99 protein-coding genes and 2 pseudogenes (2 of these 101 only partly in view) are annotated in these 113,711 nt (G+C 69.6%); 52 read left to right on the plus strand and 49 right to left on the minus strand.

Translation table 11 applies throughout. The features are described 5' to 3' along the window. From QTI20_RS03865 to QTI20_RS03890, 6 genes and pseudogenes are all read left to right on the plus strand, one after another. A protein-coding gene (locus QTI20_RS03865; protein WP_286550086.1) for an acyl-CoA dehydrogenase family protein crosses the window boundary here: on the plus strand, positions 1 to 1,073 show its 3' portion. The gene continues 13 nt to the left of window position 1, outside the view; only the last 1,073 of its 1,086 coding nucleotides appear in the window; its start codon lies off the left edge, out of view; its stop codon occupies positions 1,071 to 1,073. Beyond that, positions 1,070 to 1,873, plus strand: a complete 804-nt coding sequence (locus QTI20_RS03870) for an ABC transporter ATP-binding protein (RefSeq protein WP_286550084.1) — start codon at positions 1,070 to 1,072, stop codon at positions 1,871 to 1,873. Before QTI20_RS03865 ends, QTI20_RS03870 begins: the two co-directional genes overlap by 4 nt. Before the next feature lie 52 nt (positions 1,874 to 1,925). Then, the gene (locus QTI20_RS03875; protein WP_286550083.1) at positions 1,926 to 3,176 is read left to right on the plus strand and encodes an ABC transporter substrate-binding protein; all 1,251 of its coding nucleotides are present in this window, start codon (positions 1,926 to 1,928) and stop codon (positions 3,174 to 3,176) included. A 2-nt stretch (positions 3,177 to 3,178) separates the two neighbouring features. Then, a complete protein-coding gene (locus QTI20_RS03880; protein ID WP_286550081.1) occupies positions 3,179 to 3,925 on the plus strand; it encodes an ABC transporter permease in 747 nt (248 codons plus the stop codon). Between the two features lie 93 nt (positions 3,926 to 4,018). Further along, positions 4,019 to 4,321, plus strand: a pseudogene (locus QTI20_RS03885) (CbiX/SirB N-terminal domain-containing protein); the annotation flags it as partial. A 319-nt stretch (positions 4,322 to 4,640) separates the two neighbouring features. Continuing rightward, positions 4,641 to 5,192, plus strand: coding sequence for a GNAT family N-acetyltransferase (locus QTI20_RS03890; RefSeq protein ID WP_286550078.1), 552 nt, complete (start codon positions 4,641 to 4,643; stop codon positions 5,190 to 5,192). A gap of 57 nt (positions 5,193 to 5,249) precedes the next feature. Here QTI20_RS03890 and QTI20_RS03895 read toward each other — a convergent pair whose 3' ends face one another. Beyond that, complete coding sequence (locus QTI20_RS03895; protein WP_286550076.1) at positions 5,250 to 6,194, minus strand: LysR family transcriptional regulator; 945 nt, start codon at positions 6,192 to 6,194, stop codon at positions 5,250 to 5,252. A 102-nt stretch (positions 6,195 to 6,296) separates the two neighbouring features. Between QTI20_RS03895 and uraD the strand changes: the two genes are divergently transcribed. From uraD to QTI20_RS03910, 3 genes are all read left to right on the plus strand, one after another. Next, complete coding sequence (uraD, locus tag QTI20_RS03900) at positions 6,297 to 6,854, plus strand: 2-oxo-4-hydroxy-4-carboxy-5-ureidoimidazoline decarboxylase (RefSeq protein ID WP_286550073.1); 558 nt, start codon at positions 6,297 to 6,299, stop codon at positions 6,852 to 6,854. Between the two features lie 20 nt (positions 6,855 to 6,874). Further along, on the plus strand, positions 6,875 to 7,855 hold the full coding sequence (locus QTI20_RS03905; RefSeq protein WP_286550070.1) for a Bug family tripartite tricarboxylate transporter substrate binding protein: 981 nt from the start codon (positions 6,875 to 6,877) through the stop codon (positions 7,853 to 7,855). A 151-nt stretch (positions 7,856 to 8,006) separates the two neighbouring features. After that, positions 8,007 to 8,921, plus strand: coding sequence for an alpha/beta hydrolase (locus tag QTI20_RS03910; protein WP_286550068.1), 915 nt, complete (start codon positions 8,007 to 8,009; stop codon positions 8,919 to 8,921). Here QTI20_RS03910 and QTI20_RS30690 read toward each other — a convergent pair. Then, positions 8,827 to 9,189 carry a hypothetical protein gene (locus tag QTI20_RS30690; protein WP_353507267.1) on the minus strand — a complete coding sequence of 121 codons (363 nt, stop codon included), beginning with the start codon at positions 9,187 to 9,189 and terminating at the stop codon, positions 8,827 to 8,829. The two genes, QTI20_RS03910 and QTI20_RS30690, sit on opposite strands and share 95 nt — an antisense overlap. 6 nt (positions 9,190 to 9,195) lie before the next feature. Beyond that, on the minus strand, positions 9,196 to 10,011 hold the full coding sequence (locus tag QTI20_RS03915) for a MetQ/NlpA family ABC transporter substrate-binding protein (RefSeq protein WP_286550065.1): 816 nt from the start codon (positions 10,009 to 10,011) through the stop codon (positions 9,196 to 9,198). A gap of 271 nt (positions 10,012 to 10,282) precedes the next feature. Here QTI20_RS03915 and QTI20_RS03920 point away from each other — a divergent pair, with 271 nt between their 5' ends. The 8 genes from QTI20_RS03920 to QTI20_RS03955 all read left to right on the plus strand — a co-directional run bounded on the left by QTI20_RS03920 (position 10,283) and on the right by QTI20_RS03955 (position 19,847). Continuing rightward, complete coding sequence (locus QTI20_RS03920; protein ID WP_286550062.1) at positions 10,283 to 11,902, plus strand: ABC transporter substrate-binding protein; 1,620 nt, start codon at positions 10,283 to 10,285, stop codon at positions 11,900 to 11,902. A gap of 29 nt (positions 11,903 to 11,931) precedes the next feature. Next, positions 11,932 to 13,575 carry an ABC transporter substrate-binding protein gene (locus QTI20_RS03925; protein WP_286550059.1) on the plus strand — a complete coding sequence of 548 codons (1,644 nt, stop codon included), beginning with the start codon at positions 11,932 to 11,934 and terminating at the stop codon, positions 13,573 to 13,575. Further along, positions 13,572 to 14,582, plus strand: a complete 1,011-nt coding sequence (locus QTI20_RS03930; protein ID WP_286550056.1) for an ABC transporter permease — start codon at positions 13,572 to 13,574, stop codon at positions 14,580 to 14,582. Before QTI20_RS03925 ends, QTI20_RS03930 begins: the two co-directional genes overlap by 4 nt. Beyond that, entirely contained in the window at positions 14,579 to 15,481 is a 903-nt protein-coding gene (locus tag QTI20_RS03935; RefSeq protein ID WP_286550053.1) for an ABC transporter permease, read from the plus strand. Before QTI20_RS03930 ends, QTI20_RS03935 begins: the two co-directional genes overlap by 4 nt. Before the next feature lie 4 nt (positions 15,482 to 15,485). After that, complete coding sequence (locus QTI20_RS03940) at positions 15,486 to 16,499, plus strand: ABC transporter ATP-binding protein (RefSeq protein WP_286550050.1); 1,014 nt, start codon at positions 15,486 to 15,488, stop codon at positions 16,497 to 16,499. Next, positions 16,496 to 17,440: an ABC transporter ATP-binding protein gene (locus tag QTI20_RS03945; protein WP_286550047.1), complete on the plus strand. Its 945-nt coding sequence runs from the start codon at positions 16,496 to 16,498 to the stop codon at positions 17,438 to 17,440. The genes QTI20_RS03940 and QTI20_RS03945 overlap by 4 nt, the downstream gene beginning before the upstream one ends. A 22-nt stretch (positions 17,441 to 17,462) precedes the next feature. Continuing rightward, on the plus strand, positions 17,463 to 18,503 hold the full coding sequence (gene mgrA / locus QTI20_RS03950; protein WP_286550045.1) for an L-glyceraldehyde 3-phosphate reductase: 1,041 nt from the start codon (positions 17,463 to 17,465) through the stop codon (positions 18,501 to 18,503). A 252-nt stretch (positions 18,504 to 18,755) separates the two neighbouring features. Beyond that, a complete protein-coding gene (locus tag QTI20_RS03955; RefSeq protein ID WP_286550043.1) occupies positions 18,756 to 19,847 on the plus strand; it encodes an LLM class flavin-dependent oxidoreductase in 1,092 nt (363 codons plus the stop codon). On the opposite strand, the gene QTI20_RS03960 is transcribed toward QTI20_RS03955, so the two are convergent. The 4 genes from QTI20_RS03960 to QTI20_RS03975 all read right to left on the minus strand — a co-directional run bounded on the left by QTI20_RS03960 (position 19,795) and on the right by QTI20_RS03975 (position 23,824). Beyond that, positions 19,795 to 20,850, minus strand: coding sequence for an alpha/beta hydrolase (locus tag QTI20_RS03960; RefSeq protein ID WP_286550040.1), 1,056 nt, complete (start codon positions 20,848 to 20,850; stop codon positions 19,795 to 19,797). The two genes, QTI20_RS03955 and QTI20_RS03960, sit on opposite strands and share 53 nt — an antisense overlap. Continuing rightward, positions 20,847 to 21,449: a TetR/AcrR family transcriptional regulator gene (locus QTI20_RS03965; RefSeq protein ID WP_286550037.1), complete on the minus strand. Its 603-nt coding sequence runs from the start codon at positions 21,447 to 21,449 to the stop codon at positions 20,847 to 20,849. Before QTI20_RS03965 ends, QTI20_RS03960 begins: the two co-directional genes overlap by 4 nt. A 69-nt stretch (positions 21,450 to 21,518) precedes the next feature. Beyond that, positions 21,519 to 23,174 carry a SulP family inorganic anion transporter gene (locus QTI20_RS03970; RefSeq protein WP_286550034.1) on the minus strand — a complete coding sequence of 552 codons (1,656 nt, stop codon included), beginning with the start codon at positions 23,172 to 23,174 and terminating at the stop codon, positions 21,519 to 21,521. Then, entirely contained in the window at positions 23,171 to 23,824 is a 654-nt protein-coding gene (locus tag QTI20_RS03975; RefSeq protein WP_286550031.1) for a ParB-like protein, read from the minus strand. Before QTI20_RS03975 ends, QTI20_RS03970 begins: the two co-directional genes overlap by 4 nt. Positions 23,825 to 24,340: 516 nt before the next feature. On the opposite strand from QTI20_RS03975, the gene QTI20_RS03980 reads away from it, so the two are divergent. Next, a complete protein-coding gene (locus QTI20_RS03980; protein WP_286550029.1) occupies positions 24,341 to 25,447 on the plus strand; it encodes a YncE family protein in 1,107 nt (368 codons plus the stop codon). A gap of 249 nt (positions 25,448 to 25,696) precedes the next feature. Here QTI20_RS03980 and QTI20_RS03985 read toward each other — a convergent pair whose 3' ends face one another. The 9 genes from QTI20_RS03985 to QTI20_RS04025 all read right to left on the minus strand — a co-directional run bounded on the left by QTI20_RS03985 (position 25,697) and on the right by QTI20_RS04025 (position 39,573). Further along, entirely contained in the window at positions 25,697 to 26,443 is a 747-nt protein-coding gene (locus QTI20_RS03985; RefSeq protein ID WP_286550028.1) for an HAD family hydrolase, read from the minus strand. Continuing rightward, positions 26,440 to 28,242, minus strand: a complete 1,803-nt coding sequence (locus QTI20_RS03990) for an ABC transporter ATP-binding protein (RefSeq protein WP_286550026.1) — start codon at positions 28,240 to 28,242, stop codon at positions 26,440 to 26,442. The genes QTI20_RS03985 and QTI20_RS03990 overlap by 4 nt, the downstream gene beginning before the upstream one ends. Next, entirely contained in the window at positions 28,239 to 30,167 is a 1,929-nt protein-coding gene (locus QTI20_RS03995; RefSeq protein ID WP_286550025.1) for an ABC transporter ATP-binding protein, read from the minus strand. Before QTI20_RS03995 ends, QTI20_RS03990 begins: the two co-directional genes overlap by 4 nt. Positions 30,168 to 30,346: 179 nt before the next feature. Next, positions 30,347 to 31,426, minus strand: a complete 1,080-nt coding sequence (locus tag QTI20_RS04000; protein WP_286550023.1) for a sigma-54 interaction domain-containing protein — start codon at positions 31,424 to 31,426, stop codon at positions 30,347 to 30,349. Between the two features lie 250 nt (positions 31,427 to 31,676). After that, a complete protein-coding gene (locus tag QTI20_RS04005; protein ID WP_286550021.1) occupies positions 31,677 to 32,972 on the minus strand; it encodes a sigma-54 interaction domain-containing protein in 1,296 nt (431 codons plus the stop codon). 192 nt (positions 32,973 to 33,164) lie between these two features. Beyond that, positions 33,165 to 34,277 (minus strand): LLM class flavin-dependent oxidoreductase, encoded by a 1,113-nt coding sequence (locus QTI20_RS04010; protein WP_286550020.1) that lies wholly within the window; start codon positions 34,275 to 34,277, stop codon positions 33,165 to 33,167. After that, complete coding sequence (locus QTI20_RS04015; protein ID WP_286550019.1) at positions 34,274 to 35,359, minus strand: LLM class flavin-dependent oxidoreductase; 1,086 nt, start codon at positions 35,357 to 35,359, stop codon at positions 34,274 to 34,276. The genes QTI20_RS04010 and QTI20_RS04015 overlap by 4 nt, the downstream gene beginning before the upstream one ends. A gap of 4 nt (positions 35,360 to 35,363) precedes the next feature. Then, entirely contained in the window at positions 35,364 to 36,716 is a 1,353-nt protein-coding gene (locus tag QTI20_RS04020) for an LLM class flavin-dependent oxidoreductase (RefSeq protein WP_286550017.1), read from the minus strand. 13 nt (positions 36,717 to 36,729) lie between these two features. Beyond that, positions 36,730 to 39,573 carry a TonB-dependent receptor gene (locus tag QTI20_RS04025; RefSeq protein ID WP_286550016.1) on the minus strand — a complete coding sequence of 948 codons (2,844 nt, stop codon included), beginning with the start codon at positions 39,571 to 39,573 and terminating at the stop codon, positions 36,730 to 36,732. Positions 39,574 to 39,926: 353 nt separating this feature from the next. On the opposite strand from QTI20_RS04025, the gene QTI20_RS04030 reads away from it, so the two are divergent. Continuing rightward, a complete protein-coding gene (locus tag QTI20_RS04030) occupies positions 39,927 to 40,313 on the plus strand; it encodes a DoxX family protein (protein WP_183027903.1) in 387 nt (128 codons plus the stop codon). A gap of 9 nt (positions 40,314 to 40,322) precedes the next feature. Here QTI20_RS04030 and QTI20_RS04035 read toward each other — a convergent pair whose 3' ends face one another. From QTI20_RS04035 to QTI20_RS04055, 5 genes are all read right to left on the minus strand, one after another. Continuing rightward, positions 40,323 to 41,018 carry a uracil-DNA glycosylase family protein gene (locus QTI20_RS04035; RefSeq protein ID WP_286550013.1) on the minus strand — a complete coding sequence of 232 codons (696 nt, stop codon included), beginning with the start codon at positions 41,016 to 41,018 and terminating at the stop codon, positions 40,323 to 40,325. Positions 41,019 to 41,022: 4 nt separating this feature from the next. Then, on the minus strand, positions 41,023 to 41,931 hold the full coding sequence (locus QTI20_RS04040; protein WP_286550010.1) for a M23 family metallopeptidase: 909 nt from the start codon (positions 41,929 to 41,931) through the stop codon (positions 41,023 to 41,025). 44 nt (positions 41,932 to 41,975) lie between these two features. Next, complete coding sequence (locus tag QTI20_RS04045; protein WP_286550008.1) at positions 41,976 to 42,524, minus strand: pseudouridine synthase; 549 nt, start codon at positions 42,522 to 42,524, stop codon at positions 41,976 to 41,978. Between the two features lie 34 nt (positions 42,525 to 42,558). Next, entirely contained in the window at positions 42,559 to 43,038 is a 480-nt protein-coding gene (locus tag QTI20_RS04050) for a Rid family hydrolase (RefSeq protein WP_286550005.1), read from the minus strand. 219 nt (positions 43,039 to 43,257) lie between these two features. Further along, entirely contained in the window at positions 43,258 to 45,126 is a 1,869-nt protein-coding gene (locus QTI20_RS04055) for an ATP-binding response regulator (protein WP_286574150.1), read from the minus strand. Positions 45,127 to 45,339: 213 nt separating this feature from the next. Between QTI20_RS04055 and phnD the strand changes: the two genes are divergently transcribed. The 9 genes from phnD (at position 45,340) to QTI20_RS04100 (ending at position 64,035) form a co-directional block, all read left to right on the plus strand. Then, on the plus strand, positions 45,340 to 46,398 hold the full coding sequence (phnD, locus tag QTI20_RS04060; protein WP_286550000.1) for a phosphate/phosphite/phosphonate ABC transporter substrate-binding protein: 1,059 nt from the start codon (positions 45,340 to 45,342) through the stop codon (positions 46,396 to 46,398). Positions 46,399 to 46,699: 301 nt separating this feature from the next. Next, positions 46,700 to 48,376 carry a ShlB/FhaC/HecB family hemolysin secretion/activation protein gene (locus tag QTI20_RS04065; protein ID WP_286550997.1) on the plus strand — a complete coding sequence of 559 codons (1,677 nt, stop codon included), beginning with the start codon at positions 46,700 to 46,702 and terminating at the stop codon, positions 48,374 to 48,376. 108 nt (positions 48,377 to 48,484) lie between these two features. Next, positions 48,485 to 49,312 carry a hypothetical protein gene (locus QTI20_RS04070; protein ID WP_286549997.1) on the plus strand — a complete coding sequence of 276 codons (828 nt, stop codon included), beginning with the start codon at positions 48,485 to 48,487 and terminating at the stop codon, positions 49,310 to 49,312. A 131-nt stretch (positions 49,313 to 49,443) separates the two neighbouring features. Next, positions 49,444 to 50,553, plus strand: coding sequence for a hypothetical protein (locus tag QTI20_RS04075; protein ID WP_286549994.1), 1,110 nt, complete (start codon positions 49,444 to 49,446; stop codon positions 50,551 to 50,553). 78 nt (positions 50,554 to 50,631) lie between these two features. Next, positions 50,632 to 60,474, plus strand: a complete 9,843-nt coding sequence (locus QTI20_RS04080) for a hemagglutinin repeat-containing protein (protein WP_286549991.1) — start codon at positions 50,632 to 50,634, stop codon at positions 60,472 to 60,474. A 486-nt stretch (positions 60,475 to 60,960) separates the two neighbouring features. Then, on the plus strand, positions 60,961 to 61,488 hold the full coding sequence (locus QTI20_RS04085) for a hypothetical protein (RefSeq protein WP_286549985.1): 528 nt from the start codon (positions 60,961 to 60,963) through the stop codon (positions 61,486 to 61,488). 53 nt (positions 61,489 to 61,541) lie between these two features. Continuing rightward, complete coding sequence (locus QTI20_RS04090) at positions 61,542 to 61,910, plus strand: hypothetical protein (protein ID WP_286549983.1); 369 nt, start codon at positions 61,542 to 61,544, stop codon at positions 61,908 to 61,910. A gap of 279 nt (positions 61,911 to 62,189) precedes the next feature. Next, complete coding sequence (locus QTI20_RS04095) at positions 62,190 to 63,539, plus strand: IS5 family transposase (RefSeq protein ID WP_286549980.1); 1,350 nt, start codon at positions 62,190 to 62,192, stop codon at positions 63,537 to 63,539. A gap of 169 nt (positions 63,540 to 63,708) precedes the next feature. Then, the gene (locus tag QTI20_RS04100) at positions 63,709 to 64,035 is read left to right on the plus strand and encodes a hypothetical protein (RefSeq protein WP_286549977.1); all 327 of its coding nucleotides are present in this window, start codon (positions 63,709 to 63,711) and stop codon (positions 64,033 to 64,035) included. Positions 64,036 to 64,233: 198 nt separating this feature from the next. Here the strand turns inward: QTI20_RS04100 and QTI20_RS04105 are convergent, their stop codons facing one another. Then, on the minus strand, positions 64,234 to 64,572 hold the full coding sequence (locus tag QTI20_RS04105) for a hypothetical protein (RefSeq protein ID WP_286549975.1): 339 nt from the start codon (positions 64,570 to 64,572) through the stop codon (positions 64,234 to 64,236). Here QTI20_RS04105 and QTI20_RS04110 point away from each other — a divergent pair. Both QTI20_RS04110 and QTI20_RS04115 read left to right on the plus strand, forming a co-directional pair. Further along, entirely contained in the window at positions 64,559 to 64,831 is a 273-nt protein-coding gene (locus QTI20_RS04110) for a hypothetical protein (RefSeq protein ID WP_286549974.1), read from the plus strand. The two genes, QTI20_RS04105 and QTI20_RS04110, sit on opposite strands and share 14 nt — an antisense overlap. Continuing rightward, positions 64,800 to 65,234 (plus strand): hypothetical protein, encoded by a 435-nt coding sequence (locus QTI20_RS04115; protein WP_286549971.1) that lies wholly within the window; start codon positions 64,800 to 64,802, stop codon positions 65,232 to 65,234. Before QTI20_RS04110 ends, QTI20_RS04115 begins: the two co-directional genes overlap by 32 nt. Positions 65,235 to 65,569: 335 nt before the next feature. Here the strand turns inward: QTI20_RS04115 and QTI20_RS04120 are convergent, their stop codons facing one another. The 11 genes from QTI20_RS04120 to QTI20_RS04170 all read right to left on the minus strand — a co-directional run bounded on the left by QTI20_RS04120 (position 65,570) and on the right by QTI20_RS04170 (position 76,010). Next, positions 65,570 to 66,589 (minus strand): Gfo/Idh/MocA family protein, encoded by a 1,020-nt coding sequence (locus tag QTI20_RS04120; RefSeq protein WP_286549968.1) that lies wholly within the window; start codon positions 66,587 to 66,589, stop codon positions 65,570 to 65,572. Between the two features lie 57 nt (positions 66,590 to 66,646). Continuing rightward, positions 66,647 to 67,735, minus strand: a complete 1,089-nt coding sequence (locus QTI20_RS04125) for a maleylacetate reductase (protein ID WP_286549966.1) — start codon at positions 67,733 to 67,735, stop codon at positions 66,647 to 66,649. A 78-nt stretch (positions 67,736 to 67,813) separates the two neighbouring features. Continuing rightward, entirely contained in the window at positions 67,814 to 68,380 is a 567-nt protein-coding gene (locus QTI20_RS04130) for an NADPH-dependent FMN reductase (RefSeq protein ID WP_286549963.1), read from the minus strand. Positions 68,381 to 68,455: 75 nt separating this feature from the next. Then, the gene (locus QTI20_RS04135; RefSeq protein ID WP_183027889.1) at positions 68,456 to 68,761 is read right to left on the minus strand and encodes a Dabb family protein; all 306 of its coding nucleotides are present in this window, start codon (positions 68,759 to 68,761) and stop codon (positions 68,456 to 68,458) included. 9 nt (positions 68,762 to 68,770) lie between these two features. Beyond that, entirely contained in the window at positions 68,771 to 69,076 is a 306-nt protein-coding gene (locus tag QTI20_RS04140) for a YciI family protein (RefSeq protein WP_286549959.1), read from the minus strand. Positions 69,077 to 69,149: 73 nt separating this feature from the next. Beyond that, the gene (locus QTI20_RS04145) at positions 69,150 to 70,121 is read right to left on the minus strand and encodes a sugar ABC transporter substrate-binding protein (RefSeq protein ID WP_286549956.1); all 972 of its coding nucleotides are present in this window, start codon (positions 70,119 to 70,121) and stop codon (positions 69,150 to 69,152) included. Continuing rightward, positions 70,118 to 71,134: an ABC transporter permease gene (locus tag QTI20_RS04150; protein ID WP_286549955.1), complete on the minus strand. Its 1,017-nt coding sequence runs from the start codon at positions 71,132 to 71,134 to the stop codon at positions 70,118 to 70,120. The genes QTI20_RS04145 and QTI20_RS04150 overlap by 4 nt, the downstream gene beginning before the upstream one ends. An 8-nt stretch (positions 71,135 to 71,142) precedes the next feature. Next, entirely contained in the window at positions 71,143 to 72,120 is a 978-nt protein-coding gene (locus tag QTI20_RS04155) for an ABC transporter permease (RefSeq protein WP_286549952.1), read from the minus strand. A 1-nt stretch (position 72,121) separates the two neighbouring features. Beyond that, positions 72,122 to 73,651 (minus strand): sugar ABC transporter ATP-binding protein, encoded by a 1,530-nt coding sequence (locus QTI20_RS04160; protein WP_286549950.1) that lies wholly within the window; start codon positions 73,649 to 73,651, stop codon positions 72,122 to 72,124. Then, positions 73,648 to 75,090: an amidohydrolase family protein gene (locus QTI20_RS04165; RefSeq protein ID WP_286549948.1), complete on the minus strand. Its 1,443-nt coding sequence runs from the start codon at positions 75,088 to 75,090 to the stop codon at positions 73,648 to 73,650. The genes QTI20_RS04160 and QTI20_RS04165 overlap by 4 nt, the downstream gene beginning before the upstream one ends. Next, positions 75,090 to 76,010, minus strand: coding sequence for an intradiol ring-cleavage dioxygenase (locus QTI20_RS04170; RefSeq protein ID WP_286549947.1), 921 nt, complete (start codon positions 76,008 to 76,010; stop codon positions 75,090 to 75,092). The genes QTI20_RS04165 and QTI20_RS04170 overlap by 1 nt, the downstream gene beginning before the upstream one ends. 313 nt (positions 76,011 to 76,323) lie before the next feature. Between QTI20_RS04170 and QTI20_RS04175 the strand changes: the two genes are divergently transcribed. Continuing rightward, positions 76,324 to 77,280, plus strand: coding sequence for a LysR family transcriptional regulator (locus QTI20_RS04175; protein WP_286549946.1), 957 nt, complete (start codon positions 76,324 to 76,326; stop codon positions 77,278 to 77,280). Here QTI20_RS04175 and QTI20_RS30695 read toward each other — a convergent pair. Beyond that, entirely contained in the window at positions 77,270 to 78,142 is an 873-nt protein-coding gene (locus tag QTI20_RS30695) for an NAD(P)-dependent oxidoreductase (protein WP_353507266.1), read from the minus strand. The genes QTI20_RS04175 and QTI20_RS30695 overlap by 11 nt on opposite strands. A 155-nt stretch (positions 78,143 to 78,297) precedes the next feature. After that, positions 78,298 to 79,650 carry an amidohydrolase gene (locus QTI20_RS04190; protein ID WP_286549944.1) on the minus strand — a complete coding sequence of 451 codons (1,353 nt, stop codon included), beginning with the start codon at positions 79,648 to 79,650 and terminating at the stop codon, positions 78,298 to 78,300. A gap of 110 nt (positions 79,651 to 79,760) precedes the next feature. Between QTI20_RS04190 and QTI20_RS04195 the strand changes: the two genes are divergently transcribed. Next, entirely contained in the window at positions 79,761 to 80,705 is a 945-nt protein-coding gene (locus tag QTI20_RS04195; protein ID WP_286549942.1) for a LysR family transcriptional regulator, read from the plus strand. A 65-nt stretch (positions 80,706 to 80,770) separates the two neighbouring features. Here the strand turns inward: QTI20_RS04195 and QTI20_RS04200 are convergent, their stop codons facing one another. Together QTI20_RS04200 and QTI20_RS04205 are read right to left on the minus strand one after the other, a co-directional pair. Next, positions 80,771 to 81,919, minus strand: a complete 1,149-nt coding sequence (locus QTI20_RS04200; protein ID WP_286549941.1) for an alkene reductase — start codon at positions 81,917 to 81,919, stop codon at positions 80,771 to 80,773. Positions 81,920 to 81,922: 3 nt separating this feature from the next. After that, a complete protein-coding gene (locus QTI20_RS04205; protein WP_286549939.1) occupies positions 81,923 to 83,209 on the minus strand; it encodes an SGNH/GDSL hydrolase family protein in 1,287 nt (428 codons plus the stop codon). A 110-nt stretch (positions 83,210 to 83,319) separates the two neighbouring features. Here QTI20_RS04205 and QTI20_RS04210 point away from each other — a divergent pair, with 110 nt between their 5' ends. Continuing rightward, complete coding sequence (locus QTI20_RS04210) at positions 83,320 to 84,231, plus strand: LysR family transcriptional regulator (protein ID WP_286549938.1); 912 nt, start codon at positions 83,320 to 83,322, stop codon at positions 84,229 to 84,231. Between the two features lie 19 nt (positions 84,232 to 84,250). On the opposite strand, the gene QTI20_RS04215 is transcribed toward QTI20_RS04210, so the two are convergent. The 6 genes from QTI20_RS04215 to QTI20_RS04240 form a co-directional block, all read right to left on the minus strand. Further along, complete coding sequence (locus QTI20_RS04215) at positions 84,251 to 85,306, minus strand: spore germination YkwD domain-containing protein (RefSeq protein WP_286549937.1); 1,056 nt, start codon at positions 85,304 to 85,306, stop codon at positions 84,251 to 84,253. A 296-nt stretch (positions 85,307 to 85,602) separates the two neighbouring features. Beyond that, positions 85,603 to 87,243, minus strand: coding sequence for a bifunctional aspartate transaminase/aspartate 4-decarboxylase (locus QTI20_RS04220; RefSeq protein WP_286549935.1), 1,641 nt, complete (start codon positions 87,241 to 87,243; stop codon positions 85,603 to 85,605). Positions 87,244 to 87,289: 46 nt separating this feature from the next. After that, complete coding sequence (gene aspT / locus QTI20_RS04225; RefSeq protein ID WP_286549934.1) at positions 87,290 to 88,978, minus strand: aspartate-alanine antiporter; 1,689 nt, start codon at positions 88,976 to 88,978, stop codon at positions 87,290 to 87,292. Positions 88,979 to 89,009: 31 nt separating this feature from the next. Continuing rightward, on the minus strand, positions 89,010 to 90,716 hold the full coding sequence (gene aspT / locus QTI20_RS04230; RefSeq protein ID WP_286549932.1) for an aspartate-alanine antiporter: 1,707 nt from the start codon (positions 90,714 to 90,716) through the stop codon (positions 89,010 to 89,012). A 147-nt stretch (positions 90,717 to 90,863) separates the two neighbouring features. Beyond that, on the minus strand, positions 90,864 to 91,388 hold the full coding sequence (locus tag QTI20_RS04235; protein WP_286549931.1) for a phospholipase D family nuclease: 525 nt from the start codon (positions 91,386 to 91,388) through the stop codon (positions 90,864 to 90,866). A 151-nt stretch (positions 91,389 to 91,539) separates the two neighbouring features. Continuing rightward, entirely contained in the window at positions 91,540 to 92,601 is a 1,062-nt protein-coding gene (locus QTI20_RS04240) for an NAD(P)H-dependent flavin oxidoreductase (protein WP_286549929.1), read from the minus strand. An 87-nt stretch (positions 92,602 to 92,688) separates the two neighbouring features. On the opposite strand from QTI20_RS04240, the gene QTI20_RS04245 reads away from it, so the two are divergent. The 6 genes from QTI20_RS04245 to QTI20_RS04270 all read left to right on the plus strand — a co-directional run bounded on the left by QTI20_RS04245 (position 92,689) and on the right by QTI20_RS04270 (position 97,878). Beyond that, entirely contained in the window at positions 92,689 to 93,573 is an 885-nt protein-coding gene (locus QTI20_RS04245; protein ID WP_286549928.1) for a LysR family transcriptional regulator, read from the plus strand. A gap of 10 nt (positions 93,574 to 93,583) precedes the next feature. Further along, on the plus strand, positions 93,584 to 94,747 hold the full coding sequence (locus QTI20_RS04250; RefSeq protein WP_286549925.1) for a YbfB/YjiJ family MFS transporter: 1,164 nt from the start codon (positions 93,584 to 93,586) through the stop codon (positions 94,745 to 94,747). Between the two features lie 63 nt (positions 94,748 to 94,810). After that, positions 94,811 to 95,824 carry a D-cysteine desulfhydrase family protein gene (locus tag QTI20_RS04255; protein WP_286549922.1) on the plus strand — a complete coding sequence of 338 codons (1,014 nt, stop codon included), beginning with the start codon at positions 94,811 to 94,813 and terminating at the stop codon, positions 95,822 to 95,824. 22 nt (positions 95,825 to 95,846) lie between these two features. Further along, entirely contained in the window at positions 95,847 to 96,782 is a 936-nt protein-coding gene (locus QTI20_RS04260; protein WP_286549920.1) for a LysR family transcriptional regulator, read from the plus strand. Positions 96,783 to 96,921: 139 nt separating this feature from the next. Continuing rightward, entirely contained in the window at positions 96,922 to 97,632 is a 711-nt protein-coding gene (locus QTI20_RS04265) for an SDR family NAD(P)-dependent oxidoreductase (protein WP_286549918.1), read from the plus strand. Positions 97,633 to 97,641: 9 nt separating this feature from the next. Next, complete coding sequence (locus tag QTI20_RS04270) at positions 97,642 to 97,878, plus strand: tautomerase family protein (RefSeq protein ID WP_286549917.1); 237 nt, start codon at positions 97,642 to 97,644, stop codon at positions 97,876 to 97,878. Between the two features lie 3 nt (positions 97,879 to 97,881). Here QTI20_RS04270 and QTI20_RS04275 read toward each other — a convergent pair whose 3' ends face one another. Continuing rightward, positions 97,882 to 98,778 (minus strand): LysR family transcriptional regulator, encoded by an 897-nt coding sequence (locus tag QTI20_RS04275; RefSeq protein ID WP_286549916.1) that lies wholly within the window; start codon positions 98,776 to 98,778, stop codon positions 97,882 to 97,884. 192 nt (positions 98,779 to 98,970) lie between these two features. Between QTI20_RS04275 and QTI20_RS04280 the strand changes: the two genes are divergently transcribed. After that, a complete protein-coding gene (locus tag QTI20_RS04280) occupies positions 98,971 to 100,005 on the plus strand; it encodes a YeiH family protein (protein ID WP_286550993.1) in 1,035 nt (344 codons plus the stop codon). 14 nt (positions 100,006 to 100,019) lie between these two features. Here QTI20_RS04280 and QTI20_RS04285 read toward each other — a convergent pair whose 3' ends face one another. Next, complete coding sequence (locus QTI20_RS04285) at positions 100,020 to 100,934, minus strand: LysR family transcriptional regulator (RefSeq protein ID WP_286549914.1); 915 nt, start codon at positions 100,932 to 100,934, stop codon at positions 100,020 to 100,022. 294 nt (positions 100,935 to 101,228) lie between these two features. Between QTI20_RS04285 and QTI20_RS04290 the strand changes: the two genes are divergently transcribed. Both QTI20_RS04290 and QTI20_RS04295 read left to right on the plus strand, forming a co-directional pair. After that, on the plus strand, positions 101,229 to 101,633 hold the full coding sequence (locus QTI20_RS04290) for a DoxX family membrane protein (RefSeq protein ID WP_286549913.1): 405 nt from the start codon (positions 101,229 to 101,231) through the stop codon (positions 101,631 to 101,633). 7 nt (positions 101,634 to 101,640) lie between these two features. Beyond that, a complete protein-coding gene (locus tag QTI20_RS04295; protein ID WP_286549911.1) occupies positions 101,641 to 102,702 on the plus strand; it encodes an Atu2307/SP_0267 family LLM class monooxygenase in 1,062 nt (353 codons plus the stop codon). Here QTI20_RS04295 and QTI20_RS04300 read toward each other — a convergent pair. Beyond that, complete coding sequence (locus QTI20_RS04300; RefSeq protein WP_286549910.1) at positions 102,694 to 103,494, minus strand: nucleotidyltransferase domain-containing protein; 801 nt, start codon at positions 103,492 to 103,494, stop codon at positions 102,694 to 102,696. The genes QTI20_RS04295 and QTI20_RS04300 overlap by 9 nt on opposite strands. A gap of 91 nt (positions 103,495 to 103,585) precedes the next feature. Here QTI20_RS04300 and QTI20_RS04305 point away from each other — a divergent pair, with 91 nt between their 5' ends. The 5 genes and pseudogenes from QTI20_RS04305 (at position 103,586) to QTI20_RS04325 (ending at position 106,639) form a co-directional block, all read left to right on the plus strand. Beyond that, a complete protein-coding gene (locus QTI20_RS04305; RefSeq protein WP_183027846.1) occupies positions 103,586 to 104,047 on the plus strand; it encodes an Rrf2 family transcriptional regulator in 462 nt (153 codons plus the stop codon). Then, positions 104,037 to 104,942, plus strand: a pseudogene (locus QTI20_RS04310) (NAD(P)/FAD-dependent oxidoreductase). Before QTI20_RS04305 ends, QTI20_RS04310 begins: the two are co-directional and overlap by 11 nt. A 96-nt stretch (positions 104,943 to 105,038) precedes the next feature. After that, positions 105,039 to 105,494: a DUF4174 domain-containing protein gene (locus tag QTI20_RS04315; protein WP_286549907.1), complete on the plus strand. Its 456-nt coding sequence runs from the start codon at positions 105,039 to 105,041 to the stop codon at positions 105,492 to 105,494. A 79-nt stretch (positions 105,495 to 105,573) separates the two neighbouring features. Next, complete coding sequence (locus QTI20_RS04320) at positions 105,574 to 106,179, plus strand: hypothetical protein (RefSeq protein WP_286549905.1); 606 nt, start codon at positions 105,574 to 105,576, stop codon at positions 106,177 to 106,179. Between the two features lie 4 nt (positions 106,180 to 106,183). Further along, entirely contained in the window at positions 106,184 to 106,639 is a 456-nt protein-coding gene (locus QTI20_RS04325) for a hypothetical protein (RefSeq protein WP_286549903.1), read from the plus strand. A gap of 3 nt (positions 106,640 to 106,642) precedes the next feature. Here the strand turns inward: QTI20_RS04325 and QTI20_RS04330 are convergent, their stop codons facing one another. From QTI20_RS04330 to QTI20_RS04340, 3 genes are all read right to left on the minus strand, one after another. Next, positions 106,643 to 107,983, minus strand: coding sequence for a type II toxin-antitoxin system HipA family toxin (locus QTI20_RS04330; RefSeq protein WP_286549902.1), 1,341 nt, complete (start codon positions 107,981 to 107,983; stop codon positions 106,643 to 106,645). 2 nt (positions 107,984 to 107,985) lie between these two features. Beyond that, positions 107,986 to 108,264, minus strand: coding sequence for a helix-turn-helix domain-containing protein (locus tag QTI20_RS04335; protein ID WP_286549900.1), 279 nt, complete (start codon positions 108,262 to 108,264; stop codon positions 107,986 to 107,988). Between the two features lie 89 nt (positions 108,265 to 108,353). After that, entirely contained in the window at positions 108,354 to 109,235 is an 882-nt protein-coding gene (locus QTI20_RS04340) for an ABC transporter substrate-binding protein (protein WP_286549899.1), read from the minus strand. Between the two features lie 75 nt (positions 109,236 to 109,310). On the opposite strand from QTI20_RS04340, the gene QTI20_RS04345 reads away from it, so the two are divergent. From QTI20_RS04345 to QTI20_RS04365, 5 genes are all read left to right on the plus strand, one after another. Continuing rightward, a complete protein-coding gene (locus QTI20_RS04345) occupies positions 109,311 to 110,138 on the plus strand; it encodes an NAD-dependent protein deacetylase (RefSeq protein WP_286549898.1) in 828 nt (275 codons plus the stop codon). After that, a complete protein-coding gene (locus tag QTI20_RS04350) occupies positions 110,135 to 110,407 on the plus strand; it encodes a hypothetical protein (RefSeq protein ID WP_286549896.1) in 273 nt (90 codons plus the stop codon). Before QTI20_RS04345 ends, QTI20_RS04350 begins: the two co-directional genes overlap by 4 nt. Positions 110,408 to 110,631: 224 nt before the next feature. Next, complete coding sequence (locus QTI20_RS04355) at positions 110,632 to 113,202, plus strand: PAS domain-containing hybrid sensor histidine kinase/response regulator (RefSeq protein WP_286549894.1); 2,571 nt, start codon at positions 110,632 to 110,634, stop codon at positions 113,200 to 113,202. After that, the gene (locus QTI20_RS04360; RefSeq protein ID WP_286549893.1) at positions 113,187 to 113,567 is read left to right on the plus strand and encodes a response regulator; all 381 of its coding nucleotides are present in this window, start codon (positions 113,187 to 113,189) and stop codon (positions 113,565 to 113,567) included. The genes QTI20_RS04355 and QTI20_RS04360 overlap by 16 nt, the downstream gene beginning before the upstream one ends. Beyond that, a protein-coding gene (locus QTI20_RS04365; protein WP_286549891.1) for an EAL domain-containing response regulator crosses the window boundary here: on the plus strand, positions 113,567 to 113,711 show its 5' portion. The gene runs 1,985 nt beyond the window's last position; only the first 145 of its 2,130 coding nucleotides appear in the window; it begins with the start codon at positions 113,567 to 113,569; its stop codon lies beyond the right edge, outside the window. Before QTI20_RS04360 ends, QTI20_RS04365 begins: the two co-directional genes overlap by 1 nt.

A 113,711-nucleotide genomic window follows, 5' to 3' on the forward strand; every position in this document is an offset into this window, starting at 1 on the left:
CCGTGCGCGACTGGCTGGCCGCGCATGCGGAATCGCTCGATGCCGACGGCACGCAGGCCGCGCAGGTGATACCGCGGCTCGCGGCCGCGGGCCTGTTCCGGCTCGGTGTGCCGCGGGAGTTCGGCGGCGAGGGCGACATCGGCGATGCGGTCGAGGCGATCGCCGGCGTGGCCCAGCAGTCGCTGGCCGCGGCCTTCAGCTTCTGGGGCCAGCGTGCCTTCATCGCGTACCTGCTGCAGTCGCCCAATGCGGCACTGCGCGAGCGTTGGCTGCCCTCGTTGCTCGACGGCACGCAGGCCGGCGCGACCGGCCTGTCGAACGCGATGAAGTTCCTCGGCGGCATCGAGGCCCTGGCCATCCGCGCCAGGGCGTGCACCGATGGCGCGGGCTGGGTGCTCGAGGGCAGCGTGCCCTGGTGCACCAACCTGCGCCCGGACCAGTTCGTGACCGCGGTGGCCGTGGCACGCGAGGACGGCGGCGCGCCGCTGATCGTGGCGCTGCCGTCGGACCGCGCGGGCCTTTCGCGCAGCCCCGACCTCGACCTGATCGCACTGCGCGGCAGCAACACCGCGTCGCTGCGCATCGAGGGCCTGACGATCGATGAAAGCGACCTGCTGCACATCGACGGCAAGCAGTTCCTGCCGCAGGCGCGGCCGGCCTTCCTGGGCCTGCAGTGCGGCATGTCGATCGGCCTGGCGCGGGCCGCGCTCGAGGCCGCGACGCAGCGCAGCGGGGCAGGGCGCGAGGTGCTCGACGCACCCATCGAAGCGCAACGCCAGGCCCTGCGTGAGGTGACCGCGGCCTTGCATGCCGGCCTGCTGAGCCTGCGCTTCCTCACGCAACCGGTCGAGCTGTTCAGGCTGCGGCTCGCGCTGTCGGAGATCGTGCAGCAGGCGGTGCAGCTCGAGCTGCAGGCCAGCGGCGGGCGGGCCTACCACCGTGACCAGGTCTCCAGCTTCGCGCGCCACTGGCGCGAGGCGGCCTTCGTCCCGATCGTGACGCCCAGCGTGACGCAGCTGCGGGGCGAATTGCTCAAGCACGACGCCAGGCTCCGGGCCGCCGCGGCCGCATGAGCGGGGCGCCGACAGCCTCCGAGGCCGGCGCCGGCGGCCCCGTGCTCGAGGCGCGCGACCTGCGCTTCGGCTACGGCGATGCGCCACCGGTGTTCGACGGCATCTCGCTGCAGGTCGCGCCGCGCGAGATCGTCTGCCTGCTGGGTGGCAGCGGCTGCGGCAAGTCGACCTTGCTGCGCGTGCTGGCGCGGCTCGAGACCGGCCATGGGACGCACACGCGCGGCGAGGTGCACTTCCTCGGCGCGCCGCTGAGCGCGCCGCACCCGCGCGCGGCGCTGGTGTTCCAGCAGCCCAGCCTGCTGCCCTGGCTCGATGCCGCGCGCAACGTGGGCTTCGGCCTGGACTTCGCGCGCCAGCCCGCGCAGTCGAAGGCCGCGCTGGCGCAGCGCGTGGCCGAGGCGCTCGAGGCCGTGGGCCTGGCGGGCCAGGAGCGCCGCTATCTCGCGCAGCTCTCGGGCGGCATGGCGCAGCGCGTAGCGCTGGCGCGGGCGCTGGCCCGCGAGCCGCAGCTGCTGCTGGCCGACGAACCTTTTTCCGCCCTCGACGCCTTCACCCGCGCGGGCATGCAGGACCTGCTGGTCACGCTGGTGCACCGCTGGCACACGGCCGCGCTGCTGGTGACGCACGACATCGACGAGGCCCTGCGCGTGGGCGACCGCATCCTGCTGATGGGCGGCAGGCCCGGCCGCATCGTGCGCGAATGGCGCGTCGACCGCGGCGCGGCCGATCCCGCGGCCGTGCTGGCCCTGCGCCTCGAAATCCTGGGCGCGCTGCACGAAGCCGGCGGCGCCCCCGCATGACGCTGCGTCTCCTGTTCCTCTCCGATCCTCTTTCTCCAGAAAGCTTCACCGCATGAACGATCGCTCCTCCTCCCGCATCGAAAGCCCGTTGCACGTCTGCGCCTCGTCGGCGTGCGACTGCGGCCTCACGCGGCGCGACATGCTGCGCCTCTCGGCGCTGACCGGGGCCGCGGTGGCGGCGCCCTTCCTGAGCGCGGGCGATGCGCGCGCGCAGGCCTTCAAGGGCGACGACCAGCCGGTGAAGATCGGCTACCTGCCGATCACCGACGCCACGCCGCTGCTGGTGGCGCACGGCCGCGGCCTGTTCGAGAAGGAAGGGCTCAAGGCCGAGGCGCCGCGCCTGTTCCGCTCCTGGGCCCAGATCGTCGAGGCCTTCGTCGCGGGCCAGGTCAACGTGGTGCACCTGCTCACGCCGGCCACGCTGTGGGTGCGCTACGGCGCGAAGTTCCCGGCCAAGATCGTGGCCTGGAACCACATCAACGGCTCGGCGCTCACGGTGCTGCCCGAGATCGGCAAGGTGGCCGACCTGGGCGGGCGCACCGTGGCGATCCCGTTCTGGTATTCGATCCACAACATCCTGCTGCAGGACGTGCTGCGCAAGGAAGGCCTGAGCGCGGTCACGCGCGCCCGCGGCGCGGCCGTCGGGCCCAAGGAAGTCAACCTGGTGGTGCTGGCACCGGCCGAGATGGTGTCGGCGCTGGCCGGCAAGTCGATCGCCGGCTTCATCGTGGCCGAGCCCTTCAACGCCGCGGCCGAGATCGCCGGCGTGGGCAAGGTGCTGCGCTTCTCGGGCGACGTGTGGCGCGACCACGCCTGCTGCGTGACCTTCCTGGCCGAGCGCGACGTCGCCGAGAAGCCCGAGTGGGCGCAGCGCGTGACCAGCGCGCTGGTCAAGGCGCAGCTCTGGACCCGCGACAACCGTCTCGAGACCGCGCAGCTGCTGTCGAACGCGGGCGAGCGCCGCTACACGCCGCATCCGCCGCAGACGCTGGCCAAGGTGCTGGCCGCCACCGACTACGTCGACTACGAGAAGAGCGGCGTGGTGCAGCACAAGGGCTGGGCGCAGCGGCGCATCGACTTCCAGCCCTATCCCTATGCCTCGTACACCGAGCAGCTGGTGCGCGCGATCAAGGCCACCAAGGTCGAGGGCGAGACCGCCTTCCTCGATGCGCTCGACCCGAAGTTCGTCGCCAGCGACCTGGTCGACACGCGTTTCGTGCGCAAGGCCATCGACAGCGTCGGCGGTCCGCAGGTGTTCGGCGTGCCGGCCGACTATGCGCGCCGCGAGACCGTCGCCGCCTGACCGTGCTGCGCCGCATCCTGCTGCCGCTCACCGGCATCGTGCTGGCCCTGGCCCTGTGGTGGCTGGGCAGCCAGCTGCTGACCGCGCGCACGCCGGTGGCCGCGGCCTTCGCGCCCTGGCCCTCGCTCCAGGCGCTGGCCCATCTGCTGGTGGGCGCCGACATCTGGCACCACACGCTGCTGAGCCTGCAGCGCGTGGGCGTCGGGCTGCTGCTGGCCTTCGTGCTGGGTGTGCCGCTGGGCGTGCTGACCGGCCTGTTGCGCGGCTTCGCGCAGGCCAGCACGCCGGCGTTCCAGTTCCTGCGCATGATCTCGCCGCTGTCGTGGATGCCGATCGCGGTGATGGTGCTGGGCGTGGGCGATGCGCCGGTGTATTTCCTGCTCGCCTTCGCCGCGGTCTGGCCGATCCTGCTGAGCACCGCGGCCGGCGTGGCACAGCTCGACGCCAACTGGCTGCTGCTCGCGCGCAGCCTCTCGGCCACGCGGCGCGAGACCGTGCTGCACGTGATCCTGCCCGGCATCACGGCGCAGATCCTGACCGGTGTGCGCCTGTCCATCGGCATCATCTGGATCGTGCTGGTGCCCGCCGAGATGCTGGGCGTGTCGGCCGGCCTGGGCTACTTCATCCTCGACACGCGCGACCGGCTGGCGTATTCGGAACTCATGGCCGCGATCCTGCTGATCGGCGCGCTGGGCTACCTGCTCGACCACCTGGCGCGCTGGCTGCATGCGCGGTGGCTGCACGCGTAGCGAGGGCCTTTGCCGGCGGCGGTGCAGCGATGGCTGCATAGATAGAATCCGCCCGTCGGTGCTCGCGATGCCGGGCCGCTCGTGAGAACTTCCATGCCGCTTCCCGAACCTTCGAACCATGCATCGCGCCGCGCCACCGTGCTGCTGGCCAAGTCGTCCATCACCGGCGCGGCCACGCGCGAGATGGAAGACCTCGCCGGCCGGCTGCAGGCGATGGCGGGCGTCGGCCATGTCGGCTTCGCCTTCAGCGAACAGGGCACGCCTTCGCTGCGCGAGACCCTGACGGCGCTGGCCGATGCGGCCTTCGACGAGGTCCTGATCCTGCCGCTGCTGCTGCCGATGGAACCGGGCTTCAGGGTCTGGATCGATCGCGCGGTGCTTCGCTGGCAGGCCGAGCACCCGCAGCGCCGCTGGCCGCGCGTGCAGGTCGGCGAGCCGCCCGCCGCGCTGGCCGGCATGGACGCGCTGCTGCGCGACATGGCGGCGTCCATGCCCAGCGCTGGCCTATGCGCCGCTGCCGGTGAAGCAGCCGCTGCGGGCGCCGACGGAAGCGTCCTGAGCGCTGCCGTGCATCCGCAGGACGAGCCCTCGCCGCGTCCGCGAACGCAGGCGTCACAACCGTTGCCGCATTGGCAATCCGTGGCGGGCGAAGAAGCCGGCAAGCACCCCCGTGGGCACAATCGGTCATCGCCAATCGTTCCGATCACACCCGCCGATGCACCAGCCCTCGCCGACATTCCCCCGCACCCTCGAGACCGCACGCCTCAGGCTGCGCGCTCCGCAAAGCTCGGACGCCGAAGCCCTGTTCGCCGCGTACACCCAGGACCCGGAGGTGGCCCGCTACATGGTCTGGCAACCGCATGCATCGCTGGAGAGCACGCGCGCGTTCGTCCGAGGCTGCGAAGCCGCGTGGCACGCGGGCTCGGCGCTGCCGTACATCGTCACCCTGGCCGCGAGCGGTGAGCTCATCGGCATGCTCGAGGCGCGTCCCGGCGGCCACGTCGTGAACATTGGCTACGTGCTCGCACGCAGCCATTGGGGCCAAGGCTTGATGGTCGAAGCCATCCAGGCGTTCACGGCCATCGCCCTGGATCTGCCAGGCATCTACCGGGTCGAGGCGACCTGCGACGTGGACAACCGGCCCTCCGCCCGGGCGCTGGAGAAAAGCGGCTTCGTGAGGGAAGGGCGGCTGGCCCGCCACACCGTGCATCCGAACCTCTCCGCGGAGCCCCGGGACTGCTTCATCTACGCGGCCTGCCGGCCTTGACGGCAGGCCGGCCGCAGCGATCCGGTCCTCGTCCGATGGCACGCCCCCGGCGCATCGTCATCGGCGTTCGCGCGCGCCTTGTCCACGTGCCGCCGCAAGGGCCTCCTGCAGCGCGGCGATGAGCCGCTCGGCCACCAGTTTCACGATCGGCCCGACCGGCTTGGTGGCGTCCACGGCCACCGTGATCTCCTGCGGTTCGGCGCCGCGGTCGCGCACCGGGATGAAGAGCAGCTGGCCCGAGGCCAGTTCGGGCGCCACGTCCAGTTCGGAGGTGAACACCACATGCTGGCCGCCGAGCGCCAGCTGCTTGACCAGCTGCAGCGAGTTGGTTTCGGTGAAGCGGCGCGGTTCCTTGAACAGCCAGTCGTACTGCGCCTCCAGATAGCGCCGGATCGTCAGCGCCTTGCTCTGCAGAGCGACCGGGTGGGCCATGGCCTCCTGGAAGCTCACCGTCTCGCGCTGCGCCAGCGGGTGCCCGGGTGCCACCACGCAACCCAGCGGCAGGGCGCTCTTCCAGAGCACCAGCAACTCGCGTCGCGGCTTCAGGTTGAAGATGGCGGCCAGGTCGGCCTGGCCGGTCAGCAGCGCGGCCTCCGCATCGTCGGGCGTGGCCAGTTCGATGGACAGGCTGACCAGCGGGTGCTGCGCACCCACCTCCCGCACCAGGGCCGGCATCACGCTGGTCGCGTGGCTGTCCATGGCCACCAGCGACACATGGCCCTGGTGGACGCCCTGGATGCGCCGGATCTCGGCGATCACGCCGCGCTCGTCCTGCCGCCAATGGCGCGCCAGCGTGATCAGCGCATCGCCCGAGGGCGTCAGCCGCATGCCACGCGGCAGCCGCTCGAACAGGGGGACGCCGAGCGCTTCCTCCAGCTGCAGGATCTGCCGGTTGATGGCCGAGGCCGCCACGTGCAGTTCGCGCGCGGCCTTCTGGATGGAGCCCGAGCGCGCGACCTGGTCGGCGTAGCGCAGTCCGGCGGGAACGAGCGAATGGCGCATGAGGGGCGTCGGGATGCGTGGATCGTGCGTACTGATTTTACGTATGCAGCATTGCAAAAATGGTGATAGCCGGCAATGAATTGCATGCCTACGATGCCTGCCATGAGCACACCCTCCCGCCTCGAACGCCTCAACACCTGCGCGCCCGAGGCCTTTTGTGCCGAACTGGCCGACATCTGGGAGCACGCGCCCTGGGTGACCCGCGGCGTCGTCGGCCAGCGCCCCTTTGCGGGCATCGACGCCCTGCACGCTGCGATGGTGGGCGTGGTGGCCGCCCTGGACGAGCCCGGGCGCGTCGCCTTCTACGCGGGACACCCGGATCTGGCCGGCGAGGACGCCCGCCGGGGCACGATGACCGATGCGTCCATTGCGGAGCAGGGCACGCTGGCGCTGGCGCGGCTGGAGGCCCACGAGGCCGAGCGCTGGCGCGCGCTCAACCAGGCCTACCGCGCACGCTTCGGCTTCCCGTTCATCCTGTGCATCCGTCGCCACACGCGGGACTCGGCCCTGCGGGCCTTCGAGCAGCGCCTGCGCAATGAGCGCGCCACCGAACTGGCCACCGCGCTCGACGAGATTGCCGCCATCACCCGCTTGCGGCTCGACCGCCGCATGAGCGATGTGTCCCCCGTGGCCAGCCAGGGCGCGCCCATTCCTTCCTGACCCACCCACCGGAGCGACCCATGAACACTCGACGCAGAATCTCCCTCCTGGCATGCGCGCTGGGCCTGCTGGCCACGGGGATGTCCGCCGGCGCCCAAGGCCGCTATCCCGACCGTCCGGTTAAACTCATCGTGGCGCTTCCTGCCGGCGGCGGGGTGGACATCATTGCGCGCCTGGTCGGCCAGAAGCTGGCCGGCGTCACCGGCCAGCCTTTCGTGGTCGACAACCGGGCCGGCGCTTCCGGCCGCATCGGCCTGCCGGTGGTGGCCAAGGCCGCGCCGGACGGCTACACGCTGATGGCCTCGCCGGCCTCCTTCCTGACCACCAACAAGAGCATCTTCAAGGAGTTGCCCTACGACCCGCAGGCCGACTTCGCCCCCATCACCAAGCTGGCCAATCAGTCCATGGTGCTGGTGGTCAAGGACAAGCAGAAGTTCTCCAGCGCGGGTGCCCTTCTGGCCGCGGCCAAGGCCGGGCCCGGCAGCCTGAACTACGCCAGCTCCGGCGACGGCAGCCCGCAGCACCTGGCCGCCCTGATGTTCGAGACGCGGGCCCAGGTGCGGATGACCCATGTGCCCTACAAGGGTGGTGCGCTGGCCATCACCGACCTGATGGGCGGCAACGTCGACCTGCTGTTCGCGCCGCTGCCCGAGGCGCTGCCCTACCTCAAGTCCGGCAAGCTGAGCGCGCTGGCGCTGATGAGCGAACAGCGATCGGCGCTGATCGCCGACGTGCCGACGATGCGTGAAGCGGGCATCCCCCACATGGTCATGCAGACCTGGATCGGCCTGCTGGCGCCGGCCGCCACGCCGCGCCCCCTGGTGGACCAGCTGAACCGCCAGGTGCACGCCATCCTGCAGAGCGAGGACGTGAAGAAGCAACTGCAGGAGATCGGCATGGACGTGGCGCCCACCACCCCCGAGCAGTTCCAGCAGACCATCGCGCAGGAGATCGTGCTGCATGCGGAATTGGTGAAGGCTGCGGGCCTGGTGCCGCAATAGGGGCAGTGGCCACAGCGGGCCTCCGGCGCGGAAGCCGAAGACGCCACGGGCCATGGCCGGTGCGGTGCGGGCGTTCAGAGGCAGTGGAGAATTCCTGCGTCCGCTGCCACTTTCTCCGGCGCGATACGCGGCCCTCACCAGACTCTTCTTCATGCATCCATTCATCGGCGCCGCGTGCGTCGCCACCGCCCTCCTTGCCACGGCACTTCCGGCCCTGGCCGCCGCCCCGGCCGATGCACCCTCGGCTGCCGCCCATGTCGCCGACAGGATCTCGGTGCAGACCGAAGGGAAGGGGCCCGACCTCATCCTGATTCCCGGGCTCGCATCCGCCACCGATGTCTGGGCCGACGCGTCGGCGAGCTTGCGGCAGACCCATCGGCTGCATCGGGTGCAGGTCGCGGGCTTCGCCGGCACGGCCGCCGGCGCCAACGCCGCGGGAGAGGTCGCGGCGCTCGTGGCCGAGGCCATCGCGCAGTACATCGCGCAGCAGCAACTGAAGGCGCCGGTCGTCGTGGGCCATTCGCTGGGTGGGGAGGTCGCGCTGATGCTCGCGGCGCGCCATCCCGAGGCCGTCGGCGGGCTGGTGGTGGTCGATGCCTTGCCCTTCTTCAGCCTGCTGTTCGACCCGGCCGCCACCGTGGCGACGTCGACGCCCGGCGCGGCCGTGTTCAGGGACAACCTGCTGTCGGCGCCCAAGGCGCAGGCCGACGCGCTGCAGGCCGCGTCGGTGGCGCGCCTGGTCAAGACGCCGTCCGAGCGCGCGGCGGTCGTGGAAGCGGCCCTGCGCTCGGACCGCACGACGGTGGCCAACGCGAGCTACGAGCTCATGACCACCGACCTGCGGCCCGAGCTGGCGCGCATCCGCGTGCCGGTGCAGGTGATCTATGCCTGGGACCCGCTCTACGGCGTGCCCGCGGCGGATGTCGACGCACGCTTTCGCGGCGCCTATGCAGGGCTGGCGAAGGCCCGCTTCACGCGCATCGACGACAGCTTCCATTTCGTGATGCTCGACCAGCCGCAGCGCTTCGTCGAAGCGCTGCGGACCTCGCTCGTGCCCGATCACTGAAAGGTGCCGGGCGCCGGCGGCCGGCCGGAGACGAACCGGCGCCCCATGTTGCGCGTCTTGTACTCGGCCGGTTGTGCAGCGTGTGGATGCGCGCGTTGCGCCAGAAGCGGTCGAGGCCCGGGGACCGGGTCGAGGCGTCAGCACCCAGCACTTCGAAGATCTCGCTCGTCACTTCGAGCGCGACCTCGCCGGCCTTGTCGCGCGCGATGGCATCCGCATGCAGGGCCGCGCGCAGCGGGTCGGAGCGATCGGGATCGAAGTGGCCCATGGCGCGTCACTTGCCGAAGTAGTCGGGCAGCCGGTAGCCGGCCCAGACCGGGTTGGCCTGGAAGACCTTCTGGAACTCGGCCGACTGGTAGGCGCGCACGATGTCCTTGGCGTAGGCGCTGTTCTCGTTGCCGCGCTTGACCGCCACCACGTTGACGTAGGGCAGCGTCATGTCTTCCAGCTTGAGGGCCTCGGTGAGCCGGAGGCCGTTGGCGACCGCGAAGTTGCCCTGGATGGCCGCCAGGTCGGTGTCGGCCAGCGCGCGCGGCGCCTGGGCCGCATCCAGCGGCACCAGGCGCAGGCGCTTGGGGTTGGCCGCGATGTCGCGCTCGGACACGTTCAACGGGCTCACGCCGGGCTTGAGCTGCACCCAGCCCAGGCCCGCGAGGATGTTCAGCGCGCGCGCCGCGTTCACCGGGTCGGCCGGCAGCGTGACGGTGGCGCCGTCGGGCACCGCGGCCAGTGTCTTGTAGCGCTGCGAGTAGAGGCCCATCGGCGGCGTGGGCACATGGACGATGGGCACCAGGTTGAAGCCCTGCTGCTGGTTGGTTGCGTTCAGGTAGAGCGTGTGCTGGAAGATGTTGGCGTCGATCTGGCCGCGCTCGACCGCGTCGTTGGGCTGCACGCCCTGGCTGAACTCCACGTACTTGACGCTGTAGCCCTGCTGCTGGAGCAGCGGCTCGATGCCCTTGGCGAAGGCATCGCGGTAGGGACCGGGCATGAAGCCGATGCGCAGGTCCGCGGCCTGGGCGGTGCCGGCGAGCAAGAGGTAGAGCAGGGCGAAGCCGAGGCGGGCGCGACCGCGTGAGGGGAGGGAAGGCATGGGAACTCCGGCGGGGCAGGGCGACTGAAGCGCGTGAAACAGAGAGGTAAAGGCCGGCATGTGAGCGGGCGCCGAGGCACTCTAAGAGCGCGGTCCCTGCGCGGCGAAGGAAGATTTCCACGCTTGCATATGCAGGGCGACGCGCATATCGATCCTCGTTTTTCTCGCTTGGGCGCGACGCGCGCGGCCCCTAACCTCCCGTGCTTTCCTCGTTCGCTGTTCCCGTGGGCTTCGCACCCGGCACTCAGTCCTTCCCCGGAGATTTCGACCCATGGTTTCCTCATTGAGCCGGCGCCTGCTGTTGCAGGGCAGCGTGGCCGCGGCCACCTTGCCCTGGCTGGGCGCGAGCGATGCGCAACAGCCGGCCGCCGACGCCGCGCAGCGCGGCGGCACGCTGGTGATCTCGCTGGCCCCCGAGCCCTCGATCCTCTCGGCCGCCTTCCTCACGACCATGCAGGTCACGATGATCGCCGGCAAGATCAGCGAAGGCCTGGTCTGGTTCGACGACAAGCTGCAGCCGCAGCCCGAGCTGGCCGAGTCGTGGGCCTTCGCGCCCGACGGCCTGTCGCTCACGCTGCGCCTGCGCCGCGGCGTGAAATGGCACGACGGCCACGACTTCACTTCGTCCGACGTGGCCTTCTCGCTGCTCAACATCTGGCAGAAGATCCATCCGGGCGGCCGGCTGGCCTATGCCTCGGTGCAGGCCGTGGACACGCCCGACGCGCACACCGCGATCCTGCGGCTGTCGCGGCCCACGCCCTACCTGCTGAGCTTCCTCAACGCCTACGGCGCGCAGGTGGTGCCCAAGCACTTGTACGAAGGCACGGACCTGCTCAAGAACCCGGCCAACGTGGCGCCGATCGGCACCGGTCCCTTCCGCTTCAAGGAATGGGTGCGCGGCAGCCACATCACGCTGGAGCGCAACCCCGACTACTGGCGCGCGGGCCTGCCCTACCTCGACGGGGTGGTGTTCAAGTTCATCCCCGACGCCGCGGCGCGTTCGGTCGCGCTGGCCTCGGGCGAGGTGCATGTGGCGCTGGCGTCGAACATCCCGGTGTCCAACCTCAACCAGTTCGCCGATAAAAAGAAGTACCGCATCAACACCACCGACGGCGCCTACCTCGCGTCGATCCAGCTGGCCGCGGTCAACGTGCGCAAGCCCGCGCTGGCCGACAAGCGCGTGCGCCAGGCGCTGATGTATGCGCTCGACCGCGAGGCGCTGCTGCGCGTGGTGTACCGGGGCTACGGCAAGGTCGCGACCAGCGCGATTCCCTCGACGGTGCCGGCCTTCCACAGCGCCAAGGGGCGCCAGTACCCGCACGACCCGAAGCAGGCCGAAGCGCTGCTCGATGCCGCCGGGCTGACGCGCAAGGCCGACGGCAAACGCCTCAAGCTCACGCTCGACTACGGCAGCGGCTCGCTCGAAGCCACGCGCACCGGCGAGTTCATGAAGCAGGCCTACGGCCGCGTGGGCATCGACCTGGAACTGCGGTCGTCCGACGCGGGTGTGTACCTGCGGCGCGTGTTCACCGACGGCGACTACGACCTGTTCCTCACCAGCCTGCACAACCTGCCGGACCCGAGCCTGGGCGTGCAGCGCTGGTACTGGAGCAAGAACATCGCCAAGGGCGTGCCGTGGAGCAACGGCTCCGGCTACGCCAACCCCGAGCTCGACCGCGTGATGGAGGCGGCCGCGGTCGAGCTCGACCCGGCCAAACGCCGCGCGCTGATCGAGCAGTGGCAGGCCATCGTGCAGGAAGAGGTGCCGATCCTCGACCTGATCGAGCTCGACTGGACCACCGTCTCGAGCACCCGCTACCGCAAGCTGCGCTCGCAGGGCGACGGCCTCTACGCCTCGCTGGCCGACGCGTACCTGGCTTCGGCCGACTGATCTTTTCTCTTTCTTCCTCGATCGATCCCATGCATTCCAACCGACGCCACTTCATCCACACCGGCACCGCGCTGGGCGCGCTCCTCGTGGCCGGCGGCCTGGCCGTGCCTTCGGCCTTCGCGCAGACGGTCGGCACGAAGCCGGTGCGCGGCGGCATCCTCAACGTGGCGGTGTCGCCCGAGCCCACCTTGCTGACGTCGGCTTTCATCACCACCATGAACATCGGCCAGGTGTCGAGCAAGGTGCTCGAGGGCCTGGTCAGCTACGACCTCAAGCTGCAGCCGGTGCCCGAGCTGGCCACCTCGTGGGAGGTCGCGCCCGACGGCCTGACCGTGACCTTCCACCTGCGCAAGGGCGTGAAGTGGCACGACGGCAAGGACTTCTCCGCGGCCGACGTGAAGTACACGCTGCTGGAAGTCTGGAAGCCGCTGCATCCCTTCGGCCGCGCGGCCTTCGCCAACGTGACGGCGGTGGACACGCCCGACCCGCACACCGTGATCGTGCGCCTGTCCTCGCCCGCGCCCTACCTGCTCAACTACATCAACACCTACGGTGCGCAGGTGTTGCCCAAGCACCTCTACGAAGGCACCGACGTGCTCAAGAACCCGGCGAACAACGCGCCGGTGGGCACGGGACCCTTCGTGTTCAAGGAATGGGTCAAGGGCAGCCATGTGCGGCTGGAGCGCAACCCGAACTACTGGGGGCGCGGTGCGGGCGGCGAGCCGCAGCCCTACCTCGACGGCGTGGTGTTCAAGTTCATCCCGGATGCCGCGGCGCGCACCGTGGCGCTGGAAGCCGGCGAGCTCGACGTCGCGCTGGGTTCGAGCATCCCGCTGTCGAACCTCAACAAGTTCAGCGACAAGAGCAAGTACACGATCAACCTCGACGACGGCCGGTATCTCGCGACCATCTTCCTCACGCAGTTCAACGTGCGCCGGCCGGCGCTGTCGGACAAGCGCGTGCGCCAGGCCTTCGCGCATGCGATCGACCGCAACGCGCTGCTCAAGGTGGTGTTCCTGGGCTACGGCAAGCCGGCCACCGGGCCCGTGCCCTCGTCGGTCGTCAACTACTACGCACCGGAAACCCGCCAGTACCCCTTCGACCTCAAGAAGGCCGCCGCGCTGCTGGACGAGGCCGGCCTGAAGCCGGGCAAGGACGGCAAGCGCCTGAAGATCACGCTGGACTTCGATGCCGGCGGCGGCGTGACGGCCTCGCGCCCGGCCGAGTTCATCAAGCAGTCGCTGGCGCGCGTGGGCGTCGACGTGGAACTGCGCGCGGGCGACACCGCCACCTACCTGCGCCGCATCTTCAACGACCAGGACTACGACCTGATGATCTCCAGCCTGCACCGGCTGCCCGACCCGACGCTGGGCGTGCAGCGCCTGTTCTGGACCAAGAACATCGTCAAGGGTTCGCCCTGGACCAACGGTTCGGGCTACTCCAACCCCGAACTCGACCGCATCATGGAAGCCGCGGGCGGCGAGGCCGACGTGGGCAAGCGCAAGGCGCTGATCAAGCAGTGGCAGCAGATCGTGCAGGAAGACCTGCCGGTGCTCGACCTGGTCGAGCAGACCTGGGTCACGGTCGCCACCGCGCGCCTGCACAAGCAGGTGCTGCAGGGCGACGGCCTGTTCGCCTCCTACGGCGACGCCTGGCTCGACGCCAAGAAATGAGCCTGCGCCTCGCGTCCCCGCTCTGGGGCTTTCTGAAGAAGCGGCTGCTGCAGGTGCTGCCCGTGGTGTTCGGCATTGCGCTGCTCAACTTCCTGATCCTGCAGGTCGCGCCGGGCGACGTCGTGGACGTGATGGCGGGCGAGGCGGGTGCCGCCACGCCCGAATGCATGGCGCAGCTGCGCGCGAGCTTCGGGCTCGACCAGCCGCTGTACCTGCAGCTGGGCCACTACCTCTGGAACATCGTCACGCTGGACCTGGGCTTCTCCTTCCGCCAGAACATGCCGGTGTTCGACCTCGTGATGGACCGGCTGCCCGCCACGCTGCTGCTGATGGTCGCGGCCATCGCGATCGCGCTGCTGCTGGGCGTCACGCTGGGCGTGCTGTCGGCGCTGCGGGTCCACACCTGGGTCGACAACCTCAGCTCGCTGTTCGTGCTGGCCGCCTACGCGATGCCGACCTTCTGGCTGGGCCTGATGGCGATCGTGCTGTTCTCGGCCCGGCTGGGCTGGCTGCCCTCGGGCGGCATGGTCGACATCAGCGCCAGCCACACGGGGCTGGCCTGGGTGCTCGACGTGGCGCGCCACGCGATCCTGCCGGCGGCCACGCTCGCGACCTTCTACATGGCGGTCTATGCCAAGCTGGTGCGCTCCTCGATGCTGGAGCTCTACGGCGCCGACTTCATCCGCACCGCGCGCGCCAAGGGCGCAGGCGAGACGCGCATCACCATCGTCCACACGCTGCGCAACGCGCTGCTGCCGCTGGTGACCATGCTGGGTTTCCAGATCGCCTCGCTGCTGAGCGGCGCGGTGCTGGTCGAGTCGGTGTTCAGCTGGCCCGGGCTCGGGCGGCTGGCCTTCGAGGCCATCCTGGCGCGCGACTTCAACCTGCTGCTGGGCATCCTGCTGTTGAGCTCGATCCTGGTCACGCTGATCAACATCCTGGTCGACGTGCTCTACGCCTGGCTCGACCCGCGCGTGCAGCTCTCGACCACCGGAGCCCACGCATGAAGCCGGCACTGGTGGCGAGCGCGCCGGCGCAGGCCGTGCGCTACGACGGCGGCCGGCGCGAACGCGCGCTGGGCTTCGCGCGCGAAGTGGCGCGCAACCGGCCGGCGCTGGTCGGGCTGGTGCTGATGCTGCTCGTGGTGGCCGCGGCCACGCTGGGCCGCTGGTGGTTCCCGGGCGACCCGTGGGAGATGGCGGGCTCACCCATGCTGTGGCCCGGCGAGGACGCGGCCCATCCGCTGGGCACCGACTTCATGGGCCGCGACCTCGCGACCGGGCTGGTGTCGGGTGCGGGCGTGTCGCTGCTGATCGGCCTGGTGAGCACCGTGATCTCGGCCTGCGTGGGCATCACGGTCGGCGCCCTGGCCGGCTACTACCGCGGCCGCGTCGATGCGGTGCTGCTGCGCGTGATCGAGGTGTTCCAGACCGTGCCCAGCTTCGTGCTGGCGGTGGTGCTGGTGGCGCTGTTCAAGCCCTCGGTGGCGACCGTGGTGTTCGCGATCGGCATCGTCTCGTGGCCGCCCACGGCACGGCTGGTGCGCTCGCAGTTCCTGCAGCTGCGCGAGCGCGAGTTCGTGCTGGCGGGCCGCACGGCGGGCATGAGCCATGCCCGGCTGATCCTGACGCAGATCCTGCCTAACGCGCTGCCGCCGGTGGTGGTGGTCTCGACCCTGGCGGTCGCGCATGCGATCCAGACCGAGGCGGCGCTGGCCTTCCTCGGCCTGGGCGACCCCAACGTGATGAGCTGGGGCACGATCATCGGCAGCGGCCGCGAGCAGGTCACCGACGCCTGGTACATCTGCGGCCTGCCGGGCCTGGCGATCGTGGTCACGGTGCTGGCCTTCAACCTGCTGGGCGAAGGGCTCAACGACGCCATGAACCCGCACCTGCGACGGAGGTAGCCCCATGGCCCTGCTCGACATCCAAGACCTGCAGACCTGGTTCGACACCCGCGCCGGCGTGGTGAAGGCCGTCGACGGCGTGACGCTCAGTGTCGACCGCGGCGAGACCGTGGCGCTGGTGGGCGAGAGCGGCAGCGGCAAGTCCGTGACCGCCTATTCGATCCTGCGGCTGATCCCGCGCACCCAGGGACGCATCGCCGGCGGCCGCATCCTGTTCGACGGCACCGACCTCGTGACCCTGCCCGAGGCCGGCATCCGCGCGCTGCGCGGCAACCGCATCTCGATGATCTTCCAGGAGCCGCTGTCGGCGCTCAATCCGGTGCTGAGCATCGGCAGCCAGATCGCCGAGGCCATCCGGCTGCACCGGCCGGTCGACCGCCAGACGGCCTGGTCGCAGGCGGTGCAGCTGCTCGACCGCGTGGGCATCCCGATGGCGCGCCGGCGCGCCGACGACTTTCCGCACCAGCTCTCGGGCGGCATGCGCCAGCGCGTGGTGATCGCGATCGCGCTGGCCTGCGAACCCGAACTGCTGATCGCCGACGAGCCCACCACCGCGCTCGACGTGACCACGCAGGCGCAGATCCTCGAGCTGCTGCAGGAACTGCAGGCCGAGCGCGGCATGGGCCTGCTGCTGATCACGCACGACCTGGGCGTGGTGGCCGAGGTGGCCGACCGCGCCGCCGTGATGTATGCCGGCCGCGTGGTGGAGCAGGGCACGGTGGCCCAGCTCTTCGATGCGCCCGCGCACCCCTACACCGCGGGGCTGCTGGCCTCGATGGCGCTGGGCGAACTGGTGCCCGGCAGCCGGCTGCCCGAGATCGCGGGCACCGTGCCTTCGCTGCTCGACATGCCGGCCGGCTGCGCCTTCGCGCCGCGCTGCGCACAGGCGCGCGCCGCTTGCACGGCCGCCCGGCCATCGCTGGATGCGACAGGGCAGGGCGCCGCGCACCGCGTGGCCTGCTTCCTGCCGCTCGCGGACCCGGCGGCGCCGCGCGAGCTGTGGAGGGCGGTGGCATGAGCACTCCGCTCCTGAAGCTGCAGCGGGCCGTCAAGCACTACCCCACGCAGGCCGGCACGGTGCACGCGCTCGACGGCGTCGACCTCGAGGTCGGCCGCGGCGAGACGCTGGGCCTGGTGGGCGAGAGCGGCTGCGGCAAGTCGACCGTGGCCCGCGTCGCGATGCGCCTCACGCCGCTGTCGGCGGGGCGGATCGAATTCGACGGCGAGGACATCACGAAGCGCGAAGGCAAGGCGCTGCAGTCGATGCGCGCGCGCCTGCAGATGGTGTTCCAGGACCCCTACGCCTCGCTCAACCCGCGCGTCAACGTGGGCCGTGCGCTGGAGGAACCGCTGGTGGTGCAAGAGCGCGGCAGCGCGGCCGAGCGGCGCGAGCAGGTGGCCTGGGCGCTGGCGCGCGTCGGCCTGCGGCCCGAGATGGCGGTGCGCTATCCGCACGAGTTCTCGGGCGGCCAGCGCCAGCGCATCGGCATCGCGCGGGCCTTGATGCTGCGCCCGGAGCTGATCGTCTGCGACGAGGCCGTGTCGGCCCTCGACGTGTCGGTGCGCGCGCAGGTGCTGAACCTGCTGCTGGGCCTGCGCGAGGAGTTCGGCGTGTCCTATCTGTTCATCTCGCACGACCTGTCGGTGGTGCGCCACATGTCCGACCGCATCGGCGTGATGTACGCGGGCCAGGTGGTCGAGCAGGGGCCCGGCGATGCCGTCTGGCACCGGCCGCTGCACCCCTACACGCGTGCGCTCATGTCGGCCATTCCGCGCGCGCGGCCGGGTGCCGTGCACCGGGCGCGCACGGTGCTCCAGGGCGACCTGCCCGATCCGTTGCAACCGCCCGCGGGCTGCCGTTTCCATCCGCGCTGCCCCGAGGCCACCGATCGCTGCCGCGCCGAGGCGCCGCTGCTGCGCCCGGCCGGTGTCCAATGGGTGGCCTGCCATTTCGCCTGACTTCTTTCCGCCTTCTGTTTTCATGACCTACCTCGCATCCCCCCAACGCTACGAGACCCTGCCGTACCGCAAGGTCGGCCGCAGCGGCCTCGTGCTGCCCGCGATCTCGCTGGGCCTCTGGCACAACTTCGGCGACAGCACGCCCATCGAACAGCAGCGCCAGCTGCTGCGCACCGCCTTCGACCTGGGCATCAACCACTTCGACCTGGCCAACAACTACGGCCCGCCCTACGGCAGCGCCGAGCGCAACTTCGGCCGGCTGCTGCGCGAGGACTTCGCGGCCCACCGCGACGAACTGATCATCTCGACCAAGGCCGGCTGGGACATGTGGCCCGGCCCCTACGGCAAGGGCGGCGGCTCGCGCAAGCACGTGCTCGCCAGCCTGGACCAGAGCCTGCAGCGCCTGGGCCTGGACCATGTCGACATCTTCTATTCGCACCGCTTCGACCCCGACACCCCGCTGGAGGAAACCGCCGACGCGCTGGCCCAGGCCGTGCGCCAGGGCAAGGCGCTCTACATCGGCATCTCTTCCTACTCCGCCGGCAAGACGCGCGAGATCGCGGCGCTGCTGCGCGCGCGCCAGGTGCCGCTGCTGATCCATCAGCCGGCCTACAACCTGTTCAACCGCTGGATCGAGAAGGACCTGTTGAGCGCGACCGAGGACCTGGGCGCGGGCGTGATCGCCTTCACGCCGCTGGCGCAGGGCCTGCTGACCGACCGCTACCTGAAGGGCATCCCAGCCGATGCGCGCGTGAACCGGCCCGGCGGCACCTCGCTGCGGCCCGAGCACCTGTCCGAAGCCAACCTGGCGCGCGCGCGTGCGCTCGATGCCATCGCGCAGCGCCGCGGCCAGAGCCTGGCGCAGCTCGCGCTGGCCTGGACCCTGCGCGACCCGCGCGTGAGCTCGGCGCTGATCGGTGCCAGCCGGCCCGAGCAGATCGTCGACAACGTGGCCGCGCTGCGCCAGCCGGGCTTCAGCGCCGAGGAGCTGGCCGAGATCGACCGGCATGCGGTGGAAGGCGGCGTGAACCTGTGGGAGAAGCCGTCGACCGACTACGCCTGAGCGCGGGGCGTGCTGCCCGGGGTTCAGGCCGCGCGCGGTGCGTGTTGCACTTGCAGCAGGCGCTGTGCGTTTCGCCCGCCGCAAGGGCGAAAAGGACGCGTTTCCGCGTGGCACGAAGGCTGCTGTAGAGCGGTGTCGGACGTGCATCGCGACACGGGCGTCACAGCGGCTGGCCAGGCTGCTGCGCGCACATGTCGCGGTCACGGACCGGCGCCAACACGCCCTTCACCGCACAGCACCCAGGTTCACCGCATGAGCAGCAGTACCCTTTCGTCCGAATTCCTCTGGTACATCCCCAACCAGGTCCATCCCGGCCACCGCGGCGACGCGGCCGTCGAGAACCACAACAGCCTTGACACGCTGGCCGCGCATGCCAAAGCGCTGGAGCGCAACGGCTGGAAGGGCGCGCTGCTCGGCACCGGCTGGGGCCGGCCCGACACCTTCACCGTGGCCGCGGCGCTGGCCGCGCGCACCGACACCTTCGAGCCCCTGATCGCGATCCGGCCCGGCTACTGGCGCCCGGCGAACTTCGCCTCGGCCGCGGCCACGCTGGACCACCTGAGCGGCGGCCGCGTGCGCATCAACATCGTCTCGGGCAAGGACAAGCTCGGCGCCTACGGCGACAGCGAGGGTGATCAGGCACACCGCTACGGCCGCACGCGTGAGTTCATCCACCTGGTGCGCCGGCTCTGGACCGAGGAGAACGTGAGCTACGCGGGCGAGCACTTCCAGGTCACCGATTCGACCGTGGTGCCGCGCATCGCGGCGCGCGACACGGCACGCGGCACGCGGCTGCATCCGAAGATCTATTTCGGCGGCGCCTCGGAAGCGGCCGAGCGCGTGGCCGCCGCCGAGGCTGACGTGCAGCTGTTCTGGGGCGAACCGCTCGACGGCGTGCAGGAGCGTATCGAGCGACTCAAGCGCCTCAGCAAGGCGCTCGACCGTGCGCATGCGCCGCTGGAGTTCGGCCTGCGCGTCACCACGCTGGTCCGCGACACCACCGCGCAGGCCTGGGCCGACGCCGAAGCCAAGGTGGCGGCCATGGCCCAGGGCCAGGGTGTGTCGCGCCGCGACCCGCACCGCGGGTCTGCGGTGGGGCAGAAGCGGCTGCTCGACCTGCACGAACGCGGCGAGGTGCTCGACGACAACCTCTACACCGCACCCGGCAAGTTCGGCGGCGGCGGGGCTGGCACCACCTGGCTGGTCGGCTCGGCCGAGGACGTGGCGCGTTCGCTGCGCAAGTACGAAGCGCTGGGCATCACGCACTTCGTGCTCTCCGACACGCCCTACCTCACGGAGATTGAGCGGCAGGGGCAGCAGTTGCTGCCCTTGCTGCAGGGCTGAGGCTCGGGTCCGCGCCGGCTGCCAGCTGGGCATGGACGAAGCGCGCCACCTCGGCGCGCAACTCCCGGTCTTCCGGCGCGCCCATGAAGCCGCCGTGCGGCATGCCCTCGAAGATGTGCAGTTCGCAGGGCACCTGGGCGCGGCGCAGTGCGCGGTGCAGGCGCACCGCGTTCGACAGGAACAGGTCGCGCGTGCCGCTCTGGATGAAGGTGGGCACGAAGCCGCGCGAGAAATCGCCGAACAGCGGCGACAGGTAGGGGTGGGCCAGGTCGGCGCCCGCGGCGTACAGCCGGTTGTGGGGCATCAGCGACTGGGGCAGCAGCACGTCGACGAGTTGATTCAGCTCAAAGCTGTCGCCCGACTCGGTCAGGTCCACCTCGGGCGACAGCAGCACCAGCGCGGCCGGCAGCGGCAGGCCTTCGTCGCGTGCGCGCAGCACCATGGCCGCCGCCAGATTGCCGCCGGCCGACCGGCCGCCGATGACGACCCGGTGCGCCGGATGGCGTTGCAGCAACTGCCGGTAGACCGCCAGGCCGTCGTCCAGCGCGGCCGGATAAGGATGCTCGGGCGGCATGCGGTAGTCGATGCCCCAGCAGCGCAGGCCCAGCTGCTCGGCCTGCATCCGTGCGCCGATGCGGCAGACCTCGCCGCCGCCGAAGACCAGGCCGCCGCCATGCAGGTCGAGGTAGATCCCGTCCCCGGCCAGGGGTTCGGCGGGCGTGGCGATGTGCACCGTCGCGCTGTCGAAGCGGACGCTTTCCACCGTGGCGCGCAACTGGCCGGCGAGCTGGGCCATGGCGTCGCCGTACTGCGCATCGGCGCTGGCCTTGAGGCGCATCCAGCCCTCGAAGTCCTCCGGCGGCGGCACGCCGTGCAGGGCATTGAGCGGCACGCCGTCGGCGTTGACCAGGCGCCGCAGCGCGGCCTGCGCCTCGGCGCTGATGCTTCGGGGAAAAGGGATGTCGCGGGCCGGGACCCGGACGCCGTCGACGGGCGTGTTCATCGCGGGGCTCTCTTCGTTTCAGGGGGCGCACCGGCGGCGGGCCAGTGCGTGAGCGCGGCATGCAGCGCCTCCAGGCTGCGCTGCCATGACAGCTGCGCCGCGGGTGCGCTGTGGGCAAATCCGCTGGCCAACTCCAGCGTGACATAGCCCATCAGGAAGGCGCCCAGAAAGCGGATCGCATGGACCTGCTCGGCCTCGGGCAGTGCATAGCCATGCAGCACCGCGCGCATCAGCTGCGCCAGCCGGGGACCGGCGCTGGCGGCCGCCAGCGCGGGCGTGAGCGGATGGCGGGCGGCGGCGAAACGGCCGGGGTGGCGGCGCGCATAGTCGCGGTGCGCATCGGCCAGCGCCCACAGCGCCTCCTTGCCGGCGCGGCCGGCCATGGCCTGGGCGGCGGCGTCGGCCAGTTGCCGCAGCGCGAGCAGCGCGACCTGGCTCTTGAGTGCGTCCAGGCTCTCGACATGGGAGTAGAGGCTCGCCAGGCGCACGTCGAAGCGGCGCGCCAGGGCGGCGCCGGTCAGTTGTTCGAAGCCGATCTCGTCGGCCAACTCGGCGCCGCCTTCGGCCAGCCGCTCGACGCTCAGGCCGGCCTTGGCCATGGGGTCCTATGCATGATTACTAATTCGGTTAGTCTTCAAACTAACTATATTAGCTTTTGATCCGCATTGTCAAACCGCGGAGCCGGAACCCCTTTGGGTGGCTATGCCGGCCGAATTCACCGCATCGTCCACGCTCCAGGCCGCATAGGCCGCGGCCGGCAGGTCCGGCGAGGCGACCTTGGAAAGCACGTCGCGCACCTCGTCCTTCACACGCGCCAACGAGAGCGGCACGCCGCGCACGCGCATGTAGGCGGCGAATTCGCACAGCGCCTCGATGCTGGTGGCGTCGAGGTCGGGCGATTCCTCCAGGCTCAGCACCATGCGATGCAAGGCCGGCGCGCCGTCGATGCGCGCGCGGATGGCCGCGAACACCGCGTCGGCATTGCCGAAGAACAGCGGCACCTCGGGCCGCGCGATCAGCACGCCGGGCGGCACGGTCGCCTCGGGGTGGCGCGCGATGTCCACATAGTCATGGCTTTGGTGGAGCCGGCCGAGCCAACTGACGTTGGTGCGCGAGAAGCCGCGCAGCAACAGCAGCAGGCTCACGCCGATGGCCGCGAGCAGGCCGTCGAGCACGCCCAGCAGCAGCACGGCGGCCACGGCCACCAGCGTCACCAGCCGGTCGCGCCGCCACTGGAAATAGGGGCGCAGCGCCGCGGGGTTCAGGGTATGGCTCACGGCGTTGATCACGATCGCGGCCAGCAGCGGCTCGGGCGTGTGCGCGATCCACGGCAGCAGCGTGAGCACGGCCACACCCACCACCAGCCCCGCGACGAGCCCGGCGGCGCGGCTCTGCGCGCCGGCCGATTCGTTGGCCGAGGTGGCCGAGTAGCCCGCGCCCACCGGCATGCCCTGGAACAGCGCCGACAGCAGGTTGGCGCCGCCGAGCGCCAGCAGGTCGCGGTTCGGCGCCACGTTGTCGCCGTGGCGCATGGCGAAGGTGCGGATCGAGCCGTACGACTCGGCATAGAGGATCAGGGCCATCGCGAAGGCCAGTTCGACCAGGCCCAGCCATTGCGCGCGGTCGAGCGAGGGCAGGCCCGGGTGCGAGAAGTCCAGCGCCATCGGGCCCACCGCCGTGACGCCCCAGGCGCGGCTGATGCCGCTCGCGTCCAGCGCAATGCCGGCCGCGATCACCAGCAGGGCGGCCGGCACCGCGCGCCAGCGCGAGAACAGGCGCATGAGCAGCAGGGCCGCGATGGCCATCGCCGCGCCGGCCAGATTCCATTGGCGCCACGCCGCCGCCAGGTCGAAGGCGAGGCGGAAGAAGTCGCTGTGCGCCGGCTGCACCGCCAGCACCTTGGGCAACTGCTTGACCACGATGGTCAGGGCCAGGCCGAGCGCGAAGCCGCGCAGCACGGGCTTGGCGATCAGGCTGGACACGGCACCGAGCTTGGCCAGTCCGGCGATCACGAAGAACACGCCGGCCAGCAGCACGATGCCCGCGCCCATGGCGAGCCGGGTGGCGGCGTCCACGCCCGGCATCGCCGCGGTCGCGGCGAACAGCACGGCCGCCGACGAGGAAGTGGCCGACACGATCGCGAAGCGGCTGCTGCCGAACAGACCGTAGACCAGCAGCCCCGCGAACAGCGCGATCACGCCGGCCTGCGGCGGCATGCCGGCAATGCCCGAATAGGCCACGGCTTCGGGCAGCAGCAGGCCGGCGATCGACACGCCGGCCACCAGGTCGGCGATGCCGGGGCGCGCGGCGGGAGCGGGGCTCACACGGTGGGCGCGACCGGCGCGGGGCTGCTGCTGACCCCGCTCCACCCCGGCAGGCAGCGTGCCGCGGGCAGGCGGGCCAGTGTCACGGCCTTGTCGATCGAGGCCTGCGGCAGCACCTCGGTGGCCGAGGGCTGCAGCTTCTTCAGCGGGACCAGCGGGCGGAAGTGGTCGGCCCAGAGGAACTCGGCGTAGGGCGCCGCGTCCTTGGCATAGCCGCCGGCCTTGCGCACGAAGCCCGCGAGGCTGCGGTAGGGGTCGTCGCGCAGCTTGCTCACGCTCTGCGGAATGGCCGAGAACGCGCGCCGCCGGCCTTTCTCGTCGAAGGGATGGGCCCAGCGGTGGAACTCCATCAGGCGCCAGAACTGTTCGCCCTCGACCTCGGACAGGTCGTCGAGCTGCATCACCCACACGCGCCGGACCGACTCCTCGTGCAGCGCGCGTCCGAGGTGGTGGTGGTCGACGATGTAGTGGCGCCCGCCCGGCCCGCGCACGGCCGGGAACCAGTGCGCTTCCAGCGTGCGTTCGCGCTCCTTGCGCTTGAGCTGCGTCCACTGCGCGCGCTTGGTCGCGACTTCCGCGCCGCCCACCGTGATCTGCGTGGGGCGGAGGTCGTCGAGATCGACGGGGATGAGGTTGGGCTTGGCGGTCATGGGATTCCAGCGTGGTCGGCGCTCAGCATCGGCTTGGCGCCACGAAGGCGCATGCGTGGGCGGATTGTGCCCTCGCACGGGTGAACGCGCGCCGGTGTCCAGCAGCGCAATGCCGGCGATTCGGTGACGCGCCTGCCGGCAGACTTTGAGCCCGACATAGCTGCCAAGCGAGAAGCCCCGCGACGGCAAGGTGACCCGGCGGCCTGGCGTCGTTCGCCGACGCCGCCAGCACGGCGATGGCATTCGCGGTATCGGGGCGGCGCGGCTCCTGCATCGCTCGCCCCCGGCAAGGTCGTGCGCAAGGGGGCCCACACCCGCTCGTTGTTCTTCAGGAGGCCGTGCAGGAGCCGCAGGGGCGTGGGGTTCGCACGTTCGGGTTCGCCAAGAACGAGTACGCGACCGGCATCTGCGAGTACGCCGGGCGCGAGCGCAGCAGGACGCGTCTGTCGGCTGAAAGCACGGAAATTTCGAGTTACATTCAGAAACTCCGCATCAATCCAACAACCAGAAAAAGCGATGAAACCAGCCTTCCGTATCCCAGCATTTCTTCTTTCCTGTCTTCTCGTGGCCACCCTGGTGGGGTGTGGCGGCGGTGGCGGCGGTGGGGTGTCCGGTGGCAGTTCTCCGACCGCGGGGGCGCCCCCGGCGGGTGGGGCTGCAAACAACCCGGGCCAGCCCATCGACACACCGACCGTGCCGGAAGACCCGCAAGCGTCGGTCACGCCATACAAGGTTTTCGCGGTGGTGCCGGGCGAGATGTTGATTGCATCCTTCTCCAATGCCAATCCGTTGCCAGGCTCGGCCGTCTCGGCGCGCACGATTCGGCCCTTTGCAGGGATCGTCGGCATGCCTGGCAAGCATCTCGCGTACGACGCGGCCAGCGATGCGCTCTATGCGACGATCGGCGCCTCGATCATCGTGATCGATCACGCAAGCAAGGCCAGCGGCGACGTCGCACCGTCGAGGGTCATCACGGTCCCTTCTGCAGTTGTCAAGCTGTCGAGCTATCTCGTCTATGACAAGGACCGTGATGTGCTGTGGCTGGGCGGTGAGGGGACAAAGAATGGCATGTTGGTGAAAATCGGCCGCGCGAGTACTGCGCGCGGTGCCGTGACGCCGGACAAGGTCTACCAACTGCGTGAACCCCGTGCTTTCAGCATCGATACGCAACGCAATCTCGTGTACGCACTGGAATCCACGATCGGGGTGCACGTCTACGACCTGGCAACGCTGCAAGACACGACGGTCTTGCCGGACAACCAGCAGAACCAGCCGACGCGGGACATGTTCTTCCCTGGCCTCAACATCGGTTCGGATATCGCACTGGACATGGCCAACAACCGAATCTACGCCGTGGACGGGTTCGGAGCCATGGTGGTCGTCGACAACGCCAGCGCGTCGTCCGGTGCGGTGGCCTACGCCAAGTTCATTTTGTCGATGCCGCAATCCGTGACCTTCGACCCCGCCACGGACCGCCTCTATGTCGGCGGGGGCAGCAACGACGTGACCATCTTCAACCAGGCGAGCCGGTTGTCCATGGGATCTCCGGTTCCCGCGGTCTCCGTCTTTGGCCCGCGTGTGACACCCGGTAGCTCCGCTGTCTGGGGCATCACATTTCCCTAGGAAGATCGATCCGGGCGTCGACCTGCACGCGCAGGTCCGCCGCGTGCCGCCGCCCTCCTGTAGCAGCCTGATTCGACATAGGCGCGAAGCACGCCCGCGTGTGCAAGTCCGCCCGGTGTTCGTTCCATCCATTCGATGGCATCGGCTGGTGGCAACATTGCGCGATGGCCTTCGCCTGGTTGCGCCCCACCGGTGGGCGTCGAAATCGAGCGAATCCGAACCGCGCTTCGACGGCGCCCCAATGCGCGCTCAGCGCACAGGCGGCGTCACGCGGGTTTGCCGGCATGGTCTCTCCACCTCAGCCCGGGGAGGAGCGTCCATCCATTCCAGCAGCGCTGGCAACCCATCGATCACCCCGTCCGCCTCGGGCGCGGGCCAGTAGCGGTCGCGCATCCAGACCGCCCGCAGGCCGGCCGCGCGGGCCGCGCGCACGTCGTTCTCGGGATGGTCGCCGACATGCACGGCCTCGGCCGCGGCCACGCCCAGCCGATCGAGCGCACGCCGGAACAGCGCCGCATCGGGCTTGCGCAGGCCCTCGGCCTCGGAGATCAGCACCGCATCCACCATCGGCAGCAGCCCCAGCGCTTTCAGCTTGGCGTGCTGCACCGCGACCCGGCCGTTGGTGAGCACGCCGATCCGAAGGCTACGCTGCCGCAATGCGGTGAGCGTCTCGTGCACACCCTCGAAGGCCAGCGGATGGTCGGCATAGCGGCGGAAGAAGTCCTCGCTCAGCGGATCGGGCTGTAGCCGTGGGTGCCGGGCGTCGAGGCCCAGTTCATCGATCAGCTGTCGGTAGGCGAGCGGCTTCCCGACATAGCCGCGCGCATCGAGCGCGACCAGCCGCTCTGCAAAACGCGCGGGCGTCGTCGCGCCCAGCAGCGGACCGAGCGCGTGGGCTTGGTCGAGGGCCAGCCGCGTGACGGCCGTGTGGCGGTCGAACAGCGTGCCGTCGAGGTCGAACAGCACGGCGCGCAAGGGGCGGGCGCCGCGGCTCACGGCGCCAGGTCGTCGAAGGACGCATGGCTGCTCGCATGCAGCCGCGCATAGGCCCCTCCCCGCGCGAGCAGCGTCTCGTGTCGGCCCTGCTCGACGATGCGGCCCTGGTGCAGCACCACGATCAGGTCGGCGTCGCGCACCGTGGCCAGGCGGTGCGCGATCAGGACCGTGGTGCGGCCCTTGCGCAGCAGCCGCAGCGCGCGCTGGATCTCGCCCTCGGTGAAGCTGTCGATGTTGGCCGTGGCCTCGTCGAGGATCAGGATCTTGGGGTCGGCCAGCAGCGCACGCGCGAAGCTCAGCAGCTGGCGCTGGCCGATCGAGAGGTTGCGCCCGCGCTGGCCCAACGGCGTGTCGTAGCCCTCGGGCAGCAAGCGGATGAAGGCGTCGGCGCGCACCGCGCGCGCGGCCTCGACCACATCCTCGCGCGTGGCGCCAGGCAGGCCGTAGCGGATGTTGTCGAGGATGCTGCCAGTGAACAGGAAGGGCTCCTGTAGCACCATGCCGATCTGCCGGCCCAGCGTGTCCTGCTGCAGGTCGCGCACGTCGTGGCCGCCCACCCGCACCGCGCCGGCGCTCACGTCGTAGAAGCGATGGATCAGCGAGACGATGCTGGTTTTGCCGGAGCCGGTCGCGCCGACCAGCGCCACGGTCTGGTAGGCGGGAATGCGCAGGTCGATGCCGTACAGCACGGTCTGGCCTGGGCGGTAGCCGAAGTCGACCCGCTCGAGCACGATCTCGGGCTCGAAGTCGGCTGGCAGCGCGATGGCGTCGGCTCTCTCCTGGACCGTGATAGGCACGTCGAGCACCTCGAAGATGCGCTGGCCCGCGGCCATGGCGCGCTGCATCACGGTGTACTGCATCGACAGCGTGCGGATCGGGTCGAAGAAGCGCTGCACGTAGAAGATGTAGGCCACCATCACGCCCACGCCGAGCGAGCCGGTCAGCACGGCGCGGCCGCCGAACACCACTACCACGGCCGTGGCCAGGCCCGTGAGGATGTCGACCGCCGGCACCATGATCTGCGACGCCTGCGACGAGCCGATCTGCGCATGCAGGTTCTCGTGGGCGCGCACTTCGTAGCGCTGCAGGTTGGTCGCCTGGCGCCGAGTCTCCTGCACGGTGCGGATGCCGTTGATGTTCTCGGCCAGCGCGGCGTTGACGCTCGAAGACGCCTCGCGTGCGCGCCTGAACTTCTCGCGCGCCCAGGGAATCCAGGCCATGCGAATCAGCACAAGGGCCGGCAACGCCGCCAGCGTGAGCGCACCCAGCTGCAGGTCCATCCAGAGCAGCACCGCGACGATACCGATCAGCAGGCAGATGTCGCCCAGCGCCGAGACCGAGTTCTCCATGAACTCCTGCAGTGCGTTCACGTCGCCGGCCAGCCGCGCCATCAGGCGACCGACCTGGGTCTGGTCGAGCGTGGCCAGCGACACGTCCTGCAGGTGCGTGAACATCGCGCGTCGCAGGTCGAAGATCACGCGCTGCGCCAGCCGGGCCGCCACCCATTCCTGCAGGAAGTTGAGGCCGGCATTGAGCACCACCAGCACGGCGAACCAGGCGAGCGCCTGCACCAGGCGGGAGGTGGCGCCGTCGGTCGCGCTGTCGACCGCGTAGCGCACCGCGATCGGGATCGCGACCTGGACCAGCGTGTAGAAGAACACCGATGCGAGCGCGCCCCAGAGCACGCGGCGGTAGGGCCGGATGAAGCGCCAGAGGCGCTGCACCACGCGGGTGTCGAAGCGGCTGAAGATCTCCTCGCCCTGTTCGGACGCGGCGCGGGCGGAGGTGGTAGTGCTCATGCGGCGACTCCCTCTGCCGGGTGTGGCGCCGGTGCGGGCGGAGCGTCGCCCCGGTTCTGCAGCTGCCACAGCGCGGCGTAGTGGCCGCCGGCGGACCGCAGCGTGTCGTGCGTGCCGCGCTCGACGATCCGGCCCTGGTCGAGCACCAGGATCTCGTCGGCGTGCATCAGCGAACTCAGCCGGTGCGCGATGACCACGGTCGACTTGTGGCGCACGGCCGCGTGCAGCGTGGTGCGCAGGCGCTGCTCGGTGGCGGCGTCGACGGCCGAGGTGGCGTCGTCGAGCACGATGATGGCCGGGTCGGCCGTCAGGCCGCGCGCGATCGACAGCCGCTGGCGCTGGCCGCCCGACAGCGCCACGCCGCGTTCGCCCACGCGCGTGCCGTAGCCCTCGGGCAATTGCGCCACCTGCTCGTGCAGCTGCGCCACGGTGGTCGAGGCCACCACGCGGTCCGGGTCGGCTGCGGGTTCGGCGTAGGCCGCGTTGTGGTGGATCGAGGTGTCAAACAGGAAGGTCTCCTGCTGCACCAGGCTCACGGCCTGGCGCAGCGAGTCGAGCGTGAGCTCGCGCAGGTCCTGGCCGTCGACGGTGATGCGCCCGGCGCTCACGTCGTAGAAGCGCGCGATGAGCTGCGCCAGCGTCGATTTGCCGCTGCCCGGCGCCCCCACGATGCCCAGCGTGCGGCCGGGCCGCAGTTCGAAACCGATGTCCTGCAGCACGGCCGCACGCGCCGGGCCCATGTGGCCCGGTGCGCGCGGGTAAGTGAACGACACGTTCTCGAAGCGCAGCACGCCCTGCGTCAGCACCAGCGGCTTCGCGCCGGGCCGGTCGTGGATGGCGGGCGCGGTGTCGAGCACCTCGAAGAAGCGCGCGCCCGAGGAGGCGGCGCGCGCGCTGGCGTTGACGATCATGCCGATCTGCCGCACCGGCTGCTGCAGCAGCGTCATGAAGGTCAGGCACTCGGTGAGCTGGCCCACCGTGAGCTGGCCGGCTGCGATGCGCCGGCCGCCGAACCAGAGCACCAGCCCCATTGCGAGGTAGAAGGAGAAGTTCATGGTGCTGACCGAGCCCATGCGCAGCGTGATGCGGCGGTTCGACAGGCGCAGCGCGGCCTCGGAGACACGATCGAACTTGCCGAGCTCGAACACGCGCGAGGCGAAGGCGCGCACCACGCGCGCACCCTGCAGATTCTCCTCCATGCCGCGGGTCAGCTCGGACATCAGCTGCTGCAGCCGTTCCCAGGACAGGCGCAGCAGCACGCCCATGCGGCCGGCGCGCCAGACCACGAAGGGCACGAAGCCGAGCGCCAGCGCGCCGAGCAGCAGGTCGACATGCATCAGCCGCCAGGTGCCGGCCACCACCAGCAACGCCAGCGACAGCGTTCGCAGCAGGCCCGATTCGAGAAAGCCGCGCACGCCCTCGAGGTCGAGCATGCCGCGCGCGATCAGGTCGCCCGAATGCCGGCGGTCGTGGAAGGAGAAGTCCAGGCGCTGCAGCTTCTCGTAGAAGGCCAGCCGAAGGTCGTAGCCGACGCGCTGCGCGATGTTCTCGCCCAGGTAGCCCTGCAGGCCGGTCAGCGCGCCGCGCGCGGCGCAGGCGGCCACGATCAGGGCGGCGATCCACCAGAGCGCGACGCGGGCCGCGTCGGCCGAGGCCAGGGTTGCGCCGTCGTTCATGAGCCGGTGCGCCTGGTCGAGCGCATCGCCCAGCAGCTTGGGCGTGAGCAGGTTGAACAGGGTGGCGCCGAGCGCGCACCCCACCGCGGCCACGCAGCGCCAGGGGTAGCGCCAGGCCAGGCGCACGAGTCGCGCCAGCACGCGCGGCATGGCGTGCACGTCGATGCGGCCGAGCGCGGCGAAGTCGTCGGGCAGGTCGATGGGCGCAGACGCCGAGGAGGAGGGGAGAGAGAGCGTGGGTGTGGTCATGAGGAAGCAGGCGGCAAGGCGCGCAGGCCAGCGGTGACGGTCGCATGAGAGAGCAGAGGGGCAGGGTTGGATGGCGCAAATCGCATGCCAGCTGTTTCGCAGGCAAAGCGGTGCGCCAACGGCGCGTATTGCTGGCCACGCAGCAGCCCCTGCGCGCAGGCTGTTGCGAGCGACGCAGTTCAGTCGACCGGCACCACGAAGGGCTGGCCCAGCAGCCCGAAGCGCTTGAGCTGGGCGCGCAGCACGTTGCGCGAGATGCCGAGCTCGCGCGCCGTGCGCACCTGGTTCTCGCCGCAGTGCGCGAAGGCCGTGGCGACGATCAGCTCCTCCATCGATTCGTAGAGGTCGGGACGCTGCTCCTGCATCAGGTGCTTGACGGCCTCGCGCAGCTGTTCCATCCAGTCCTCGGGGCGCGGCGGCGGCAGGTCCTGGGGCACGTAGGGCAGGCGCAGGTCCTCGCGCTCGATGCGGCCGTTCTGGCTCACGATCACCGCGTAGTGCACGATGTTCTCGAGCTCGCGGATGTTGCCGGGCCATTCGTAGGCCAGCAGCACCTGCTCGGCCACCGGGCTCAGTTCGGGCGAAGGCACGCCGAGCTTGCTGCCGTAACTGCGCAGGAAGTGCAGGGCCAGCGGCAGGATGTCGCCCGGGCGCTCGCGCAGCGGCGGCAGATGGACCGTGGCCACGTGCAGCCGGTAGAACAGGTCGGCGCGGAAGCGGCCGGCCTGCACGGCCTTGGCCAGGTCCACGTTGGTCGCGGCCACCAGCCGCACGTCGACCGGGATCGGCTGCCGTGCGCCCAGCCGCACCACCTGACGCTCCTGCAGCACGCGCAGCAGCTTGACCTGCAGCGCCAGCGGCATGTCGCCGATCTCGTCGAGGAACAGCGTGCCGCCGTGCGCGGCCTCGAACCAGCCCGCGCGCGCATGGCTCGCACCGGTGAAGGCGCCGCTCTCGTGGCCGAACAGTTCGGCATCGACCAACGATTCGGCGAAGGCGCCGCAGTTGACCGCGACGAAGGGCCCGCCGCGTGCGCTGGTGGTGTGGATGTGGCGCGCGACCAGTTCCTTGCCGGTGCCGGTCTCGCCGATCAGCAGCACGGTGGCGTCGCTGGCAGCGATCTGCTCGACATGCTCCAGCAGGCGTTCGGATTGCGGGTCGTGGAAGACCAGCGCCTTGGCACGGATCGAGAGCGCATGGCCTTCCGGGTTGGGAAAGGTCAGCAGTTTTCGGGGGGCGGAGGATCGGGGTTCGCTCATGGGTGAAGGCAGGCCTGGGGCGTGAAGACGATGAGGGAAGGCGGCCGGCGGCCCGGTGTCTGCCGTGCAGCAGAAGCAGCGTCCATGCCAGGCTGCGCGGAAAGCAGCAGCCAGGGCGGGCGGGCCCGGCAGGCCCCGGCCGCTGTCTTGGATGCAGCAAGAACGCCGGCCCGGCTGCTGCGCAGTGCGACGCGCGTGATGCCGACGGTGCACGGCCCGCGCCGACGACCGGGCGCTCGGTGATCGGGCCTCAGCGTGCCTCGTTGCAGGCCGCGGGCGGCGTGCACGGCCGACAGCGGCCGTGCGGCGTGCCGTCGCGGCGGACCGCGGGAAAGCGCAGTGGCGTCCGGCTGACCGGCGGCGTGTCTTCGTCGAAGAGCAGCTCGCCGCTGCCCAGCAGGCCGTAGCGCTTGAGCAGCGTGCGCAGCATGTTGCGCGTGATGTCGAGCGTGCGCGCGGTCTGCACCTGGTTCTCGCCGCAGCGCGCATAGGCGGCGCGCACCAGCACCTCCTCGACCGACTGGAACAGCGCCGGATCGCCGCGCGCGATCAGCCGGTCGAAGAAGCCCGCGAGCTCCTGGTAGAGCGGGGCCGTGAGTTCGGGCGGCATGCCGGCGACGGGGCCGGGGCCTTCCGCCGTCGCTGCCACGGCCGCTGCGAGCGCTTCGGCCTCGCCCTCGGCGCGCTTCGCCGGCGTCGCGGTGCCCGCGGGCTCGGCGTCGGGCGCGAGCACCGGCATCAGCTGCAGGTCGCGCGCCGCGATCGGCCGGCCGCGCGACAGGATCCAGGCGAACTCGATGGCGTTCTCCAGCTCGCGGACGTTGCCCGGCCAGGCGTGGGCCAGCAGCACGGCTTCGGCATCGGGCGCCAGGCGGACTTGGTCGCGCCCGGTGCGTTCGGCGCAGCGCGCGATGAAGTGGTTGGCCAGGGGCAGGATGTCGCCGGTCCGCGCGCGCAGCGGCGGCAGGTGCAGCGGCGCCACGTTGAGCCGGTAGTACAGGTCGGCGCGGAAGCGCTCGGCCTCGACCGCGCGCTCGAGGTCGACGTGGGTCGCCGTGACCAGCCGCACGTCGATCGCGATCGGTCGGCGCGAGCCGATGCGCACCACCTGCCGTTCCTGCAGCACGCGCAGCAGCTTGACCTGCATCGGCAGCGGCAACTCACCGATCTCGTCGAGGAACAGCGTGCCGCCGTTGGCGGCCTCGAACCAGCCCGGGCGCGCGCCGGGTGCGCCGGTGAAGGCGCCGGCCTCGTGGCCGAACAGCTCGGCATCGATCAGCGTGTCGCTGAAGGCGCCGCAGTTCACCGCCACGAAGGGGCCGCGGCGTCCGCTGGCGGCGTGGAGGTGCCGCGCCGCGAGTTCCTTGCCGGTACCGGTCTCGCCGACGATCACCACCGTGGCCTCGCTGCGCGCCACGCGTTCGAGCTGCAGCAGCAGCGCGGCCGATCGGGGGTCGCGCAGGATCAGCGTCTTGCCCGCGCTGGCGCTGCGTGTGTGCGGCGGATCGGGCTCGTGAAGGCGGAGGGGGGCTTCGTTCAGGTCCATGGGGCTCTCTAGCAGAACGGCCGCGCCTGCGCGCCGGGCCGTGCGTTGAACGCTCTGTCGGTCGATCTGCGTTCATTCTGGGAGCCCGCCGCGCGCGTGTGAACGAACGCTTCGGCATAGTGTTTCTCGCTCAGCAACTTAGGGGCCGCGCGCCCGCTGCCCGCTACGAGGCAGGGCCGGTCTCGCGGTCGCTCATGCTGCGGGCGCAGCACGCGGGCGCAGCAGTGGCAGCACGTGCGCGCCCACCACCCGTGCTTCCTCCAAGTTCGGATAGCCAGAGAGCAGGAAGGCCGTGACGCCCAGCGCGCGGTACTCGGCCATGCGCTCGGCCACCTGTGCGTAGGAGCCGACGATGGCCGTGCCCGCGCCTCCGCGCACCAGGCCCACGCCGGCCCAGATGTTGGGGTAGACCTCGAGCGAGAGCGCGTCGGTCACGCGCCGGCCCTGGTGCAGCGCGCGCATGCGGGCCTGGCCCACCGATTCCGAGCGTGCGAGCTGGCGCTGCGCGAGGTCGATCACCTCCTGCGACAACGGCCGCAGCAGCCGGTCGGCCTCGGCCCAGGCGGCCTCGGCCGTGGGCCGCGCGATCACGTGGATGCGCAGCGCGAAGCCCAGCGGCGGCCGGCCCTGCGCGGCCGTGAGGCGGCGCAGGCGCTCGAGCCGCTCCGCGACCATCGGCGGCGTCTCGCCCCACAGCGCATGCACATCGGCCTGTGCCACCGAGACGCGCTCGGCGATCTCCGAGGCGCCGCCGAAGTAGATCGGCGGCGCGGGGTCGGTGACGGCCGCGCCTAGCCGGCCTACGTCCGCCATGTAGTAGCGGCCCGCATGCTGCAGCGGCCGGCCGCGCCAGACCGCGCGCACCAGGTGCACGAATTCCTCGGCGCGCTCGTAGCGCTGGTCGTGGTCGAGGAAGTCGCCATAGGCGCGCTGCTCCTGCGCCGCGCTGCCGGCCACCACGTTGAGCTCCAGCCGTCCGCCGCTCAGCTGCTGCAGTGTCGCGGCCTTCTGCGCCTGCGCGGTCGGCAGCTCGAGCCCGGGCCGCAGCGAGACCAGGAAGCGCAGGTGCCGCGTCTCGGCGGACATCGCCGCGGCCAGCAACCAGCCGTCCTGCGCATAGGAGCCGACGGGCAGCATCACGCCGTCGAAGCCCGCGCTTTCGGCCACGCGCGCGACCTGCACGAGGTAGTCGACCTCGGGCGCGCGCGTGCCCCGGCTGCCGCCGCGCACGCTGCGCACGGCGGTGTTGACGAGGTGGCGTCCGTCGCCGCCGCTCGGGATGAACCAGTGGAATTGGGTGCTCATGCGACGTTGGTGGTGAGGGGCGCATGGGGCGGGGCCACCGCTGCCGCGGCGGGGGCGGCGGGCACCGGACGCACCAGCGGCAAGAGCTCCTCGCCCACGCGCAGCGCGTCTTCCAGCCCCTGCTCGCCGGAGAGCACGAAATCGTCAACGCCGACGGCCAGCAGCTCCTGTAGGCGGTCGGCCACGGCGCGGTAGGCGCCGACCAGGCCGGCGCCGTCTTCCCAGCGCGGCTGGCCGCGCGTGACGCGCCCGCGCAGCGGCCCCACGCCGCGCCAGAGACCGGAAGCCGCGTCGAAGAAGCTGCGCGCGGCCGGTGCCGCGTCCATCGTGGGCCAAGCCGATTGCAGCGCAGCATCGGCCGCCTGCCAGGCCTCGACCTCGGTCTCGCGCGCGATGAGGTGCAGGCGGCAGGCCACGCGCAGCGTGCGGCCCTGCGCCGCGGCCAGCGTGCGCACGCGCCGGATGCGTTCGGCCAGTGCCTCCGGTGGCTCGCCCCAGAGCACGTAGACGTCGGCATGCTCGGCCGCGATGCGCTCGGTCGAAGGGCCTCTGCCGCCGATGTGCAGCGGCGGCGGATGGCGCAGCGGGCGGATCAGCCCCGCGTTCTCCACGCGGTAGTGAAGCCCGCGATGGCTGAAACCGAGCGCGCTGCCGCGGCCCTTCCATGACTGCTTGACGAGGCGGATGAATTCGGCGGCGCGTTCGAAGCGGTCGTCGTGGTTCACTGCGTCGCCGTAGGCGCGGTGCTCGGCCGAATCGCCGCCCACCAGCAGGCCCAGGGCCAGGCGCTGGTGGGTCAGGTCGTCGAGCGTCTGCGCGCTCTGCGCGGCCACGGCGGGCAGCACAAAGCCGGGCCGGAACGCAACCCCCACGCGCAGCTGCCGGGTCGCGCGCGCCAGCGTGGCGGCCAGCAGCCAGGCGTCGGGGCGCTGCGGGCCGCTGGGCACCTGCAGCGCGTGGAAGCCCGCGTACTCGGCCGCACGGGCCACGTCGATCCAGTGCGCGGGCGTGGCTGTCGCATCCTGCGCCGTGCGGCCCCGGGCATCGCCTTCCGGGAACAGGCACCAGCTGAACTCGGCCATGCGATCAGGCCGCCTTCGCCAGCGGCTCGGCGTAGCGGCTGGCCGGCCGCTCGAGCCCGAGGTTCTCGCGCAGCGTGCGGCCTTCGTATTCGGTGCGGAAGAGGCCGCGCCGCTGCAGTTCGGGGATCACCAGGTCGACGAAGTCGTCGAGCGATTCCGGCAGCACCGGCGGCATGATGTTGAAGCCGTCGGCCGCGCCGTTCTCGAACCACGACTGGATCTCGTCGGCGATCTTGTGCGGCGTGCCGACCACCACCCAGTGGCCGCGCGCGCCGGCCAGGTATTCGTAGAGCTGGCGCAGCGTGAACTGCTCGCGCCGCGCGAGTTCGATCACCACCTGGTGGCGGCTGTTGCGCCCCTTGGGCGGCTCGGGGTAGTAGGGCGGCGGCGCATCGAGGTCCCAGGCCGAGATGTCCTCGTCTGGCCAGAAACGTGAAATGGTGTGCAGCCCGATCGAGGGATGGATCAGCTTCTGCAGCTCGGCCCACTTGGCCTCGGCCTCTTCCTGCGTGCGGCCGATGACCGGCGAGATGCCCGGCAGGATCAGCAGCTGATCGGGCCGGCGCCCGTACTTCGCGAGCCGGCCCTTCACGTCGCGGTAGAAGGCCTGGGCCTCCTCCAGGCTGGTCCAGGCGGTGAAGATCGCCTCGGCCGTGGCCGCCGCCAGTTCGCGCCCCGGCTCGGAAGAGCCGGCCTGCACGATCACCGGGTGGCCCTGCGGCGGGCGCTCGAGGTTGAGCGGCCCCGAGACCTTGAAGTGCTTGCCCACGTGGTTGAGCGTGTGCAGCTTCGAGGGGTCGAAGTAGACGCCCGATGACGCGTCGCGCGCGAAGGCGTCGTCGTCGAAGCTGTCCCACAGGCCCTTCACCACGTCGAGGAATTCGTGCGCGCGTTCGTAGCGCAGCGCGGGGTCGGGGTGCTTGTCGAGGCCGAAGTTGCCGTAGACGTTCTCGGCGCCGGTGGTCACCACGTTCCAGGCCGCGCGGCCCTTGCTGATGTGGTCGAGCGAGGCGAACTTGCGTGCCAGCAGGAACGGGTCTTCGTAGGTGGTCGAGGCGGTGGCGACGAAGCCGATGTGCTTCGTCACGGCCGACAGCGCGGCCCACAGCGTGACCGGCTCGAAGTACGACACCCGGCCCTGGCGCCCGAAGGACGCGTCGTCGCTCAGGTAGCCCAGGCCCGGGCTGTCGGCCACGAAGACCTGGTCGAACAGGCCGCGCTCGGCGGTCTGCGCGAGGCGGATGTAGTGGTCGATGTTGACGCCCGCATCGATCTGCGAACCGGGATGGCGCCAGGCGGCCACGTGGTGGCCGGTGGCCATGATGAAGGCGCCGAGGCGCAGCTTGCGTTGGCTCATGGGTGTTTCTCCGTTACAGCTTGCCGGTCAGCACGATGCCGGCCCAGCGGGGAATGGCAGGCGTGTAGCTGTTCCACGTCTGCGAGAGCGGTGTCTTGTTGTCGAACACGTTCTTCACCAGGAAGCTGGCAGTGAAGCGGCCATCCAGGCGGCCCAGGCCGATCGAGACGTCGGTGATGCTCTTGCCTGGGATCTCGCCATAGCTCGACAGCGAGTCGTCCGAGTTGTACTTGGTGTTGTAGGCCGTGTTGAAGCTGGCCAGGAACACCTTGTCGCCGAACACCGGCTTGCGGTAGTCGACGCCGATGTTGAAGGTGTACTTCGAGGCGCCGGGCAGCGTGCGGCCCGACAGGTCGGTGTAGGGCGATGCACCCGCGTAGCCGTTCTCGAGCGGCTGGGCCGCGTTCTTGAAGTCCTTGTAGCGCGCGTCGTTGTAGGCGCCCGCGAAGCGGATGGTGGTGTTGCGCAGACCGCTGTAGGCGCCGTCGATCTCGATGCCCTTGGCCTGCACCTTGGGAACGTTGCCGGTGGCGGTGACGTAGTAGTTCTGGCCGTTGTTGTTGAGCTGGGTCGTGTAGACGTCGAGCGCACGGATCGACTGCTGGAAGTCCTTGATGTTGGTCAGGTAGGTGTTGGCGTTGAAGACCAGCGTCTTGTCGAGCAGCAGCGACTTGAAGCCCAGTTCGAAGGAGTTGGTCTTCTCGCCCTTGACCAGCGCCGAGACGCCGTTGGTGAGTTGCGCGATGCCGGCCTTCTCGCCGTACTGCCACGAGACGTAGGTCGTGAGGTTCTCGTTGACCTTGTAGGTCGGGCTGATGACGAAGGCCGGCTGCGTGGCCTTGAAGGGCTCGGCCTCGATCGGGTTGAACAGCGGCCCGAGGTTGGTGAGGCGGATGGCCTTGGCGTCGGCAACCTGCTGCTTCTGCGCCGCGGTCAGCGAGTTGTAGGCTGCGCCCGGCGCCGCGCCCGCCGCGGTGCCGAAGTACTTGTTGGCCAGCCGGTCGGCCAGCTGCAGCTGGGCCACCGAGTTGCCGCCGCCGAGCACGCCGGCTGCATTCGAGTCGAAGCCGCCCAGCTGCACGTCGCGCACCGCCACTGGGTTCAGCTCGAAGCCGTTGCCGTTGGCCTTGATGTAGCTCGAGCCGATGTTGGTGCGGTTCTCGCGCGTGATGCGCAAGCCGGTCGTGAGCTTGAGCGCCTCGGTGAAGTTCCAGTTGACCTGGCCGAACAGCGCGGCGCTCTTGTTGTGGATCTGCTGCAGGCCCGGGCGGTTCCAGGCCAGGGACAGGCCGTCGAGCGAGTTCTGCAGCAGGTAGCGGCCGGCACCGGTCGCGTCGAGTCGGTTGTACTGGGCGCTGCTGGCCAGCCAGGCGCCCGCGTCGTTGCCGAAGTCCTGCCGGTACTCGACGCTGTTGCGCACGTCGATGAAATGCAGGCCGGCCTGGTAGTCGACGAAGCCGCCGGTCTTCGAGCTTACGCGCAGTTCCTGGCTGGTCTGCTTGTAGTCGTTCCAGAAGCCGCCCGCATTGCGGAAGACGTCGAAGGGCGTGCCCTCGTCGTTCTGCGCGTTGAAGTGGTAGTCGCGCCAGGCGGTGATCGAGGTCAGCGTGTGGTCGCCGAGGTTCCAGTTGAGTTCGGCCGCGACGCCGCGGCTGCCTGTGACCAGTCCCTTGGTCGCGTCGGTGTAGATGCTCTTGCCGTCGCTGCCGCCATAGAGGTAGTCCCGCGCATAGCTGAAGCCGTTCGGGTCCTGGTTGAACCAGCGCCGGCCCAGGCGCGTGGCGGCGTCGGTGGTCAGCGGGTTCACGCTGCCGTCGGCGTAGGTGGTGGGTGTGGGCGTGCGGATGGTGCGGCCGTTGGTGGTCTCGGCTGAGCGCGGCTGCAGCTCGATCGACAGCCGGGCGTTGAAGTCGGCCGAGGGCCGCAGCAGGAACTGGGCGCGGCCGGCCACGCGGTCGGTCTCGGACCAGGTCTGGTCGCGGTTGAATTCGCTGCGGTTGAGCAGGTCGCCGCGACCCTTGTCGACCACGAAGGTGCCGCGCCAGGCGAGCAGGTCGTCGACGATCGGGCCACCACCGGCGAAGGTGCCGGTCAGCCGGCCGCGCTGGCCGTAGAGCAGCGAGTAGTCGGCGCTGGGCGTGAACGACGGCCGGCGCGTGGTGAAGCTGATCGCGCCGATGCTCGAGTTCTTGCCCAGCAGCGTGCCCTGCGGCCCGCGCGCCACTTCCACCGAATCGATGTCGGTGAAGTAGTAGCTCGAGGTCAGTGCGTTGTAGCCCAGGCTCACGCCGTCGACCAGCACGCCGACGCTCGGATCCTGCGCCTCGGTCTGCGACTGCTTGCCGATGCCGCGGATCGCCAGGCTGCTGGTGCGCTGGTTGCCCTGGTTCCAGAAGATGTTGCCCAGGCGCTTGGTGATCGCATCGACGTCGTTGGCCTGCAGCCGGTCGAGCTCGCGGCCGCCGACCACTGAGACCGACAGCGGCACGTCCTGCAGGCGTTCAATGCGGTTGCGCGAGCGCACGACCACCGCGTCGAGCGCCACCGGTGCGTCGGCGGCCGCGCTGGCTGTGGCAGCGGTGTCCGTGGCGGGCGTCGCCGCAGCGGCCGCGGGCACCGGCGGTCGTTGTTCCTGCTGCTGCTGCTGCTGCTGCTGCGACAGCGCCTCGCGCAGCCGCGAGATCTCGGCCTGCAGGTCCGAGATGACCTTGTCCCGGTCCTGCTGTGCATGGGCTGGCGCGGTGGCCACGAAGGCCGAGGCGAGCAGGGCCGCGACGGGCGAAAGGCGGAACAGCGAAGACCTGTCCGAGAGCTGGCGATGACGCGATGCGCGGGCCGGGGAGTCGATGGCGTGCATGGAGTGTGGAAGTGAAAAGACCGTTGAAGACGATCGCTGTCAGCAACCCACATGCCATCGCCTGCGCGGACACGCCAGGGCGTGTCGAAAATGCGGAACCTCCAATGGGAAACCGTGTTGGGGGTGCGATCGCGCGCGCGAATGCCAGGCCAGGGCCGCGGTGCTTTTCGAGCAAGGGCATGTTGGAATCACAACATTGCCCGAGGGGCTGTTGCGCAGCAGGCAGGCCGGGGCGCGCGGTGGCCGGGCTTCGGGCAAGGACCGATTTCTTCGATCGATATGGCGCCAAGGTCTGACGGCCCGCCACCGCCGCTGCGCCCATACTGTGTGCCAACCCTGCAAGGAAACCCCACATGAGTCGTTGGCGCCTGGCCGCCCTGGCCTTTGTCTTCCTGTGGTTCGCCCTCGGCGGCGTGGCGCACTTCGTCTTCACCGAGGCCCAGATGCGCATCGTGCCGCCCTGGATCGAATGGCCGCGCGCCGCGGTGTGGCTGAGCGGCGTGGCCGAGTTGCTGGGCGCGGCCGGCCTGTTGTGGCGCCCGACCCGGCGTGCCGCGGGCATCGGACTGATCCTGCTCACGATCGCCGTGACGCCGGCCAACGTGCAGATGCTGCAGCAGGCCGCGCAGTTTCCCGCGGTGCCCTACTGGGCGCTGGTGGCGCGGCTGCCGTTCCAGCTGGTGCTGCTGGCATTGATCGCGTGGAGCACCTCGGCCTTCGCGCGCCGGCGCCCGGCCTGAGCGCGGCGCTCAGGGCGTCGGCAGGAGCGCTTGCAGCCGCGTGGCCAGCAGCGCCGGAAAGCGCGCGAACCACACGGCATTGGCCGGAGAGGGATGGGGCAGCGGCGCCAGCGTCAGCCGGCGCGAGCGGCCGGCGTGGCGGTAGTCGATGGCGAGCGTGGCGTCGTGGCGGTCTTCGCGCGCCCAGAAGGCTTCCAGTGCCGCGGCCACCTCGGGCGCCTGGCCGATGCCGAACCAGAAGAAGGCCTCGCGGCCCAGCACGATCACCCGCTCGCCCCGCCAGTGGCCCAGCAGCAGCTCGGCCATCAGCGGCTGGAAGCGCCGCTTCACCGCCATCGACCAGGCCTTGTTGCCGATCGGCTTGTAGGGCACGGTGTTGAGCCAGAACACCTCGGCGCCGGCGGCCACCGCGGCCTCGAAGCCGGGAGCCGCGGCGTCTTCACCGAAGCGCCGGCGGTGCAGCGCGCTGCGCACCAGCTGGCCGGCGCGGCCGATGAAGGCGATGCCATGCGCGACCTCGCTGCGGCCCGGGTCGCGGCCGAAGATGCACAGGGGCGCGTCGGGCGGCCCGAGGCCGATCACGGGTTCGCGCCAGTCGCGGCCGCTCTCGGCGTAGGCCGCGAGGTCGATGCCCGCGGTGCGCTCGGCCTCGCGGCCGAAGGCGTCGCGCTGCGCGGCGGTGAGCACCGCGGTGGGGGAGGCCATCGGCTCAGGCTGCCGCGATGAACAGGGCCGGGTCGACCATCGTGCGGTTGAGCATCACGCCCCAGTGCAGGTGCGGGCCGGTCACGCGGCCGGTGGCGCCCACGGCGCAGAAGCGGTCGCCGGTCCTGAGCTCGTCGCCCACCTTCACGTCGATCGCGCTCAGATGGCAGTACAGGCTGAGCAGGCCGCCGCCGTGGTCGAGCCAGACCGTGCCGCCGTTGAAGAAGTAGTCGCCGGTGTCGATCACCCGGCCCGGCAGCGGCGCGCGCACCGGCGTGCCGGTGGGCGCCGCGATGTCCATGCCGCCGTGCGGATTGCGCGACTGGCCGTTGAACACGCGGCGCAGCCCGAAGGAGCTCGAGCGCCGTCCCGGCACGGGCACGCGCATCTGCAGGTCGTGCGTCGGCACCGCGGTGAAGGTGGCCATCACCTTCGCCTGGTGGTCGCGCTCGCGTTCGTAGCGCGCCTGGTCCTCGGGCGAGAGGTCGACCTTGCCCGGCGCGACCTTCAGGCGCTGCTCGCTGTAGTGCTTGGCGGCGATGGCATAGGCGATCGGCTGGTCGGCGCCGCCTTCGGTGCGCCGCACGATGCGCGCGCTGCCGGGCTGCGCCGCGAGCGGGATGCCGACCAGCGCGGTCCATTCGATCGGGTCGCCGACCACGAGCAGCGGGAGATCGTCCTCGGTGCGCGCCACCGGGCGTGCCGCGGCGGCGCCCAGCGACAGCCGCGCCACGCCGCCGGGCACGGCGGCGGCATGCGGCCAGACCTCGGAGGAGGCGGGGGAGGCCGCGGCGGCTTTCGCCTTGGCGGCGAATGCCGGTGCCGCGGGCAGCAGCAGCGCGCCGAGCGTGCCGATCAGCGCATTGCGGCGCGTGGAGGCTTGGAGAGAAAACGGTGGATTCTGAATGGCCATCGGGCAAGTCTAGCGAGAGCCCCGGGGCCCGCGGCGAGCGCCCTTCAGCCGGCCCAGTGACCCGGCGCCAAGCCGTCGAGCGTGTGCGGCCCGATCGAGGCCCGGATCAGCCGCAGCGTGGGATGGCCGACGGCCGCGGTCATGCGCCGCACCTGGCGATTGCGGCCCTCCTTGATCGCGAGTTCGATCCAGCAGGTGGGGATGGCCTGGCGCACGCGGATGGGCGGCTGGCGCGCCCACACGGCGGGCGGCGGGTCGAGCCGGCGCACGCGCGCCGGGCGGGTCGGGCCGTCGTTGAGCGTCACGCCGTCGCGCAGCGCGGCCAGCGCGGCGTCGTCGGGCACGCCCTCGACCTGCACCCAGTAGACCTTCTCCATCTTGAAGCGCGGATCGGCGATGCGGGCCTGCAGCGGGCCGTCGTCGGTCAACAGCAGCAGGCCTTCGCTGTCGGCATCGAGCCGGCCGGCCACGTAGACGCCGGGCAGGTCGATGAAGTCCTTGAGGCCTTGCCAGCGCCCCTCGGGCGTGAACTGGCTGAGCACGCCGTAGGGCTTGTTGAATCGGATCAGGCGGGGGGATGAAATAAGAGCCATGGCGCCGGCAGCATAGCCGCCAGGGCGCAAGGCCTCATCGCGCGGCGATGCACTCGACCTCGGCGCGCGCCCCGAGCGCCAGCCCGTTGGCGCCGAAGGCGCTGCGGGCCGGGTAGGGCTTGGAGAAGAAGCTGCGGTAGATCTCGTTGAAGGCCGGCCAGTCGGCCATGTCGGCCAGCATGGCGGTGCACTTCACGACGTCCTGCATCCGGTAGCCCCGGGCCTCGACCGAGGCCTTGATGTTGTTCATGAGCTGCCAGGTCTCGGCCCGGATGCCGCCGGGCACGAGCTTGCCGGTGCTGGCGTCGTAGCCGATCTCGCCCGAGAGGTAGACCACGTTGCCGACCTGCACGGCATCGGAAAAGGGCAGGTCGCCGAAGCGGCCCGAGTCGATGAACTCGACCGGCGCGCGCCCCGGGCCCGTGCTGCCCAGGGGGTGGAGGCCGGTCGCGGTGGCGGTGCCGGCGCCGAGCAGGCCGGCGAGGGCGCACAGCGATGGAAGGACGTGTTTCATGAGCATTCCCTGAGTGATTCTTCTGCTGCCTTCTGCCGCAGCGGACCCTGGCGGCCCGGGTCGGGCCGAGAATATCGGAGCTTCGCGAGGTCCCGGACACGGCGCCGCGTCGGAGACATTTGTTTGCGCTGTGGGCGATCGGTTTCGTGAGCTATGTCATCGACCGAGGGCTTCCGGATGCTTTTGCCGACATTTGAGTGACAAATGCCGACGAAGAACTCAGGGCGCGTGGGCCGCCCTGACGGCCGCCAGCTGCGCCAGGATGGCCTGGCGCAGCACCCTGGGCGACACGGGCTTGTGAAGCACGGTGATTCCCGCGCGCGCCACTTCGCGCAGCTGGTCGGGCTTGGTCTCGCCGGTCACCATCAGGCGCGCGGTGCGCGGGCCGATGCCGCGCGGATGGCGCTGCAGCGCCGCCAGCACCTCCAGGCCGTTCTCGTCGTTCCGCAGCAGCAGGTCGCTCACCACCACATCGGGCGCCTGTCCCCAGCCGTCCGCGAGCGCCAGGGCCTCGGCCTGGCTCTGTGCGGCCATCACCTTGGCGCCCGCGCTCGACAGCGCGCTCTGCAGCCCGAGCAGGATGCTGCGTTCGTCGTCGATGACCAGCACGCGCAGGCCGTCGAGGCGGGCGTCGGCATCCGCGGCGGCGGCCCGGCCGGGCGCCGCGGTGGCGGCATCGGCGGCCGGCGCCGTGCCGCGCACCAGCAGGTGCACGCCGGTGCCGCGGCCCAGGCGCGAGTTCAGTTCGACCCGCGTGCTCAGCAGGCTGGCCAGCCGCTGCACCGTGGCCAGCCCCAGGCCCATGCCGCGCGCGCCATGGCTGGGCTGCCGCCCGCGCGTCTCGACCTGGAAGAACTCCTCGAACACGCGCGTCTGGTGCTGCGGCGCGATGCCGATGCCGGTGTCCAGCACGTCGATGCGCACCGCCCTGCCGCGGCGCCGCGCCCCGATCAGCACCCCGCCCACGGTGGTGTGGCGCAGGGAGTTCGACACCAGGTTGTTGAGGATGCGCGCCAGCATCACGTAGTCGCAGCGCACCCACAGCGCGGTCTTGCGCACCACCAGCCGCAGCTCCTGCGCCTCGGCCACCGGGCGGAAGTTGCGGCTGATCTCGTCGAACAGCGTGTCCAGCGGAAAGTCGCTCCATTGCGGCCGCAGCACGCCCGCATCGAGTTGCGAGAGGTTGAGCAGTTCGGAGAACAGGCGGTCCAGCGCATCGACGCATTCGCGGATATGGCCGATGCGCAGCAGCCGCACGGGGTCGGTCTCGCCATTGGCCAGGCCGTCGGAGAACAGCGTGAGCGCATGCAGCGGCTGGCGCAGGTCGTGGCTTGCCGCGGCCAGCAGCCGGGTCTTGGCCTGGCTCGCGACCTCCAGTTGCCGGTTCTTGCGGGCGAGTTCGACGGTGGCGTCGGCGATGCGGCTTTCCAGCAGCCGCCGGCTCTCGGCCAGCGCGCTGGCCGCCTGGTTGAAGCCGCTCTGCAGGCGCCGCACCTCGGCCGTGCCTTCGACCGCCACGCTGGCTTCCTCGCCGGCGCCCAGCCGGTCGACGGCCTCGCCCAGCGCACCGATGGGCGCACTGATGCGCCGCGCCGCCCACCAGCCCGTCAGGCCCACGCCGACCAGGCTGGCGAGCAGCACCAGCGCCACGTTGAAGCGGGCCGCGCGGCGCGCGCGTTCGACCGCATCGAGGCTGATCTCGACCATCACCTGGCCGGTGCGCTGGCCGTCCTCGCCCACGATCGGGGTCAGCACCTGCAGGCCCTCGCTGCGGCGGCGGTCGGCGGTTTCCGCATTGGCCAGGATCTCGCCTTCCTCCGAGCGGATCTGCACCTGCTGCACATGCGGCTGGTAGGTGCCCGACTGGGCGGTGCGCATCAGTCCGCGCCGGTCCATGCGCTGGAGTTGCGTCTGCGCCACGGTCGCCACCTGCAGCGCGACGGTCTGGGCGTTGGCGCGGATCAGCTCGGTCACATCGTCCAGGTGCTGGCGCGTGAGCACCGCGATGGCCCCCAGCGTGGCCACGCTGGCCGGCAGCAGGGCCAGCATCACCAGTTGCTGGGCCAGCGAGAGGTGCAGCAGCCGCATGGACAGCCGTTCGCGCATCGTCCGCCCGGGCTGGCCCCCGGCCGGCGTCGGCGAGGGGGGACGTGAGGCGTTCAGAGGTGGCACGGCAGCCATGAGAATGTGAAATACGTCACTAATCAAGGCAAGCTTGATTTCTAATTGTGTACTTGGCGCCGTCCGTTTGGCCAGTCGGCCTGCGGTCGGACATGTCGATGGAGATATTTCCACCTGCCGATGACCGTTGCCAGCATCCCCACGCCTTGGGCCCGGCGCTCCGCGGAGGGTGCGCGCCGCCGGGTGTTGCATGCGCTGATCGGCCTGGTGATGGCGGCCGGCCTGCCCGGTGCGGCCAGCGCCCAGGCCGGCCTGGCGCCACCGGTGCGCTTCGGCATCCTGCCGCTGGGGGGCGCCTTCGAGTCGCGCAACGACTGGGAGCCGGTGCTGGCCGACCTGAGCCGGGTGCTGGGCCGGCCGGTGAGCGTGCTGTCGGTGACCTCGTACGAGGCGCTCGAACAGGCGATCCAGCGCAACGAGGTCGACATGGCCTTCCTGTCGGGCCGCATGGCGCTCGACGCCGTCACCCAGCGGCGCATGCGGGTGGTGGCCCAGGTCACGCGGCACGACGGCCTGCCGGGCTACCGGGCGCTGCTGCTGACGCGCAAGACCGGGCCGCTGCGCACGCTCGACGCCCTGCTGGCCGAGCCCGAGCGCTGGCGGCTGGCGCGCGGCGAGAGCCGTTCGGTCTCGGGCTTCATCGTGCCGCAGCTGCAGCTGTTCCTGCCGCACCACATCGCGATGGAGACCCGCTTTGCCAGCGAACTCGTGGGCACCCACCAGGCCACCGCGCTGGCGGTGGCCAATGGCGAGGCCGACGTGGCGACCAACAACACCGCGGATTTCGAGCGTTTCAGGCTGCAATTCCCGGTCGAGGCCGCGCGATTGCAGGTGGTCTGGACATCGGACCTGATTCCGCACGCCCAGATCGTGGTGCGGCGCGACTATCCGGAGGCTTTACAGCGGCAGGTGCAGAACTTCCTGGTCGGCTATGCGCGCGCCAAGGGCGCGCGTGGCGACATCGAGCGGGGCAAATTGCGCGCGCTGCACGACCTGGCCGGCTTCCTCGCGGCCGACAACGACTCGTTGCTGCCCGCGGCGCGCCTGGCCTACCAGTTGGCGCGGCAGAACGCGATGGCTGCCCAGTGGGTCAACGAGGAGGCCCGTCAGGCCCGGCTGCAACGCATCGAGAGCAGCTATGCGGAGCAGCTGGCGGTGCTGCGCGAACTCGGCCCCTGACGCAGCGGCCGGCATGGCAGTCGTGCAGCAAATGAATTGAAAAGAATTCATTGTTCTGAATATCAAGAATCAGATCAGAATTGTTTCTCAATTCTTTTGATTCTCATGGGAAAAAATTCGCGACATTTGATTATTGATTGACAATCAATTGGCGCAATAGAAAAGACAATTCGCCCGTCGCAGCCTGGCAGTGCTGCGTTTCAGGGTGTCCATGTCGTTTTTTCAATTCCGCTGTTTGCTGCATCCACGGCCTTCGATCGCCGTCGCCGGCCCCTTGGCGGTCGGTGCGTTGGCCTGGTCCGTGGGCGCCTGCGCGCTGGCGCAGACCCCGGCCTCCGCGCCCCGGCCCTTCATCGAGGAACTGCGCCAGCAGGAGCGCGAACGCGCGCTGCGGGCCCAGCAGGAGCGCGCGGTCGATGCCCGCCTGCCCGTCGAGGCGCGGCCCGCACCCGGGCGCCTGCCCGAGGCCGAGACGCCGTGCTTTCGCATCGACCGCCTGGTGCTGGGCGGCGAGCGGGCGGGTGAATTCCAGTGGCTGCTGGCGTCCGCCGCGGGCGCGCAGGGCGACGATGCACCGATCGGCCGTTGCCTCGGCACCCGGGGCGTCGACACGGTGCTGGCCCGCCTTCAGCAGGCTCTGGTCGAGCGCGGCTGGGTCACCACCCGCGTGCTCGCGCCGCCGCAGGACCTGGCGGGCGGCACGCTGAGCGTCACGCTCGTGCCCGGGCGCATCGCGGCCATCCGCTTCGCCGAGGGCACGGGCGATCGCACCGCGCTGCGCAACGCCATCCCCGCGCGGCCGGGCGACCTGCTGAACCTGCGCGACATCGAGCAGGGCCTGGAGAACCTCAAGCGGCTGCCGACCGCCGACACCGACATCCAGATCGAGCCCTCGCAGGGCGCCGGCGCGCAGCCGGGCGACAGCGACCTGGTGGTGAAGTACGCCCGCAGCTTTCCGCTGCGCGGCACCCTGAGCCTGGACGACAGCGGCACCCGCGCCACGGGCCGCACGCAGGCCGGCGCCACCGTGGCCTGGGACGGCCCGCTGGGCCTCAACGACCTGGCCTACGTCAGCCTGAACCACGACCTGTTCAACCCCGGCGCGCGCGGCACCAGCGGCCAGACCCTGCACTACGCGATCCCCTACGGCGACTGGCTGCTGGGCGCCACGGCGAGCCGCAGCACCTACAACCAGGGCGTGGCCGGCCTCAATCAGGACTACGTCTACGCCGGCGAGTCGCGCAATGCCGAACTGCGCCTGTCGCGGCTGCTGTACCGCGACCAGCGCCGCAAGACCACGCTGGCGCTGCGCGCCTTCCGCCGGGCCTCGTTCAACTTCATCGACGACACCGAGATCGAGGTGCAGCGCCGCGTGGTCGGCGGCTGGGAGCTGGGGCTCAACCACCGCGAGTTCCTCGGCGCGGCCACGCTCGACGCCAACCTGCAGTACCGCCGCGGCACCGGCGCCTTCGGTGCCCGCCCCGCGCCCGAGGAGCTCTTCGGTGAAGGCACTTCACGCTTCGGCCTGGTCGCGGCCGACGCCAGCCTGAACCTGCCGTTCCAGCTGGCCGACCAGAAGCTGCGCTATTCGGCGCTGTGGCGCGCGCAATGGAATCGCACGCCGCTCACGCCCCAGGACCGTTTCGCCGTCGGCGGGCGCTACACGGTGCGCGGCTTCGACGGCGAGAGCAGCCTGATGGCCGAGCGCGGCTGGCTGATCCGCAACGACCTCGGCTGGGCACTGGGCCAGAGCGGCGCCGAGCTGTACGCCGGCATCGACCACGGCGAGGTGGGCGGAGGGTCGTCGCAGTTCCTGCTGGGCAAGCGGCTCACGGGCGCGGTGCTCGGTTTGCGTGGCACGACGAACGCGCTGCAGGGCCTGAGCTACGACCTCTTCGTCGGCACGCCCTTGCGCAAGCCCGAGGGCTACCGCACCGCGCACCTCACCGGCGGCTTCAACCTCAACCTCGGCTTCTGAAAGGAGGGCTGCCCGACAAATCCATCACGCACCACCACCACGCTGTCACACATCCGGTCCGCCTTCGAGGCGGCACCCATTCGATTCAAACGTTCAGGGATAAAAAACATGACTTCCAAGCTCCTCATTCCGTCGATCCTTTCCATCGCGCTGCTGCAGGCCTGCGGCGGCGGGGGAGGGGGTGACGGCGGTACGGCGCCCGCGGCATCGAGCTCCGGCTCGACCGGCGGGTCCACGGGCACTCCGGCCAGCGCCGACAGCGGTTCGGTGAGCGCGAGCTTCGCGGCCGGGACCAGTTCGCGCTACCAGCTGGTGGGCGTGGGCTCGCAGACCTTCGGCCGGCTCGACACCAGTGTCCAGGCCTCGAGCGGTGCGATGACCAAGCTCAGCGACGCCGTGCTGAGCGGCAACAGCGTGACCAAGGACATCAGCGGCGATGCCTCCTACGCGATGGGCCGGTGGGCGGCTGGCACCGTGACGCGCAGCAGCGGCAGCGAGACGCTCTCCGGCACCGACAACCGCGCCTACCACTACATCGCACTCAATTCGCCGGCCCAGTTCCCGACGACGGGCACGCTGAGTTGCGATGCCGGTGCGTTCACCACGCCCACCTACAAGAGCGGTGGCAGCGGCACGTCGCCCAACACCGGCTCGGCCTCGGGTTCGGCCACCCTGAGCTTCGGCGCAGGCGGTGCGACCGTGGGCGGCGCGGTGAACGTGGCGGCGTCCGGCAGCGCAGGCTCGGCCACGCTTGGCACCACGATCTCGTCGACCTCGAGCGCATCGGTCACGGGCGCCTACCTGAGCGGCGGCTCCGGCGCCGCGGTCCAGATCGGCGACGCCGGAGGCGGCGCTTTCCTGGTGGCCGCCAGCTACGCGGCAACGCTGGCCAACGGTGCGCGTTACATCGGCGTCGCCAGGTTCCGTTGCGCTTGACGGCGCGAAGCGGGCAGGGCGCTTTCAGTCCTGCTCGCCCGGTCTTTTCCCATATGACTGCAGTTCCCGCCACCTTCAGGGCCGGGGGCTTCACGTCAATTTCACCCGTGAACCGAGAGAGGAACATAGAAATGATGAATCAAAGGAAGGCTTTCCTGAGTGTGGCGGCGCTGACCATGCTGCTGCTTCAAGGCTGTGGCGGCGGTGGCGGCGGCAACGGTGATGCTCCCGGCGCGTCCAGCGGATCCGGTGGGACCCCATCGACCCCCTCCACGCAACCCTCTGCGGGTTCGTCTGGGTTCGTTGCCCAAAGCGCCGTTGGAAAGATGCTGCAGGGCGGCGTCTATGCCGTTTCCTATGGCAAGGGATCGATCAACTTCAAGGACGATAAATCGATCTGGCGCACGACCTTGGAGAAGAAACTGGATGGTTCCTACGAGCCGGTCAGCAGGGTCTACGCTGGCAACGATCAGGTCGGAAACGACGTGCTGGATGAAAGCCTGCGCCCTCTGTACGACCCGAGTGCGAAGACTTACACGCAGATCCTCAGCAGTCGGCTGGACGATGCCAACGGAAAGATCCTGATCGGCCAACAGCCGGCGGCTTCTTTCGTGGCGCGATACGCATGGAAGGTCGACGTCGACGCCGTCGATCTGGCGGGCTCTGCGATCCAGAAGTTTCTGTCCGAAACGTTTTCCCAAACAAAGCCGATCGATGATCTGGCGATCAGTGGAAACTTCCCCGCCGGATCGCAGGGCTACCGCATCGCCTATTCGGCGGACGTGAATCGATTCCTCTTCGAGCGCAACGAGGTCTTCGTCCGCAGTCAGGCAGAGTTTGAACGCTCAGGTTCCTGCGGCACGAAGTCAGGCGCCGCCCGCATTGGCTACCTTGTCCAGTCTGGCGGCGTGCTCGAGATCTATGAGATCGGCTCGGACACCAACTGCAATGCGGCCCTCGATGCAGGAACACTGATCGGCGCCGGAAGCTGGGTTCGAAAAGCGGGCGACGGTTTCGACTACATCGAGATCACGTTCCCCTCTGGTATCTCCTACGCGCGCTTCGACTCGAAGTTCTCCGAAGCGGAGTACGCGGGCGGCGTTCGTGCTGTGGAGCTCATCGCTCCCAACGGCATATGGAGCTCTGGCTACCTGATTCCTGCAGGTGTGAAGTTTCGAGCGCGGAACCTGGCGATCAACAAGGTCGCGGCAGACGCGCTCAAGGCCGCTGCACCGATGTAAATGCGATGACGCGGACGGCATCGCGTGCGCATCGCCTGCGCACGCGATACGCATGCGTTTCAAGGGAGAGAGAAAAAAATGAACAAGCGTTTGCATCGCATTGTCTTCAACGCCGCGCGCGGCCTGCGCATGGTGGTGCGGGAGAGCGCGCGCAGCACCGGCAAGGGCGCCAGCGGCGCGACCTCCGCGGCGGTGAGCGTGGCCGCGGTTGCCGCGGCCCTGATGAGCGCGCCGCTGCATGCCCAGATCGTGGCCGACCCTGGCGCCCCCGGGCGCCAGCGCCCGACCTTGCTCGCGGCCCCCAACGGCGTGCCCCTGGTCAACATCCAGACGCCCAGCGCCGCAGGCGTCTCGCGCAACACCTATTCCCAGTTCGACGTCAACGCCAAGGGCGTGATCCTCAACAACAGCCGCACCAACGCCCAGACCCAGTTGGGCGGCTGGGTGCAGGGCAACCCCTGGCTCGCGGGCGGGGGCGCGCGCGTGATCCTCAACGAGGTGAACAGCGCCAATCCGAGCCAGCTGCGTGGATATGTCGAAGTCGCGGGCCAGCGCGCCGAAGTCATCATCGCCAATCCGGCGGGCATCCAGGTCAACGGCGGCGGCTTCATCAACGCGAGCCGCGCCACGCTGACCACCGGCACGCCGCAGTTCAACGCCAACGGCGGGCTCGACAGCTTCCTGGTGCGCGGCGGCACGGTGAACATCGAGGGCACGGGCCTGGACGCCAGCAAGACCGACTACGCGGCCATCCTCGCGCGGGCGGTGCAGCTCAACGCGGGGGTCTGGGCCAACGAGCTGAAGGTCGTGGCCGGCGCGAACCAGGTCGCGGTGGACGGCAGTGCGCAGGCGCCGGTCGCGCCCACGGGCCCCACCCCGAGCTTCGCGCTCGACGTGGCGGCGCTGGGCGGCATGTACGCGGGCAAGATCACATTGATCGGCACCGAGGCCGGGCTGGGCGTGCGCAATGCGGGGCACATCGGCGCGGGCGTCGGCGGGATGGTGGTCACTGCGGCGGGGCGGCTGGAGAACATCGGCACGCTCGAAGGCGCGAAGGTCGAGCTCAAAAGCGCAAGCGACATCGACAACCGCGGCGGCACGATCCGCCAGGCGGGCACGCGCGAGCTTGCGATCACGGCGCCGGTGCTGAGCAACACGGCCGGCGGGTTCATCGGGGCGGAGCCGGTGGCGGTGCAGCCCGAAGCAGGGGCTGGTGGCGCAAGCCCAACAGGCGGCAGTGCGAGCGGTGGCGGATCGGTCATGCCCACCACGGGCACCGCCACGACCCCGAGCACCGGCACCACGGTGGTCGCAGAGGCCGCGCCCGCGCAGCCCGCACCGGCCACCGGCCCGGGCGCCATCAACGCCGCCGGGCGCCTGCTCAACGACGGCGGCCGTATCTATGCGGGCGGCGAGATCGGCCTGGACACGCCGCGCATCGACAACAGCGGCGGCAGCCTGAGCGTGGGCACGCTGGCCGTGCGCGGCGAGCGCTTCAGCAATGCGGGCGGCACCTTGAACGTGGTGCGTGGCTTCAGCGCCGACGTGGGCACCTTCGACAACAGCGGTGGCAAGCTCCACGCGGGCAGCCTGCGCATCGCGAGCACGGGCGACCTGCGCAACACCGACGGCACGTTGACCAGCGAGGGCGATGCGAGTCTTGTCGCCGGTGGCGACATGGACAACACGCGGGGCGCGCTGGCGGCAGGCCAAGACCTGACGCTCCAGGCGGCGCGGATGACCAACACCGGCACGGTCCGCAGCGGCCGTGACGCCGCATTGACCGTGAGCGACGCCCTTGTCAACGACGGAACCCTCACGGCTGGACGTCATGCACAGCTAACGGTCGGTTCGCTGCAAGCCGGCACCGGCAGTGTCATGGGCGCGGGCATCCGCTCCGATGGCCATCTGGCCGACGCGGGTGATCTGCGAGTCATGGCCTCGCAGACATTGAGCGCACACGGCACCCACTTGGCCGCAGGCGGCATCACGCTGGAAGGGGCGTCGGTCGATCTGTCGCAAAGCAAGACCAATGCCGCGAACCTTGCCATCGCGGCAACGCAGGGTGACATCACGACAAGCCACGCCACCCTCATCAGCGCCGGCACGCTGGGCGTCCGCGCGAACGTCCAGGGGGCGCAGACGCTGGTGAATGACGGCGGCATGCTGAACGCAGGACAGTTGCAGATCGAAGCCTCGAACATCGCCAACACCCATGGCGGCGCGATTGTCCAGACCGGTCGAGGTGCGACGGACATCGCCGTTTCCGGGACCCTCGACAACACGTCGGGTCGCATCGCGAGTAACGGCGTCGACCTGGACTTGCGCGCTGCGACGTTGGCCAATATCGGCGGAAAGATCGAGCACGCGGGAAGTGGTGTGCTGCGTATCACGGTCGATACCTTCGACGGCGCCGATGGCGGCATCGTCGGCAACGGCGCGCTGAAGATGCAGGCAGGCCAGGTCGACCTCGACCACAGCACCTTGAGTGCCACGCAGATCGCCATCGACGCCGACGCATTGCGCAACCGTGGCGGCCAGTTGATCCAGAACGGCGCGGGTGTGCTGCGCGCGACGGTCAAAGGGGTGCTCGACAACACCGGGGGCGTGATGGCCGCGGCCACCGGTTCCGGTGCCGACGTGCAGGTCGACGCGCAAAGCCTCGTCAACCAGACCGGCCGCATCTCGGCCGATGGTGACCTTCGCGTCCAGTCCGTCTCGGACATCGAGAACACGGCAGGCATCCTCCGCGCCGGTGGCAGCCTGTCGGCGACGGCGGGTGGGCCGCTCACGAATGCGCTCGGCGCGATCGAGGCGGGCGGCAAGACCGCCACACTGGCGGTGGCGGCGGACCTGATCGACAACACCGACGGACGCATCGTCAACGTGGGTACAGGCGATGCCACGCTCGCGGCCACACGCGTGCGCAACGCGCGACCCGCGGGCACCGAGGGCCAGGGCCTGATCGCGGCCAATGGCCGGCTCGGCCTGCAAGCGGCGACGCTGGAGAACGCAGCGGGTGCCGTCCTGTCATCGAGCGGTGCGCTCGACCTGGCCGTGACTGGCACGCTGAGCAACCGAGGCCGGATCGCCAGCGGCGGCGCACTGAACTTCGATCGATCGGAGGCCGCGCTCGACAACACCCACGGCGAGATCGCCGCGGCCGGCGCTGCGCACATCGCGGTGCGCGACATCGTCAACGACGCGGGCCGCATCGCGACCACCGACGACTCCGGCGCCGACCTGTCGCTGGCGGCACAGACCCTTTCCAACCGCGGTGGCACGCTGGCCAGCGACCGCGACCTGCAGCTTGCGTTGCCGGGCGCCTACACCCATGAAGGCCTGCTGCATGCCGGCCGCCATGCGACGCTTGCGCTCGGCGGCCGACTGGACAACACCGGCACGCTCGAGGCGGTGGGCACGCTGCGCGCCGACGCGCAGAGCATCGGCAATGCGGCCGGCGCGCGCATCCAGGCCGCTGCCGTGGACCTGCATGCCAGCGGCACGCTGGGCAACGACGGCGAGATCACGGGCGGCCAGGTGGACATCGGCGCGGATCGCGTGGCGAACACCGGCGCCATCACGGGTGGCAAGGTCACGATCGCCGCGCGCGAGGTCGCGAACATGGGCCCGCAGGCACTGATCGGTGCCACCGGCGACGTGTCGCTGTGGGCCAGGGACTCGGTGCAGAACACCGGCGGCGCGACCGTCTACGCAGGGCAGGACCTGTTCATCGGCGCGAACGATGCGCGCAACGCCGACGGCTACCTGGCCCACGGCGTGACGGCGGTCGTCAACACCGGATCGACCATGGAGGCCAGGCGCCACATCGACATCGCGGCCACGGCCTTGCGCAACGAGCGCCCCGGCGTCGCCTTCGAGACGGTGCAGTCGCTCGATGAACAGCACACCCTGAGCATGCCGGAGTGGTGGCACAACGCCGACGGCAACAACTTCTACTACAACCCTGCGGCGAGCAACTACACGCCCTACGAGGTGTACTACGTCAACCCGAAGGACATCCTGGAGAGCAGCACCGTCTTCACGCCGGACGGCAACAAGATCGAGCGGATCGTCATCCGGACCCATGCGAACGACACGGCCTTCTTCAGCGCCCGTGCGGGCCGGGGCGGTGCCTACGGCCATCGCGAGCGCATCACCGTGGGCGACGGCACACGCGTGCTCTATGCGCTGGGCCGGCAGGACGGCGCGCCCAACCCCGATCAGGTGGAAGGCATCACCAGGGGCGTCTGGCAGGGCGAACAGGAGGTCCGCCACTGGGACGGTCCACCGCCGGCTTTCAGCGCCGACTACGGCAACTGCAGCACGGACTGCGTGCGCTTCTACACCCAGCCGCGGTACGCCGACCCCAACACCACCATGATCCGCGACACGCAGGTCGCGCGCGGCCCGAGCACGGCCTTGTCCGAAGTGCGCCGCGACGCCCACACCACGGCCACCGACGACCTGATGGTCGAGGGCGCCGGTGCTGTCGGCCGCATCGTGGCCGGCGGCGACATCCGCGTGGGCTTCACGGTTTCGGTGACCAACAGCTATGGCGACATCATGGCCGGCCACGAGCTGAAGCTGCAAGGAGCGCCAGGCAGCACCGTCGACAATATGGCCACGTCGCTCTACCGGCGCTATGCCTTCGATGTGGTGCGCCACTATGCCGACGGCGTCACGCAGCGCTATGTCGCCCCCGAGCAGTCCCAGAAGATCGGCAGCGTGAGCGGCGTGCTCTCGGGTGTGCAGGGCGTGCACATCGTCGGCGGCCAGATCCGCAACGTCGACACCGCGGCAGGCACGGCCGCCAACATCACCGAGAACGTTCGACTGAGTTCGGGTGGCGTCGCGAACACCGGCGGCGCGTCGAATGCCGGCGGTGCCAGCGGACCGGACCGGGCGGGCGTGGTGGGAGGCGTGGCCGCCGGCGGCGCAACAAAGCCTCCGGCCGGTGGGCTCTTCACCGTGCGCCCCGACCCGACGTCGCACTACCTCTACGAGACCCGCGCCGAGTTTGCGAACTATCGCCAGTGGGCATCGAGCGACTACCTGTTCAACGCGCTGGGCCTGAACCCCGACAACCTGCAGAAGCGCCTGGGCGACGGCTTCTTCGAGCAGCGGCTGGTGCGAGAGCAGATCGCCGAACTTACGGGCCGGCGCTATCTCAAGGGCTATGCCGACGACGATGCGCAGTACATCGCGCTGCTGACCGCTGGCGCGATCTTTGCGCAGCAATACGGCCTGCGTCCCGGCATCGCGCTGACCCCCGAGCAGATGAAGGCGCTGACCAGCGACATCGTTTGGCTCGAGACCCAGACCGTGGCCCTGCCCGACGGCAGCACGCGGCAGGTGCTGGTGCCCAAGGTCTATCTGGCGCAGCTCGGCGCCAACGCCCTCAAGCCCGACGGTGCCCTGATCACCGGCGACAACGTGCACATCGAGGGCGACAACATCGTCAACCGTGGCGGCACCATCGGCGGCAAAGGCACCCAGCGTGCCGTGCTGGTGGCCAGCGCCGACATCGTGAACCAGGGCGGCACGCTGCAGGCCGGCCAACTGGGCCTGCGCGCCGGCGGCGATATCCGCAACGAAACCCTCACCGTCACCAAAGACTGGGGCCAGAGCGATGGCCGGGTCCAGGCCACCGGCCGCCACACCAGCCTGTCGAACGTGGCGCGCATCGAGGCCGGCGACAAGCTGCAGATTCGGGCAGGCGGCGACTTCGTCGACACGGCCGGGCGCATCAAGTCCGCAGGCACCGCCTCCATCAAGGCCGATGGTGACGTGAAATTCAACACCCTCGACACCGGCAACAGCTACCAGGCGAGCGTCGGCGCATCGAGCATGCGCCGCGAGAGCACCCGGGCGCAGGTGGGCACGCTGAGCACCGGTGGCGACCTCCTGGTCAGCGGCGGGCGCGACGTCACGCTCAACGGCACGCAGGTCGAAGCCGGCGGCAACGCCACGCTGAACGCGGGGCGCCACCTGGGCATCGAGGCCGTGAGCAGCAGCCAGGCCAGCGACCAGCGCAACGATCCGGCCGGCAGCAGCTACCGGCAGAGCCGCAGCGAGACGACCGTGCAAGGCGCGACCGTGAAAGCGGGCGGGGACCTGGTGGCGAAGGCCGGGACGACGGAGCAAGGCGACCTTACCGTTCGGGGGAGCCAGCTCGAGGCGAAAGGCACTGCCCTGCTGCAATCCAGCCGCGACATCGTCGTGGCCGATGCAAGAGAAACCAGCAGCTACGACGACTACACGCATCGCAGCAGCAGCGGCCTCCTGTCGAAGAAGTCCAGTGTCGATCACCAGACCGGCAGCCGCGACATCGCCGTGGGCAGCAGCATCGGAGGAAAGAACGTGATGCTTTCGGCCGGCAACGATGTGGTGGTGGCGGGCAGCCAAGTGGCGGCGCAGGTTCAGCTTGTTCTCAGCGGCGGCCGCGACGTGCGCATCCAGAGCACAGAAGACCACTCGAGCCAGAGCAGCTACCACGCTGAAAGCAAGAGCGGTTTCTCGGCCAGTGCGCTGAGCGGCATCAGCTACGGCCAGAGTGCCAGCACGCAGAGCCAAACGGGCCGGAGCACCACGCCGGTCGGCAGCACCCTCAGCGGCGGCAACGTCAGCATCGACGCGGGGCGCGATGCGCAGATCATCGCCAGCGCGGTCGTGGCAGACAAGAATGTCGCGATCACCGCCGGGCGCAACATCGATGTGCTCACGGCCACCGACACGCAGAGCTCGACCACCGCCAGCCAGAGCAGCAGCACGAGTGTGGGCCTGGTCTCAGGCATCGCGCCACGACAGACCCTGTACGGCACGGCCAAGGGCGCGGACAACGGCAGCGGCGAGTCGCGCACGGCCGTCACCAGCCTGATCAGTGCCAACGACGGCAAGCTCACGATGGTCGCCGGCCTCGACCCGAAGTACAAAGGCACTGGCCAGGGCAACATCACCACCGAAGGTGCCGACCTGCTCGCCAAGGACAAGGTCACGCTCTCGGGCAATGCGGTGAACCTGAAGGCGGCCACGTCGAGCGGCGACAGCAGCTACCACGCGGAAAGCCGCAGCGTCACGCTGGGTTCGCAGCTCACCGGGGCCGTCGGAGGCCAGGTCACGCGCATCTACGACATGGCGCAGGCGTCCAAGCACACGGCCGACAGCCGGCTCAAGGGTGCGCTGGAACTCAAGGCCGGCTATGACGCCTACAAGCTCGCCACCAGTGGGGCATTGGGCGCGGGCATCGCCGATGCCGGCGCGCCCGGTACCCAGGGCGATCCCGCCGGTGCCGCCTTCGGCGTGAGCGTGAGCATCAGCAGCAGCAAGAGCAGGCAGGACAGCACCGAGCGCTACACCACCCAGCGGGGCACCAACATCCAGGCTGGCGCCATCGACATCACGGCGCGCGAGACCGACATTAACATGCAGGGCGCCAAGCTGCAGGCCCGCGACATCGCGCTCGATGCGGAACGCAACATCAACCTGGGTGCGGCAGAAAACACCGCCGAGACGCACAGCAGCAATGCGGGCAGCTCGCTGGGCGCAGGCGTGACGGCAGGCTTCGGTTCGCAGAACGGCATCAGCTTCCAGTTGAGTGCCGGTCGCAGCAAGGGCAAGGCCAACGGCAGCGAGACCCACTACGACAACACGCAGGTCACGGCCGCCGACACACTCAGCATCCGAAGCGGCGGCGACACCAACCTGAGGGGCGCGCAGCTTACGGCCGACCGGGTCAAGGCAGACATCGGCGGCAACCTGAACATCGAGAGCCTGCAAGACCGCACCGACTACCGGAGCCAGCAAAGCAGCGGCGGCATCGACGTGAGCATCTGCGTGCCGCCGATCTGCTACGGCCAGACCGTGACGGCCAATGTGAACTACGCCAAGCAGGCGGTCGACCACAACTACCAGAGCGCCACCGGCCAGAGCGGCATCGCGGCAGGCGCGGGCGGTTTCGACATCACGGTCAAGGGCAACACCGACCTCAAGGGCGGCGCGATCACCAGCACCGCACCCATCGACAAGAACAGCTTCACCACCGGCAGCCTGACCACCAGCGACCTGGTCAACCGGCAGAACACGCACGCGAGCAGCGAAAGCATGAGCCTGAGCTATGGCAGTGCCACCAGCGTTGCCAGTGACCTGGCCCGCAGCGCGACCAACACCGCACTGGGCAACCTCAACAGCGGCAAGGGCCTGCCTGGCGACAAGAACGAAACCAGCCAGACCCAAAGCGTCATCAGCCCGGCGCACGTGAAGATCACCGGTACGGGCAACGCCGAAGTGGATGCAAGAAGTGCGGAGAACGTGGCGGTTCTCACTGCCCGGGACGCCACCACCGCCAACGGCGCGCTGATGAACAACCTGACGCTGCAGCAGGCCCAGGACATCCCCCGCAAGCAGCAGGAGGCGCAAGCCCATCAGCAGGCCGCGCAACTGGTGGGCAGCGTGATCACCAACGTCATCGGGGACGTGTCGGCCAAGGCGGGCTGGAAGGAAGGCAGCGCAGAGAAGATCGCGCTGCACGGCCTGGCGGGGATCGTGCAGGCGAAGCTGGGCGACGGCAGCGTGGCGGCAGGTGCCACGGTGGGCATGCTCAACGAGGCCTTGCTGCCCATGATGGAGGACTACCTGAAAGGCCAGGGCATCAGCCGCTACAACCCGGACGGCTCACCGAACGTCGAGTTCAACGAACTGCTGACCGCGGGCTCGACCTTGCTGGGTGCCGCGGTGGGGGCAGCAAGTGGCAATGCGGGGATGGGGGCTGTGGTGGCGAACAATGCCACGGTCAACAACTACCTCAAGCATGCGGATGTCGACCGGCTTGCCAAACGGATCCAGGACTGTGGCAATGACCAAGGATGCAAAGACAAGGCCATGGACGAGGCCTACCGCGTCAGCACGCTCAATGACATCGAGCTGCTGAACTGCAAGAGCAGCAACAACTGCGATGCCCTCAAGGCCGAGTATCGCGAAGGCTACCGTGCGATCGAGGACCTGATGGGTGCGGGCATGAAGCCCGAAGACGTGGGCCGCATCCTGAACCTGGAAAGCAACGCCCAGGCCATCATCAGGAATGGTCTGGACCAGCGCCAATGCACCACGCAAGCCTGCCAAGACAACGCCGACTACCTGATGGGTATCGGCAAGGGCCTGTCGAAGATCACACCGGCGGCGCTGGTGTCGGGCACAGGCGTTGCAGCCTACGAGTTGACGACCGCGTTGATGAACACCGGCCTGACGGACACGGCCGTGGCGGTCTTGCAAGGCATCAAGGGCCTGCCCGAGAGCCTGCTGGTACACCTGAACAGCGATGATCCGAAGGTCAGGGGCGAGGCGCTGGTGGATGCACTGGCGATCGGGGGTGTGGCGACGGCAGTGGTTGCCAAGATGGGGCAGGCAGGGGCTGGGGCGCTTGTCCGCCGGGCCGTGGCAAAAGCCGAGGCTGCGGCTGATGCGCAGGTGATTGCCTCTCGCATGAGAGAGGTTGCGATCCATGTAGACGATGCACGGTTCAGCGAAGTTGCGCAGAAAATTGTGGAGGCTGAGAAAGCTGGTTGGAAAACTGCCGAAGGGAAAACCTGGTGGCCACCCGAAAACGGTAAAGTTCCGGGGACTGATCAAATTGTGCAATTGAAAATTGGACAGCGACTTGACAGATATGGCGGCACTAGTGATAAATCTACATTCCTTGCTCCTGCAGATACGCCGCTAGGCAAAAGAGCTTTGCCAGACTCCACAAATCTGAGCGTGCACGACGAATACATCGTACTCAAGCCTTTTAGAGTCGAGGAGAGCCGTTCGATGCCTTGGTTTGGCCAGGAAGGAATGGGCCTGCAGTATGAAACAAGTAGGGGTTCAGAGAAGACCATTGCAAAACTTGTTGAGGATGGATTTCTTAGAAAGGTTGTAAAATGAAAATGAGAATGATGGAGGTCCCTCAGTACGTTGCGGATGAATTTGAACGCCCTCTAAATGAGAGTAATTCTTCAGGTCTAGATCGTGTATACCTTCTTATTGGCAGGACTCTGACAGGAATAGAGTGGCCGGAGTGGGAGGTCGCGGGGCGGCGATTTCATTCGACAAACTCGAATGAACCTTTCGGCTTTGAAGAGGTGGCTGGGAAGTTTTATATCTACGCAGAAGAGCGAGGGGCGCGCAGTGCCGTTGCCGTATTTAAGGACGATCATTTGGCCGCAAAATACTTTGTTCACTTGGTGTCAGAAGGAAAGCGAACAATCGATTGGAGCTCTATTCCCGAAAGATGACGCAACAAGATTAATGGCATCCCCATCATCAATCGTGCGAGTTGATTGTGGTGCAAACCTGCCGAGGCCTTCGAACCGCATCGACGACGTGAACCGGCGCTACGACCGGAAGGTGAGCGACAGGTCGGAGGCGGTGATGACGACCATCAACGCCATGAGCGCGTACAACCTGTGCGCTCCAGGCGATACGACGTGTGCGGCGGGATCGCTGGTGCAACTGAAAACTCTGCAGGCGGACCTGAAGGCCAAGGGGATGACCTTGGCGGACACCGAGCGGATCGGACTGAACTCGTACATTGCAGAAGCAGAGTTCAAGCTGGGCAATGTATACGGTGGACTGACCGCCGCAGCCATGGGGGCGACAGGGGCAAAGGGCAACGAAGCGGGGAACGCGCAAGGCGCACCGCTAGGTCGAGGCGCAACGGGTCGGACAGCGCCGCGCAATATAAAAGAGAAGTTCGCGATGGATGAAGCACTGTCTGCTCCGAATTCCGGTTTTGAGATTCCCATTGTCCTTTCAGATTCGAGATGGCCTGCTTCGGAAGGATGGGTAAAGATAAGAAAAAATGTGAACGGGATTGAAATTCACTATGTAAAGAACAAAGTTTCGGGCGCGGTCGATGATTTAAGTTTAGAGATTAAAAGCTGTGAAAGTTATTTGTAATTTTGTTTCTGGGAAAGATATACCCTCTTTCGCGCGTTGCAGAGGAGAGACAGATGAAGCTTTTTTCTCAGTTGACAGTGGGTCAGTCGTACGAGGTCTATGGGGTAATGTGCTTGAATGCACGGATTGACTATTTGATTTGTGCCGAGAGCGCCGGCCCGGACTGGATTCCTGGGAGTCTGTTCGAAATTGAAGATCCTAGGATCGTTGAGGGATGGTCGATGTGCTACGTAGGTCAGTCTGTGGATTACCAAGGGTTATGGGGTACTTTCGGAGTGGTGGCGATTTGTGGCTATGCGAGGTTGACTGGGGATTTTCCCCGTTATTGCGGGATTCTGGAGCGGAATTCTACTGAGCTTGAATTCTTCTATAAAGAGAAGCAGGCGGCAGATCTGTATTTCTCAAATACTGCTGAGACATGAGATTTCACGAGTGCTGATTTATGAGGTGGCATTGGTTTTTCGCTCACAATGTCCCGGTCAATGATCTCATCTGCTGTTGGACATCGTTGTCCAGTACGATCAGGAGGGCGCATTGTCCTATCGGCAGGACTGACGCACCAGCGATCTATTTAGTCCGCCCTGAACAACCCGCAACCCATTGATCTTGTTTGAGATTTTCGAGTTTCCCTGGCGCAGGACTTGCAAGGTAGATCGGTGTAGAACGCAGTTTTCTTGCAAATTCCGACGAGGTTTTGAACGATGGGACCCAAGCCCGCAACGCCCGCGACCGACGAGCTGTTCATCTCCCGGCTCGACGAGTTGATCAACATGCGTCATCCGTTGGTGCGCTTGGCCGGCCTGATCGACTGGGCCGAGATCGAGCGCACCTTCGGCGCCCACTTGAGCTCCGGGCGCGGCCGACCTGCGTTGCCTCCTCGCCTGGTCGCCGGCCTGCTGTACCTGCAGCACGCCTTCGACGCTTCCGACGAAGCCGTCGTCAACACCTGGGTCGAGAACCCGTATTGGCAGTACTTCTGCGTCGAGATGTACCTGCAGACCGAAGCGCCCATCGATCCGAGCAGCCTCACGCGCTGGAGGAAGCGCATTGGCGAGGAAGGTGTGGAGACCTTGCTCATGGAGACTATCGGAGCCGCCCGGCGCGGCGGCGTCGTGAAGGCCTCCAGCGTAGATCGAGTCATCGTCGACACCACCGTCATGCCCAAGGCGATTGCGCACCCCACGGACAGCCGCCTGCTGGAGAAGAGTCGCCAGCACCTGGTGAAGGTGGTCGAGGAACACGGCATTGCTCCGCGCCAGAACTACAACCGCACGGCCCCCAGGTTGGCCGCGCAGATCGGCCGCTATGCCCATGCCAGGCAGTTCGAGCGCATGCGCCGTGCCGTGCGGACCTTGCGCACGCGCATGGGTCGTGTGCAGCGCGAAGTGGCGCGCCAACTCGCCGCGTTGCCCGAGCAGGCGCAAGCCAAGGTCCGCGATCTGCTGGCACGCACGGACCGCATCCTCACGCAGAAGACCAAGGACAAAAACAAGCTCTACGCGCTGCATGCTCCCGAGGTCGAGTGCATCAGCAAGGGCAAGGCTCGAACGCCCTACGAGTTCGGCGTGAAGGTCAGCATCGCCACGACCTTGAGGGAAGGGCTGGTGGTGGGCATGCGCAGCATGCCGGGCAATCCGTATGACGGCCATACGTTGGCTGAACCGCTCGAACAGGTGGGCATCCTTGCCGAGCGCAAGCCCACCACGGCGATCGTGGACAAGGGCTATCGGGGCGTGGAGATCGAAGGGGTGCGCATCCTGCGCTCGGGTCAAAAGCGGGGCATTACGCGAAGCTTGAAGGCGATGATTCATCGACGCAGCGCCATCGAGCCGGCCATCGGTCACATGAAGATGGACGGGCGCCTGGGCCGCAACCCGCTCAGGGGCGCGCTGGGCGACGCGCTGCATGCGGTGATGTGCGGCGCGGGCCACAACCTGCGCCTGATCCTGGCGAAGCTGCGGCTTCTTGCCGCTCGATTCTGGCTCGCATTGCCTGCGCTGCTGGCGATGTTCTCCGCACCAGTGGGCCGCACTCAACTCGCGCACGATTGAAAACGGAATTGTTCAGGGCGGACTCTGTAGCTGCGCCAACCTATAACGGCGGCATTCGTATACTGCCTGATGGAACACGGGTGGGCTTAAGAAATACGTCAGGAACCGGCGGTCGCACAATAGATATTTTTCCAAGATCAGGAAGGCCTTACAAAGTACATATTCAACCATGACGGAATACGCAAGAAATGTCATCCTTGACCTTTTCGAAGAAGGTGATCGTGACGATGTATTTTTATGGCAATTGATCGGACTTTCCGAATTTGATGAGCAGGATGTATCGCGGGGAAAAGATAGAGGTGATATTCTCGAGGCTGCTGCAGCAATTGCTTTTTTTCTTATGCGCGACAATATTTTTTCCTTGTTTGAGGTGGCTGATGATGGCGGCGGCGACCTGAATTTTAAAAAATTCGAAGGGGATCTAAAAGAATTCTCCTCTTCCATCAAGAAACTTGATGAAAAAATTCAGAAAGCATTGGGTTTGGTTTTTTCTTAAGAAAAGAGCGGGCGAAAAAAAGCCCGCGGTCATTCCTGATGATGTATTGAAGTTGTTGAGATAGTAATGGGCGGCGGTCGAAAAAGTGAAGTCGTTGCCATTTTCAGAAATCACCAGCCCACTGCTTCATAGGAACTCTCTACGCCTGGCGCCTGATCTGTCAGTCTTCAAGGCGTGGAGAAGCTGATGAGTGCTTGGCTAGCGTTGGATTGCCGATGTTGTTCGATGCCTGACGAGCAGGGACATCGTCAACAGCGACATCGTCCATGCGAGCGGGGCTTCGATGGCGCTGGGATGCAACAGCGGGTCATCGGCAGGCATCGAGAAGGCGGGGCGCGAACGCACCAGCATCACCGCCTCAGGGATTTCCGGCATTGCGGGCAACAAGGAGGTGCGGACGGGTGATGGGAGCAATGGGCTCGTGCCGAGTTGGAGGGCGAGTGAGTTATTGAAGGATGTGAATGCCCAGGTGTAGATCACCTCGACGGCCAGCGGCATCCTGTCCAGATGGCTCCACCAACTGGTGGAGGCGATCAAGGGACTGCTGGCGAGCGGAAGTCCAACAGGCGTGATGGGGCCAAGCCAGATCGACCGAGTCCTTGGTGAATTCGAGCGTTTGAAGAGCGACCCCAGCTTGACGCCCGAGCAACGTGCACAGTTGCAGGGGCTGCAAAGCTTCATTGAAGCCGCGATGAAGAAGTGCGGCATCACGCTCGAGAGATTCAGAAACGCGATTCGCACTATTTTTTCCCGCCGGGAAAACCATGAACACCGTACTCCGGGCCACGATGATTGAAATGATCGCCGATGCTGACCCCAGCAAGCGGTGGAAACGCTGCTGGATTGAAGTTACTGAACCTGGACCGGTCACGATCGTTCCGCGTTGGAAGGCATGCCTACCTCCATTTCAGATGATGTGCGATGCAATCATGGGGGACATTCAGAGTCCGCGAGGCGTCGCCTGTGTTATGGACTGGGTCCGTAAAGTCGAGTCTGGCGAACTCGATCTGGCCGATGTCGACGGCAATGCCTGGGTCATCAACATCACGCGCGACAAGGTTTGGTTCGAGGGCCTCTACAGCCAAGGCGAGGGCGGCGAAGTCACCCTCTCGCAGTTCAAGTTGGCCGTGCAGACCTACCTTTTGTTCTTGAGCGATCCGGAGCGCAAGCCCATCGAGGTCGAGTTCCCGGTGCACTGAGAGCGTTCTCGGCCGCTGCAGGTAGGTTGCTTATGGGCGAACAGTGTTCCGCGCTGCGTGGCGTGCAGGTCGATGCCAAGAAGGACGCCACCGTCAAAGGCGTCAAGGTCAGCTTCCTGCCGCGTTGAGCGTTGCGGTGCAGAAGGCAACTGCACGCGGTGCGCGCGTACCGCGACGCCAGCGGGGCGCCCATCATGGAGCCGCTCGACAGTGCCGCGCTCACCGCCTTGTCGATGCCAAACCGTTCGCATCGGTTGGTCGCGCGAGTCAAGCCCTGATGATGACTGGGTACTCGCCGAACAGGTGCGCAGATGCTCCGCGCCAGGACCCCCGTCTCAACCCGTCACAACCTCCTCTTCAATCACCACCGTCTCCCCACCCGCCTTCCCCGACGCCACGATCGCCTCGAACAGCTTGATGTTCTCCAGCAGCTCGCTGTGCGTGAACGGGTAGGCGCCGCCCCGTGTGACCGCGTCCGACCAGGCTTCGAAGTTCAGCAGCACCGCGTCGTTGGCCGGATGGCTGTGGTGGATGCGCGGCACGCCGGTGCCGATGCAGTGGGTGAAAAGCGTGGGCAGGCCCTGGTCGACATTGCCTTCCGACACCAGCTCGACCCAGCCCTTGTCGCCGAACACCGCGATGCGGCCGTGGAAGGGCGTGACCGACAGGAAGCTCACGGTGCCGCGCACGCCCGAGCGGAAGGCGATGGTGGCGGTGATGTAGTCCTGCGCGGGGGCCGGGAAGATCATCGAGTCGGTGGTGCAGCGCACGCTTTGCGCGGGGCCGGCCAGCGCGATGAAGATGTCGGTGATGTGGATGCCGACGGCCGTCATCATGCCGGCGGGCGCGTGCTTCTGGTCGAGCCGCCAATTCGATGCGTCGAGCTTGCGGAACAGGTCGTGGCTCACGTTGGCTTCCACGTGCAGCAGCCTGCCCAGTTCGCCCGCGCGCACCATGCGCATCAGCTCGGCCACGGCGGGCTCGAAGCGGCGTTCGTGGCCCATGCCCAGCACGCGGCCCTTGCGCCGGGCGGCGTCGAGCATGCGGCGCGCGCCGGCGCTGCTCATGGCCAAAGGCTTCTCGCAGAAGACCTGCTTGTCGGCCTCGAGCACGGCCAGCACCTGCTCCTCGTGCAGCGAATGCGGCGTGGCGAGGATCACGCCCTCGATGTCGGCGCGGGCCAGCACCGCGGCCAGGTCGGGCGCGAGCTCGACCTTGGCTTCCTTCAGGAACGCATCGGCGTCGGCCGGACGGAAGGGGTCCACCGCGGCGACCACGGTGAACTTCGGGCTGGCGGACAGCGAACGGATGATCTGCTTGCCCCACCAGCCCAGACCTGCAACGGCTACTTTCATGATGACGGTGTCTCCTTGTGTTTGAGGTGATGACGAAACGGTTTGCGCGACGAAGCCTCAGGGCTGCGTGTGGCCCGGCCGCCGGCCTTCCCAGGCGTCGTGCAGCAGCGCCATGAGCGCGTCGCGCGCGAGCGGGCGCGGGTTCCAGTAGGGGTTGGCCACGGCCAGATCGGCGACGCGCGCCAGGCCCTCCTGGGGCATGCCGATCTCGCGCAGCGAGGTGGGCGCGCCCAGGGCCCCGGCCAGATCGAACAGGCCGCCGGCCGCGTCGCCGTCGCCGCGGCCGATGGCGCGGGCGATGCGCTGCATGGCCTCGGGCGCGGCGGCCGCGTTGTAGGCCAGCGCATGCGGCAGCACCACCGTGTGGGTCTCGGCATGCGGCAGGTTGAAGCTGCCGCCCAGGGTGTGGCACAGCTTGTGGTGCAGCGCCATGCCGACGTGGCCCAGCACCGTGCCGCAAAGCCAGGCGCCGTAGAGGCAGTCGCTGCGCGCGTCGATGTCGGAAGGGGCTGCGACGATGCCGCGCAGGCCCTGGGCGATGGCGCGGATGCCTTCCTCGGCCATCAGCGACATCACGGGGTTGCCGTCGCGTGCGTAGAGGCCTTCGGCCGCGTGCGCGATGGCGTTCATGCCGCTGACCACCGACAGGCCGACGGGCAGGCCGGTCGACAGTTCCGGGTCGTAGAGCACGGTGCGCGGCAGCACGCGCGGGTCGCGGCCGGTCTTCTTCAGGCCGGCTTCGGTGATGCCGTAGATCGGCGTCATCTCCGAGCCCGCATAGGTGGTCGGGATCGCGATGATCGGCATCGGCGACTCGAGCGCGATGGCCTTGCCCAGGCCCACGGTGGAGCCGCCACCGATCGCGACCGCGCAGTCGGCGCCGACCGCGCCGGCGTGCGCGCGGGCCTCGCGCGCGGCCTCGATCGGCACGTGCATCACGGCGCCGCTGAACACGCCCGCGCTCAGCGGGCCGAGCAGGTCCGACACGCGTTCGGCCGTTTCGACCTGCTGCGGCGTGCACAGCACCAGCGCGCGCCGGGCGCCCAGCGCCTCGACCTCCTGCGGCAGGTGCGCAAGCGCGCCCGGCGCGAAGCGCACGCGCGCGGGCTGCGCGGTGAAGACGAAATCGTGGCGGGGCGGGTGCATGGTGCGATCCATTGGGGGGGTCTTGAGTTGCGCCCTCTCCCGCACGCGGGACAGGGCAGGGGTGAGGGCGCTCCGGTCTCAGCCCCTCATGCGCTGCACGCCCGCGATCCAGTGCGCGAAGGCCGCCATCTGGTCGCCCACGAACTGGCGCGTGGTCGCGTCGGTGCACACCCCCTCGGGCGAGAACTTGGCGCCGGCGCCGCCGATGAAGACCTCGGGCTTGGCCAGCACCTGGGCGTTCATGAACAGCATCACGCGGCGCAGGTCGTACTGCACGCGCGCACCGCCCAGCGGGCCGGGCGAGGCCGAGAGGATCGCCACCGGCTTGAAGGCGAAGGGCTGGTCCTCGCCGCGGCTGAGCCAGTCGAGCGTGTTCTTGAGCACGCCGGGCGTGGAGAAGTTGTACTCGGGCGTGGCGATGACCACGGCGTCGGCTTTGCGAATGCGCTCGCGCAGCGCGGCCACGGCCGCGGGCCAGCCCTGGGCCACGACGTCGCCGTCGAAGAAGGGGATGTCGCGGATCTCGGCGATGTCCAGCGTCATGCCGGCGGGCATGACCTCGCCGGCCAGCCGGAGCGCGGCACGGTTGATGGAAGCGTGGCGCAGGCTGCCGCACAGGCCGACGATGTCTAGAGGGGTGGTCATGGGTTCTTCGGGCTCGGGGGAAAGAAAGACCGCGCGGCACGCCGGCCGTGCGGTCGGGAAATGGAAGGCCGGCGCTCAGTGCGCCGCGTAGTCGACCTGGTGGCGCGCGATGCGCAGGTCGCCGATCTCCTCGCGCACGCGCAGGTGCGCGGGGTGCGTGGCATAGGAGGCCAGCGATTCCTGGCTGTCGAACTCGCTGTACAGCACGACGTCGCAGGCGTAGTCGGCATGGCTCAGGTCGACGCCGACCTCCAGGTGCAGCAGCCCCGGGATCTGGCCGCGCAGCGCCTCGAACTTGCCGCGCACCAGGTGGATGGCGCGGGCCTTCTCCTCGGCGGAGTCGCCGCGCAGGTCCCACATGACGATGTGCTTGAAGGTCATGGGTGGGGCTCAGGCCGCGGGCGGGAAGCCGGCCGTCTGCGGCCACAGGTTCACGAAGGGCAGCACCGAGGCGCTCTGGTAGACGCCGGCCCGGGTGAAGGGCTCGTCGGCCTGCCAGCGCTCGGCCGCGGCGCGGTCGGGGAAGTCGATGGCCAGCAGGCTGCCGATCATGGTCTGGCCGTCGTCGCTGGTCAGCGGGCCGGCGAAGGCGATGCGGTCGGCCACCGCGGCGAGGTAGGCCTTGTGCTCGGGCCGCACGAGAAGGCGCAGCTCGCCGGCGTCGGCACGGTCCAGCAGATGGAAAACGAAAATCACGGGAGTGCTCCGATGGAGTGGATGGGGGGAGGAGGGCGCACGGCCCCGCCGCGGCGGGCCGTGCGCCGGGGGATCACTTCCTGGCGATGGCCTCTTCCCACTTGGGGCAGCTGCGCGATTCGACCGGCGATTCGTAGGCCGACAGGTTGTCCTTGGCGATCACGGTGGCGGGGAAGACCACGTCCTTCTCGACCGACAGCTTGCGCAGTTCGCGCACAGCGGTCATGGTCGACACGCAGCCCTGCAGGAAGCCGTTGTAGTCGCCCGAGGCCAGCATCTTGCCGGCCTTGATCGCGTCGATGGCTTCCTTGGTGCCGTTGATGCCCACCACCAGCGCCTTGCGGCCGGCGCCGTCGAGCGCCTCGATGGCGCCCGAGGCCATGGCGTCGTTGGCGGCGAACACGCCGTCGATCTTGGGGTGCGACTGCATCAGGTTCTCCATCACCTGCAGGGCCTGCAGGCGCTGGTAGTTGCCCGGTTGCGACGCCACCACCTTCACGCCCGGCGCGGCCTTGACCGCGTCGTTGAAGCCGCGCACCCGGTCGATGCTGGTGAGCGAACCCTTGACGCCCTCGAGCACCACGATGTTGCCCGTGCCGCCCATGGCCTTGATCAGGTACTTCGTGGTCTCCAGGCCCAGCTGGTAGTCGCTGGCGCCGACGAAGGCGACGAAGCTGCCGACCTCGCTGCGGTCGGTCACGTTGACCACCGGGATCTTGGCCGCGTTGATCTTGCCGACGGCCGGGCCCATGGCCTTGTAGTCGACCGGCGTGAACACGATGGCGTCGGGCTTCTTGACGATCACGTCCTCGATCTGGCTCATCTGCTCGGGGATGCTGTCGGGCTTGGTCGGCACGTAGTGCGTGACCTTCACGTTGAGCTGCTTGGCGGCCGAGTCGGCACCCAGGCGCACCGCCTGGAAGAAGGGGTTGGTCTGGTTCTTGGTGAACACCGCGATGCGTTCGCCGCTCTGGGCCTGCGCCAGCGAGGCGCCGCCCAGGACCAGGGCCAGCAGTGCGAGCCGGTGGCTTGTCTTCGTCTTCATTTTCTGTCTCCTTTGCGAGTGAGGTTGTCGAGAAATACCGCCAGTACGACGATCACGCCCGTGACCACGGGTTGCCAGTTCGAGCTGATCGCCAACAGGTTCATGCCGTTGAGCACCAGGGTCAGGATCAGCGCGCCGACCAGCGTGCCGAAGACCGAGCCCACGCCGCCGAACAGCGAGGTGCCGCCGATCAGCACCGCCGCGATGGCCGGCAGCGTGAGCGCTTCGCCGATGTCGCCTTCGGCCGAGTTGAGCCGCGCGAGGAAGATCAGGCTGGCCAGCCCGGCCATCGCGCCGCTCACCGCATAGACCAGCACCAGGCGGCTTTTCACCGGCACGCCCGACAGGCGCGCGGCCTCGGGGTTGGCGCCCACGGCGTAGATCTCCTGGCCCCAGCGGGTGCGCTGCGCGAACACCACGCCGATGAACAGGAAGGCCACCATCAGGTAGACCGGGATCGGGATGCCCAGCCAGTGGCCGCTGCCGATGGCGCGGAAGGCCGGCGGGAAGCCGTGGATGGTCTCGCCCTTCATGAACCAGTAGGTCACGCCGTGCAGGATCCAGAGCATCCCGTAGGTCGCGATGAAGGGCGGCAGCCGCAGCAGCGTGATCAGCAGGCCGTTGGCGATGCCGATCAGCAGGCCGCAGCCCAGGCCGGCGAACACCGCCAGCGTGATCGAGCCCGTGGCCTTCATCAGCGTGGCCGCCAGGCAGGCGCTCATGGCCACGTTCGCGCCCACCGAGAGGTCCAGGCCCGCGGTGAGGATCACCAGCGTCACGCCCGAGGCCAGCAGGAACAGCAGCGCCGCCTGCCGCAGCACGTTGACCAGGTTGGTGGTGGTGAGGAAGGCGTCGCTGGCGAAGCTCAGCACCAGGCACAGCAGGCCCAGCGCGAGCAGCCGGAAGGCCACGCTGCGCACCGGGTCGGGCAGCGCCTGCCACAGGCCTTGCAGGCCCGATGCGTTCTGCTGTGCCGGCGCCGCGGCGGACGAGGAAAGGGTGGGGGTCTTCATCACAGTGCTCACGATTGCTTCCCGCGGAACGCGTCGATCATCAACGCGAGGATGACGAGCAGGCCGATGGCCGACACCTGCACCGCCGAGGTCACGCCCATCAGGTTGAGCCCGTTGCGCAGCACCCCCACAGCCAGCACGCCGATCAGCGTGCCGAGCAGCCAGCCCTTGCCCTTCTCGAAGGAGGTGCCGCCGACCGCGACCGCGGCGATGGCGTCGAACTCCATGCCCAGCGCCGCCGTCGGGTGGCCCGAGCTGATGCGTGCGGTGAGCAGCAGCGCCGCCAGGCCGGCCATCAGGCCGCCGATCACGTACACCGCCACCAGGTAGAGGCGGGTGCGCACGCCGGCCAGGGTCAGCGCCTCGCGGTTGCCGCCCAGCGCGAAGACGTTGGCGCCGAAGCGCGTGTGGTACAGCACGACATGGAACAGCGCGTAGGCGATGCCGGCGATCCAGATCGGCGCGGGCACCCCGAGGAAGGCGCCGCTGTAGAACATCTGCACCGAGGCCGGGATGCCGACCACGCTTTGGCCGTCGGTCACCACCAGTGCCAGGCCCTGGGCCGCGCCCAGCGTGCCCAGCGTCGCGACGAAGGGCGGGATGCCCAGGCGCGACACCAGCGTGCCGTTGGCCAGGCCGAAGGCCAGGCCCACGCCCAGCGCGGCCAGCAGCGCGAGGCTCACGCCGCCGGTGTTCACCGCCACCGTGGCCAGCACCACGTTGGCCAGCGTGAGCACCGCGCCCATCGAGAGGTCCAGGCCCTCGGTCATGATGATCAGCGTCATCGGCAGCGCGAGAAGCAGCAGGATGGTGGACTGCACCGCCACGTTGACCAGGTTGGCGCCGTCGAGGAAGTTCTCGGTCGAGAACGCGAACACCGCGCACAGCACGATCAGCATCATCAGTGCGCCACTGGCGCTGCCGGCGTGCTTGAGCCGCGCGATCAGCTTGCCGACGCCCTCCACGGGCTCGGCGCGTACGGTCATTTCATGCATGGTGCATCCCCAGGGTCAGAATGGCTTCTTCGCTCATGGCGTCGCGGGCGAGTTCGCCGGCCACGCGCCCTTCGCGCATCACATAAGTGCGGTCGCAGACGTTGACGATCTCGGACAGCTCCGAGGAAATCATCAGCACCGCCGCACCCTTCTTCACCAGGCCGTCGATCAGGCTGAAGATCTCGGCCTTGGCGCCCACGTCGATGCCGCGCGTGGGCTCGTCGAAGATGAACAGCTTCGCCTCGGCACTGAGCCACTTGCCGATCACCACCTTCTGCTGGTTGCCGCCCGAGAGCACGCCCACGCGGCGGTCCGGGCCGGGCGTGGCGATGCGCAGGCGGGCGATCAGCTCGCGCGCCCGCGCCGCCGCCTTCGAGGGCGAGAACAGGCCGCGCGGGAACAGCCGCGGCAGGCTGGCGAGCACCAGGTTCTCGCCCACCGAGCGGATCAGCGCCAGGCCCTGCGCCTTGCGGCTCTCGGGGATCAGCGCGGCGCCGAGCCGGCGTGCCTGCGTGGGGCCGCCGGTCTGGGGCCGGCCGAAGATCTCGATGCGGCCGGCCGCGATCGGGTCGGCGCCGAAGATGGCGCGCGCGACCTCGGTGCGGCCCGAGCCGACCAGCCCGGCCAGGCCGACGATCTCGCCGGCGCGCACCTCCAGGCTCACGTCCTGGATGCCCGAGCGCGCGCTCACGCCCTGCAGCCGCAGCGCCATCTCGCCGGGCGCGGTGCAGTAGGTGCGGCTGTACGACATGTCGACCTTGCGGCCGACCATCAGGCTCACCAGCTCGTCGGGCGCGGTCTGGCCGGGCATGCGGAAACCGACCTTTTTGCCGTCGCGCAGCACGGTGATGCGGTCGCCCATCGAGAACACCTCGGCCATGCGGTGGCTGATGTAGACCATCGCCACGCCCTGGCGCTTGAGCGTCTCGATCATCGCGAACAGCTTCTCGGTCTCGTTGTCCGAGAGCGCGGCCGTGGGCTCGTCGAGCACCACGATGCGCGCCTGCTGCGACAGCGCCTTGGCGATCTCGACCATCTGCTGCTGCGCCACGCCCAGCGTCGCGACCACGGTGTCGGGCGCCAGCGTCATGCCCAGCTGGTCCATGATGGCCTGCGCCTCGCGCCGCATGCGCGCATGGTCGACCAGGCCGGGCAGCCGGCCCCGGGGCTCGCGGCCGAGGAAGATGTTCTGCGCCACGCTGAGGTAGGGCACCAGCGTGAACTCCTGGAAGATCACCGCGATGCCCAGGCGCTGCGCGTCGGCCGGGCCGCCGATCACCACCGGCTTTCCATGGTGGAAGAATTCGCCCGCGTCGGCGGTGTGCGCGCCGCACAGCACCTTCATCAGCGTCGACTTGCCGGCGCCGTTCTCGCCCAGCAGCATGTGGACTTCGCCCTCGTGCAGTTCGAAGGACACGTCGTCCAGCGCCTGCACGCCGGTGAAGCGCTTGCTGATGCCGCGCAGTTCCAGGATGGGGACGCGCGGCGTGGCGGGCGCCGCGGGGTCGTGGGGTGGGGTCATGCAGTCTCCGTTCTTGTGTGAGGTGTGGCGTGCGCCGGCTGCCAGCCCACGCCGGCTGCCAGGCGCTGTCCAGAGGCGCGCAGCGCGGGCAGCCAGCTGTCGGGGTCCAGCGGCCGGCCCGCGTCGTCGACCAGCATGCCGTGCCGCTTGCGCCAGCGGCCCGCGACCATCACCGAGTCGATGTTCGCGAGGCTGGTCTGCATCAGCACGGTGCTGGCCGGGTCGTGCACCGGCTGCATGTTGGGCAGCCGCGCATCGATGAGGAGCAGGTCGGCCTGCTTGCCGGGCGCGAGCGAACCGATGCGGTCCTGCTGGCCCAGCATGCGCGCGCCTTCGACCGTGATCCAGCGCAGGGCCTCGTGGGTCTGCAGCGTGGTGGTGGGCGGGATCACCGGGCCGTCTCCGACCGCAGCGGCGCGGAAGGCCGCGTTGTCGAGCGCGCGCTGGTGCACCAGCGCGATGCGCGCGGCCGTGAACATCTCGCCCGACAGGCCCGATTCGAGGTCCACGCCGATCGAGGGCGACACGCCGCGTGCGCGCAGCCGGCCGACGATCGGGTGGCCGTGGCCCTGCGTCATCTCGTTCTCGGGCGTGAGCGAGAAGCTCATGCCCAGGGCGACGAAACGGTCGAGCTGCGCGTCGCTCAGGCCGTTGCCGTGCACGATGTTGATGTGCGGACCCAGCAGGCCTTCGCGCTCGAGCACGCTCCAGCCCTCGGGTGCGCGCGCCGCGCCGCCGCCCTGGTGCATGGAGGCCGTCAGGCCCAGCTCGCGGGCCAGCGCGAAGTCGGCCAGCGCGACCGCGAGCGTCGAATAGTGCGGGCCCAGCACCGCCATGCCCAGGCTCAGCAGGCCGCCGGGCGCGAAGCGCGCATCGGCCTGCAGCCGCGTGATCTCGGCGCGCGGATGCGCGACTTCCCAGAAGGGCGGCTCGCCGGGGCGCGGGTCGGGCTTGGGGCTGCCGTGGAAGAAGGCGGCGCGGATGCCGCTCTGCGCCAGCGCATCGACGGCCGCGTCGGTGTGGGCGGGCGTCGGGTTGTTGTGGCACCAGTCGACCAGCGTGGTGGTGCCGGCATTCAACTGGTTGAGCGCGCCCGCATAGGTGCCGATGCGGATGTCCTCGGGCGTGAACAGCGTGCCCAGGCCGGCGTGCATCCAGCGGAAGTACTCCATCAGCGTCCAGTTGCTGGCCATGCCGCGCAGCGCGGTCTGCCAGGTGTGCATGTGGGCGTTGACCAGACCGGGGAAGACGATGAAGCCGCGGGCGTCGATCACGGTGTCGGTCGGCGCGGCCGGCGCTGCGTCGTGCAGCGCCATGACCGAGGCGATGCGGCCGTCGGCGATCTCGATGCAGGCGTCGTCGATCACGCCCAGCCTGTCGTCCATCGACACGAGCGTGGCGCCTTCGATGCGCGTGCGCGCTGGCAGCGGCGTGGACATCAGGCCGACGCCTTGCGGGTGGTGGTCGTGGCGCGCGCGACCGTGGGCGCCGCCACCGGGTTCAGCACGAAGCGGAAGTCCAGCGTGTAGAAGGGCACGGCGCTCGTGCCGCCGTCGGGCGTGGCGCCGGGCGGGTGCTCGATCCAGTCGGCGATCAGCGACGAGCGCACGCCGAACACCGCGTCGGAATCCAGGTAGCGGTCGCCGTTGCGGAACACGTGCGTGATGAGCCGCTCGAAGCCCGGCGCGCTGATCATGAAGTGCAGGTGCGCGGGCCGCCAGGGGTGGCGGCCCAGCGCCTCGAGCATCTTGCCGACCGGGCCGTCGTGCGGGATCGGGTAGGCCTCGGCGCGGATGGTCTTGAAGTGGAAGTCGCCGTGCGCGTCGGCATTGAGCGTGGCGCGCGCGCGGTGTTCGTGCTCGCCGTTCTCGCGCGCGTACTGCACGTCGTAGTTGCCGGCGGCATCGGCCTGCCACACCTGCAGTTCGGCATGCGGCACGGGCTGGCCGTCGGTGCCGACGATGCTGCCGCGCACATAGCAGGGCTCGCCCTCGGCGCCGTTGGCGACGTCGCCGCCCAGCGGCACCTGCGGCGAGCCTTCGACGTGGAAGGGGCCGAACACGGTGGCCTCGGTGCAGCCCTGCGGCTTCTTGTTGTTGAGCGCGGTCACCAGCATCGACAGGCCCAGCGTGTCCGACAGCAGGATGAATTCCTGCCGCACCTCGGTCGTGATGTGGCCCACGTCGGTGAGGAACTGGATGCCCTTGAACCACTCCTCCTCGGTCAGCTCGACCTCGCGGGCGAAGGCGTGCAGGTGCTGCACCAGGCTGGTCATGAGGGCCTGGACGCGTGCGTCCTTGGCCTGCGCGTGCATCGCGATCACGGCGCGCGTGATGTTGTCTTCGTTGAGATTTCGCACCGGGGGTCTCCTGGGTCTGGGGCTGCGGGAACTATAGAAATCGAAGAGGGGCGGACCAAGGGGGCTTGGCGAAAACCTCATTTCCATTGGCTGGAAAAGGAAGGGTTTTCCCTGGCGCGAAGACAGCGCGTCGCGTGGGGCGCACAGCCGTTGCCGCCATGGGCAATGGCGTCCTCGCACGATCGCGATGGCGGCGCTAACATGCGGCCTCTTCGAGAGGCGTGGCCGCGGGAACGCGACCGCCACGCGATGAAATGACTGTTGCAGCCAGCGGAAGCGAAGCCGCCGAGTTGCCCAAAGATCTGGAGACGACGTGGACCGTTGGACGGCGATGGAACTACTGGTGCAGACCGCCGAGCTGGGCAGCATGTCGCGTGCTGCCGAAGCATTGGGACTGTCGAATGCGGCGGCGAGCCGGCACCTGGCGGCGCTGGAGGAGCGCCTGGGCGCGCGGCTGATCCAGCGCAGCACGCGGCGGCTCACGCTGACCGAGGTGGGCGAGAACTTCTACCGCAGCTGCAAGAGCGTGCTGGCCGACCTCGCCGATGCGGAGTCGGCCGCCAGCGCCACCACGCTGAACCCCACCGGCACCTTGCGCATCACGGCCTCGCTGTCCTTCTCGGTGCACCACATCTCGCCGCTGCTGCGCGAGTACACCCACCGCTACCCCAACGTCACGGTGCACGTCGAGGCGGCCAACCGCTACTACGACCTGATCGACAACAACATCGACGTGGCGATCCGCACGCGCGAGTACGAGAACGATTCGAACATCACCATCCGCCGGCTCGCGGCCACGCGCCGCATCCTGGCGGCCTCGCCGGGCTACCTCAATGCCCATGGCATGCCGCAGAGCGTGGAAGAGCTCGCGCAGCGGCCGGTGCTGCTCTACACCTACAGCAACAACCCCAACGATTTCACCTTCCGCCGCGGCGAGGAGACGCGCAGCGTGAAGATCAAGGGCCTGCTGGAGTCGAACGACGGCCAGGTGCTGCGCACCGCCGCGCTCGACGGCATGGGCATCGTGGTGCAGCCCAAGTACATCCTCTACGACGACCTGGTGGCGGGCCGGCTGGTGTCGGTGCTCGACGACTGGGACCTGCCGCAGCTGAGCATCAACTTCGCCTTCCAGAGCCGGCGCCACATGTCGGCCAAGGTGCGCACCTTCATCGACTTCCTGGTTGAGCACTTCGAGCGCATGGACTACGACCGCAAGTGGACCAGCTTCGACCAGCCGATGGAAGTGCGCTTGCCGGAGGCTAGACGGTAGGCACGCCCGCGCCGCGCGCCGCGGCGCGGATCACGGCCGCGTAGTCGAGTTCGGCATCGCCCTGCGCGGCGGCCGCATGCAGCATCTGGCCCACGCCGGCGGTGAGCGCCAGCGGCACATGGAACTGGGCGCCGGCCTCGAGGATCAGGCCCACGTCCTTCTGCATCTGGTCGACGGTGAAGGTGGGCGTGTAGTCGCGCTCGCGCAGCTGCACCGCCTTGGCCTTGACGATGGGCGAGCCCACCGCGCTGGCGCCGATCACGTCCCACATCTGGCGCCAGTCGAGCCCGCCTTTCTGGCCCAGGACCAAAGCCTCGGCCAGCATGCCGCTGGTGGCGGCGATCATCAGGTTGACGATCAGCTTCATGAGCCGCGCCTGGTCCTCGGCGCCGACGTAGAACTGCGTGGGGCCGAAGGCTTCCAACAGCGGCTTGACGCGCGCATAGGCCTCGGCCGGCCCCGAGGCCATCACCGTGAGCTGCGCCGCCTCGGCCATCTTGTTGTTGCCCGAGACCGTGGCCCGCACATGCGCGATGCCCCGGGCGGCGCAGGCCGCGGCGGCGGTGGCGCTGGCCTGCAGCGAGACGGTGCTGGTGTCGACGTAGACCGTGCCCGCAGCCGCATGTTGCGCGACCTCGGCCGCGACCGCGAGCAGGGCGGCGTCGTGCGGCAGCGAGGAGATCACGACCTCCGCGCCGGCCACCGCGGCCGGCAGCGAATCCGCGAGCGTCAGGCCTGCGGCTCGTGCGCCGGCCTGCGCGGCCTCGCTGCGGTCGTAGACCGTCACGGCATGGCCTGCGGCCGCGAGGTGGCGGGCCATGGGCAGGCCCATCTTGCCGGCGCCGATCAGGGCGATGTTCATCTTGACTCCTTTGTTCTGCGTGTGTCTGGCGTGCGTCCGGGCGCGGGACGACGGTCAAATGGTACGCAGCAAGCGGTGTCAGGAACCCATGGCCAGGGCATCAAAAATGGAGAACAGTTTTCCGTTTTTCGCAGGCAAGCATCGGCCTGCCGGCGTCAGGGCTTGCCCATCGCCAGGTAGTCCACCGTGAGCTGCGCGAGCGTGCGGGTGCCGATCGCCAGCGAGGCCTCGTCGACATAGAAGCGCGGCGAATGGTTGGCTTCGGCCTTGCTCGCGTCCTGGCCCACCGGCGTGTTGCCGATCACCACGTAGAGGCCCGGCACCTTCTGCGCGAAGAAGGAGAAGTCCTCGCCGCCGGTGCCCTTCTGCACCACCATGGCCTTGCCGCCCGGCACGCGCGCCAGGCTCGGCGCCATCTTCTCTGTGAGCGCCGCGTCGTTGATGGTGGCGGCGTAGCCGTCTTCCTCGATGTGCACATGCGCGTCGCCGCCGCCGCTCTTGGCGATCAGCTCGGCGGTCTCGCCCATGCGCTGGATGATGAACTTGCGCATCTGCTCGTCGTAGGTGCGCAGCGTGCCGCTCATCTCCGCGGCGTCGGGAATGATGTTGTAGCGCGTGCCGGCCTGGAAGGTGCCCACCGTGAGCACCGAAGGCTCCTTGGTCACGTTGACCTGGCGACTGGCGATGGTCTGGAAGCCCAGCACGATCTGCGAGCCCAGCACGATCGGGTCGACACCGCTCCATGGCGCCGAGCCGTGCGTCTGGCGGCCCTTGACGCTGACGCGGAAGGCGTCGGAGGCCGCGGTGATCGGGCCGGCCTTGTAGCCGATCTCGCCGGTGTTGAGGTTCGACACCAGGTGCGCGGCGAACACCACGTCGGGCCTGGGCGCATCGAACGCGCCTTCGGCCAGCATGCGGCGCGCGCCGCCGATCTCGGCATTGGGCAGCTTTTCCTCGGCCGGCTGGAAGACCAGCTTGACCGTGCCGGGCAGCTGGTCCTTCATCGCGGCCATCACCTCGGCGACGCCCATCAGCATCGCGACGTGGCCGTCATGGCCGCAGGCGTGCATCACGTCGACTTCCTTGCCCGCCCAGGTGGCGCGCGCCTTCGACGCGAAGGGCAGGTCGACCTGTTCCTTGACCGGCAGCGCGTCCATGTCGGCGCGCAGCGCCACCACCGGGCCGGGCTTGCCGCCCTTGAGCACACCGACCACGCCGGTCACGGCCACGCCCTCGCGCACCTCGAAGCCGAGCGCCTTCAGGTGGGCGGCGACCAGCGCGGCGGTGCGCTTCTCCTGGTTGCCGAGCTCGGGATGCTGGTGGATGTCGCGGCGCCAGGCGATCACCTTCGGCTCCACGGACTGCAGGCGCTGGGCCATCAGCGGATACATCGCCTGCGCGGCGGCGGGTGGGGGCGCGGACCTGTCATGGGCGCTGGCGCACAGGGCGGCGGTGGCGAGGACGACGGGCAGGCACAGCGGGGCGGCGAGGCGGAAGCGGATGGACATGGGGGTGATGCGAGAACGTCGGAGGGAAGAAAAGCCCGCGAGCCTAAGCGCCGCTGGCGCGGCCGGCCAATCGGATTTCCAGCGCCCGATAATCCGGCCTTATCGCCTCGATGAACGCCGCCGCCGTCCCCGCTCCCGAACTGCTGCTCGAACGCCTGCTCGCGCGCCTGCGCCTGCGCCACCTGAAGCTGGTCGACGCGCTCGAGACCCATGCCAACCTGCGCCGCGCGGCGGCGGCGGTCCACATGACGCAGCCCGCCGCCACGCAGATGCTGCGCGAGCTCGAGACCCTGCTGGGCACGGCCTTGTTCGAGCGCCATGCGCGCGGCATGCGCATCACCGAGGCCGGGCGGCTCGTGGCCCGGCATGCGCGCCTGTCCATCGATGCCTTGCGCGTGGCGAGCGAGGAGCTCACGGCGCTGGCCACGCAGCAGGTGCGGCCGCTGCGCATCGGCGCGATCGATGCCGCCATCGCCAGCGTGCTGCAGCCGGTGCTGGAGCGATTGCTCGCAACCTATCCGGAGTGGCGCCTGGAGATCGAGGAGAACAGCATCGACCGCCTGAGCGCGGGCCTGCGCGCGGGTGCGTTCGATGCGGTGCTGGTGCGCGAGCCGGTGCGGCTCGAACCCGGGCACCGCTTCATCGCGCTGCGCGAGGACCGGATGGTGTTGGTCGCCGCCGCCACGCACCCGGCGGCGCGGCGGCGCCGCCTGAAGCTGGCGGACCTGGCGCAGTCGCGCTGGATCCTGCCGCCGGCCCACTTCGCCGTGCGGCGCGCGCTCGACGCGCTGTGGTCGCGGGAAGCGCACCCGCCGCAGGCGCACCCGGTGCAGACGCTGGCACCGCGCCTGCTGCTGAGCCTGCTGTCGCAGCCGGACGTGGTGGTGCCGGTGCCGCTCACGCTGCTCGATCGGGTGGGGCGGCACGGGATCGTGGAGCTGCCGCTGGACCTGCAGGCGCCGATCGAGCCGATCGGCCTGCTGTTCCGCAGCAGCGATGCGCAGGGTGCGCTGGCCTCGCTGATCGATTTCCTGGTGGCGTCGAACCCGGGCTGATCCGCGCGCGTGCCGGCGCAATGCGCGAGCACCAGGCGATCCTCGACGCCATCCTGAACAGCGCACTACCGGCGCGGGGCGTGGGCCGCTTCCGGTGTGGGCTCCGATGCTGCCGGCAGCCCGAGCGGGTAGTCGGTGTAGCCCGCCGCCGCTCCGCCGAAGAACCGGCTCGCGTCCGGCAGGTTCAGCGGCTTGCCGAGGCGCAGGCGTTCGGGCAGGTCCGGGTTGGCGATGAAGGGGCGGCCGAAGCCGATCAGGTCCGCCCAGCCCTTGCGCAGGGCGGCCTCGGCGCGCTCGGCGGTGTACTGGCCGGCATAGATCAAGGTCCCGCCATAGATCAGGCGCAGGGCTTCCTTGAACGCCGCCGACATCTCGGGCGCGTCCTCCCAATCGGCTTCGGCGATGTGGAGGTAGGCCACGCCGATCTCGTCGAGCACCTTGGCCGCGGCCAGGTAGGTGGATTCGGGCGTGTCGTCCACCGCGCCCTGCAGGGTGGTCAGGGGCGCCAGCCGCACGCCCAGCCGCTCGCGCCCCACCACCGACGCCACGGCCGCCGTGACTTCGCGCAGGAAGCGCAGCCGTCCGGCCAGCGAGCCGCCATAGCCGTCGGTGCGGGTGTTGGCCCGGGAGTCGATGAACTGGTTGATGAGGTAGCCGTTGGCCGCGTGCAGTTCGACGCCGTCGAAGCCGGCTTCCAGCGCGTTGCGTGCGGCCGCGGTGAAGTCCTGCACCACCTGCGCGATTCCGGCTTCGGACAGGGCGCGCGGCGCCGAGTGCTGCACCATGCCGCCGACGCCGGCCTGCGGGCCTTTCCCCTCGGGGTCGATGAAGACCTTGACACCTTCGGCACTCAGCGGCGACGAAGACACCGGCGCCGCGCCGCCGGGTTGCAGCGAGACATGCGAGATCCGGCCCACATGCCACAGCTGCGCGAAGATGCGGCCGCCCGCCGCATGCACGGCGTCGGTGACGGCGCGCCAGCCGGCCACCTGTTCGGCGCTGTGGATGCCGGGCGTCCAGGCATAGCCCTGGCCCTGCGGGCTGACCTGCGTGCCCTCGCTGACGATCAGTCCGGCCGAGGCGCGCTGGGCGTAGTACGCCGCCATCAGCACCGTGGGCACGTTGCCGGCACCGGCGCGCGAGCGGGTCATCGGTGGCATGACGATGCGATGGGGCAATTCGAGCTTGCCGATGCGGTGAGGCGTGAACAGCATGTTTCAGTGCCCCCCTGCATTCGTCGGCAGCAAGGCCTCGAGGTCGACGGCTTCGGCCATCGCGCGATGGCCTTCGTCGCCGGGATGCAGCCGGTCGCCCGAATCGAAGCGCGAGGCCAGGCGCGCGGGGTGGGCGGGATCGCGCAGCACCGCATCGAAGTCGATCACGGCATCGAACACGCCGCTGGTGCGGATCCAGTCGTTGACCTGCCGGCGCAGGCGGTCCTTGTCGGGTTGGTAGTAGTTGTCCAGCGGCGTGCCGGGCAGGGCGCCTTCGAAGGGCGTGAGCGTCGCCCCGATCACGCGCACCCCGCGGCCGTGGGCCTGCGCGACCAATTGGCGATAGCCGGCCGTGAGCGCCTCGAGTGTGGGCCGGGGGCTGGCCGGTGCGAAGGCCGTGCCCGGCCAGCCGATGTCGTTGATGCCCAGCATCACGACGACGCTCTGCACGCCGGGCTGTGCCAGCACGTCGCGCTCCAGCCGCGCCAAGGCATTGACGCCCATGCCGTCGGACAGCAGGCGGGCGCCGGAAATGCCGGCATTGACGACCGCCACGCCGTGCGGCGCCAGGCGCGCGGCCAGGAAGTCCGGCCACCGGTGGTCCTGGTCGAGGCCGGCGGCGGCGCCATCGGTGATCGAGTCGCCGATCACCGCGACCGCGCGTGCCGCCTGCGCGGCTTCGACCTGGATGCCCGCCAGCAGCGTGCGTGCCGTCGTGCTCCGCGCATCGGGTTCGTCGGTCCGCAGCGAGGGGAGGGTGGTCTGGTCACCGGCGACGATCCAGCCGGTCTGGCGGCCGTCCCAATGGAAGGTGCCGAGCGGCACGTCGTCCGGCAGGTACAGGCTCACGACGAGCCGTTCCAGGTCGGCGACGGGCAGCGCGACGGGGTCGCTGAGCAGGGCGGCGCCCGGCGCGATGGTCGCTGCCTCACGCCCGCCGAAGGTCACGGTGCGCAGGCTGTCCGCGGCGATTGCACGGCCCGTCGCCGGCCTGGCGAGCGTGGCCCTGCCCACGCGCAGGGGCTGGCGACCGTAGGCGTTGGACAGCACGATGCGCACCTGCGGCCCGCCCAGGCTGACACGCGCCACCTGGCGCACGGTCTGGTCGCGCAAGGCGGCCGGCATGTTGAGCGGGAACAGGAAATCCGATCCCCAGACCGGCTGCGGCGGGGCGCTCCAGGTGGCGACCCAGGCCGTGGGTGGGAGCCCCGCGGGGCTGGCCAGCGAGGCGCCGGCAGACAGGGCGAGGGCCAGCACGGCGGCGGCCGAGGGTTTGGAAAGCGTCTTCATATGGATGACTTCAGTAGCAGTTCGTCCATCAATGATGAATTCAAAGACATAATCGAACCAGCCTGTTTCGCGGAAACACATCTGTGAGCTGAACTCATCGAGGAACTGTCATGGCGCGACTGGAAGTCAACCGATCCGGCGAACTGGAAGTGTTCGTGCGGGTCATCGAACTCGGTGGTTTCTCCGCCGCGGCCCGTGCCTGCGGGATGACGCCTTCGGCCATCAGCAAGCTGATCTCGCGCATGGAGCAGCGGCTCGGCACCCGGCTGGTGAACCGTTCCACGCGGCAGCTTCAGCTCACGCCCGAGGGCTGCGTCTTCTACGAGCGCGGCGTGCGCCTGCTGGCCGATCTGGACGAAGCGGAGCGCTGCGCCAGCGCCCACTCGGCGCCGCGCGGGCGGCTGCGGGTGAACGCGAACGTCCCCTTCGGCCATCGTTTCCTGCTGCCGCTGGCGCCGGAATTCCTGCAACGTCATCCGGACGTGACGCTGGACATCGTGCTGACCGACGAGGTGATCGACATCCTCGAGCAGCGCACCGACGTGGCGGTGCGCGCGGGCCCGCTCAAGAGCTCGAACCTGATGGCGCGCAAGCTGGGCGAGACGCGCATGGTGATCGTCGCCACGCCCGGCTATCTGGCGCGCCACGGCACACCGGCCACGCCGGAGGCGCTGCTGTCGCACAACCGCCTGGGGACCAGCTACGCGCGTGCCCAGTCCGGCTGGCCGCTGCGGCACGGCGGCGAGGACATCGTGGTGCCCGTCACCGGCAACGCCCAGGCCAGCGATGGCGAGGCGCTGCACCGCTTGGTCCTGGCCGGCCTGGGCCTGGCGCGGCTCGCGGCCTTCCAGGTCCGTGAGGACATCGCCGCGGGCCGGCTGCTGCCGGTGCTCGAGGAATCCAATCCGGGCGACATCGAGGAAGTCCACGCGGTCTTCGTCGGACAGGGCGGCTACCTGCCGCTGCGCGTGCGTGCCTTCCTGGATTTCCTGGCCGAGCGCGTCGATATCGGGACGCGCTGACGCGGCCTGGGCCCGTGCTTCAGTTCCGGGTCCTGAAGCTGAACGTCCGGTCGAAGGCCTGCCCGTTGGCGGAACCCTTGAAGTTGACGGTGTAGACCGAGGCGGGCTGGAGCGGATCGCGCGGCACCATGAAGAACTCGTGGCCCTGGATCGCGCCCACGTCGGTGCGCACCGGCACCGGCGTGCCGCTGGAGGTCTTCATGCCGAAGCTGTCGACCTTGAGCAGCGCGCCGGCATCGGCACGCAGGTAGATCGGCGGGCCGACCAGGGCGGCGGTGTCGGTGATGGCGGGAAAGGGGTTCGGGGCTTCGGTGGCGGGGGCGAAGGCGTACTCGGCGTCCTGCGTGGCCGCGCAGGGGTAGTGGGCGACGTTGCCGGCGCCCAGCAGTTGCGTGCCTTCCTGCGCGCCCAGCAGCGCGCCGAAGCGGTACTGGAGGGTCGTGAGGGCGAAGCCGTTCTGTGTCGAGCCGAAGCGCCGCGTGCCGTCGGCCAGGCCGACGCTGCGCGCGCCGTTCATCGCGGCCGACAGGTGCGCCACCGTGTTCAGCAGACCCTGCATCGCCATCAGTCCGAAGGCGGCATCGCTGGGCGCCTGGCCGACCTCGCTCGCCAGGAAGGTGCGGGCCTTGGCAGACAGGATCTCGCTCACGTTCTCGCCATAGCCCGCCGCGGAGGCCCGGTCCTGCGGGCGGGCGCCGGTGAAGAAGGCGTTGGTGGGTGTCTCGGTGTGCCCAACGGTCAGCGTGGTGGCGCTCGAGTCCTCGAGCAGGTAGTTCACATGGGCCAGCGAGGCGGTGTCGAGCTTGGTGTTCTGGTTCAGCGCACCGAAGCCGCAACCGGTTCGAACCTTCTGCAGCTGGTTGAAGGCGGCCAGTTCGCCCGAACCCGGGGGATAGGTCGGGGCCGCGGCCGTGGCCTGCAGCGTGCCGCCGAGCGGGGGCGACAGGTCGTCCTGCGCCTGGGCTGCGGGCGGCGAGTTGCTGGCGCCCGCGGCGTCGCCCCCACCGCCACCGCCGCCGCACGCGGCCAGCATGGCGGCCGCGGCGCAAATCAAGCTTGTCGAGAAAACCTTCATGTCGTATTCCTGTGAGGGCCTGTGCTCAGGCCCTGGCGCGTCCTCCAGATTCCGAATGGTTTCCGACCGCACGGCAACATAGCGCGGCGGCGTCGTCACCCGTGTCAGCCGACAGCGACGCCGGTGCTTCCGGACGTCTCACACGCGGCGGCGCGCGATCGCGGGCGCATTCCCGCGGTCTACCACGGTCGGGCTGCGCGCGGGATCGGAAAAGCGGTCTATGCCGAAGGAGGGGGCGCCCCGCGAAAGCCGGCCGGGGACTGTGCGAAGCCCGGTTCAGGCGCGATGCGCGACGGTCATTTCTTCTTCTTCCCGCCGGCAGCCGGCCTGGCCTTGGCCTTGCCCGCGCCGCCCGCCTTCTCCTGCTCGAACAGCTCGAAGAACTCCGACGCCATGCGCCGCAGCGCGCGCCCGATGTTGGCGTAGTCGTACTCGTTGAGGTTGGCCAGCGACACCCGCCCCGACGCGTGCGTGCCGCCGAAGCCGCGCCCGGGCAGCAGCACGATGCTGGTCTCCTGCGCGATGCGGAACAGCGCCTCGTTGGGCTGGAGCCGCGTCAGGATCCATTCGCCGAAACGCTCGCCGTGCATCTGCGTGGCGATGTCCTGCAGGTCGAGCAGGTGGTAGTAGCTGACCGAGTTCGGGTCTTCCGGCAGCGGCAGGCCCAGCTCGCGGTACAGCGCCTCCTTGCGGCGCAGCACGATGCGCTTCATCGCCTTCTTGTACGACTGCGGCTCGTCCATCAGGCAGAACAGCGAGAACATCACCATCTGCGCCTGCACCGGCGTCGAGAGCCCAGCCGTGTGGTTGAGCGCCACGGTGCGGCTGTCGGCCACCAGCCGGTCGATGAACTTCAGCTTGCGCGGCTCGGTGGTGATGCTGCCGTAGCGCTCGTCGAGTTCCTTGCGCGTGGCCTCGGGCAGCGCGGCGATCTGGCGGTCGAGGATGTTGTCCTCGTGGGTCGCCACCACGCCCATGCGCCAGCCGGTCGCGCCGAAGTACTTCGAGTACGAATAGACCAGGATGGTGTTGCGCGGGCAGATCGCGAACAGCGACTTGAAGTCGTCCGCGAAGGTGCCGTACACGTCGTCGGTCAGGATGATCAGGTCGGGCCGCTTCTTCACGATGTCGGCGATGCCCTCGAGCACCTCGTCGCTGAGCTTCACCGAGGGCGGGTTGCTCGGGTTGCACAGGAAGAAGGCCTTGACCTTGGGGTCGAGCAGCTTCTGCAGCTCCTTCTTCGTGAACTGCCAGTGGTTCTCCGGCGTGGCCTCGATCGACAGCTCCACCAGCTGGTAGTCGTTGAGGCGCGGGATCTCGATGTAGGGCGTGAAGATCGGCATGCCCAGCGCGATGGTGTCGCCGGCCTGCAGCAGGTGGTTCTCGCGCAGGCTGTTGAACAGGTAGGTCATGGCGGCGGTGCCGCCCTCGACCGCGTACATGTCGAAATGGCCGACGAAGGGGTGGGTGCCGATCATCTCCTGGTGGATGTACTGGCCCACGATGGTTTCGCTCAGCCGCAGCATGCGGTCGGGCACCGGGTAGTTGCAGCCCAGGATGGCCTCGCACATCTCGTAGATGAAGTCGCCCGCCGACAGGCCCAGCTGGTCGCGCACATAGGACACCGCGGCCTCGATGAAGCGCACGCCGGGCTGGCCCTCGTGCGCCTTGGTGAAGATCTCGAAGCGCGCCTCGATGCCTTCGCGCTGCGGGAAGCCGCCCACGCCGTCCATGTAGACGAAGGAGCGCTCGCTCTCCGTCATCGCGAACAGCCCGAACTGGAAGAAGCCGTGGCGCGGCGTGGTCGCGAGGAAGTTGGGGTTGCCGCGCCCCGCGTTCAGCATCAGCCGGTCGCTCTCGCGCGCCACCTGGATCAATGCGTCCTTGAGTTCGAAGGGGCTCAGGCCGCCGAGTTTCTGCACGTCGCCGAAATCCATGGAAATGCTCCTTGGTTGAAAGACCGTCAGGGAAGAAAACCGTCGCTCAGACCAGCGCCACGATCAGCGGGCCCAGCAGGGTGAGGAACACGTTCGCCAGCGCATAGGTGATGGCGAAGGGCACGGTGGGGGTGGTGTTCTCCGCCTTGTCCAGCACCTCGCCGAAGGCCGGGTTGGCGCTGCGCGAGCCGCTGAGCGCGCCCGCGAAGATGGCGGTGTTGGTGTAGCGCAGCACGTAGCGGCCGAACAGCATGGTCAGCAGCATCGGCACGATGGTCACGACCACGCCCACGCCGAAGATGGTCAGGCCCAGCTGCCGCACGGTCTCCACCGCCTGCAGGCCCGACTGCAGGCCCACCACGACCACGAAGCCCGCCAGGCCCAGGTCCTTGAGCAGCTGCACCGCGCCCGGCGGCAGCGCGCCGAAGCTCTGCTTCTTCGCGCGGTACCAGCCGAACAGCAGGCCGGCCAGCAGCGCGCCGCCGCCCGAGCCCAGCGTGAGCGGGATGCTGCCCAGCTTCACGCTCAGCAGGCCGATCAGCAGGCCCACCACCAGGCCGGCGCCGAGGTAGACGAAGTCGGTCTTGGCGCTCGGCACGATGGTGTCGCCGATGGTCGCGGCCACGCGCTTGACGTCCTGCTCGGCGCCGTAGATCGACACCATGTCGCCCACCTGCACCACCGTGTCGGGCCGCATCGCCAGCACGTTGCCCATGCGGCTCAGCTGCACCACGAAGATGCCGTGGCGCACGCCGCCGGCCGTGGCCTCGCGGATCTGGGCCACGGTTTTCTTGTCGAAGGCCTTGTTGGTCAGCACGATCTCGCGCTTGAGCATGGTGAGCTCCATGCCCTCGACCGCATAGACCTCGCGCCCGAGCAGCGGCGCGCTGGCCACCACCGCATCGCGCCGGCCCACGGCCAGCACCGTGTCGCCGCGGTGCAGCACCAGCGCGGGGCTGGGCTCGATGAGCTTGCCCGCGCGTTTCACGCGCTCGATGGTGATGGTGGTGGCCGGGTCGGCGTTCTCGATGTCGGCGATGCTGCGCTGCGGCTCGTCCACCAGCTCGTAGATCCGGCCCACCAGCGAGGGCGCGGCGTCTTCCTGGTCGGGGCCGAGCACCTTCACGCCGGCCTGCATGGCGGTCTCGGCCGCGATGGCGTCGTCGCGGATGGTGCGGCCCATGAGCTTGGGCAGGATGTTCACGCACACCAGGATCGCGCCGAAGGAGCCGAACACGTAGGTCACGGCATAGCCTACCGCCACGTTGCCCTGCAGCCGCGCGGTCTCGTCGGCCGCCAGCCCCAGCTTGGCGATGGCGTCGCCCGCGGTGCCGATGATGGCCGACTGCGTGAGCCCGCCCGCCGCCACGCCGGCCGCCAGCCCCTTGTCGAGGCCGAAGACCTTGGCCATCACCACCACCGTGGCCAGGCCGGTGAGCGCCATCACCGCGGCCAGCACGATCTCCTTGACCGACTGCCGGCCCAGCGAGCTGAAGAACTGCGGGCCGCTCTCGAAGCCCACCGCATAGATGAACAGCGCGAACAGCACGGCCTTGACGCCGCTGTCGATCTGCACGCCCACCTGGCTCACCAGCACCGCCACCAGCAGCGAGCCGGCCACGCCGCCGAGCTGGAACTTGCCGAACTTGATCTTGCCGATCGCGTAGCCCACCGCGAGCGACAGGAAGAGCGCCATCTCGGGTGATTTCTTGAAGAGCTCGTGCAGCCATTCCATGGGTCGGTTCCTTGGGGTTGAAGAGGACGGATCAGGGATGAGGGGGCGGCAGCATGCCCGCGAGCGCCACGATCAGCGGGCCCATCAGCGGCAGCACCACGTTGGAGATCGCGTAGGTGATGGTGTAGCCCAGCAGCGGCGTGGTGTTGCCGGCCGCGTTCTGCACCGCGCTGAGCGCGGGCGTGCTGCATTGCTGGCCGGCGATGGCGCCCAGCAGCACGGGCGCTTCGAGCTTGAGCAGCCTGTGGCCGACGAACAGCGACACGCAGGCCGGCACGATGGCCACCGCCACGCCCACCAGCGGCAGCGCGATGCCGAACTTGCGCACCAGCGACACCGCCTGCGGGCCCGAGGCCAGGCCCACGCAGGCGATGAAGGTGGCCAGGCCCAGGTCCTTCATCAGCGCCAGCGCATCGGGCGGAATGCTCAGCCGGTGCGGGTGGCGCGCCTGGTACCAGCCAAAGGCCAGGCCGGTGAGCAGCGCGCCGCCGCCGGTGCCCAGCGAGAAGGGTACGCCGCCCAGCGTGAGGCCGAAACCGCCGATGAACACGCCCAGCAGGATGCCCATCGAGGCGTAGCTGAGGTTGCTGTGCGAGGAGGCCAGCACGCGCTCGCCGGTGCGCGCGACCGCGTCGTTCACCTCGGCGACCGGCCCGTAGAGCTTGACGATGTCGCCGCGCTGCAGCGCCATGGCGGGCAGCAGCGGCATGGTGCGGCCATCGCGCAGCAGGCCGATGAGCTGGACCTGCGGCGGCATCGCGGCGTGCAGTTCGTGCAGCGTCCGGCCCGCGGGGACGCGCCGCGTGAGCACGACCTCGGTGGTCTCGACCACGGCGTCGAAGGCCGCGGTGTCGGCGAACTCGCGGCCCAGCAGCTCGGCCACGCCCACCAGCACCTCGCGCCGGCCGATGGCGAGCACCCGGTCGCCGGTGCGCAGGCGCAGCGTGGGCTCGACCGGCAGCGGCTGCCCGCGGCGCATCACGCGCTCGATCACGGCGCGGCCCTCGAACAGCGCGCTCAGCGTGCCCACCGTGCGGCCGCGCCCCTGCGACACCTCGTACACGCGACCGATCATCTCGGGCGTGGCACTGGCGGCGGCCGCGTCCTCGGCGCCTCCGCCCAGCGTCTTCCAGAGCCGGTCGGCCTCGGCGCGCAGGTCCACGCGCAGCAGCAGCGGAAAGACCTGGCTGGTCGCCACCACGATGGCGATCAGGCCGAACACGTAGGTGATGGAGTAGGCCGTGACCACGTTGGCCTGCAGTTGGCGAATGGCGTCGGCGGGCAGCGCCAGCTTGGAGAGGGCGTCGGTGGCCGTGCCCACCACGGCCGATTCGGTGGCCGCGCCGGCCATCAGCCCGGCGGCCGTGCCGGGGTCCAGGTGCAGCCACCAGGCCGCGGCCAGCACCAGCGCGAGCACCACCACCACCTCGACCAGGCACAGCAGCCCCAGCCGCAGTCCCTTGGCATCGAGGTTGGCGAAGAACTGCGGACCGCCCGCATAGCCGAGCGCGAAGATGAACAGCATGAAGAAGGTGTTCTTCACGCTGTCGGCGAGGTGGATGTCGAACTGGCCCACGGCCAGCGCCGCGATCAGCGTGCCGCAGATGCCGCCCAGCTGGATCGGGCCGAAACGAATCCGGCCGACCGCATGGCCCAGGGCCAGCACCAGGAACAGGGCGATCTCAGGCTGCCTCTGGAGCAGCGCGATGCCTTCCGAAACCAAGCCCGAAACGTTCAAGACGGAACCCCTCGCAAGCACCAGGCCCTGCTCGGGCGGCAGGAGGGCCTACCCCGGCCGATGCATGCATGGCCGGTGTTGAAGTTGTTGGCGAAGGACGATAAACCAGAATGTGAATCAAATGCAAGAAGCTTGGGGCAGCCCGCGTCACGGCGGGGGGTAGGGCGTGCCCAGGTCCCAGCGCGACTGCCAGTGCGCGAGGTACCGTTGCGCGACCTCGGGCATCTCGCGCAGCACCACCACGTTCTCGGAATTGGCGGTCTCGGCGGAGGGCGCGAAGTTGAAGGAACCGGTCTCGACCGTGTGGCCGTCGACGATGATCACCTTGTCGTGGTGCAGGTGGAAGCGGTCGTTGGTGCGCAGCGCGATCGCGTGGCGGGTCACGGTGTCCATCGCCGCCCGGCTGGCCTTGCCGCGGTTGCGCTTCGCGTCGACCACGATGCGCACCTCCACCCCGCGCTGCTTGGCATCGACCAGCGCCTGCACGATGTCGGGCGCCTGGAAGGCGTAGGCCAGCATCTGGATGCTGTGCGTCGCGCTGCCGAGGGTCTTCAGCACCAGCGCCCGCGCCGAGCCTTCGGGCGAGAAGCCGACCTCGATGCCGGGTTCGGCCAGGGCCAGGGCCGGGAGGTGGAGCAGCGCCGCCAGCGCCAGGGAGCGGAAAGGTGTCATGCGTGCGGATCTTGCGCCATGCGGCAGCGCACGGCGTCGGGATGAGGAGGAAAAAGGTGGCTGTTCCGCCGGACAAGGCATTTCGCTGCGCTGCGATCCCGGTGGTCCCGCCGGTTACGCCGCCGTGATGTGCCCCGCACGAGCTCGCGTTTCAGCGGCCCGCCGCCCGCCATTCCTCCACCAGCACCGCGATCAGTTCCGCCACCGGCAGTTCGCGGATCATCGACACGCCTTGCCCCGCCCACTGCGCGGCGAACTCGCTGTTGCCCTTGGCGGCGGCCGCGGCCGTCAGCGACTTGGCGGCGTCGTAGGCGATCGGGTAGTCGGGCAGCGCGGCCAGGGCCCGGGCGTCGGCATCGAGGTAGAGGCGGTTGGGGATGCCGCGCGCGGCGCGGCCCGAGAGCGTGGCGGTCACGGCGGTGCGGGGCGCGGACTTCAGGGCCGCGCGGTAGCTCGCGTTGGCCGCCGACTCCGGGCACAGCAGGAAGGCCGTGCCCAGCTGCACGGCCGAGGCACCGAGCTGCAGCGCGGCGGCGATGCCCTGGCCGTCCATGATGCCGCCGGCCGCGATCACCGGAAGCTTCGAACGGCGTGCGATCGCGCGCACCAGCGCGAAGGTGCCGATCTGCGGATCGCCGCCTTCGGGATCGAACACGCCGCGATGGCCGCCGGCCTCGTAACCTTGGGCGACGATCCAGTCGATGCCCGCGGCCTCGATCTGTGCGGCTTCTTCCAGCGAGGTGGCGCAGGCGGCCAGCACGATGCCCGCGTCGTGCAGGGCATCGATCCATGCCTGTGGCGGCAGGCCGAAATGGAAGCTCACGACGGCGGGGCGCTCGGTCAGCAGCATGTCGAGCATCTCGTGGTCGACCGTGAAGCTCTTGTAGATCTCCTTCAGGCCGGCCGGCGGCGTGGCGCCGAATTCCTCGAAGCGCGGGCGCAGCAGCGCGAGCCAGGCCGCCTCGCGCGCCGGGTCGGCGACGGCGGGCCGGTGGCAGAAGAAGTTGACGTTGAAGGGCTTGTCGGTCAGCGCGCGCGTGGCCGCGATCAGGGCCCGGGCCTGCGCGGGCGTGCTGGCGCCCAGGCCCAGCGAGCCGAGCGCGCCGGCGTTCGACACCGCGGCCGCCATCTCGGGGGTCGAGACGCCGGCCATCGGCGCCTGCACGATGGGAAGCGAGAGCTGGAGTGGCGCGAGGGCGTTCGAGGCTGGCATGTCGAGTTCCTTGAATGGGATGGGCGGTGGATGTATGATCTCTATAAGAGAACAAGTTTGCTTTATACATCTCTTTTAAGGAACGATGTGGAACACGCGACGCTGGAGATCTTTTGCGCGGTGGCCGAGGAACTGAGCGTGACCCGGGCCGCCCAGCGCCTGGGCCGGGTGCAGTCCAATGTGACGACACGGGTGCAGCAGCTGGAAGAGGAGCTGGGCGTGGCGCTGTTCCTGCGCGACAACAAGCGCATGACGCTGTCGCCCCAGGGCGAGCGCTTCCTGCACTACGCCAGGGCCATGCTGACGCTGGCCGAGGAGGCGCGCCAGGTGCTGCATCCCGCGGAGCCCACGGGCGTGCTGCGCATCGGTTCGATGGAGAGCACGGCGGCCAGCCGCCTGCCCGAGCCGCTGGCGGCCTACCACCGCCAGTTCCCCAAGGTCCGGCTGCGCCTGTCCACCGGGCCCTCGCGCCAGCTGGTCGCGGCGGTGCACGGCCGCAGCCTGGACTGCGCCTTCGTCGCGCTGCCGCCGGTGGCCGAGGGCGATGCGGCGATCGACCTGGCGGCGCTGGGCCTGGCGTCGGTGCCGGTGTTCGAGGAGGAACTGGTGCTGCTGCTGCCACCCGGGCATGCGCCCGTCCGGCAGGTCGACGAGATCGCGATCCGCTCCGTGGCGGCGTTTCCCAGCGGCTGCACCTACCGGCTGATCACCGAACGCATCCTGGCCCGCGGGCCGGCGGTGGCGCCGCTCGATGTGCAGGAGATGGGCTCCTACCACGGCATGCTGGCCTGCGTGGCCTCGGGCGAGTGCGTGAGCCTGATGCCGCGCAGCGTGATCGAACTGATGGGCAAGCCCAAGGGCATGCGCGAGCTGCCGGTCACGACGATCGACACGGTGCTGGTCTGGCGCCAGGGCTACGAGACGCCGGCCTTCGAAGCGCTGCGCGCGCGGGTCGGCACCGCTTCCCGCTAGGCGCTGCGCCATGACGACCGCATCGACACCCCTCGCCGCGCGGCCCGCGCTCGGTCCCGCGCTGGCCGCCTCGCTGGTCCTCGCGATCGGCATGGGCTTCGGCCGCTTCGCCTTCACCGGCCTCTATCCGGCGATGGTGGGCGACGGTCTGCTCACCGTGCACGGCGGCACGCTCGCGGCCTCGGCCAACTATGCGGGCTACCTGCTGGGCGCGCTGCTCATCAGCCAGGCGAAGCCCGCGCAGGCGCGCAGCCTGTGCCTCTGGGCGACGGTGGGCAGCATCCTGTGCATGGCGCTGCTCGGCCTGCTGCACTCGGCCGCCGCGATCATCGCCGTGCGCGGGCTGGCGGGCGTCTGCAGCGCGGTGTCGATGGTCGCGGCCTCGCTCTGGCTGCTGCAGCACATGGGGCACGGGCACGGCGCGCCGATCCTCTATGCGGGCGTGGGCGTGGGCATCGTGCTCTCGGCGGAGCTGATCGCGCTCGGCCACCGCGCGGGCCTCGCGAGCCCGGCACTGTGGATGCTGCTCGCGGCCGCGAGCCTGGTGCTGGCCCTGGCCGCATCGCCGGCCCTGGGCCTGCCGCCCGACCCGGCACAGGCCGTCGATGCGCGGCCCGAGGAGCGCGCCGCCGGCAGCGGCACGCCGCGCGCGCAGGCGATGCGGCTGATCGTCCTCTATGGCCTGGCCGGCTTCGGCTACATCGTGACCGCGACCTACCTGCCGCTGTTCATCAAAGGCGCACTGGGGCCGGTGGACCCGATCCAGGTCTGGGCCGTGTTCGGCTTCGGTGCCGTGCCCTCGTGCTTCTTCTGGCACTGGTTGCGGCTGCGGCTGGGCACGCGCCACAGCCTGGGCCTGAACATGGGGGTCCAGGGCATCGGCGTGGTGCTGCCGGTGTTCAGCCACAGCGCCGCGGCCTACCTGCTGAGCGCCTTCCTGGTCGGCGGCACCTTCGTCGGCACCGTGACCATCGCGATGCCGGCCGCGCGCCGCGTGGCCCATGCGGTGCGCTTCAACATGATGGCCGTGATGACCGCGGTCTACGGCGTGGGCCAGATCGTCGGCCCGCTGGTGGCCAATGCGATCCTGGCCTCGACCCAGTCCTTCACCGGCTCGCTGCTGGCGGCGGGCGGGGCGCTGGCGGTGGCGGCCGTGCTGAGCGCGGGGCTTTGACGGCACTTGTTTCCAAGTGCTTCTAACATGAGGCCCTTCAAGATCTCTTCCGAGGAGACTGCCGTGTCCACCGCACCCACGCTCGACCTGAGCCGCTTCGCCCGCCATCGCCTGCTCGAGGGTCCCACGCCGATCCAGCACCTGCCGCGCATCAGCCGGCAGCTCGGCGGGGTGGAGATCTTCGTCAAGCGCGACGACCTGACGGGCCTGGGCGGTGGCGGCAACAAGCTGCGCAAGCTCGAGTTCCTGATCGCCGAGGCGCAGGCCGCGGGTGCCGACACCCTCCTGACCGTCGGCGCGCGCCAGTCGAACCACGCGCGCCTCACCGCCGCGGCGGCGGCGAAGGCGGGCCTGGTTTGCGAGCTGGTGCTGACGCGCTCGGTACCGCGCGATGACGAGGATTTCGTGCACAACGGCAACGTGCTGCTCGACGGCCTGCTGGGCGCCACGGTGCACGACGTGCCCGATCCGGCCGCGGCCATGCCCTTCCTGCAGCACCGCTCGGCGTCGTTGCGGGCCGCGGGCCGCACGGTGTACGTCGCGCCTTTCGGTGGATCGTCGGCGGTCGGGTGCCTGGGCTATGCGAATGCCGCGGCGGAGATCCTGTCGCAGGCCGAAGCCCTGGCCACGCGCTTCGACCGCATCGTGCTGCCCAACGGCAGCGGCGGCACGCAGGCCGGCCTGGTGGCCGGGCTGCTCGCGATGGGCCGGGACCCGCGGGTGGTGCAGGCGTACACCGTGCTGTCGCCGGCCGAGAAGGCCCATGGCCTGACCTGGGGCCTGGCGCAGCAGACGCTCGAGCGCCTGCAGCCCGGCCGCAAGGTGCCGGCCGATGCCATCGTGCTCGTCGATGGCCAGATCGGCGGCGGCTACGGCCTGCCCACCGACGGCATGCGCGAAGCGGTGCGCACCATGGCCTCGCTCGAAGGCCTGCTGCTGGACCCGGTCTACGGCGGCAAGGCCTTCGCCGGTCTGCTGCAGGACGTGCGGGCCGGCAAGTTCGCCAAGGGCGCGAAGCTGCTGTTCCTCATGACCGGCGGCCTGCCGGGCCTGTTCGCCTACCGGCGCGCGTTCTGAAGCAAGGACCCGGGGGCCGCGCATGGACCGTATCGACGCGATGAAGGTCTTCGTCGCGGCGCTGGACGCGGGCAGCCTGTCGGCCGCGGGCCGGCGCCTGGGCCGATCGCCCGCGGCGGTCAGCCGCGCCATCGCCTTCCTCGAGCACCATGTGGGCACCGAGCTGCTGCACCGCACGACGCGCGCGCTCAAGCTCAGCGAGGCGGGCGAGCGCTACGCCTTCTCCTGCCGCCGGATCCTGGGCGAGCTGGAGGAGGCCGACCTGAACGCGGCCGGCGAGCGTGCCGCGCCGCGTGGCACGCTGACGCTCAGCGCGCCGCCCATCAGCGGCGAGCAGATCCTGCAGCCCATCGTCGATGCCTACCTCGATGCCTTTCCCGGCGTGTCGGTGAACCTGGTGCTGCTCGACCGGCCGGTCAATTTGGTGGAGGAGGGCATCGACGTCGCGTTGCGCGTGGGCGAGCTGCCCGACTCCTCGCTGGTGGCGCTGCGGGTCGGCGGCGACGTCAAGCGGGTGGTGGTGGCGGCACCGCGCTACCTGGCCGCGCACCCGCGCATCGTCGAGCCTTCCGACCTGCTCAAGCACCGCATCGTGACCACCACGCACTTCGGCCACGACAGCTGGATCTTCCCGCCGCTGGCCGGCAGCGCGGTGCCGCGCACGGTGCACTTCAAGCCGCGGCTGGTGGTCAACAGCGTGCGGGCCGCGCTCGCCTCGGCGGTCGCGGGCCATGGCGTGACGCGGCTCTACACCTACCACGTGGCCGAGCGCGTGCGCGACGGCTCGCTGCAGATCCTGCTGCGCGAGGCCGAAGCCGCCGCCATGCCGGTGCACCTGATCGTGCCGCAGGGGCGGCTCTCGGTGCCGAAGGTGCGGGCCTTCGTCGACTTCGCGGCGCCGCGTTTGAGGGCCGAGTTCGCGCGGCTGTCGGCCGAGGCCGGCGCGGTCGGCGCCTAGGCATTCTTCCCTTTTCTGCAAAGCTCCTCGTCGCAGGTCGACGCTTCTCGCGGCGAGGCCCGGCGCCCAGAATTTCCGGACGGTTCCCACGGGCCGCCGGCGGCAATCACGCCAGCCGGAAGACACCTTCGAGGACATCATGGGCATCGAACAGAAAGTCGCCATCATCACGGGCGCATCCCAAGGCATCGGCGCGGCGCTGGTGAAGGCCTACCGCGACCGCAACTACCGCGTGGTCGCCACCTCGCGCTCGATCCGCCAGGGCGCGGACAGCGACGTGGTCGCGGTGGCCGGCGACATCGGCGAGGCCGCGACCGCCGAGCGCGTCGTGCGCGAAGCCATCGCGCGCTTCGGCCGCATCGACACGCTGGTCAACAACGCGGGCATCTTCACCGCCAAGCCTTTCGTCGAGTTCACGGCCGAGGATTTCCAGGCCAACATCTCGACCAACGTGGCCGGCTTCTTCCACATCACGCAGCGCGCCGCGGCCGAGATGCTCAAGCAGGGCTCGGGCCACATCGTGAGCATCACGACCAGCCTGGTCGACCACGCGGTCGCGGGCGTGCCGACCGTGCTGGCCAACCTCACCAAGGGCGGCCTCAACTCGGCCACCAAGGCGCTCGCGATCGAGTACGCGGCCCGGGGCATCCGCGTGAACGCGGTCTCGCCCGGCATCATCAAGACGCCGATGCATACGCCGGCCACGCACGACTTCCTGGCCGGCCTGCATCCGGTCAAGCGCATGGGCGAGATCCAGGACATCGTGGACGCCGTGCTGTTCCTCGAGTCGGCCGGTTTCGTGACCGGCGAGATCCTGCACGTGGACGGCGGCCAGAGCGCCGGGCACTGAGGCCGGGCCATGCCATTCGTCACCATCCAGGTCACGCGCGAGGGCAGCACGCCCGGGCACGATCGCGTCACGGCCGAAGAGAAGGCCCGGCTCATCGCGGGCGTGAGCCAGCTGCTGCTGGACGTGCTGCACAAGCCGCTCGACGCGACCTTCGTCGTGGTCGAGGAAGTCGAACTCGACAACTGGGGCGTGGGCGGGCTGCCCGTGGCCGAGTACCGGCGGCGGCAGGCCAGGCCGCCCGGTTGAGGCCTACGGCGCCTGCTCGCAATGCGCCACGAAGCGCTGCAGGTTGGCCGAGAAGCGCTTCTGCTGGTGATGCACCCGGTAGAAGCGCCGTGTGAGCCGCGGCAGCGTGGTGTGCAGCACCACCAGCCGGCCCAGCGTCACCAGGTCCTGCACCGCGCACAGCGAGAGGCAGGCCAGGCCCAGCCCTTCGGCCGCGGCCTGCTTGATGGCCTCGGTGCTGCCGGGCTGCAGGTCGACCTGCAGGTGGTGCAGGTGCGGCAGCAGCGCCTGCTCGACCGCCTCGCGCGTGCCCGAGCCTTCCTCGCGCAGCAGCCAGCGCGCCTGGCGCAGCGCCTTGAGCGGCACGCGCGCCTGTGCATCGCCTGCCGCCAGCGCATGAGAGGGCGAGGCCACGATCACCAGCTCGTCTTCCAGCCAGGGCACCACGCGCAGCTCGCTCTCGTGGCAGGGGCCCTCGATCAGGCCCAGGTCGACCTCGAGCCGCGTCACCGCGGCCGCCACATCGCGCGTGTTGCCGATCACCACGTCGATCGCGGTGCCCGGCCAGGCCTGGAGGTAGCCGGCCATCAGCGAGGGCAGCAGGTAGTTGCCGATGGTGGTGCTGGCGCCGATGCGCAGCCGCGTCGCCACGCCGGCCGTGGCCTGGCCGAACTGGTCTTCGATCTCCTGCGCGCCGTCGAGCACGGCGCGCGCCTGGGGCAGCAGCGCGCGGCCGTTGTCGTTGAGCAGCAGGCGCTTGCCGATGCGGTCGAACAGTTGCGCGCCGAGCAGGTGTTCGAGCTCGTTGAGCGCTCCGCTGGTGGCCGACTGCGACAGCGCCACCCGCAGGCCGGCCGCGGTGGTGCTGCCGGTGTCGGCCACCGCCGTGAAGATCAGCAGCTGGCGCAGCGTCAGCCGCACCGGGTGTTCCTTATTACCGGTTTCATGGGTACGTTATAGCTGAACTATCTGTTTGCCGGATAGGTCGCCAGCCGCCAAAGTTCGGCCATGCCATCCGCGAGCGATGGCCGGAGAACCGAATTGCCACCCGCCACCCATGCCACGACGCTGCCGACCGAAGCCCCTGCCGTGGCGCCTTCCTACCTGCGCCGCATGGTGCCGGGGCTGGTGCTGACCGGCGCGATCGCGTTCGCGGCCATCCACCTGGGGCAGTTCGGCTGGCTGCAGGCCCACGGCATCAGCCCGCTCACGCTGGCGATCGTCCTGGGCATGGGGATCGGCAACACCGTCTACCCGCGCATGGCTTCCACGGCCGGCCCGGGCGTGGGCTTTTCCAAGGCCAACCTGCTGCGCCTGGGCATCGTGCTCTACGGCCTGCGCCTGACCTTCCAGGACATCGGCGCCGTCGGCTGGACCGGCGTGGCCATCGACGCCACGGTGCTGTGCAGCACCTTCGGCCTGGCCTGTTTCCTCGGCACGCGGGTGTTCGGCCTCGACCGCCAGACGGCGATGCTGATCGGCGCCGGCAGCTCGATCTGCGGTGCCGCGGCGGTGATGGCCGCCGCGCCCGTGGTGCGGGGCCGGGCCGAGCAGGTGATGGTGGCGGTCGCCACGGTGGTGGTGTTCGGCACGCTGGCGATCTTCCTCTACCCGGCGCTGTACCGGCTCGATGCGCAGTACGGCCTGGTCGGCCTGTCGCCCACGGCCTACGGCGTGTTCGCGGGCTCGACCATCCACGAGGTGGCGCAGGTGGTGGCGGCGGGCCGCGCGGTCGGCGAGCAGGCGGCCGACACGGCGGTGATCGCGAAGATGGTGCGCGTGATGATGCTCGCGCCCTTCCTGATCCTGCTGTCGGCCTGGCTGTCGCGCGCCGACGCGAAGAACGCCGGCGGCGCGGATCCGGGCCGGGGGCGGATCGTGGTGCCCTGGTTCGCGCTGGGCTTCGTGGCGGTCGTGGGGCTGCACTCGCTCGCGCTGCTGCCCGCGGCCGTGGTCGCGCACGCGATCGAGGTCGACACCGTGCTGCTCGCGATGGCCATGGCCGGCCTGGGCCTGACGACCCATGTCTCGGCGATCCGCAAGGCCGGCTTCAGGCCGCTGGCGCTGGCGGCCGTGCTGTTCGCCTGGCTGGTGGGCGGCGGGCTGGCGATCAACCTGGGGATGGGCGCGCTGCTGGCGCAGCCCTGACCCCACGGCAGGGCTCAGGCCGCGGCGGCCTGCTGCGTCGGGCAGCGCTTGAGGCGCTCGATCAGCCAGCGGCCGGCCGGACCCGGCGGCGCGGCGGTCGGATAGACCGCGGACATGGGCAGGATCAGGCCGCCGGGCGGCACGTCCTCGATCGACAGTTCGACCAGCCGGCCTTCGGCGATGTCGCGCTGCACCGTGTGCAGCGGCATGCCGCCCCAGCCGAGACCATTCAGCAGGAAGGCGTGCTTGGCGAACAGGTCGGCCAGGCGCCAGGTCGAGGACGACATCACGCCGAACTCGCGGCCGGCCGAGAGCTCGGAGCGGTCGGTGAGCACGAGTTGCACATGCCTGGCCAGTTCCGACTTCGGGACCGTGCCCTGGAATTGCGCCAGCGGATGGTCCCGCGCCGCCACCATGCCGAAGGCGATACCGTTCAAGCGCTCGCCGCTCAGCGATGCCGGCATGATCGGCAGCGAGCCGACGATGCCGATGCTCGCGCTGCCGTTCAACACCGGCTGGTACGCGCCGCCCAGCGCCTCGACGAAGAGCCGCAGCGGCGTGCCGGGGAAGTGCTCGCGGAAGGCCTTCGCGGCCTCGGTGATGGCCTCGATCGGGAAGAACACGTCGACCACCACCGACAACTCGGGCTCCAGGCCCGAGGCCATGCCCTTGGCGCGCGCCTTCATGAAGTCCACGCCCGAGACGATGCCGCGGGCGTCGGCCAGCAGCACCACGCCGGCGGGCGTCAGCTTGGGGTAGCGGCCCGAGCGGTCGAACAGCGTCACGCCGATCTGCGCCTCGAGGCCGCTGACCAGGTCGCTGACCACCGATTGCGCGCGGCGCACCTTGCGCGCCGCGGCCGAGAAGCTGCCTTCATCGACCGACGCGATGAAGGTCCGGAGTTGATCCAGCGAAACACCGTCGAGCACCACGTCTCCATCTGTCGGCCAGGGCCGGGGGTAGGGAGCGGAATATAGCGGCAGTGCCGCGATCGTGTCGGGAGCGCGCACCGGAAGCCTCCATCGGCCATGCCGATGGATCGCATCGAAAAATCACGGCTGTTCAGAGGGCGCCAGGCTTGGAAAACTACGCCATCCCTGTCGATCAACTTTTTTTTCGGACCCGCTTCCATGACCCTCCTTCCGCTCCCCGCCCGCCTGCTCCAAAGCCCTTCGCCGGCCGCGGCCTGAGCCGCGCATCCTTTTCCCCACCGAAACAACCCCATGCAAAAGAACGCCAACACGGTCGCCGCCATCGGCCGCATCCTGATCGCCGTGATCTTCATCCTGAGCGGCATCGGCAAGCTCGGCGCGCCCGCCGCCACCCAGGGCTACATCGCCTCGGTCGGCCTGCCGCTGCCGCTGCTGGGCTATGGGCTGGCGGTGCTGGTCGAACTCGGCGGCGGCCTGCTGCTGCTGGTCGGGTTCCGCACCCGCGCGGTCGCCGCGGTGCTGGCGCTGTTCACGCTGGCCGCCGCGCTCTTCTTCCATTCGCACCTGGCCGACCAGAACCAGTTCATCCATTTCGTGAAGAACCTGATGATCGTCGGCGGCCTGTTGCAGATCGTGGCCTTCGGCGCCACCGCACTGAGCCTGGACGCGCGCCGGCTTCGCCTGCGGACGGCATGAAGGGCGCATGACGAGCACCCACACCATGGAGATCGGCATCGACAGCTTCGCGGCGATCCTGCCGGACCCGGCCACCGGCCGGACCCCGTCGCCGACCGAGCGCCTCGCCCACCTGCTGGAGGAGGTGGCGGTGGCCGACCGGGGCGGGCTCGACGTGTTCGGGATCGGCGAGCACCACCGGCCGGAGTTCCTGGACTCGGCGCCGGCCATCCTCCTGGCCGCCGCCGCGGCGCGCACGCAGACCATCCGCCTGACCAGCGCCGTGACGGTGCTGAGCGCGGCCGACCCGGTGCGGGTGTTCCAGGAATTCGCGACGCTGGACCTGATCGCCCAGGGGCGCGCGGAGCTCGTGGTGGGGCGCGGCTCGTTCAACGAGGCCTACCCGCTGTTCGGGCTGCAGCGCGAGGACTACGACGCGCTCTTCGCCGAGAAGCTCGAGCTGCTGCTGAAGCTGCGCGAGACTCCCCACGTGCACTGGTCCGGGCGCTACCGGCCCGCGCTCACCGGGCAGGGCATCTACCCGCGTCCGCACCAGCCGGTGCTGCCGGTCTGGCTGGGCGTGGGCGGCACGCCGCAATCCTTCGCGCGGGCCGGCACGCTGGGCCTGCCGCTGATGGTGGCGATCATCGGCGGCGAGTTCCGCCGTTTCCGGCCCTTGGTCGACCTCTACCGCGAAGCCGGCCGGCGCGCCGGGCATGGTCCCGGCCAGCTCCGGGTCGGCGTGCACGCGATCGGCTTCGTCGGCGCGACCGGCCAGGAGGCCAGGGACGCCTTCTTCCCGGGCTGGCAGCACATGTTCACCGAGATCGGCCGCGAGCGCGGCTGGCCGCCGGCGACGCGCGCGCAGTTCGACGCCCTGTGCGGCCCGGGCGGCGCCTTCCTGATCGGCGATCCGCAGAGCGTGGCCGGCAAGATGCTCGCGGCCAGCGCGGTGCTCGGCGGCGTCTCGCGCATCACCTTCCAGATGAGCTCGGCCTCGCTGGCGCACGAGGCCATGAAGCGCTCGATCGAGCTGCTGGGCACCGAGGTGGCGCCGCTGATGCGGCGAGCGACGTCGGGCCTAGCCTGAAGCGTCGCCGACGGTCGCTGTCGCCGCGCGCGACATCCAGCCGACGAATTCGTTCAAGCGCTCGACGAAGGCGTCGGCGGGCGCGGTGGGTTCGCCTGCCTGATCGAGGAAGAAGCGCATCGGCTGCGCCATCGACGGATGCTGCCGCAGCAGCAGGGCCGCATGCGCCTCGAGCGTTTGCGGCCAGTCGCGGTCCTGCTCGGTGCGCAGCACGCTGGTCGACCGGATCAGCTTGCGCGCGGCCTCGCGTTGCAGGCGCCGTGATTGCGTGAGTTCGTCGGCGTCGCCGATGCGGCGCGCATAGGCGGCCAGCGCCGCTTCGAAGTCGCCGTTCACGGCCAGCGCGATGGCACGCGACGGCCGCAGGCGTTCGAAGCGCGCCGAGAGGTCCTCGCCCCAGAGCCACCGGCATTCGTGCCGGAGCCAGTAGCCCCAACTCGGACGGCTCTTCGGTGCGAGCACCTCGGCCCGCGTGCCGAGGTCGAAATCGATCTTCGAGACCTCGGGGTGCCGCGCCTGCAGCGCGTGCCGCAGGTCTTCGAGAAGCGCGCTGTCGTCCGCGCTGGGGGGCTCGCGAAGCACGAGGCTCAGGTCCAGGTCCGACAGGCCGGGCCGGGCGCGGCCGTGCGCAACGCTGCCGTAGAGGTAGAGGCCGTCCAGCGCGGCGCAGCGGCCGGACAGCGTCGTGACAAGGTCCTCGACCACGCTTCGGAACTCCGGTTGAAGCGGGCGGTCCGGCACGGTCAGGATGAAGCCCTCGGCATCGACGCCGTCAGGAAGAGGTTTCGCCATCGGGCCATTGTGCGCGGCAGTCTCCCCATCCGCCGCAGGGGCAAGGCGCGCGTGCCTTGCATCCTTCAACTCATGAAACAAATAATGTTGCATGAAACGAGACAGCAAACTATCCGGCGTGCTGCACGTGCTGCTGCACATGGCCGAGAGCGACACGCCCACCACGTCCGAGGCGCTGGCCGTGGCGATGAACACCAATCCGGTGGTGGTGCGCCGCGTGATGGCGGGCCTGCGCCAGGCCGGCTTCGTGAGTTCGGCCAAGGGGCATGGCGGCGGCTGGGTCATCTCCTGCCCGCTGTCGGAGGTGACGCTGGCCGACATCCATGCGGCGCTGGGCGCGCCCTCGCTGCTGGCCCTGGGCAACCGCACCGAAAGCCCGGGCTGCATCGTCGAGCAGGCGGTGAACGCCGCGCTCGACGACGCCTGCCAGGCCGCCGAGGCCGTGCTGCTCGCGCGCCTGGGCCAGGTCACGCTGGCCGCGCTGTCGAAGGATTTCCATCGCCGGATGCTGGCCGGCCATTTTTCTGCAAAGGACATTTCTCATGCGTCATGACGCGCTGGTCATCGGTGGCAGTTTTGCCGGTCTTTCGGCGGCGATGCAGCTGGCGCGCGCGCGCCGCGCGGTCTGCGTGGTCGATGCGGGCGAGCCGCGCAACCGCTTCGCCGCGGCCGCACACGGCTTCTTCGGGCTTGATGGCGTGCCGCCGATCGAACTGATGGCGCAGGCCCGCGCCAAGCTGCTGGCCTATCCCAACGTGCATTTCGTGCAAGGCCGCGCCACGGGTGCCGCCGCCGACGCAGCGGGGGGCTTCACGGTCACGCTCGATGACGGCGCCCGACTGTCGGCGAAGAAACTGCTGCTGGCCTTCGGCATCGCCGACACCCTGCCGGCGCTCGACGGCCTGCGCGAGCGCTGGGGCCGCAGCGTGCTGCACTGTCCCTATTGCCACGGCTACGAGGTCGGCGGCGGGGCGCTGGGCGTGCTGTACGCCTCGCCGCTGTCGGTGCACCAGGCGATGCTGATCCCCGACTGGGGCCCGACCACCTTCTTCCTCGACGGGCATGACAGCGAACTGGATGACGCGACGCGTGCCAAGCTGCTCGCGCGCGGCATCACGCTCGAGCCGGCGCGCGTGGCCGGTGTGGCGGGCGAGGCGCCGCGACTGACGGGCGTGCGGCTGGCCGACGGGCGGGTGGTGCCGGTCGACGCGCTGTTCATCGCCACCCGCACCCGCATGGCGAGTCCGCTGGCCGAACAGCTGGGCTGCGCCTTCGACGAGGGCATGCTGGGCCCGGTGATCCGCACCGACGCCTCGAAGCTCACGACCGTGCCGGGTGTCTAGGCGGCCGGCGATGCGGGCCAGATCCCGCAGAACGCCACGCTGGCCTCGGCCGACGGCCTGGTCGCGGGCGTCTCGCTGCACCAGGCGCTGGTCCACGGGCTCTGAGGCGCGGCCTCCCACGTCGATGGGGGCGTTGTCCGGCAGGTGCGGGCCGGCGTGTGCGCTAGCCTGCGCACATTCGTCCCGACTGGAGTCGCCGCCATGCCCATCCGCTTCGTCCCACGCCGGCTCGCCATCCTGCTGCCGGCCTTGACGGCGCTGAGCTTCGCCTTGCCGCAGGCGCAGGCCGCGCCGGACCACAACCCGCTGGTGGCCGAGCGCTGGAAGACGCGGCCGGTGGTCGTCGTGGTGCCGCAGCGCGGCGATGCGATGCTCGAGCGCGTCCGGTCCACGCTGCGGCAGACGCCCGCCCGCGAGGCCTTCATCGAGCGCGAGATGGTGCTCTACACGGTGGTCGCCGGAGAAGGGCAGCGCAACGAAAAGCCGATGCAAGCGCGGCAGACCCGCGCGCTGCTCGCCGCGCTGAAGCTCGACGCCGCGGGCCCGCCGACCTTCGTGCTGGTCGGCAAGGACGGCGGGATCAAGATGACCGAGGGCGCCGACGTGGACCTGAACGCGGTCTTCGCCGAGATCGACCGCATGCCGATGCGGCGATAGGGGTCCGCCGGCCCGGCCGAAGCCCTCCCGCCTCACTACACTCGACGCTCGCCACAACGAACGTTTCTCACCGTATTTCATGGAATTCCTCACCCTGGTGGTCCTGGTCGCCATCGGCACCTACGTGCTCAAGACCCGCGACCAGACCCGCCGCATCCGCCTGCTGGGCAGCCACCTGGGCCAGTACCAGATCGAGAAGCTCATGGAGACGCTCACCGACGGCTACCTGCGCTGCCTCGGCGAGAAGGACGAGTCGCGGCGCGAGCAGATCTGGGCCCTGCTGGCGCAGAGCGAACTGGCGCTGAGCTCGCAGTTCGACAAGTTCGCCGCGGGTTTCGCCAAGGTCGACGCCGCGCAGACCCGGGTGAGCAAGCTGCCGATCGCCTTGCCCTTCGCCGACCGGCTGCTGCCCGGCGCGACCTTCGACGTGCGGCAGGTGTTCCTGGTGCACGCGCGCGGCATCGCGGCCGCCGCCGCCAACACGGCGCAGCAGTCGCCCCGGGACAAGGCCTTCATGCTGTCGGCCGAACTGTTCCTGATGCAGCACACCTGCCACTGGTTCTGCCGTTCGCGCGCGGTGGCTTCGGCCCGGCTGCAGGTGCGTCACCAGACCTCGCACGCGATGGCGCTGGCCTCGGTCTCGCCGGCCACGCGCGAGGCCTATCGCGCGCTCACCGGAGTCTGATGCCATGGCTTTTTCCGACAAGCTCCATGTCCCGACGGCCAATGCCGACGGCACTTTCGCCGCACCCGTGGCCGACGGCGCGGCCGCCGCCGAGGCGTTGCGCGACGCCAAGGCGCGGCACGAGGCGATGCAGGAACAGCTCGACGCCGTCAACGAACTGCTGGCCAAGCCGCTCAACGAGATCCTGGCCGACCGCGAGCATTTCAAGGAAGCGGCGGCCGCCTGGGATGCGTTCGGCGCCATGTGGATGCTGTCGCAGCGCGCGATGAAGCGCGTGGCGCTCGACCTGGCCGCGCAGCAGGGCGTGAGCGAGGAAGAGGTGGTGGCGCGCGCCATGGCCCACGCCAACGCGGTGCTCAACGGCGACGGCGAAGACCTGGGCGGCACCGTGGCCGAGGCGCAGCTGGCGCACATCGGGCGCCACAAGGCGATGCTGCGCAAGCAGTTCCGGCAGGGCTGAGCCCTAGAAAGAGGGCATCGCGTCCAGGGCCCTGGCGGACCGCGCCAGCCCGTCCAGGATCCTGCCCGATACCGCGGGCGGAAAGTGCGCCGGGAGGCGTGCGGCGACCCGGTCGATCACGCCCGGCGTTGCCGAAAGGACGCTTTCAATGATGTCTTCAGCGTCTGGCCCATGGTGGCACTTCTGCGCCGTGACATTGAAGTGGCGGCGCTGGACGGTCTTGAACTGGTAGTGCTTGCGTTTGCCGAGCAGGGCCATGGCCAGCGTGGCCTCGTGCCTGGAGAACTGGTTCGGTCCATTGCCTTCGACAGGCCAGATCGACATCACGTCGTACAGCGGTGCCAGCCTGTAGCGGCCCATGGGCAGCCATGCGATGCTGAAGTTCTTCGCGTGCCCGTCGGGCGCACCGAGCATCCAGAAGAGCAGTTGCGCGGTGATGAGCGTGCCGAGGTCTTGCCGGGCATCGACCGAGCCCCGCAGCACGTTCGCCAGGTCGACCACGCCGGGCCCGCCCTGGGCTTCGTATTTCAGGTGCGACGGCCTGCCCAGGGCCTGGCAAAAGTCCTCCTGCGGCAGGCGCATCCACCAGTTGCCGGAGGAGTGCAGGCGGCGGTCGAAGCGCTCGACCGCCAGCACCTTCTGCGCGCCGAAACGGAGGATGGCCGTCCGGGGCACCGGGATGCCGTACGCCCGCAGGATGGTCAGGCACAGCCACTCGTTCTCCACGGACGTGCTGAAGTCGGCCTTGCGGTGACCGACCAGGCCCAGAGGCAACTTCAGGATGTGCGTGGTCGGCGTCGAGCCCTGCGGACGCACCCATTGGCCTTCGTGCCACAGGAGCGCGGTCTTTTCCTGAGCGCCGGCCAAAGAGATGCGCAGCGCATCTTCAGCTGGGAATGAGGCCGCGAAGCGGCCGGGATCGACGGTCTGCAGCAGCAGTTTTTCCACGTCAGCCTCGTTCATCGCCTGGCCATCGATGCGATCGACCGGCATCGGCGTGTCGTGCTCGCCCAGCAGCTGGATCGCACCCACGCAATCGCGCCCGATGGCCTGCAGCAGGTCGAAGGCGCCGGTCGTGCGCGTTCCGAAGCGGCTGGCGATGCGTTCGCGCAGAGGCTGGCTGTCGGGCAGCAGGTTGTCGAAATAGTTCTGGACGACCGGGCCCTTGTGGACGAAGCCGTCGACCAGCGGCAAGGACAACGAGAGCGGCCGCCCCGCTGGCGATCCGATCCATGCATCGTCGTAGCGCAGCTCGTCGGCCCCGCGCGCGGGCATGCGCCAGATGCCCACGCGTTCTCCGTTGGACCAGATGGAAAGTGCAGGCGCTTGGGAGGTGCGTGCCATGCTCACCATTCCGAGGTTGGCGATTCGCCGGCGCTCGGCGCGTCGGCCGTGGACGGACCCGCTGGATGTTTGCGCCCGACCAGCAGTTCGAGGTCCAGTACGCTGAAAATGGCCAGCAGCTGTTCCAGGTTGACCGTTTCCGGATGGAGCTCCATGTGGGACATGCGGCTCTGGCTGATACCGATGCGCTCGGCCAATTTCGCTTGCGAAATGCCGGAACTCTTGCGGGCTGCCTTGAGCAACACGCCGAACTGCGAATGAACCGAAAGCACTTGCCGCATGGGTCGATCGGTGGAGTGGGTCGATCACATTTTACCGATGCCGTGGGTAAAAGATGAGTTAGCTGTCAGGTGGGTAAAAAGATGTTCTTTCAAGGCTGGGCGCTGCCCAGCGTCTGCAGGCACTCCACCACCGCATCCGCCGCCTCGTCGAGCCGCGGCCCGGCGCGCATCATCACGTCGAAGCGCGCGGGCGGAAAACTGCAGCTGCGGCCGCGGCGTATCGCGCTCATGCCGGCCCAGCCCGGCCGCGCCGCCATCGCGTTCAGGTCGGCGCTGGCCGGTGCCAGCAGCAGGTCGGGGTTGGCCCGCACCACGAACTCGGGGCTGAGGCGCGGGAACGGGCCCATCGAGGCCGGCACGATGTTCGCCAGCCCGAGCCGGGTCAGCGTCTCGCCGATGAACGAGGCCTCGCCGGCCGCCGAGACGCCGTGCACCTCGAAGTAGACGCGCCGGCCCTGCCAGCCCGCGGGCACGCGGGCACGCGCGGCGTCGAGCCGGGCCTCGATGCGGCGCCAGGCCGCCTCGCCAGCGCCGGGATGGCCGGTGAGCTTCGCCACGTTCTCCATCACGCGGCGCATGTCGGCGTGCGAGCGGGCATCGAAGGCCACCACCTTCACGCCCAGCGCCTCGAGCTGGTTGAGCACGCGGCTGCGCGGGCGCAGCAGCACCACGTCGGGCCGCAGCGCGACGATGCGCTCGAGGTTGGCGTCGTCCATGCCGCCGACCTGGGGCAATTGCCTGACCGACGCCGGCCAGTTGGCATGCCGGTCGACGCCCACCAGCCGGTCGCAGGCCCCCAGCGCACAGACGGTTTCGGTGAGCGAGGGCACGAGCGAGACGATGCGCTGCGGCGGGCGCGGCAGCGTGAGCGTGTGGCCGCGGTCGTCGACCACGCTCAGCGCGGCCGCCTGCGCCAGGCCGGCACACGCGAAGAGGAACAGGAGGAGGGCGGTGACGGCGAAACGGCGCATGGGCCCCAACTGTCTCAGATTCGCGCGAGCAACCCCGCGCCAGCGCGCCGCGGGGGCGCGCCTTATGCTCGACCCATGGATGCCGCCACCTCCGCGCTCGCCGATTTCGCCACCCGCCACCGCCGGCTGTTCGTGCTCACGGGCGCGGGCTGCAGCACCGAATCCGGCATTCCCGATTACCGCGACGCCAACGGCGACTGGAAGCGGCCCTCGCCGGTCACTTTCCAGGCCTTCACCGGCGAGGACGCCACGCGCCGCCGCTACTGGGCGCGCAGCCTGGTCGGCTGGCCGACCATGGCGCGGGCCCGGCCGGGCGCGGCGCACCGGGCGCTGGCGAAGCTGGAAGCCGCCGAGCGCGTGGGGCTGCTGCTCACGCAGAACGTCGACGGCCTGCACGAGGCCGCGGGCAGCCGCCGCACCATCGACCTGCACGGCCGCATCGACACCGTGCGCTGCATGGCTTGCGACACGCGCAGCACGCGCGCCGAGCTGCAGCAGGCCCTGCGCGAGCGCAACCCGCCCTGGGCCGTGCTCGAGGCGCGCGCCGCGCCCGACGGCGATGCCGACCTCGACGGGCTGGATTTCTCTTCGTTCGACGTGCCCGCCTGCACCCATTGCGGCGGCATGCTCAAGCCGGATGTGGTGTTCTTCGGCGAGAGCGTGCCGCGCGAGCGCGTGGCCGCGGCCTTCGCCGCGCTGGCCGAAGCCGATGCGGTGCTGGTCGCCGGTTCGTCGTTGATGGTGTATTCGGGCTTCCGCTTCGTCCAGGCCGCGGCGGCCGCGGGCAAGCCGGTGGCGGCGGTCAACCTCGGGCGCACGCGCGCCGACGAGCTGCTGGCGCTCAAGGTCGAGCGGCCGGTGGGCGCGACGCTCGAAACGCTGGCGGAGGTCCTGGGCGCATGAGTGTGAAAGCGCTGCGCGCGACCTTCGGCCCCCAGTGCCACTGGTGCGGCCTGGTGATGGATTTCGACCCGCCCGCGGGCCGGCCCGAGTCGGCCACCATCGAGCATCTCAACGACGCCACGCTGGGCAGCGTGCGCAAGCAGGCGCACCGCCGTCTCTCGCACGCGGATTGCAACCGCGCGCGCAACGAGTTCCGGCTGCAGGCCGAACGGCAGTTCGCGGAATGGATCCGGCAGCGCGTGGCGGCGGCGCAGGAGCCCCGGTCCTGAGGCGACACGCGGCGTCGGCTGACGTCTTTTTTGTGTCAACGTGTTAATGTGAACCGATCCGGTGGCCTTGTGCACCGGCGTGCGCGTGTGCACATCTTCATCGTGTCTGCCTCAGTTCCTCGCTGGAGGACGACCCCCCATGAACCACCCTTGCGCCTCTGAACTGCACCGCCTGTGTGCACCGTTGGCGCGCCCCCGCGCCGCCGGCGCAATGTCGGCACCCCGTGCCCGCGCTTGATCCGGTCGGCGCCGCGCCGAGCCCTCCCGACGAGCCGAGCGAGCTCCGCCGGCCGGCCGTGCCGCGCAAGCAGGCCGAGGCCTTGCTGCTCAAGGCCGGCGCGTTGCAGGACGCGATCTTCAACAGCGCCAACTTCTCCAGCATCGCGACCGACGCGCGGGGCGTGATCCAGATCTTCAACGTGGGCGCCGAGCGCATGCTGGGCTACACGGCGGCCGAGGTGGTGGACACCATCACGCCGGCCGACATCTCCGATCCGCAGGAAGTGATCGCACGCGCGCAGGCGCTGAGCCTGGAGCTGGGCACCACCATCACGCCGGGCTTCGAGGCGCTGGTGTTCAAGGCCTCGCGCGGCATCGAGGACATCTACGAGCTGACCTACATCCGCAAGGACGGCAGCCGCTTTCCGGCCATCGTCTCGGTGACGGCGCTGCGCGACCCGCAGGACGCGATCATCGGCTACCTGCTGATCGGCACCGACAACACGGTGGGCAAGCAGGTCGAGGCGGCCAAGTCGCTGCTCGACCAGCGCCTGCGCGACCAGCAGTTCTACACCCGCTCGCTGATCGAATCGAACATCGACGCGCTGATGATGACCGACCCGCAGGGCATCATCTCCGACGTCAACCAGCAGATGATCGCGCTGACCGGCCGCACCCGCGACGAACTGATCGGCGCGCCGTGCCGCAACTTCTTCACCGACCCCGACCGCGCCGATGCCGCCATCGGCCGCGTGCTGACCGAGAACCGGGTCAGCGACTACGAGCTCACGGTGCGGGCGGTCAACGGTGTCGAGACCGTGGTGTCGTACAACGCCGCCACCTTCCACAACCGCGACCGCCAGCTGCAGGGCGTGATCGCCGCGGCGCGCGACGTGACCGAGCGCCGCCGCTTCGAGCGCGCGCTGGAGGAGAAGAACGTCGAGCTGGAGAACGCGAGCCGGATGAAGTCGGAGTTCCTCGCGACCATGTCGCACGAGCTGCGCACGCCGCTCAACGCGATCATCGGTTTCTCCGAGGCGCTCAAGGACGGCCTGATGGGCCCGATGAGCGACACCCAGACCGGCTACATCGGCGACATCTTCACCAGCGGCCTGCACCTGCTGTCCCTGATCAACGACATCCTCGACCTGACCAAGGTCGAGGCCGGCATGATGACGCTGGAGCTCGAGGTGGTCGACCTGGGCCGGCTGCTCAAGGACAGCCTGTCGATCGTCAAGGACAAGGCCGCCGCGCAGCACGTCGAACTCGCGCTCGATGCCGAGGAGGCGCTGGGCAGCTCGCAGCTCGATGCGCGCAAGACCAAGCAGATCGTCTACAACCTGCTGTCGAATGCGGTGAAGTTCACCGGCGACGGCGGCCGGGTCACGCTGCAGGCCCGCCGGGTGCCGCGCGAACAGGTCGGCACGCTGCCCGGCGACTGGCCGACCCACGGGTTCGGGCTGGCGCACAGCGCGCACGACGCCTTCCTCGAGATCCGCGTCATCGACACCGGCATCGGCCTCTCGGCCTTCGACATGACGCGGCTGTTCCAGGCCTTCAGCCAGATCGACAGCAGCCTCGCGCGCCGCTTCGCCGGCACCGGCCTGGGCCTGGCGATGGTGAAGCAGCTGGCCGAGCTGCAGGGCGGCACGGTGGCCGTGGCCAGCGCCGAGGGCGTGGGCGCCTGTTTCGCGGTCTGGCTGCCGCTGTTCGAAGCCGTGCCGCTCGCGGCGGTCGCGGTGGGCGCGGCCGGTGCGGCGGTGCTCGGGCAGGCCGCGGCCGTCGAGCGGCTGGCGCTGGTGGTGGAGGACGACGACAAGGCGGCCGACCTGGTGCGGCTGCTGCTCGAAGCCGAGGGCTTCACGGTGCTGCGCGCGGCCAGCGGCGAGGCCGCGCTGCAGGTGGCGCCGCAGCATGCGCTGAGCCTGATCACGCTGGACCTCGAGCTGCCCGGCATGCATGGCTGGGAGCTGCTGCGGCGGCTGCGCTCGGACGCCGAGGCGGCCGGGACCGCGCATCCGCCGGTCGTGATCATCGCCGGCGTGGCCGATGCCAGCGAGGCGATCCACCGCGGCGCCGCGGCCGGCCTGCAGAAACCCATCGGCCGCGCCCAGCTCAAGTCGACGCTGCAGCAGCTCGGCCTGCAGCCCGCGCCGGGCCGTGCGCACACGGTGCTGGTGGTCGACGACGACCCGCATGCCGTCGAGATGATCGCCGCCTTCCTGCCCGCGCCGGACTATGCGGTGCTGCGGGCCGGCAACGGCACCGAGGCGCTGGTCATGGCGCAGCACAGCCGTCCCGACCTGATCCTGCTCGACCTGTCGATGCCGGTGATGGACGGTTTCGAGCTCGTCGCGGCGCTGCACCGCCATCCCGACACCGCGCGCATCCCGATCGTGGTGGTGACTGCCCGCCAGGTCAGCGCGAGCGACCGCGCCGCGCTGCAGCAGATGTCGGGCCGGGCCGTCGAGATCGTCGAGAAGGCGGGCTTCGACCGCCACCGTTTCATCGAACAGGTACGGCGCGCGCTGCGGCCCGCCGAAGCTCCGGGAGCATCCGCTTGGCCCTCGTCCTGATCGTCGAAGACAACCCGGCCAACATGAAGCTGGTCTGCCTGCTGCTGCACAACGCCGGCCATGTCACGCTGTGCGCCTCGGATGCCGAGAGCGGGCTGACGCTGGCGCGCACCGAGCAGCCCGACCTGATCCTGATGGACGTGCAGCTGCCCGGCATGGACGGGCTGGCGGCCACCGCGCTGCTCAAGCAGGCGCCCGCGACCGCCGCCATTCCGGTGATCGCGCTGACCGCGATGGCGATGAAGAACGACCAGGAAAAGACCGAGGCCGCGGGCTGCGATGCCTACATCGCCAAGCCGCTGCGCTACCTCGAGCTGTACGCGGCCATCGACACGCTGCTGGCGCGGCGGGCGGCACCCTCGTGATGAGCGCGCGCGCGGCCACCATCCTCATCGTCGACGACCAGCTGGCCAACCGCCGGCTGCTCGAGGCCCTGCTGGCGCCCGAGGGCTACACCACCTGGAGCGCGGCCAGCGGCCGCGAGGGGCTGGCGCGCATCGCGCTCGAGG

The organism is Variovorax sp. J2P1-31 (genome assembly GCF_030317215.1).
Taxonomy (GTDB): Bacteria; Pseudomonadota; Gammaproteobacteria; order Burkholderiales; family Burkholderiaceae_C; genus Variovorax.

Bases quoted from the DNA above. Each gene is read 5' to 3' on its own strand.
- QTI20_RS04265 (WP_286549918.1), top strand. From the start codon at position 96,922: ATGGGCATCGAACAGAAAGTCGCCATCATCACGGGCGCATCCCAAGGC.
- QTI20_RS04130 (WP_286549963.1), bottom strand. From the start codon at position 68,380: ATGACCACCCCTCTAGACATCGTCGGCCTGTGCGGCAGCCTGCGCCAC.
- QTI20_RS04050 (WP_286550005.1), bottom strand. From the start codon at position 43,038: ATGAAACACGTCCTTCCATCGCTGTGCGCCCTCGCCGGCCTGCTCGGC.
- QTI20_RS04315 (WP_286549907.1), top strand. From the start codon at position 105,039: ATGCCCATCCGCTTCGTCCCACGCCGGCTCGCCATCCTGCTGCCGGCC.
- QTI20_RS03960 (WP_286550040.1), bottom strand. From the start codon at position 20,850: ATGAACACGCCCGTCGACGGCGTCCGGGTCCCGGCCCGCGACATCCCT.
- QTI20_RS03935 (WP_286550053.1), top strand. From the start codon at position 14,579: ATGAAGCCGGCACTGGTGGCGAGCGCGCCGGCGCAGGCCGTGCGCTAC.
- QTI20_RS04095 (WP_286549980.1), top strand. From the start codon at position 62,190: ATGGGACCCAAGCCCGCAACGCCCGCGACCGACGAGCTGTTCATCTCC.
- QTI20_RS03925 (WP_286550059.1), top strand. From the start codon at position 11,932: ATGCATTCCAACCGACGCCACTTCATCCACACCGGCACCGCGCTGGGC.
- QTI20_RS03975 (WP_286550031.1), bottom strand. From the start codon at position 23,824: ATGACCGCCAAGCCCAACCTCATCCCCGTCGATCTCGACGACCTCCGC.
- QTI20_RS30690 (WP_353507267.1), bottom strand. From the start codon at position 9,189: ATGGGCCACTTCGATCCCGATCGCTCCGACCCGCTGCGCGCGGCCCTG.
- QTI20_RS03895 (WP_286550076.1), bottom strand. From the start codon at position 6,194: ATGCGCCATTCGCTCGTTCCCGCCGGACTGCGCTACGCCGACCAGGTC.
- QTI20_RS03915 (WP_286550065.1), bottom strand. From the start codon at position 10,011: ATGCCTTCCCTCCCCTCACGCGGTCGCGCCCGCCTCGGCTTCGCCCTG.
- QTI20_RS04165 (WP_286549948.1), bottom strand. From the start codon at position 75,090: ATGTCCACGCCGCTGCCAGCGCGCACGCGCATCGAAGGCGCCACGCTC.
- QTI20_RS04240 (WP_286549929.1), bottom strand. From the start codon at position 92,601: ATGCCAGCCTCGAACGCCCTCGCGCCACTCCAGCTCTCGCTTCCCATC.
- QTI20_RS04205 (WP_286549939.1), bottom strand. From the start codon at position 83,209: ATGAAGACGCTTTCCAAACCCTCGGCCGCCGCCGTGCTGGCCCTCGCC.
- QTI20_RS04325 (WP_286549903.1), top strand. From the start codon at position 106,184: ATGGCTTTTTCCGACAAGCTCCATGTCCCGACGGCCAATGCCGACGGC.
- QTI20_RS03870 (WP_286550084.1), top strand. From the start codon at position 1,070: ATGAGCGGGGCGCCGACAGCCTCCGAGGCCGGCGCCGGCGGCCCCGTG.
- QTI20_RS04190 (WP_286549944.1), bottom strand. From the start codon at position 79,650: ATGTCCATCCGCTTCCGCCTCGCCGCCCCGCTGTGCCTGCCCGTCGTC.
- aspT (WP_286549934.1), bottom strand. From the start codon at position 88,978: ATGGAATGGCTGCACGAGCTCTTCAAGAAATCACCCGAGATGGCGCTC.
- QTI20_RS04030 (WP_183027903.1), top strand. From the start codon at position 39,927: ATGAGTCGTTGGCGCCTGGCCGCCCTGGCCTTTGTCTTCCTGTGGTTC.
- phnD (WP_286550000.1), top strand. From the start codon at position 45,340: ATGACCGTTGCCAGCATCCCCACGCCTTGGGCCCGGCGCTCCGCGGAG.
- QTI20_RS04295 (WP_286549911.1), top strand. From the start codon at position 101,641: ATGACGAGCACCCACACCATGGAGATCGGCATCGACAGCTTCGCGGCG.
- QTI20_RS04345 (WP_286549898.1), top strand. From the start codon at position 109,311: ATGGATGCCGCCACCTCCGCGCTCGCCGATTTCGCCACCCGCCACCGC.
- QTI20_RS03980 (WP_286550029.1), top strand. From the start codon at position 24,341: ATGAAACCAGCCTTCCGTATCCCAGCATTTCTTCTTTCCTGTCTTCTC.
- QTI20_RS04125 (WP_286549966.1), bottom strand. From the start codon at position 67,735: ATGCACCCGCCCCGCCACGATTTCGTCTTCACCGCGCAGCCCGCGCGC.
- QTI20_RS03990 (WP_286550026.1), bottom strand. From the start codon at position 28,242: ATGAGCACTACCACCTCCGCCCGCGCCGCGTCCGAACAGGGCGAGGAG.
- QTI20_RS04150 (WP_286549955.1), bottom strand. From the start codon at position 71,134: ATGAAGACCCCCACCCTTTCCTCGTCCGCCGCGGCGCCGGCACAGCAG.
- QTI20_RS04330 (WP_286549902.1), bottom strand. From the start codon at position 107,983: ATGGCACGCACCTCCCAAGCGCCTGCACTTTCCATCTGGTCCAACGGA.
- QTI20_RS03930 (WP_286550056.1), top strand. From the start codon at position 13,572: ATGAGCCTGCGCCTCGCGTCCCCGCTCTGGGGCTTTCTGAAGAAGCGG.
- QTI20_RS04035 (WP_286550013.1), bottom strand. From the start codon at position 41,018: ATGGCCTCCCCCACCGCGGTGCTCACCGCCGCGCAGCGCGACGCCTTC.
- QTI20_RS04085 (WP_286549985.1), top strand. From the start codon at position 60,961: ATGACGACCATCAACGCCATGAGCGCGTACAACCTGTGCGCTCCAGGC.
- QTI20_RS03965 (WP_286550037.1), bottom strand. From the start codon at position 21,449: ATGGCCAAGGCCGGCCTGAGCGTCGAGCGGCTGGCCGAAGGCGGCGCC.
- QTI20_RS04210 (WP_286549938.1), top strand. From the start codon at position 83,320: ATGGCGCGACTGGAAGTCAACCGATCCGGCGAACTGGAAGTGTTCGTG.
- QTI20_RS04000 (WP_286550023.1), bottom strand. From the start codon at position 31,426: ATGAGCGAACCCCGATCCTCCGCCCCCCGAAAACTGCTGACCTTTCCC.
- QTI20_RS04135 (WP_183027889.1), bottom strand. From the start codon at position 68,761: ATGACCTTCAAGCACATCGTCATGTGGGACCTGCGCGGCGACTCCGCC.
- QTI20_RS04010 (WP_286550020.1), bottom strand. From the start codon at position 34,277: ATGAGCACCCAATTCCACTGGTTCATCCCGAGCGGCGGCGACGGACGC.
- QTI20_RS03890 (WP_286550078.1), top strand. From the start codon at position 4,641: ATGCACCAGCCCTCGCCGACATTCCCCCGCACCCTCGAGACCGCACGC.
- QTI20_RS04250 (WP_286549925.1), top strand. From the start codon at position 93,584: ATGACGACCGCATCGACACCCCTCGCCGCGCGGCCCGCGCTCGGTCCC.
- QTI20_RS04320 (WP_286549905.1), top strand. From the start codon at position 105,574: ATGGAATTCCTCACCCTGGTGGTCCTGGTCGCCATCGGCACCTACGTG.
- QTI20_RS04040 (WP_286550010.1), bottom strand. From the start codon at position 41,931: ATGGCCATTCAGAATCCACCGTTTTCTCTCCAAGCCTCCACGCGCCGC.
- QTI20_RS04120 (WP_286549968.1), bottom strand. From the start codon at position 66,589: ATGAAAGTAGCCGTTGCAGGTCTGGGCTGGTGGGGCAAGCAGATCATC.
- QTI20_RS04015 (WP_286550019.1), bottom strand. From the start codon at position 35,359: ATGGCCGAGTTCAGCTGGTGCCTGTTCCCGGAAGGCGATGCCCGGGGC.
- QTI20_RS03875 (WP_286550083.1), top strand. From the start codon at position 1,926: ATGAACGATCGCTCCTCCTCCCGCATCGAAAGCCCGTTGCACGTCTGC.
- QTI20_RS04155 (WP_286549952.1), bottom strand. From the start codon at position 72,120: ATGACCGTACGCGCCGAGCCCGTGGAGGGCGTCGGCAAGCTGATCGCG.
- QTI20_RS04070 (WP_286549997.1), top strand. From the start codon at position 48,485: ATGACTTCCAAGCTCCTCATTCCGTCGATCCTTTCCATCGCGCTGCTG.
- QTI20_RS04290 (WP_286549913.1), top strand. From the start codon at position 101,229: ATGCAAAAGAACGCCAACACGGTCGCCGCCATCGGCCGCATCCTGATC.
- QTI20_RS04100 (WP_286549977.1), top strand. From the start codon at position 63,709: ATGACGGAATACGCAAGAAATGTCATCCTTGACCTTTTCGAAGAAGGT.
- QTI20_RS04215 (WP_286549937.1), bottom strand. From the start codon at position 85,306: ATGAAGGTTTTCTCGACAAGCTTGATTTGCGCCGCGGCCGCCATGCTG.
- QTI20_RS04340 (WP_286549899.1), bottom strand. From the start codon at position 109,235: ATGCGCCGTTTCGCCGTCACCGCCCTCCTCCTGTTCCTCTTCGCGTGT.
- mgrA (WP_286550045.1), top strand. From the start codon at position 17,463: ATGACCTACCTCGCATCCCCCCAACGCTACGAGACCCTGCCGTACCGC.
- QTI20_RS03905 (WP_286550070.1), top strand. From the start codon at position 6,875: ATGAACACTCGACGCAGAATCTCCCTCCTGGCATGCGCGCTGGGCCTG.
- QTI20_RS04090 (WP_286549983.1), top strand. From the start codon at position 61,542: ATGAAGCTTTTTTCTCAGTTGACAGTGGGTCAGTCGTACGAGGTCTAT.
- QTI20_RS03910 (WP_286550068.1), top strand. From the start codon at position 8,007: ATGCATCCATTCATCGGCGCCGCGTGCGTCGCCACCGCCCTCCTTGCC.
- QTI20_RS04025 (WP_286550016.1), bottom strand. From the start codon at position 39,573: ATGCACGCCATCGACTCCCCGGCCCGCGCATCGCGTCATCGCCAGCTC.
- QTI20_RS04200 (WP_286549941.1), bottom strand. From the start codon at position 81,919: ATGCTGTTCACGCCTCACCGCATCGGCAAGCTCGAATTGCCCCATCGC.
- QTI20_RS03995 (WP_286550025.1), bottom strand. From the start codon at position 30,167: ATGACCACACCCACGCTCTCTCTCCCCTCCTCCTCGGCGTCTGCGCCC.
- QTI20_RS04235 (WP_286549931.1), bottom strand. From the start codon at position 91,388: ATGACACCTTTCCGCTCCCTGGCGCTGGCGGCGCTGCTCCACCTCCCG.
- QTI20_RS04080 (WP_286549991.1), top strand. From the start codon at position 50,632: ATGAACAAGCGTTTGCATCGCATTGTCTTCAACGCCGCGCGCGGCCTG.
- QTI20_RS04045 (WP_286550008.1), bottom strand. From the start codon at position 42,524: ATGGCTCTTATTTCATCCCCCCGCCTGATCCGATTCAACAAGCCCTAC.
- uraD (WP_286550073.1), top strand. From the start codon at position 6,297: ATGAGCACACCCTCCCGCCTCGAACGCCTCAACACCTGCGCGCCCGAG.
- QTI20_RS03920 (WP_286550062.1), top strand. From the start codon at position 10,283: ATGGTTTCCTCATTGAGCCGGCGCCTGCTGTTGCAGGGCAGCGTGGCC.
- QTI20_RS04260 (WP_286549920.1), top strand. From the start codon at position 95,847: ATGGACCGTATCGACGCGATGAAGGTCTTCGTCGCGGCGCTGGACGCG.
- QTI20_RS04005 (WP_286550021.1), bottom strand. From the start codon at position 32,972: ATGGACCTGAACGAAGCCCCCCTCCGCCTTCACGAGCCCGATCCGCCG.
- QTI20_RS04280 (WP_286550993.1), top strand. From the start codon at position 98,971: ATGGTGCCGGGGCTGGTGCTGACCGGCGCGATCGCGTTCGCGGCCATC.
- QTI20_RS04335 (WP_286549900.1), bottom strand. From the start codon at position 108,264: ATGCGGCAAGTGCTTTCGGTTCATTCGCAGTTCGGCGTGTTGCTCAAG.
- QTI20_RS30695 (WP_353507266.1), bottom strand. From the start codon at position 78,142: ATGAACATCGCCCTGATCGGCGCCGGCAAGATGGGCCTGCCCATGGCC.
- QTI20_RS04020 (WP_286550017.1), bottom strand. From the start codon at position 36,716: ATGAGCCAACGCAAGCTGCGCCTCGGCGCCTTCATCATGGCCACCGGC.
- QTI20_RS04075 (WP_286549994.1), top strand. From the start codon at position 49,444: ATGATGAATCAAAGGAAGGCTTTCCTGAGTGTGGCGGCGCTGACCATG.
- QTI20_RS04115 (WP_286549971.1), top strand. From the start codon at position 64,800: ATGAACACCGTACTCCGGGCCACGATGATTGAAATGATCGCCGATGCT.
- QTI20_RS04300 (WP_286549910.1), bottom strand. From the start codon at position 103,494: ATGGCGAAACCTCTTCCTGACGGCGTCGATGCCGAGGGCTTCATCCTG.
- QTI20_RS04055 (WP_286574150.1), bottom strand. From the start codon at position 45,126: ATGCGGCTGCTGCACCTCTCGCTGGCCCAGCAACTGGTGATGCTGGCC.
- QTI20_RS04270 (WP_286549917.1), top strand. From the start codon at position 97,642: ATGCCATTCGTCACCATCCAGGTCACGCGCGAGGGCAGCACGCCCGGG.
- QTI20_RS04350 (WP_286549896.1), top strand. From the start codon at position 110,135: ATGAGTGTGAAAGCGCTGCGCGCGACCTTCGGCCCCCAGTGCCACTGG.
- QTI20_RS04195 (WP_286549942.1), top strand. From the start codon at position 79,761: ATGAACGCCGCCGCCGTCCCCGCTCCCGAACTGCTGCTCGAACGCCTG.
- QTI20_RS03945 (WP_286550047.1), top strand. From the start codon at position 16,496: ATGAGCACTCCGCTCCTGAAGCTGCAGCGGGCCGTCAAGCACTACCCC.
- QTI20_RS03955 (WP_286550043.1), top strand. From the start codon at position 18,756: ATGAGCAGCAGTACCCTTTCGTCCGAATTCCTCTGGTACATCCCCAAC.
- QTI20_RS04145 (WP_286549956.1), bottom strand. From the start codon at position 70,121: ATGAAGACGAAGACAAGCCACCGGCTCGCACTGCTGGCCCTGGTCCTG.
- QTI20_RS03940 (WP_286550050.1), top strand. From the start codon at position 15,486: ATGGCCCTGCTCGACATCCAAGACCTGCAGACCTGGTTCGACACCCGC.
- QTI20_RS04220 (WP_286549935.1), bottom strand. From the start codon at position 87,243: ATGGATTTCGGCGACGTGCAGAAACTCGGCGGCCTGAGCCCCTTCGAA.
- QTI20_RS04160 (WP_286549950.1), bottom strand. From the start codon at position 73,651: ATGACCCCACCCCACGACCCCGCGGCGCCCGCCACGCCGCGCGTCCCC.
- QTI20_RS04305 (WP_183027846.1), top strand. From the start codon at position 103,586: ATGAAACGAGACAGCAAACTATCCGGCGTGCTGCACGTGCTGCTGCAC.